101 protein-coding genes, 11 tRNA genes, 2 rRNA genes, 2 pseudogenes and 1 riboswitch (1 of these 117 running past the window's edge) are annotated in these 115343 nt (G+C 36.6%); of the genes and pseudogenes, 81 read left to right on the top strand and 35 right to left on the bottom strand.

What is annotated here, in order from left to right; genetic code table 11:
- From FXW34_RS13815 to FXW34_RS13885, 17 genes are all read left to right on the top strand, one after another.
- Window positions 1-127, top strand: a 23S ribosomal RNA gene (locus FXW34_RS13815); the annotation flags it as partial.
- Between the two features lie 29 nt (window positions 128-156).
- Window positions 157-327 (top strand): hypothetical protein, encoded by a 171-nt coding sequence (locus FXW34_RS22965; RefSeq protein WP_187118958.1) that lies wholly within the window; start codon window positions 157-159, stop codon window positions 325-327.
- A 120-nt stretch (window positions 328-447) separates the two neighbouring features.
- A 5S ribosomal RNA gene (rrf, locus tag FXW34_RS13820) occupies window positions 448-564 on the top strand.
- An 11-nt stretch (window positions 565-575) separates the two neighbouring features.
- Window positions 576-651 (top strand) — tRNA-Val (locus FXW34_RS13825).
- Window position 652: 1 nt separating this feature from the next.
- Window positions 653-728, top strand: a tRNA-Thr gene (locus FXW34_RS13830).
- A gap of 187 nt (window positions 729-915) precedes the next feature.
- Window positions 916-997: transfer RNA gene (locus tag FXW34_RS13835), tRNA-Leu, on the top strand.
- A 10-nt stretch (window positions 998-1007) separates the two neighbouring features.
- Window positions 1008-1096 (top strand) — tRNA-Leu (locus tag FXW34_RS13840).
- A gap of 12 nt (window positions 1097-1108) precedes the next feature.
- A tRNA-Arg gene (locus tag FXW34_RS13845) sits at window positions 1109-1185 on the top strand.
- Between the two features lie 103 nt (window positions 1186-1288).
- Window positions 1289-1365: transfer RNA gene (locus FXW34_RS13850), tRNA-Pro, on the top strand.
- Between the two features lie 15 nt (window positions 1366-1380).
- Window positions 1381-1456 (top strand) — tRNA-Ala (locus FXW34_RS13855).
- A gap of 22 nt (window positions 1457-1478) precedes the next feature.
- A tRNA-Met gene (locus tag FXW34_RS13860) sits at window positions 1479-1552 on the top strand.
- Window positions 1553-1615: 63 nt separating this feature from the next.
- Window positions 1616-1708: transfer RNA gene (locus FXW34_RS13865), tRNA-Ser, on the top strand.
- Window positions 1709-1718: 10 nt separating this feature from the next.
- Window positions 1719-1792, top strand: a tRNA-Gly gene (locus tag FXW34_RS13870).
- Window positions 1793-1798: 6 nt separating this feature from the next.
- A tRNA-Ile gene (locus tag FXW34_RS13875) sits at window positions 1799-1872 on the top strand.
- Window positions 1873-2137: 265 nt separating this feature from the next.
- The gene (locus FXW34_RS23165) at window positions 2138-2521 is read left to right on the top strand and encodes a DUF2238 domain-containing protein (RefSeq protein ID WP_222705330.1); all 384 of its coding nucleotides are present in this window, start codon (window positions 2138-2140) and stop codon (window positions 2519-2521) included.
- A 20-nt stretch (window positions 2522-2541) separates the two neighbouring features.
- Window positions 2542-2862 carry a DUF2238 domain-containing protein gene (locus FXW34_RS23170; RefSeq protein ID WP_222705331.1) on the top strand — a complete coding sequence of 107 codons (321 nt, stop codon included), beginning with the start codon at window positions 2542-2544 and terminating at the stop codon, window positions 2860-2862.
- A gap of 6 nt (window positions 2863-2868) precedes the next feature.
- Window positions 2869-3624: a hypothetical protein gene (locus tag FXW34_RS13885; protein ID WP_147534603.1), complete on the top strand. Its 756-nt coding sequence runs from the start codon at window positions 2869-2871 to the stop codon at window positions 3622-3624.
- A gap of 36 nt (window positions 3625-3660) precedes the next feature.
- On the opposite strand, the gene FXW34_RS13890 is transcribed toward FXW34_RS13885, so the two are convergent.
- On the bottom strand, window positions 3661-4419 hold the full coding sequence (locus FXW34_RS13890; protein ID WP_147534604.1) for a YwaF family protein: 759 nt from the start codon (window positions 4417-4419) through the stop codon (window positions 3661-3663).
- Between the two features lie 178 nt (window positions 4420-4597).
- On the opposite strand from FXW34_RS13890, the pseudogene FXW34_RS23695 reads away from it, so the two are divergent.
- The 6 genes and pseudogenes from FXW34_RS23695 to ssuD form a co-directional block, all read left to right on the top strand.
- A pseudogene (locus tag FXW34_RS23695) lies at window positions 4598-5113 on the top strand (protoglobin domain-containing protein); the annotation flags it as partial.
- A 231-nt stretch (window positions 5114-5344) separates the two neighbouring features.
- Window positions 5345-5878: pseudogene (locus FXW34_RS23700) on the top strand (methyl-accepting chemotaxis protein); the annotation flags it as partial.
- Window positions 5879-6196: 318 nt separating this feature from the next.
- Window positions 6197-7180 (top strand): sulfonate ABC transporter substrate-binding protein, encoded by a 984-nt coding sequence (locus FXW34_RS13900; RefSeq protein ID WP_147534606.1) that lies wholly within the window; start codon window positions 6197-6199, stop codon window positions 7178-7180.
- A gap of 14 nt (window positions 7181-7194) precedes the next feature.
- Window positions 7195-7953, top strand: a complete 759-nt coding sequence (ssuC, locus tag FXW34_RS13905; RefSeq protein ID WP_147534607.1) for an aliphatic sulfonate ABC transporter permease SsuC — start codon at window positions 7195-7197, stop codon at window positions 7951-7953.
- A gap of 15 nt (window positions 7954-7968) precedes the next feature.
- Window positions 7969-8733, top strand: coding sequence for an ATP-binding cassette domain-containing protein (locus FXW34_RS13910; protein WP_147534608.1), 765 nt, complete (start codon window positions 7969-7971; stop codon window positions 8731-8733).
- Window positions 8734-8802: 69 nt separating this feature from the next.
- A complete protein-coding gene (gene ssuD / locus FXW34_RS13915; protein WP_147534759.1) occupies window positions 8803-9930 on the top strand; it encodes an FMNH2-dependent alkanesulfonate monooxygenase in 1128 nt (375 codons plus the stop codon).
- Between the two features lie 66 nt (window positions 9931-9996).
- Here ssuD and FXW34_RS13920 read toward each other — a convergent pair whose 3' ends face one another.
- The 3 genes from FXW34_RS13920 to FXW34_RS13930 all read right to left on the bottom strand — a co-directional run bounded on the left by FXW34_RS13920 (window position 9997) and on the right by FXW34_RS13930 (window position 12492).
- Window positions 9997-11457, bottom strand: coding sequence for a DUF4153 domain-containing protein (locus FXW34_RS13920; protein WP_147534609.1), 1461 nt, complete (start codon window positions 11455-11457; stop codon window positions 9997-9999).
- 68 nt (window positions 11458-11525) lie between these two features.
- Window positions 11526-12164, bottom strand: a complete 639-nt coding sequence (locus FXW34_RS13925; protein ID WP_147534610.1) for an HAAS signaling domain-containing protein — start codon at window positions 12162-12164, stop codon at window positions 11526-11528.
- On the bottom strand, window positions 12145-12492 hold the full coding sequence (locus FXW34_RS13930; RefSeq protein ID WP_147534611.1) for a PadR family transcriptional regulator: 348 nt from the start codon (window positions 12490-12492) through the stop codon (window positions 12145-12147). The genes FXW34_RS13925 and FXW34_RS13930 overlap by 20 nt, the downstream gene beginning before the upstream one ends.
- A 289-nt stretch (window positions 12493-12781) precedes the next feature.
- Between FXW34_RS13930 and FXW34_RS13935 the strand changes: the two genes are divergently transcribed.
- Window positions 12782-13063 (top strand): DUF2325 domain-containing protein, encoded by a 282-nt coding sequence (locus tag FXW34_RS13935; RefSeq protein ID WP_147534612.1) that lies wholly within the window; start codon window positions 12782-12784, stop codon window positions 13061-13063.
- A 543-nt stretch (window positions 13064-13606) separates the two neighbouring features.
- On the opposite strand, the gene FXW34_RS13940 is transcribed toward FXW34_RS13935, so the two are convergent.
- Window positions 13607-16264: a putative bifunctional diguanylate cyclase/phosphodiesterase gene (locus FXW34_RS13940; protein ID WP_147534613.1), complete on the bottom strand. Its 2658-nt coding sequence runs from the start codon at window positions 16262-16264 to the stop codon at window positions 13607-13609.
- Between the two features lie 232 nt (window positions 16265-16496).
- Between FXW34_RS13940 and FXW34_RS13945 the strand changes: the two genes are divergently transcribed.
- Entirely contained in the window at window positions 16497-17303 is an 807-nt protein-coding gene (locus tag FXW34_RS13945; protein ID WP_147534614.1) for a prohibitin family protein, read from the top strand.
- 463 nt (window positions 17304-17766) lie between these two features.
- Here the strand turns inward: FXW34_RS13945 and FXW34_RS13950 are convergent, their stop codons facing one another.
- Window positions 17767-18540 carry a SagB/ThcOx family dehydrogenase gene (locus FXW34_RS13950; RefSeq protein ID WP_147534615.1) on the bottom strand — a complete coding sequence of 258 codons (774 nt, stop codon included), beginning with the start codon at window positions 18538-18540 and terminating at the stop codon, window positions 17767-17769.
- A 147-nt stretch (window positions 18541-18687) separates the two neighbouring features.
- Between FXW34_RS13950 and FXW34_RS13955 the strand changes: the two genes are divergently transcribed.
- The 10 genes from FXW34_RS13955 to FXW34_RS14000 all read left to right on the top strand — a co-directional run bounded on the left by FXW34_RS13955 (window position 18688) and on the right by FXW34_RS14000 (window position 30648).
- Window positions 18688-19797, top strand: coding sequence for an FtsZ/tubulin family protein (locus FXW34_RS13955; RefSeq protein ID WP_147534616.1), 1110 nt, complete (start codon window positions 18688-18690; stop codon window positions 19795-19797).
- A gap of 216 nt (window positions 19798-20013) precedes the next feature.
- Complete coding sequence (locus tag FXW34_RS13960; RefSeq protein ID WP_147534617.1) at window positions 20014-21993, top strand: NAD(P)/FAD-dependent oxidoreductase; 1980 nt, start codon at window positions 20014-20016, stop codon at window positions 21991-21993.
- Window positions 21994-22192: 199 nt separating this feature from the next.
- Window positions 22193-22837, top strand: coding sequence for a formate dehydrogenase subunit gamma (locus FXW34_RS13965; protein ID WP_147534618.1), 645 nt, complete (start codon window positions 22193-22195; stop codon window positions 22835-22837).
- A gap of 155 nt (window positions 22838-22992) precedes the next feature.
- On the top strand, window positions 22993-23628 hold the full coding sequence (trhA, locus tag FXW34_RS13970; RefSeq protein ID WP_147534619.1) for a PAQR family membrane homeostasis protein TrhA: 636 nt from the start codon (window positions 22993-22995) through the stop codon (window positions 23626-23628).
- Between the two features lie 233 nt (window positions 23629-23861).
- The gene (locus FXW34_RS13975; RefSeq protein ID WP_187118959.1) at window positions 23862-24002 is read left to right on the top strand and encodes a GapA-binding peptide SR1P; all 141 of its coding nucleotides are present in this window, start codon (window positions 23862-23864) and stop codon (window positions 24000-24002) included.
- Window positions 24003-24194: 192 nt separating this feature from the next.
- Entirely contained in the window at window positions 24195-25313 is a 1119-nt protein-coding gene (locus tag FXW34_RS13980; RefSeq protein WP_147534621.1) for a cysteine desulfurase family protein, read from the top strand.
- Between the two features lie 120 nt (window positions 25314-25433).
- On the top strand, window positions 25434-26714 hold the full coding sequence (locus FXW34_RS13985; protein WP_147534622.1) for an ATP-binding protein: 1281 nt from the start codon (window positions 25434-25436) through the stop codon (window positions 26712-26714).
- A 124-nt stretch (window positions 26715-26838) separates the two neighbouring features.
- Window positions 26839-28989 (top strand): sensor domain-containing protein, encoded by a 2151-nt coding sequence (locus FXW34_RS13990; protein ID WP_147534623.1) that lies wholly within the window; start codon window positions 26839-26841, stop codon window positions 28987-28989.
- Window positions 28990-29107: 118 nt separating this feature from the next.
- Window positions 29108-29317 (top strand): DUF1540 domain-containing protein, encoded by a 210-nt coding sequence (locus FXW34_RS13995; RefSeq protein ID WP_147534624.1) that lies wholly within the window; start codon window positions 29108-29110, stop codon window positions 29315-29317.
- A gap of 200 nt (window positions 29318-29517) precedes the next feature.
- A complete protein-coding gene (locus tag FXW34_RS14000; protein ID WP_147534625.1) occupies window positions 29518-30648 on the top strand; it encodes a GerMN domain-containing protein in 1131 nt (376 codons plus the stop codon).
- 73 nt (window positions 30649-30721) lie between these two features.
- Here FXW34_RS14000 and FXW34_RS14005 read toward each other — a convergent pair whose 3' ends face one another.
- Window positions 30722-30919 carry a hypothetical protein gene (locus FXW34_RS14005; protein WP_147534626.1) on the bottom strand — a complete coding sequence of 66 codons (198 nt, stop codon included), beginning with the start codon at window positions 30917-30919 and terminating at the stop codon, window positions 30722-30724.
- 171 nt (window positions 30920-31090) lie between these two features.
- Between FXW34_RS14005 and FXW34_RS14010 the strand changes: the two genes are divergently transcribed.
- A complete protein-coding gene (locus FXW34_RS14010; RefSeq protein ID WP_147534627.1) occupies window positions 31091-33196 on the top strand; it encodes an RNA degradosome polyphosphate kinase in 2106 nt (701 codons plus the stop codon).
- A 50-nt stretch (window positions 33197-33246) separates the two neighbouring features.
- On the opposite strand, the gene FXW34_RS14015 is transcribed toward FXW34_RS14010, so the two are convergent.
- A complete protein-coding gene (locus FXW34_RS14015; RefSeq protein ID WP_147534628.1) occupies window positions 33247-34170 on the bottom strand; it encodes a cation diffusion facilitator family transporter in 924 nt (307 codons plus the stop codon).
- Between the two features lie 504 nt (window positions 34171-34674).
- On the opposite strand from FXW34_RS14015, the gene FXW34_RS14020 reads away from it, so the two are divergent.
- From FXW34_RS14020 to FXW34_RS14040, 5 genes are all read left to right on the top strand, one after another.
- Complete coding sequence (locus FXW34_RS14020; RefSeq protein WP_187118960.1) at window positions 34675-36654, top strand: oxidoreductase; 1980 nt, start codon at window positions 34675-34677, stop codon at window positions 36652-36654.
- 122 nt (window positions 36655-36776) lie between these two features.
- Entirely contained in the window at window positions 36777-37670 is an 894-nt protein-coding gene (locus tag FXW34_RS14025) for a DMT family transporter (RefSeq protein ID WP_147534630.1), read from the top strand.
- A complete protein-coding gene (locus tag FXW34_RS14030; protein WP_147534631.1) occupies window positions 37660-38592 on the top strand; it encodes a D-2-hydroxyacid dehydrogenase in 933 nt (310 codons plus the stop codon). The genes FXW34_RS14025 and FXW34_RS14030 overlap by 11 nt, the downstream gene beginning before the upstream one ends.
- Window positions 38593-38670: 78 nt before the next feature.
- The gene (locus tag FXW34_RS14035) at window positions 38671-39168 is read left to right on the top strand and encodes a hypothetical protein (protein WP_147534632.1); all 498 of its coding nucleotides are present in this window, start codon (window positions 38671-38673) and stop codon (window positions 39166-39168) included.
- Between the two features lie 236 nt (window positions 39169-39404).
- Entirely contained in the window at window positions 39405-40301 is an 897-nt protein-coding gene (locus tag FXW34_RS14040; RefSeq protein ID WP_147534633.1) for an acyl-ACP desaturase, read from the top strand.
- A 49-nt stretch (window positions 40302-40350) separates the two neighbouring features.
- Here FXW34_RS14040 and FXW34_RS14045 read toward each other — a convergent pair whose 3' ends face one another.
- Window positions 40351-41385, bottom strand: a complete 1035-nt coding sequence (locus FXW34_RS14045) for a M42 family metallopeptidase (RefSeq protein WP_425457437.1) — start codon at window positions 41383-41385, stop codon at window positions 40351-40353.
- 106 nt (window positions 41386-41491) lie between these two features.
- Here FXW34_RS14045 and FXW34_RS14050 point away from each other — a divergent pair, with 106 nt between their 5' ends.
- The gene (locus tag FXW34_RS14050) at window positions 41492-42061 is read left to right on the top strand and encodes a dihydrofolate reductase family protein (RefSeq protein WP_147534635.1); all 570 of its coding nucleotides are present in this window, start codon (window positions 41492-41494) and stop codon (window positions 42059-42061) included.
- Window positions 42062-42121: 60 nt separating this feature from the next.
- On the opposite strand, the gene FXW34_RS14055 is transcribed toward FXW34_RS14050, so the two are convergent.
- Window positions 42122-43315, bottom strand: a complete 1194-nt coding sequence (locus tag FXW34_RS14055; RefSeq protein WP_147534636.1) for an MFS transporter — start codon at window positions 43313-43315, stop codon at window positions 42122-42124.
- A gap of 180 nt (window positions 43316-43495) precedes the next feature.
- Between FXW34_RS14055 and FXW34_RS14060 the strand changes: the two genes are divergently transcribed.
- Together FXW34_RS14060 and FXW34_RS14065 are read left to right on the top strand one after the other, a co-directional pair.
- Entirely contained in the window at window positions 43496-44044 is a 549-nt protein-coding gene (locus FXW34_RS14060) for a cysteine hydrolase family protein (RefSeq protein ID WP_147534637.1), read from the top strand.
- A 608-nt stretch (window positions 44045-44652) separates the two neighbouring features.
- Window positions 44653-44856 carry a hypothetical protein gene (locus FXW34_RS14065; RefSeq protein WP_147534638.1) on the top strand — a complete coding sequence of 68 codons (204 nt, stop codon included), beginning with the start codon at window positions 44653-44655 and terminating at the stop codon, window positions 44854-44856.
- 62 nt (window positions 44857-44918) lie between these two features.
- On the opposite strand, the gene pabB is transcribed toward FXW34_RS14065, so the two are convergent.
- A complete protein-coding gene (gene pabB, locus FXW34_RS14070) occupies window positions 44919-46676 on the bottom strand; it encodes an aminodeoxychorismate synthase component I (protein ID WP_147534639.1) in 1758 nt (585 codons plus the stop codon).
- A gap of 130 nt (window positions 46677-46806) precedes the next feature.
- Here pabB and FXW34_RS14075 point away from each other — a divergent pair, with 130 nt between their 5' ends.
- The 3 genes from FXW34_RS14075 (at window position 46807) to FXW34_RS14085 (ending at window position 49466) form a co-directional block, all read left to right on the top strand.
- Window positions 46807-47346: an HD domain-containing protein gene (locus FXW34_RS14075; RefSeq protein WP_147534640.1), complete on the top strand. Its 540-nt coding sequence runs from the start codon at window positions 46807-46809 to the stop codon at window positions 47344-47346.
- Window positions 47347-47563: 217 nt separating this feature from the next.
- Window positions 47564-48739, top strand: a complete 1176-nt coding sequence (locus FXW34_RS14080) for a TraB/GumN family protein (protein ID WP_147534641.1) — start codon at window positions 47564-47566, stop codon at window positions 48737-48739.
- A gap of 157 nt (window positions 48740-48896) precedes the next feature.
- Window positions 48897-49466, top strand: a complete 570-nt coding sequence (locus FXW34_RS14085; protein ID WP_246141063.1) for a hypothetical protein — start codon at window positions 48897-48899, stop codon at window positions 49464-49466.
- Window positions 49467-49515: 49 nt separating this feature from the next.
- On the opposite strand, the gene FXW34_RS14090 is transcribed toward FXW34_RS14085, so the two are convergent.
- On the bottom strand, window positions 49516-50766 hold the full coding sequence (locus FXW34_RS14090) for a DHH family phosphoesterase (RefSeq protein WP_147534643.1): 1251 nt from the start codon (window positions 50764-50766) through the stop codon (window positions 49516-49518).
- 214 nt (window positions 50767-50980) lie between these two features.
- Here FXW34_RS14090 and FXW34_RS14095 point away from each other — a divergent pair, with 214 nt between their 5' ends.
- Together FXW34_RS14095 and FXW34_RS14100 are read left to right on the top strand one after the other, a co-directional pair.
- Window positions 50981-51601, top strand: coding sequence for a zinc metallopeptidase (locus FXW34_RS14095; protein ID WP_187118961.1), 621 nt, complete (start codon window positions 50981-50983; stop codon window positions 51599-51601).
- Between the two features lie 85 nt (window positions 51602-51686).
- Complete coding sequence (locus FXW34_RS14100) at window positions 51687-52538, top strand: dimethylarginine dimethylaminohydrolase family protein (RefSeq protein WP_147534645.1); 852 nt, start codon at window positions 51687-51689, stop codon at window positions 52536-52538.
- Window positions 52539-52623: 85 nt separating this feature from the next.
- On the opposite strand, the gene FXW34_RS14105 is transcribed toward FXW34_RS14100, so the two are convergent.
- The 3 genes from FXW34_RS14105 to FXW34_RS14115 form a co-directional block, all read right to left on the bottom strand.
- Window positions 52624-53400 carry a carbon-nitrogen family hydrolase gene (locus FXW34_RS14105; protein ID WP_147534646.1) on the bottom strand — a complete coding sequence of 259 codons (777 nt, stop codon included), beginning with the start codon at window positions 53398-53400 and terminating at the stop codon, window positions 52624-52626.
- A gap of 131 nt (window positions 53401-53531) precedes the next feature.
- Window positions 53532-53831: a hypothetical protein gene (locus FXW34_RS14110; RefSeq protein ID WP_147534647.1), complete on the bottom strand. Its 300-nt coding sequence runs from the start codon at window positions 53829-53831 to the stop codon at window positions 53532-53534.
- A 266-nt stretch (window positions 53832-54097) separates the two neighbouring features.
- Entirely contained in the window at window positions 54098-55615 is a 1518-nt protein-coding gene (locus FXW34_RS14115) for a glycine betaine uptake BCCT transporter (protein WP_147534648.1), read from the bottom strand.
- 247 nt (window positions 55616-55862) lie between these two features.
- Window positions 55863-55999: riboswitch (cyclic di-AMP (ydaO/yuaA leader) on the top strand.
- A gap of 118 nt (window positions 56000-56117) precedes the next feature.
- On the opposite strand from FXW34_RS14115, the gene FXW34_RS14120 reads away from it, so the two are divergent.
- Window positions 56118-57377, top strand: a complete 1260-nt coding sequence (locus FXW34_RS14120) for a dicarboxylate/amino acid:cation symporter (RefSeq protein ID WP_147534649.1) — start codon at window positions 56118-56120, stop codon at window positions 57375-57377.
- 523 nt (window positions 57378-57900) lie between these two features.
- On the opposite strand, the gene FXW34_RS14125 is transcribed toward FXW34_RS14120, so the two are convergent.
- Complete coding sequence (locus FXW34_RS14125) at window positions 57901-58362, bottom strand: YndM family protein (protein ID WP_147534650.1); 462 nt, start codon at window positions 58360-58362, stop codon at window positions 57901-57903.
- Between the two features lie 322 nt (window positions 58363-58684).
- Between FXW34_RS14125 and FXW34_RS14130 the strand changes: the two genes are divergently transcribed.
- Complete coding sequence (locus FXW34_RS14130) at window positions 58685-59695, top strand: VanW family protein (protein ID WP_147534651.1); 1011 nt, start codon at window positions 58685-58687, stop codon at window positions 59693-59695.
- Window positions 59696-59747: 52 nt separating this feature from the next.
- Here FXW34_RS14130 and ltaS read toward each other — a convergent pair whose 3' ends face one another.
- Complete coding sequence (gene ltaS / locus FXW34_RS14135) at window positions 59748-61706, bottom strand: lipoteichoic acid synthase (RefSeq protein WP_147534652.1); 1959 nt, start codon at window positions 61704-61706, stop codon at window positions 59748-59750.
- 291 nt (window positions 61707-61997) lie between these two features.
- Between ltaS and FXW34_RS22970 the strand changes: the two genes are divergently transcribed.
- From FXW34_RS22970 to pepF, 3 genes are all read left to right on the top strand, one after another.
- The gene (locus tag FXW34_RS22970; protein WP_187118962.1) at window positions 61998-62837 is read left to right on the top strand and encodes a DMT family transporter; all 840 of its coding nucleotides are present in this window, start codon (window positions 61998-62000) and stop codon (window positions 62835-62837) included.
- Between the two features lie 268 nt (window positions 62838-63105).
- Window positions 63106-63591: a nitroreductase family protein gene (locus tag FXW34_RS14150; RefSeq protein ID WP_147534653.1), complete on the top strand. Its 486-nt coding sequence runs from the start codon at window positions 63106-63108 to the stop codon at window positions 63589-63591.
- 158 nt (window positions 63592-63749) lie between these two features.
- A complete protein-coding gene (pepF, locus tag FXW34_RS14155; protein ID WP_147534654.1) occupies window positions 63750-65537 on the top strand; it encodes an oligoendopeptidase F in 1788 nt (595 codons plus the stop codon).
- 57 nt (window positions 65538-65594) lie between these two features.
- Here the strand turns inward: pepF and FXW34_RS14160 are convergent, their stop codons facing one another.
- On the bottom strand, window positions 65595-67121 hold the full coding sequence (locus FXW34_RS14160; protein WP_147534655.1) for a peptide MFS transporter: 1527 nt from the start codon (window positions 67119-67121) through the stop codon (window positions 65595-65597).
- 316 nt (window positions 67122-67437) lie between these two features.
- Between FXW34_RS14160 and FXW34_RS14165 the strand changes: the two genes are divergently transcribed.
- The 5 genes from FXW34_RS14165 (at window position 67438) to recQ (ending at window position 73625) form a co-directional block, all read left to right on the top strand.
- On the top strand, window positions 67438-69714 hold the full coding sequence (locus FXW34_RS14165) for a helicase C-terminal domain-containing protein (protein ID WP_147534760.1): 2277 nt from the start codon (window positions 67438-67440) through the stop codon (window positions 69712-69714).
- Window positions 69715-69981: 267 nt separating this feature from the next.
- A complete protein-coding gene (locus FXW34_RS14170; RefSeq protein WP_147534656.1) occupies window positions 69982-70206 on the top strand; it encodes a hypothetical protein in 225 nt (74 codons plus the stop codon).
- A gap of 234 nt (window positions 70207-70440) precedes the next feature.
- Entirely contained in the window at window positions 70441-70935 is a 495-nt protein-coding gene (locus FXW34_RS14175; protein WP_147534657.1) for a PaaI family thioesterase, read from the top strand.
- A gap of 161 nt (window positions 70936-71096) precedes the next feature.
- The gene (locus FXW34_RS14180) at window positions 71097-71360 is read left to right on the top strand and encodes a DUF4175 domain-containing protein (RefSeq protein ID WP_147534658.1); all 264 of its coding nucleotides are present in this window, start codon (window positions 71097-71099) and stop codon (window positions 71358-71360) included.
- Window positions 71361-71486: 126 nt separating this feature from the next.
- Window positions 71487-73625: a DNA helicase RecQ gene (recQ, locus tag FXW34_RS14185; RefSeq protein WP_147534659.1), complete on the top strand. Its 2139-nt coding sequence runs from the start codon at window positions 71487-71489 to the stop codon at window positions 73623-73625.
- Window positions 73626-73685: 60 nt separating this feature from the next.
- Here recQ and FXW34_RS14190 read toward each other — a convergent pair whose 3' ends face one another.
- The gene (locus FXW34_RS14190) at window positions 73686-73952 is read right to left on the bottom strand and encodes a hypothetical protein (RefSeq protein WP_147534660.1); all 267 of its coding nucleotides are present in this window, start codon (window positions 73950-73952) and stop codon (window positions 73686-73688) included.
- A 303-nt stretch (window positions 73953-74255) separates the two neighbouring features.
- Between FXW34_RS14190 and FXW34_RS14195 the strand changes: the two genes are divergently transcribed.
- Window positions 74256-75050, top strand: coding sequence for an enoyl-CoA hydratase/isomerase family protein (locus tag FXW34_RS14195; protein WP_147534661.1), 795 nt, complete (start codon window positions 74256-74258; stop codon window positions 75048-75050).
- Window positions 75051-75085: 35 nt separating this feature from the next.
- On the opposite strand, the gene FXW34_RS14200 is transcribed toward FXW34_RS14195, so the two are convergent.
- Complete coding sequence (locus FXW34_RS14200; RefSeq protein WP_147534662.1) at window positions 75086-75910, bottom strand: hypothetical protein; 825 nt, start codon at window positions 75908-75910, stop codon at window positions 75086-75088.
- A gap of 238 nt (window positions 75911-76148) precedes the next feature.
- On the opposite strand from FXW34_RS14200, the gene FXW34_RS14205 reads away from it, so the two are divergent.
- Window positions 76149-76577, top strand: a complete 429-nt coding sequence (locus FXW34_RS14205) for a VOC family protein (RefSeq protein WP_147534663.1) — start codon at window positions 76149-76151, stop codon at window positions 76575-76577.
- Window positions 76578-76871: 294 nt separating this feature from the next.
- On the opposite strand, the gene FXW34_RS14210 is transcribed toward FXW34_RS14205, so the two are convergent.
- From FXW34_RS14210 to FXW34_RS14230, 5 genes are all read right to left on the bottom strand, one after another.
- Entirely contained in the window at window positions 76872-77219 is a 348-nt protein-coding gene (locus FXW34_RS14210; protein WP_147534664.1) for a MaoC/PaaZ C-terminal domain-containing protein, read from the bottom strand.
- Window positions 77216-77617: an FAS1-like dehydratase domain-containing protein gene (locus FXW34_RS14215; RefSeq protein ID WP_147534665.1), complete on the bottom strand. Its 402-nt coding sequence runs from the start codon at window positions 77615-77617 to the stop codon at window positions 77216-77218. The genes FXW34_RS14210 and FXW34_RS14215 overlap by 4 nt, the downstream gene beginning before the upstream one ends.
- Window positions 77604-78710: an acetyl-CoA C-acyltransferase gene (locus FXW34_RS14220; RefSeq protein WP_147534666.1), complete on the bottom strand. Its 1107-nt coding sequence runs from the start codon at window positions 78708-78710 to the stop codon at window positions 77604-77606. The genes FXW34_RS14215 and FXW34_RS14220 overlap by 14 nt, the downstream gene beginning before the upstream one ends.
- Entirely contained in the window at window positions 78688-80169 is a 1482-nt protein-coding gene (locus tag FXW34_RS14225; RefSeq protein ID WP_147534667.1) for an AMP-binding protein, read from the bottom strand. The genes FXW34_RS14220 and FXW34_RS14225 overlap by 23 nt, the downstream gene beginning before the upstream one ends.
- Before the next feature lie 64 nt (window positions 80170-80233).
- A complete protein-coding gene (locus tag FXW34_RS14230) occupies window positions 80234-80788 on the bottom strand; it encodes a biotin transporter BioY (RefSeq protein WP_147534668.1) in 555 nt (184 codons plus the stop codon).
- A gap of 193 nt (window positions 80789-80981) precedes the next feature.
- Between FXW34_RS14230 and FXW34_RS14235 the strand changes: the two genes are divergently transcribed.
- A complete protein-coding gene (locus tag FXW34_RS14235; protein WP_147534669.1) occupies window positions 80982-81596 on the top strand; it encodes a hypothetical protein in 615 nt (204 codons plus the stop codon).
- A gap of 30 nt (window positions 81597-81626) precedes the next feature.
- Here FXW34_RS14235 and FXW34_RS14240 read toward each other — a convergent pair whose 3' ends face one another.
- Complete coding sequence (locus tag FXW34_RS14240) at window positions 81627-82127, bottom strand: flavodoxin family protein (RefSeq protein WP_187118963.1); 501 nt, start codon at window positions 82125-82127, stop codon at window positions 81627-81629.
- Window positions 82128-82273: 146 nt separating this feature from the next.
- On the opposite strand from FXW34_RS14240, the gene FXW34_RS14245 reads away from it, so the two are divergent.
- On the top strand, window positions 82274-83407 hold the full coding sequence (locus FXW34_RS14245) for an amidohydrolase (protein WP_147534671.1): 1134 nt from the start codon (window positions 82274-82276) through the stop codon (window positions 83405-83407).
- 515 nt (window positions 83408-83922) lie between these two features.
- On the opposite strand, the gene FXW34_RS14250 is transcribed toward FXW34_RS14245, so the two are convergent.
- From FXW34_RS14250 to FXW34_RS14260, 3 genes are all read right to left on the bottom strand, one after another.
- Window positions 83923-84285, bottom strand: coding sequence for a GIY-YIG nuclease family protein (locus FXW34_RS14250; RefSeq protein WP_147534672.1), 363 nt, complete (start codon window positions 84283-84285; stop codon window positions 83923-83925).
- Window positions 84286-84302: 17 nt separating this feature from the next.
- Window positions 84303-85058 carry a DUF2087 domain-containing protein gene (locus FXW34_RS14255; RefSeq protein ID WP_147534673.1) on the bottom strand — a complete coding sequence of 252 codons (756 nt, stop codon included), beginning with the start codon at window positions 85056-85058 and terminating at the stop codon, window positions 84303-84305.
- A gap of 122 nt (window positions 85059-85180) precedes the next feature.
- Entirely contained in the window at window positions 85181-86416 is a 1236-nt protein-coding gene (locus FXW34_RS14260) for a helix-turn-helix domain-containing protein (protein ID WP_147534674.1), read from the bottom strand.
- 247 nt (window positions 86417-86663) lie between these two features.
- On the opposite strand from FXW34_RS14260, the gene FXW34_RS14265 reads away from it, so the two are divergent.
- From FXW34_RS14265 to fabF, 4 genes are all read left to right on the top strand, one after another.
- Window positions 86664-87035, top strand: coding sequence for a DUF485 domain-containing protein (locus tag FXW34_RS14265; RefSeq protein ID WP_147534675.1), 372 nt, complete (start codon window positions 86664-86666; stop codon window positions 87033-87035).
- Complete coding sequence (locus FXW34_RS14270) at window positions 87032-88603, top strand: sodium/solute symporter (protein ID WP_147534676.1); 1572 nt, start codon at window positions 87032-87034, stop codon at window positions 88601-88603. The genes FXW34_RS14265 and FXW34_RS14270 overlap by 4 nt, the downstream gene beginning before the upstream one ends.
- A gap of 254 nt (window positions 88604-88857) precedes the next feature.
- On the top strand, window positions 88858-89802 hold the full coding sequence (locus FXW34_RS14275; protein ID WP_147534677.1) for a beta-ketoacyl-ACP synthase III: 945 nt from the start codon (window positions 88858-88860) through the stop codon (window positions 89800-89802).
- 248 nt (window positions 89803-90050) lie between these two features.
- Complete coding sequence (gene fabF, locus FXW34_RS14280) at window positions 90051-91289, top strand: beta-ketoacyl-ACP synthase II (protein WP_147534678.1); 1239 nt, start codon at window positions 90051-90053, stop codon at window positions 91287-91289.
- Between the two features lie 240 nt (window positions 91290-91529).
- On the opposite strand, the gene FXW34_RS14285 is transcribed toward fabF, so the two are convergent.
- Window positions 91530-91781, bottom strand: a complete 252-nt coding sequence (locus FXW34_RS14285) for a hypothetical protein (protein ID WP_147534679.1) — start codon at window positions 91779-91781, stop codon at window positions 91530-91532.
- 243 nt (window positions 91782-92024) lie between these two features.
- Between FXW34_RS14285 and FXW34_RS14290 the strand changes: the two genes are divergently transcribed.
- The 11 genes from FXW34_RS14290 to FXW34_RS14340 all read left to right on the top strand — a co-directional run bounded on the left by FXW34_RS14290 (window position 92025) and on the right by FXW34_RS14340 (window position 106724).
- Window positions 92025-92216 (top strand): DUF2281 domain-containing protein, encoded by a 192-nt coding sequence (locus tag FXW34_RS14290; protein ID WP_147534680.1) that lies wholly within the window; start codon window positions 92025-92027, stop codon window positions 92214-92216.
- 172 nt (window positions 92217-92388) lie between these two features.
- A complete protein-coding gene (locus FXW34_RS14295; protein WP_187118964.1) occupies window positions 92389-96135 on the top strand; it encodes a LysM peptidoglycan-binding domain-containing protein in 3747 nt (1248 codons plus the stop codon).
- Window positions 96136-96244: 109 nt separating this feature from the next.
- On the top strand, window positions 96245-97867 hold the full coding sequence (locus FXW34_RS14300; RefSeq protein ID WP_147534682.1) for a C40 family peptidase: 1623 nt from the start codon (window positions 96245-96247) through the stop codon (window positions 97865-97867).
- Between the two features lie 379 nt (window positions 97868-98246).
- Window positions 98247-98636 (top strand): GntR family transcriptional regulator, encoded by a 390-nt coding sequence (locus FXW34_RS14305; protein ID WP_147534683.1) that lies wholly within the window; start codon window positions 98247-98249, stop codon window positions 98634-98636.
- Window positions 98629-99531, top strand: a complete 903-nt coding sequence (locus FXW34_RS14310; protein WP_147534684.1) for an ABC transporter ATP-binding protein — start codon at window positions 98629-98631, stop codon at window positions 99529-99531. The genes FXW34_RS14305 and FXW34_RS14310 overlap by 8 nt, the downstream gene beginning before the upstream one ends.
- On the top strand, window positions 99506-101461 hold the full coding sequence (locus FXW34_RS14315) for a DUF6449 domain-containing protein (protein ID WP_147534685.1): 1956 nt from the start codon (window positions 99506-99508) through the stop codon (window positions 101459-101461). The genes FXW34_RS14310 and FXW34_RS14315 overlap by 26 nt, the downstream gene beginning before the upstream one ends.
- A 14-nt stretch (window positions 101462-101475) precedes the next feature.
- A complete protein-coding gene (locus FXW34_RS14320) occupies window positions 101476-101997 on the top strand; it encodes an RNA polymerase sigma factor (protein WP_147534686.1) in 522 nt (173 codons plus the stop codon).
- 78 nt (window positions 101998-102075) lie between these two features.
- Window positions 102076-102768, top strand: coding sequence for an ABC transporter ATP-binding protein (locus tag FXW34_RS14325; protein ID WP_147534687.1), 693 nt, complete (start codon window positions 102076-102078; stop codon window positions 102766-102768).
- A complete protein-coding gene (locus FXW34_RS14330) occupies window positions 102765-104114 on the top strand; it encodes an ABC transporter permease (RefSeq protein WP_147534688.1) in 1350 nt (449 codons plus the stop codon). Before FXW34_RS14325 ends, FXW34_RS14330 begins: the two co-directional genes overlap by 4 nt.
- A gap of 79 nt (window positions 104115-104193) precedes the next feature.
- A complete protein-coding gene (locus FXW34_RS14335) occupies window positions 104194-104313 on the top strand; it encodes a DUF4023 domain-containing protein (RefSeq protein WP_147534689.1) in 120 nt (39 codons plus the stop codon).
- Between the two features lie 122 nt (window positions 104314-104435).
- On the top strand, window positions 104436-106724 hold the full coding sequence (locus tag FXW34_RS14340; RefSeq protein WP_147534690.1) for a nitric-oxide reductase large subunit: 2289 nt from the start codon (window positions 104436-104438) through the stop codon (window positions 106722-106724).
- A gap of 213 nt (window positions 106725-106937) precedes the next feature.
- Here the strand turns inward: FXW34_RS14340 and phaC are convergent, their stop codons facing one another.
- The 3 genes from phaC to FXW34_RS14355 form a co-directional block, all read right to left on the bottom strand.
- Window positions 106938-108026: a class III poly(R)-hydroxyalkanoic acid synthase subunit PhaC gene (gene phaC, locus FXW34_RS14345; protein ID WP_147534691.1), complete on the bottom strand. Its 1089-nt coding sequence runs from the start codon at window positions 108024-108026 to the stop codon at window positions 106938-106940.
- 141 nt (window positions 108027-108167) lie between these two features.
- Window positions 108168-108950, bottom strand: a complete 783-nt coding sequence (locus FXW34_RS14350) for a 3-oxoacyl-ACP reductase family protein (protein ID WP_147534692.1) — start codon at window positions 108948-108950, stop codon at window positions 108168-108170.
- 51 nt (window positions 108951-109001) lie between these two features.
- Entirely contained in the window at window positions 109002-109439 is a 438-nt protein-coding gene (locus tag FXW34_RS14355; RefSeq protein ID WP_147534693.1) for a poly(R)-hydroxyalkanoic acid synthase subunit PhaE, read from the bottom strand.
- Between the two features lie 336 nt (window positions 109440-109775).
- Here FXW34_RS14355 and FXW34_RS14360 point away from each other — a divergent pair, with 336 nt between their 5' ends.
- Entirely contained in the window at window positions 109776-110306 is a 531-nt protein-coding gene (locus FXW34_RS14360; RefSeq protein WP_147534694.1) for a hypothetical protein, read from the top strand.
- 52 nt (window positions 110307-110358) lie between these two features.
- Here FXW34_RS14360 and FXW34_RS14365 read toward each other — a convergent pair whose 3' ends face one another.
- Both FXW34_RS14365 and FXW34_RS14370 read right to left on the bottom strand, forming a co-directional pair.
- Window positions 110359-111474 (bottom strand): glycoside hydrolase family 18 protein, encoded by a 1116-nt coding sequence (locus FXW34_RS14365; protein WP_147534695.1) that lies wholly within the window; start codon window positions 111472-111474, stop codon window positions 110359-110361.
- A gap of 126 nt (window positions 111475-111600) precedes the next feature.
- Complete coding sequence (locus FXW34_RS14370; protein WP_147534696.1) at window positions 111601-112278, bottom strand: hypothetical protein; 678 nt, start codon at window positions 112276-112278, stop codon at window positions 111601-111603.
- Window positions 112279-112530: 252 nt separating this feature from the next.
- On the opposite strand from FXW34_RS14370, the gene cysK reads away from it, so the two are divergent.
- Together cysK and FXW34_RS14380 are read left to right on the top strand one after the other, a co-directional pair.
- Window positions 112531-113454, top strand: a complete 924-nt coding sequence (gene cysK, locus FXW34_RS14375) for a cysteine synthase A (protein WP_147534697.1) — start codon at window positions 112531-112533, stop codon at window positions 113452-113454.
- Window positions 113455-113573: 119 nt separating this feature from the next.
- Window positions 113574-115343, top strand: the 5' portion of a protein-coding gene (locus tag FXW34_RS14380; protein ID WP_147534698.1) for an ATP-binding protein. The gene runs 654 nt beyond the window's last position; the window shows 1770 of its 2424 coding nt (coding positions 1-1770); it begins with the start codon at window positions 113574-113576; the stop codon falls past the right edge of the window.

Raw genomic sequence — 115343 nt, forward strand, 5'->3', positions numbered from 1 at the left:
TCAAGATGAGATTTCCCATAGCGTAAGCTAGTAAGATCCCTGAAAGATGATCAGGTTGATAGGTCAGAGGTGGAAGCGTGGCGACATGTGGAGCTGACTGATACTAATCGATCGAGGACTTAACCAAAACGAAAAGCGGAAGCGTCTCGTTCAGAAATGAACGGGCTGGAGACTCCGACGAAAGAAGCGTTCTTTGCTTCTGAAGGAGGAGTTGAAGCACGCGAATTTCTAGACGCTGTAGCTGGACAAAACGAAAAGCGAAGGCGACTGTTCAGCTTTGAAGGCATTGGAGAGCCGGCACTGCAAAACCTGGTTTTGGATTTGTAGGGACGGATTGAAATGACCGAAAAGCTAGGAGCTGTAGCTGGACAAATTTAGGTGATTATCATAAATTCATTTCTTCTTCATTATCTAGTTTTGAGAGAACGAAGTTCTCTAACAAAATAGTCTGGTGGCGATAGCGAGAAGGTCACACCCGTTCCCATACCGAACACGGAAGTTAAGCTTCTCAGCGCCGATGGTAGTTGGGGGATCTCCCCCTGTGAGAGTAGGACGCTGCCGGGCTGTTACATAATGGAGGATTAGCTCAGCTGGGAGAGCATCTGCCTTACAAGCAGAGGGTCGGCGGTTCGAGCCCGTCATCCTCCACCATGCCGGTTTAGCTCAATTGGTAGAGCAACTGACTTGTAATCAGTAGGTTGGGGGTTCAAGTCCTCTAGCCGGCACCATTTTTTAAGTCAATAACTCATTTATTGTAACCTATTACTTTTAATCAGAGGCTCAAAGGTTCGAGTTATTCAAGGCTTACTATTCTAGAAGTGAGAACTCAGAAGAATGAAGTTAGAATATATGTTTTGCTTCAAAGCACAACTAAGATTCTGACATCCCACATCTGACCTCTGACATCTAACACTTGCGGGTGTGGCGGAATTGGCAGACGCACTAGACTTAGGATCTAGCGCCGCAAGGCGTGGGGGTTCGACTCCCTTCACCCGCACTATCAACTAGCCGGGGTGGCGGAACTGGCAGACGCACAGGACTTAAAATCCTGCGGTAGGTGACTACCGTACCGGTTCGATTCCGGTCCTCGGCACCATCTTTAATAAATGCGCCCGTAGCTCAATTGGATAGAGCGTCTGACTACGGATCAGAAGGTTATGGGTTCGACTCCTTTCGGGCGCGCCATTTCTATAAGTGAGAAATCAGAAGTAAGAAGTCAGATTGAAAGAAAAGCTTCGATGCAATTCTAAGATTCTGACATCTAACGCCTGACCTCTGACAACTATATCGGGAAGTAGCTCAGCTTGGTAGAGCACTTGGTTTGGGACCAAGGGGTCGCAGGTTCGAATCCTGTCTTCCCGACCATTATTACTTCATTATGGGGCCTTAGCTCAGCTGGGAGAGCGCCTGCTTTGCACGCAGGAGGTCAGCGGTTCGATCCCGCTAGGCTCCACCAATTTAAAGTTTAATATCATTATGGCGGTGTAGCTCAGCTGGCTAGAGCGTACGGTTCATACCCGTAAGGTCGGGGGTTCGATCCCCTCCGCCGCTACTAAAATAATAATAAATATTTATTGAAAAATAGTATTTATTTTTATATTAATTCATTTAATACGGAGGAATACCCAAGTCCGGCTGAAGGGATCGGTCTTGAAAACCGACAGGCGGGTTAAACCGCGCGGGGGGTCGAATCCCTCTTCCTCCGCCATTTTCCATCTGCGGGTGTAGTTTAGTGGTAAAACCACAGCCTTCCAAGCTGTTGTTGTGGGTTCGATTCCCATCACCCGCTCCATTTTATGGGCCTATAGCTCAGCTGGTTAGAGCGCACGCCTGATAAGCGTGAGGTCGATGGTTCGAGTCCATTTAGGCCCATTATTTAAAAACAGTCGTTTTGGCTGTTTTTTTTGTTATGGAAAGAAAAATAATGTTTTTAACCGGGGATCAAAGGATAATTATTAAATGTTTGGTTTTGAAAAGCTTGCTTTAATTGATTGTAAATTCAAAATTGTCATGGCAATGTCAGTCTTTCCAAAATTTTTATGCAGGAATCTTCTGCTCGATATAGAAAGAGGTTTAATAAGATTAGTATTTTAATAAAAGGTATGGTTGGTTTAGGGGTTTGAAGGGGGCTACTAAGATGGAATTAAGAAGAAGAAGGAAAATAGATTTCAAGAGGGTAATCGGGGCTTTTTTATTTATAACTTTAATTCTATCAATTATTTACATAATTTTTCGGATGAGTATGGCTCCTTCCGAAACTTCAGATCTAGTTACGACTAAGGTGAAAAGCGATTATGCGCTCATGCTATTGCAATGTGTCCTGGGAATTTTTGTGATGATGATCCCTTCAATTGTTGAAAAGAAAAAATCAATTGATATACCTGATCCTATTGAAATCATCTACTTCATATTTTTATATTGTGCAATTTATTTAGGAGAGGTTCATAATTTTTATTATTTGATACCATATTGGGATAGTATTTTACATGCGTTTAGTGGTGCGGTGCTGGGGGTTTTTTAGGGATTATTTTAGTCCGATTTTTGAATGAGGAGGAACTAGTAAGTATTCAATTAAACCCATTTTTCATTTCATTCTTTGCGTTTTGTTTCGCGGTTGCAGCGGGTACAATTTGGGAGATTTATGAATTCTTCGCAGATGGTGTATTTTCGTTAAATATGCAAAAATTTATCTTAGTGGACGGTACACAATTAATAGGTAGGGAAGCTTTATATGATACGATGATGGATCTTATTTTGGATACGGTAAGTGCATTATTTATTTCCATTATTGCTTATCCAATTCTAAAAAGACAACATGAACGTCGTAAAACAGGTGTTTCTATTCATAATCGGAGGATGTGAATTCACTTGGAAATGTATCAATCGGAAGAAAAGGTGGTCGAACTTGCACAGAACACGATAAAATCAGAAGTGTTTCGTATTGATTATCCACTTTCATCGAAACTTAAAGAGATACTAGTGGGTGATGTATTCAGTGATTTTATGAAATATGCCTATCAACGATATTATCATGAGTATCACACAATCTTGAAGGAATTCAGTGTTAGCCACGAAGTGCAAGAAGATAAACGAAAAGTTTTGGAGGAAAATGTATTTTGGTGGCGACTATTTTATGATATCAGCCTTCAGTTAGATAGAAATGTTGTAGAGGAATATATATCAGATCATTATGCAAGGCTGTCGAGAATGCCATTAGCTATCTCTTGGCTACGGGCTTGCGCAACGGTAGTACCAAAATTTTATCTTATCGGCTATATTTATGATGATAGGATAATCATTGTTACGGACATTCTCACCCTTGAAACTCAGAATGTATTCATCTATGATCCACTAGCAAGCCCTCCAAAAACAGATGAAATAGTCGCAGGTACATTATTGCCATTGGGAGGCGGGCTGTCTTTTCCGGTTATTGATTTTTATCACTTTGAAAATGATGCAAGACTAGAAATATTAAGACATATTCATTACTACCACGATATTTTTTCAGAAGGTTCCACACTGCATGAAGCATTCATCCACGTGTTCTCCTCAATGCTGCAAATTGAAAACATGATCCATCAAGATAATCTTCATAGTATCAATATACAATCTCGCATTCAATGATACTTACATAATATGGTTGATTATTTGTCTGTTTTATCAACTAAAGTCATCAAGATTGTTGTGCATGTGCTCCTGTTTTAAGAACGCAGGATTTTTATTGTTTTTTTTTCGAAAAATTAACCAAACTATCAAACTTAAACCTATGAGTAAGCCTTCAAGGGATAGAATATACCAAGGATAAGGTCCAAGTACATCCATTAAGCTTGGGCCTTTTGGCTTTTTACTAAGAAAAAGGTAGTTACCATTTACTTGTTTATTAATGATTAAAATGATTGGTAATAATACGTTTAAAAAGATAAATAGTTTTAGGACTGACCAAATTGTTGGTGAATAACCTTTTACCCAAGTAAAATAAAGTGCAACCCAAATTGTCATTAAGTGGGTATAGAAAAAGTGAAAGAAGCGAAAATGTGGGAAATCGTAATTAACGATTGGTGTGAAAATAGCTTGTGAAGCACCTAGGAGCGCTGTAAATATTAGGATTTCATATACTATTCGTTTTCCTGTCAAAAGGAGAAGGACTGTTAACATTAAGCTGATGCTACACAATTCTAAAGGAAGTGCATGGCTGATATTCCAACTTCCATTTATATACATCCAATAATGATAGATTGATTCAATTAATATTAATGAAACGGCAATGAATATTTCACCAATCCGAAACTCCTTACGAAAATTGTTCCGGAAAACATATAGCAAGAATCCACCTAGAAATAACAATGCAATAATAACGAAATGACTTATAGAAAACAATTCAAATTCAAACTCTTTAAAGCTTCTACCAAACAATTCCATTATTTACCACCCCTAATTATCATAACATTATTAATAGGCTAAACCAATCCTAGTAAACCAGCTTTTTTAATGGAAATCATAGCCAAAAAGCGCAAATTATTATTCTAATATATGTAAATACGTATATAATAGAGATTGAAATGGAATGTTTTACTATTCCAACTAAGGGGGATGTATGATGATTTATCCTGTAAAGTTAACATCTTCAAGTGCACTTACTCAGGACGGATTACCATTAATTAATCGAAATGATATTGAAAAGCAAATGAGGATGATAGAATTAACAACTGAAGATTTAAAGCTAATACATAAGCTTCAGCCCTATGTTATAGAAAAGGCTGAGAAAACTGTTGATGACTTTTATAAAAATCTTGAAGTTCAACCAAGCTTACTTGAGATTATAAACAAACATAGTAGTATTATGAGATTAAAAAAAACGTTAAAACTACATCTTATTGAGATGTTTAATGGTGAAATTGATGAAATATTCCTAGCTAAAAGAATAAAAATCGCAAAAATGCATGTGATGATTGGATTAGAAACAAAGTGGTATATTTGTTCATTTCAAAATATGTTTTCCTCTTTGCTAACCTTAATAGATCAGCATTTTCATGATAAACATGAGGCTATGTCTGTCATTAAAGCGGTCTCAAAACTTATCAATTTGGAGCAGCAATTGGTGTTGGAGGCTTATGACGCAGAAACAAATCGTATCAAAATGGAATCCGAAGAGCAAAAAAAATCGGTTCGTGATCATGTTGCGAATGCAGCACAAAATTTAGCCTCTATTTCAGAGCAAACGAATGTGAATTTCCATCAATTGATTAAGCAATCAAATGAAATGGTTGTTCTTGCCAACACAGGAACAGATTTAGCTCTTTTAGCACAGGAACGGGCTGAAAAGGGAAAGGAACAATTAAAAAATCAAACGACAAATATGACCAATATTTACCAATCTGTAGATGATATTTCACATGATGTTGGGGTACTGCTGGATATTTCTAAACAAATGGAGGAAATAGTAAGTATTGTTAAGGGGATTGCGGATCAGACAAACTTATTATCCTTAAATGCGGCAATTGAAGCAGCGAGAGCTGGGGACGCAGGACTAGGTTTTGCTGTTGTAGCAGGGGAGGTAAGAAAACTATCGGAGAAAACTAAAAACTCCGTGAAGGATGTATCAAATCTTATAAAAAACACAAATAAGCAAGTTCAGGATTTAACCAGTTCCTTAGAGCAAATTAGGCTTGAGGTTCAAAGAGGTACTGACAACATGCATGAAACTGAAAAGCATTTTGAGCAAATATTACATACGATGGGTGAAACGATGACACAACATCATAATATTAAAGATGAGCTAGAGTGTTTGGGAAATGTTGTCAACGAGATGGGTGAGGCTTTTGATCAGGTGGCAACTTCAGCAGAACAGCTTACCACAATTACTCAAGATCTTGTTTAAGGATATTTAATTTTCCTTTTAAAATAAACTGTGGGATTATATGAGTAATTAACTTTTGAAAAAGTCAAAAAAGTTATTGACACATTTATCCAACTTCATTATGATTATTAACAAGAAAATATTCTGACCGATCGGACATCCGAAGGTCCTTAACTTTACGCGTAAAGTAAAGTTAGGGACCTTTTTTATTTTCTTAATTCCTAGTTATCCAATACATTTAATTGCATTGGGTTGCGCATATGACCACCAGATGACTGGAGTTGTTGGAAGGCAAGTCACACTAATTTATTAATGTTATCGCAACAGGAGGAAAGTTTAATGGCAAGTAAAACTGCAAAACTGACTATTGTTACCATTTCGATATTATTCTTAGTTTTATTAAGTGCGTGCAGTAGTGAAAAGCAATCTACAGAAAAAACACAGACTGAAAAGGCAGCAAATACTATTCGGATTGGCTATCAAAAATTCGGCACACTTAATTTTTTAAAAGCACAAGGGACACTAGAAAAAGAATTAAAGTCATTAGGGGTTAAAGTAGAATGGACTGAGTTCCCTGGTGGCCCCCAACTCCTTGAAGCTTTAAATGTGGGCAGTCTTGATTTCGGTCATACAGGTGAAGCGCCTCCTATATTTGCACAGGCTGCAGGAGCACCTTTAGTGTACTTTGCGAACGAACCAGAAAATCCAAAGGGTGAGGCACTTGTTGTCCCCAAGGATTCACCAATTAAGAGCATAAAAGATTTAAAAGGGAAAAAAATCGCTTTAAATAAAGGTTCAAACGTTCACTACTTACTTGTAAAAGCATTAGAGAAAAATGGTTTAAAGTATGAAGATGTTGAAACAGCATTTTTACCTCCTTCAGATGCTAGAGCTGCATTTGAAAAAGGTGTTGTGGACGCTTGGGTAATCTGGGACCCTTTTTTAGCTGAGGCTGAACGGAAAATAGGTGCAAGGATCCTTTTTGACGGCACAGATCTAGTTAAGAATCGCGAGTTTTTCCTAGCAACAGTGTCTTTTGCGAATGAAAATCAAGAAGTACTTGAGGTTTTATATGAGGAAATTGCTAAAGCAGAACAATGGGTTGAAGGCAATAAAAAGGAAGCAGCAGAATTTTTAGCACCACAAATTGGGATGGAAAAAGAAACATTAGATGTTGTTCTAAGCCGGAGATCATATGGAATTCAAAACATTACCGAAAGAGAAATTTTGGACCAACAGCTAATTGCAAATAAATTTTTCGAGTTAAAGTTGATTCCTAAGAAAATAGATACCTCTGAAGCGAAAATACAATCAAAAGAATAAAGGTGGGAAGTGCGATGAAATGGAAACAGTTGCTGCCATGGATTCTCCCCGTAATGTTAATTAGTGTTTGGCAATTATGTTCATCATTAGGAGTGTTATCTGCAAGGATATTACCAAATCCAGTTGATATTGTATCTGCAGCAGTGGAGTTGACGATAAGTGGACAGTTATATACAGACGTTTGGACTAGTACGAAACGGGCCATTTTTGGATTTATCATTGGTGGGGGAATTGGCTTTATTTTAGGCTTGGTTAATGGAATTTCAAAAATCTCAGAGAGCATTCTGGACTCTTCAATTCAAATGATACGTAATATTCCGCATCTAGCCTTAATCCCGATTGTCATTCTCTGGTTCGGAATTGGTGAAGAGGCGAAGCTGTTTCTTGTCGCACTCGGGACATTCTTTCCGATTTATTTAAATACGTACCATGGAATACGGTCAATAGATCGTTCACTTATTGAAATGGCGTATATATATGATCTAAAGGGTTTTTCCTTGTTTTGGCATATTATATTTCCAGCGGCATTACCTTCAATCTTAGTAGGAGCACGTTTTGCGCTTGGAATTACATGGGTTACACTCATCGTCGCTGAAACAATTGCAGCGGATTCCGGGATAGGTTATATGGCCATGAATGCAAGGGAGTTTATGCAGCTTGATGTTGTTGTTCTAAGTATCATTTTGTATGCAGTGCTAGGTAAGCTGTCTGATGTAGCAGCAAAGATGGCTGAAAATAGATTTTTAAAATGGCATCCAAGTCATCAGAAATGATCGGAGGTTAGTAGGATGGCTAAACAAGAAACAATTCTTGAGCTTACAAACGTCGCGAAACAGTTTGATGGAAAAGAAGTATTAAAAGGAATTAATTTAAAAGTAAACCAGGGTGATTTTATTGCTATTGTAGGAAAAAGTGGTTGCGGAAAAAGCACCTTATTAAGGCTGATGGCTGGCTTAGATTTAGTCAGCTCAGGCAACTTAGTTATAAATGGGAAGGATTTGAAAGGAATAAATCCATTAGCAAAAATCATGTTCCAGGATGGACGGCTACTGCCGTGGAAAAAGGTATTTGACAATGTGGCGCTCGGATTAAAAAGTGATGAGCAGAAAGCTCTAATACCAAAATTGCTAGAACAGGTCGGGTTGTCAGATAAAACTAATGCCTGGCCAGCACAGTTGTCAGGTGGACAAAAGCAAAGAGTGGCACTGGCCAGAGCGCTAATACATCAACCGGAATTATTGCTATTAGACGAACCACTTGGGGCACTTGATGCGTTAACTAGGTTAGAAATGCATGATTTAATTGTAAACCTATGGAGAGATCAACAATTAACAGCATTATTAGTGACACATGATGTAGAGGAGGCTGTGGCGCTAGCAACTCGGGTAATTTTAATAGAAGAAGGCAAGATTGAGTTGGATTTACCAATTCGATTACCGTATCCTCGTCGTCGTGAAAACCCACAGTTCACAAAGCTAGTCAGTCAAATTTTGAATAAAATAATGGGGAAATCTTGGTCACAGGCTTATGAATTAGAAGCTAGTATTCAATAAAACAAAGTAGTTCTTTGTGTAACAATTATATGAATATGGGATAAATATAAATTGAAGGGAAAGATAGCAATGGAGATTTTTTGGTTTATTCCTACACATGGAGATGGAAGATATTTAGGAACTAGTAAGGGAGCAAGACCTGTCAATTATTCATACTGCAAACAAATCGCGCAGGCAGTCGATGAACTAGGTTATAGTGGAGTGTTAATCCCAACTGGAAAGTCGTGCGAGGATTCATGGATTGTGGCTTCTACATTATTATCAGTAACCGAAAAGCTCAAATTCCTTGTTGCAGTACGTCCAGGTTTGATGGCACCAAGCTTCGCCGCTAGAATGGCTGCAACATTAGATCGATTTTCAAATGGCAGATTGCTCATTAATGTTGTTGCTGGTGGAGATCCAGTTGAATTAGCAGGGGATGGTCAATTTCTAGATCATGATGCTCGTTATGATCAAACAGATGAATTTCTAACGATTTGGAAGCAGCTTTTTGAAGGTGGTGAGGTTGACTTTCATGGAGAGCATTTAAGTGTTGAAGGAGGTCAACTGCTATATCCGTCTGTTCAAGAGCCACATCCTCCATTATATTTTGGCGGCTCATCAAAATCAGCATTAGACGTAGTTGCCGAGCATATTGATGTGTATTTAACCTGGGGTGAACCACCTGCACAGGTTGCTGAGAAAATTAATAAAATTAAGAAGCTTGCTAAAGAGAAAGGACGGACTGTTCGGTTTGGTTTACGTGTTCATGTCATTGTTCGTGAAACTGAGGAAGAGGCTTGGCAGGCAGCAGATGAATTAATTCAATTTGTTGATGAGGAGTCTATCGAGGCTGCCCAAAAAATCTTTGCTAGGATGGATTCTGAAAGTCAAAAATTAATGACGAAACTGAACAATGGAGATCGTTCCAATCTAGAAGTAAGCCCAAATCTATGGGCTGGAGTTGGCCTAGTTCGCGGCGGAGCTGGTACTGCATTAGTGGGAAACCCAGATCAAGTGGCAGCTAGAATGAAGGAATATGCAGATATTGGAATAGAAACTTTTGTTCTATCAGGGTATCCACATTTAGAGGAAGCTTACCGAACAGCTGAATTACTATTTCCAAAACTTCCACTAAACCGTGAAACAAAGTCAACAGAACGAGCTTTTGTAAGCCCATTTGGAGAACTAATCGCAAATCAACATGCACCAAAATAAATAATTTCAAAAAGGAGGGCAATCTGAAGAGATTGTCCTCCTTTTCTTATGAACATGTATAAGTGCTTATTCCTTAATATTTATTGTCTTTAGCCTATCTAACACATACTCCCTTTTTAGGTTATAGGATTGCCAGCTAAAGTCATCATTGCTAAACTGCTCTTTTCTTTCAAGAAGTATTTGTTTTACTTCGGGGATATTACTGTTTTTCTCATGAAGCTCAATCAATCCCAATATTCCGGAATAGGATAAGCTGTTTAAGTAAATATGATCAATTTTCCCCGTTTGGTCGTAACGATTTAAGTTTTTTTCAACAACAAATTTTTCCACATCAATCAAGTTCATGCCCGTGTAATAAAGCAGAGAACTAATAAAGTAAAAGTGAAATAGAGATAGCTTTTCAATCCAGATTTTAAACAATGTATACAAATAAATTAATACTAGAAAAATCATAAACGAATGAGCTAATACTCTTATCAAAGTAAACCCATAGGCTTCCTCGTACAGATTTAGACGTATAAAAGCGGAAACAAGCATAACACCACTAGAAAGGATCAGCGTTGTTAATAAGACCTGGATGAATCTCTTAATGAATAATGAAGCTGGTTTCACGAATTGAAGGATTAACACAGTAATAGATAAATTGATTAATGTTGCAAAAAGCAGTTCGAAAAAGCCCTTTCGAGCATATTCAGCATAAGTTAAATCTCCTTGTAAGGAGCCACTGAAAAAATATTTAAATTGAACAATCGTAAACAATATATACACAATATTGATTAATATCAATACTGTGATACTAATAACTGCGTCAATGTTTAGCGTTGTTTTTTTGTCGTTGATGATAGCACTAATTTGCTTCTGGAAAATTACCTGAAGTAATCCAAAAAACACAAAAGTATAAATGAGCACAATGACAAATCTCATAAAATCTTCCATATTAATGATTTCGAACAGTTTTGGGATGTCCCCCATCATTCGTTCAAATTGTGAATCAGCGGACATGAGTAAACTGATGATGACAAATAAGACTGGCGCAGAGATAATCAAACCGATGGCGATTTTTTTCCATAAAACATATTTATCCTCGTTTACACTCTGTTTTATTATTTTCGATAAAGTCGAGGCGAATCGTAGATTATATTTTATCGATTGAACGAGTCTTGAAAAAATGTATAGGAGAAAGGTCGCCTTGTTCCATTTAATAGTTTTTTGGCTCGTCATAAGGATAAGCTGAAAAATGACCAAGGAAGGAATCACTAATACATTCAAAACATTAAAAAATTGATTATCATGAATAAAAAAACTAATGCCTAGAATCCATATGCATATCAGCAACAGGTATCCAAAGCGTTGGTGTGAAAAAGGGAATCCACGAAATCGCCAGAAGAACACTCCATAAAATACAGCCGTAAAGACAATATAGGAAATACCTACTTCACCACGAAAAAAGCTTTCCTCAGCTGTGACTCCTAGCAACAAACATAAAATAAAAAATATCCAATCAGTTTTTGTTAACTTAAGCTCCATAATTATTCACCCCATAATAGAAATTCTATGTATATAGTTACTCTAGGTATATGATTAAAAAAAGTCGCTTATACCGAAGCTTTTTTTCCCCATAGATAAGCAAACCACGTTAATGGATAAAGGATCATGGTTAAAACGATGCATAAAATAATAAAGCTTTTAGATAGTAATGGTTCAAACCAGGAATGAGGAATAATCTTCAAAAGTGTTAGGATCATGAGACAGAGATTTGGGATTAAAGCAGCAAAGAAAGTCTTGTTTAATAGTTTTCTCCCACCATGGCCAAAGCCTTTACCAATTTCATAGCCTAATAACGCCCAAAAAAACATATATACAATAGCGATAATTACAGGAACTGCCGTCAATCTGCTCCAAACAACCGAAAGCCAATTCCATTCATATAAATTATGGGCAATGGTCAATAAACTCCCCCCACCAAAGAATAAAATATTCATGGCGACAAATAACCATTTCATGCTACTTGGGGTAACTGTGAGTTCATCACGCCATGCTTTTGCAATTTCCTCAGGAGTACCGAGACGTGAGGTAATCACTTCCATTATCTCTACCTCGGTACTTTTGTTATTAGTTTCAAGAAGGATTTCGTCGATATGTGTCTCGTATTCAAGTAATATTGATTCACAATCCTGATGATTTGTTAGTTCCTTACGAAGCTTGGCTATAAATTCATTCTTTGACTGCACCATGATTCGGTCTCCCTATCACCTTGTTCATAACTTTAACAAATTCCTGCCATTCTTTGGTTTTTTCATTAAGAAGTTCTTTTCCAGCTGCAGTGATTCGATAATACTTTCGCGCGGGACCTTTTTCCTGTTCTTGCCAATAACATTCTATATATTCCTGTTTTTCAAGCTTATGAAGGGCAGGATATAATGTTCCTTCCTTGACACTTAAACCATTTTCGCTACGATGTTCTAGTTCCTTTACTAATTCATAGCCGTACATATCCCGCTCGTTTAATAATTGCAATAGGATAAGGGACGTACTTCCTTTCACTAATTCTCGATTAAACAATGATTTCACCTACCTAGAAATTTTAGGTACATAGAAATTCTACTGCTGGAAAATATGGATGTCAAGTAACTAAACGCTCAGAAGCAGTAGTTGTCTTATTGAGTTTACAATTTGTTCAAATAATTTACCAAAGAAGAATTGACATTGATAATCATTATCAATTAAAATATAAACATCAAATGAAAACGATTATCAATTGAGAAATTCATAAGTTCAAATTAACGGCTTGTTGGATGCAACTAGCTGGAGCAAACATAAATAAAACTATATATCTTGGAGGGTACTAGGAATGAGATCATTATTAATCGTAGGAGCAGATAACTTGGGTGGTATTCCAGAAAAATTAACAACGGTTGGCTTTAATGAAGTTTTACATATTGATGGAAGAAAGGTACAAATGGTTAAAAAGGAGCTTCCTGAAAAGGTTAGTTGTATTTTAGTTTTAACTGATTTCGTCAATCATAATTTAACCTCAGTAATTAAGAAACGTGCTAAAAGTCAGTCAATTCCTGTTTACTATGCAAAGCGTTCATGGTGTTCAATTTATAACGCTATTAAAGGGGTAGTGTAACGTGCTGTACCCTCTAATGATAATAATGAGGCTGGGACATAAGTATTTCAGCTAAACAAAAAACCGAACTATCATGCGAAATTCTAACTTAGAATTTCCTAATAGTTCGATTTTTTAATTCCCTTTTACTATAGAGCTACCCTGAAATAAATGTGGATTGGATCACACATTAAGTGCAGTTTTTTTGCTTGAAGGTTTCTTAACCCGAATGTTGATTTCCTTGTGTTTGAAAATAAGCGGAAGAATTACGCTTATTTTGGAAAAGACCCATATTTCCATTATAATAACGGGAGTTTTTCCAATCAGTTGATTTTGTCTTTTGGGTAGTAGTTAAGCGGAAATTCTACTCTTATTTCAGCTCATTTAGACCCACTTACATACAATAAGGGGAAATTCTACTCTTATTTAGATTCTCATACCTACATGAAAATCAACACTGAACTTTAATATATTCCTCCATAAAAATCATTCGGTTTTAATAGCGAACGATTTAGTTCTGTCCTAGGTTCCTTTTTTGTTCGAGGAATCAAGGTAATTATTTTCTTATACCGTAGCAATTACTGGCTTCCTTAATGTTTTTGTCTGTAAAAATGTCTCCATTTTACTTGTACTGAGTGGTTTGCTAAACAAGTAGCCTTGTAACTCGTCACAACCTAGAATCATTAGCATCTCACGTTCGCAGTTTGTTTCTATTCCTTCTGCAACAATATTTAACTGTAAGCCATGAGCTAACTCAATTAAAGACATGACAAGCAATTTCTTTTTTTCATCCTGGTCAATATCTTTTATGAATTGTCTGTCAATTTTAATTTCGTCTATCGGTAATTTGAGTAAATGAATAAATGCAGAATACCCTTTACCGAAATCATCAATAGAGATCATGACCCCAAGACTTTTTATTTGTCTAATGATGTTTGCAACATAATCTGTATTTTTAATAAAAACGCTCTCAGTAATTTCGAGCTTTAAATATTTTGCTTCTAGGCCTGATAAAAATAATGCTTTTTTTATGATGGTTATTAAATGATCATTTTGAAAGTTTTTGGCTGAAATATTAACTGAAACAGGAACAAAAATATGGTATTGATCCTGCCAATGTTTTATTTGCTTACAAGCTTCCAATAACGACCATTCATCAATTTTTGAGATTAGTCCAATTTCCTCGGCTAATGGTATGAATGTCGAAGGTGGAACATTACCTAAATTCGCATCCTCCCAACGCAATAATGCTTCGAGACTAGTTATCATCTTCCCTTTGAATTTCGGCTGAAAATACAATTTTAGTCCTCGTGATGCAATCACAGCTCGTAAAGAGTTTTCAAGGTATAAACGTTCATGAAACTTATCTTTCATTGATTCGTGGAAATATTGCGCACTATGACTACCGTTTTCTTTACAGACGTACATGGCAATATCAGCACATTTAACCAATGTATCCAGGTCACAACCATCTTCAGGAAATACACTTACACCGACACTAGCTGAAATATAAAGTACGTGTCCGTTAATTTGGAACGGTAAAGAAAATTCCGTTTTGATTTTCGTTAATGTTAAATCGATATCTTTTCGGTTGCAAACTTTATCTACGACAACAAATTCATCACCGCTTAGACGAAACACCATTCTGTCTTCTTCTATTAAATTACATAATCGCGCAGCTGTTAGTTGCAGCAAAGTATCGCCTGCATCATGACCTAGTGTATCATTAACCTGTTTAAACTGATTCAAATCGATAAAAATGATTGCCAGCCTTTCACAATCTTTTAACGTGCCAGAAATATGATCTTTAACATAATTCTGAAAGTGAAGTCGGTTTGGTAGGTTGGTTAATACATCATAAAAAGCTAATTGGTGTAGCTTTTGCTCCGAAGTTTTTAATTTTTTCGTTTGTATGGTCAGGATTCGATTCATTTCAATACTTTCATGAAATAGTTCATTAAGCTTTTGAGTCATTGCTTTTAGATTTGTTGTTAACAGTCGTATTTCAGAAATAATACTTTGCGGCCATTCAATTTTTTCTAATTTGAACAATTTTTTAGGCAGACCTGTTGTGACTGTTGTTAATTGTTCGATGTTTTTTAAAAATATATGACTTATCACTTGAACAAAAATAATTGTAAATAAAGAAAAAAGAATGGAAACTTTTAGATTAATTAAGAAGTCTTGAAAAATTAAATTCTGATATTGTGCTATTGGGAATTGAATATAAATGTTTAAGGGTAATGTATCATTGGAATCAATGTATACTAAATGACCACTACGCCATTTCAATAGTGGGAAATCATTATTCTGCTCCCTTGGCAGTACCTCATAAAAGGTAGGCGTGATTTTCTTTACTTCTGACATATTGTTCCAATTATAGTATTTCTCGTTATTAGGAGTCATATTGGTACTATGAGTTAGAATTTTATTATGATTATCGGTAAGAACAATAGAAAAATCATCCGATTGGTAATGTTTAATAATCTTGTTTAGCCAAGTAGTTTGGAGTTCATCAGTGATAGAGTCAGTTTTTTTCAAAAGGTATAATTCGTTTCGAATTTGAGTTGAAATGAGTTCTGCTTTTTGATTAGTAGTAATGATAATTTCCTCATGCGTTTCCCATGTCTTGAAAAATGTACTCAAGAAGAGTGGTACAAGAATAAACACGATTGACATGTGAATTAAAAACTGATGGACGGAAACGTTATTTTTATTAATTTTTTTAAATTTGATTATTTTATAAAAGGGAAAATAAGCTAACAGCATGTCAGCAATTAACACATTAAATAAACTATTAAGAATGTCCTTACACATTTGAAAATAAAGCGCATCTCCAGCAAGATAGGTTTTATTTAGCGCAAATAATGTTACTAGTCCAATCGTTAACCAAAAGAATGAATCAATAATGATCATTTTTCCTTTTTTCTTGTAATGGAAATATGCACCAACAAAGATCATTTCTCCAATTAAAATGATGTTGTAGGATATATAAATTGATTCGAGAGGGATAAATAAAAAAGTTAACATTGTCGTAAGTAATGCGGATGGTAATCCATATAGACGTAGTATTAGAAAAATAAAAATACTAGTAAAATTAAAAGATAATCCATAGACAATATTTAGATTTAAGGATGAAATCAAAAGGGTAAGTGTAACTAATATTATAAAAAGTATGATGTCTTTGTTAATAAAAGGGATGACGTTTTTCTTTAAGGACATACATATCTCCCTATCTAAATTAAGTTAAACGACTTAAAAATATATCAAAATATCATTATGTAGTTTTCTGTATGGTACTATCTTATCAAAACCGATAGAATTTGCGGAAAACGTAGATAACCTTTCACAAAGCAGACAAATATTTCTGTTAAATATTTTGTAATATTTTTAACCTAAAAATGAATTGTTTATCATAGAGTGGTATAGTAATAGATAATGAAAGGAGGAGCATATGAATAAAAAAAATCTGATTTCACTAGGCGTTGCAGGTGTAATAGTTGTCATTCTATTAGCCTTTTCTGTTACCACTGTTGAATCCGGTCATCGAGGTGTCCTCTTACAGTTAGGAGAAGTAAAGTCAAAAGTACTTGATGAAGGACTCCATTTTAAACTTCCATTTATTCAATCTGTACAAGTTATTGAGGTGCGTGTTCAAAAAGAAGAAAGTTCACAAACCGCTGCGTCAAAAGACCTCCAAACTGTAACAGCAACAGTTGCTGTTAACTATTCAGTTGATCCAAATGCTGTGAACAAACTCTATCAAGAGTTAGGGATGGATTATAAAGGAAGAATTATCGATCCCGCAATTGCAGAGGCTTTAAAAGCTGTAACCGCACAATATACTGCAGAAGAACTTATTTCCAAAAGACCGGAAGTTTCTGCAAAAGTGAAAGATATGCTAGAGGAAAAGCTAACGAAATATTTCATGAAATTAGAAGAAATAAATATTAAAGAATTCGCTTTTAGTGAGGAATTTAATAAAGCTATCGAACAAAAACAAACTGCGGAACAAAATGCACTGAAAGCATCTCGTGATTTAGAAAGAATTAAAATTGAGGCGGAGCAGCAGATTACACAAGCACAAGCCGAAGCTGAAAGTTTAAGGCTAAAGAAAGCAGAAGTAACTCCAGAACTTATTCAATTAAAACAAATTGAAGTGCAAGAAAAAGCATTACAGAAATGGGATGGAAAACTACCTAGTGTTACAGGTGGAGCTACACCATTCATTGATATCAACGGATTAACTGGAAATCAATAATAATGAACCATACAAAAATGCCAGATCAAAAGATTCTGGCATTTTTTCATATATGAATCTACTGATGAAAAAAACTGAAATAGTGAATGCTTATCATTATTCACTACTTCATCTGCATTTTTAAATAATCCTCTGATGTTTCCAAGGTCTATAATCTCGCTTGGAGTTAATCCTAATAAATGATTTGATTCGTCCATTTCATCCACCTTTCTGCAGGAATATTTTTTGCGTTAAAGGAGACTATCGAAAAAAACTACACAATCATTGTTATTCCAATGTTTAAAACGTATTAATTCATAAAATCAATCATTCTGCATTTCATTTAACGGATATTTCAATCTCATTTATTATTATTTTTAGAATAATTTCTTCGTACAAAGAATAATAGTGCCAAAAAAATTTACAAAAAAGGCGATGAAATCTTGAACGATTCCATCGCCTTAATAAATATGTTAGGAAAGGACTAAGAGGGGAATTTATTCCGTTTTTTACCAACTGCACCTAAGTAGAGAACAAACTCATCTTCACCGTCTAATTCTAGGACTTCATCAATTAATTTTTGATCATAAATCCCAATCGCACAGGCTCCAGCACCAATTGATTCACTCGTTAAATAAAGATTTTGGCATACATGGCCGACGTCTATTAAGATTTTTTTATGTGCAGTCGTATCATATTTCCATTCAGAGCGATACGGAATGGTGCTCCAGGCAAAGAGAACCGCTGCTTTCTTGGCGAAATTAGGTACAAAGGGTTGTTCTAACGTGATTGCATCAATTTTTTGTTCAATATTTTCGAGTTCATTCATAAATAGCAGCTTGTGTTCAATAGGAAGATAACGATAAATTCCTGATTGTAATCCCTCAACACGCATGATGAATAAATAGGTTTCAAATGTATGGGTAGCTCCACTGCAGGGCACTGTTCTAAGGGTAAGACCAGCTTTATTTGTTCCGGTGATTCCTTGCGTTGCCCATAGTAAATAGGATAATTCGTCTATACTTAAACATTCCTCGGAATAAAACCTTGTACTTCTTCTTTCTTCAATACAGTTGAATATATTTTCTTGCGTGATTACTTGGCTGCATGGTTTTGGTAGAGTAACAATTTTGGAATCCAAATAATATTCCTTAACAATTGGAGGTTTTAGAAGGCCAATTTGTTTGTCGGTTTTCATTTTCTTAAATTCATGAAAGTTTGATTTTAAGAAACTTCGCTGCTGTTCATATTTTTTCATCTTGCTAACACCTCGATGGTAATTGTTTTTTCTTTTTATCATATCCAATTTTAAATAAATTTCTGTGATGTAGTTGTCAGGATGTATCTTCTTTATTCTAATTTCATAAATCATGAGTAATATTTAATAAGATAAGGAGGGGATAAAATGAAGTCAATAGGAATCTTAGGCGTTGGTCAGGCAGGTGGAAATATTGCGGAAATCGCATCAGCCTTAGGTTTTCAAAGCGCCCTTATCAATACGAATAAGCGTGATGGTGCAGTCAATACAAAGGTAGATAAGAAGTTTTTTGTACCAGGTTATAATGGGGCTGGGCAGGATCGTGCTTTAGCATTAAGAGCAGTTCACGACCATCATCAGGAAATGATTGAATTTGTAAAGAGGTCATTTAAAAATATTAAGTCGTTATTCGTTGCCTTTTCTACAGATGGCGGGACCGGCTCGGGGATGAGTCCAATTTTGATTGATATACTAGCAGATCAGATCCCCGGCATAAAAATTGGTGCAATTGCGGTAATTCCAGAACGTAATGTATTAGCTGGAAACCGTATTAATACAGCAGAGTGTATTGAGGAGCTATCGAGAATAGAAAATTTAGCCTCTGTGTTTTTGGTTGACAATGATCAAGTAAGAAAAATGAACCCACAATCCAGTAAACAGGAAATTTATATGGCTGCAAATCAGCAAGTAATGGAAGCTATTAATCATATCATTAAAGTAACACAAAAAAGTTCCTATTTCGGTAACTTTGATGAAACGGATCTCTTGAATATTCTCGACACGAGAGGTGTCACGATTATTGCATCGACTCCGATTACAGGTGAGAAGACAACTGCAGAGGTTACCAATAGTGTCCAGAAATCATGGGCACATTCAATCTTTTGTCCCGTTGAAGCGATGGGAGTGATTCGTGCAGGACTGATATATGATGGACCTGAGCGCATTTCTAAGTTAATAAATGCACCGGCCATCTTTGAAAAAATCGGTGAACCCGTCCAGTTATTTGAAGGAACATATCTTTCAGATGGCGATCCAACAATCACCACAATCTTAGCAGGTTTGTCCTTCCCAACTCGTCGTCTCCTATCATTAGAAGAATCGTTAGAGAAAAATCGAGAGCGTTTACAATCATTGGTGAATAAAGAATACAGTCAGAAATATAAATCACGGGTGTCCTGGGCTTCAAACTTAAAAACAAGAAGACCTGATAAACCAGCAGGACCGCTAACTGAAAAATTATCAAAATATCAAAAATAAAAGACCGCTTTAGTATTATGTATTAATCGGCTGACTCCAATCGAGTCAGCCTTCTTTTGTGTACAAAATGGTAATAATTATATTAAAAGCAGAGCATATAGGGAATTGTCATTGTTATATCACAAAAATAAATATGGTTTAATTTATAATAGCGATTGGGGTAATTTTTTTTCGAATAGTTTGTGAAATGCCATGCAAACTTAGAGGAGGATTATAATGAACTATCGTTATTTATTTGAAAAAGGAAAAATTGGTCAAGTAACCTTAAGAAACAGACTTATTATGCCAGCAATGGGTACAGGCTTGGCGGGCCCAGATGGTGAAATGACCGATCATGTTATTGCGTATTATGAAGAAAGAGCCAAAGGCGGAACGGGGTTAATTATTACCGAGTATACTTCTGTTGATTATAAATTAGGCCGCGCAAATTTTAATCAGCTTCGTATTGATGAAGATCGTTTCTTACCTGGATTTTATCGCTTAGCGAACGCGGTTCATAAATACGGTGCTAAAATTTTTGTGCAATTACAGCATCCTGGCCGTGAAACAACTTCTTATACATTGAATGGTCAGCAAATTGTTGCTCCAAGTCCAGTTGCCTGTGCTGCAATCGGTGAGGTACCTCGTGAATTAACGACTGAAGAGGTAAAAGGAATTGTAAACCAGTTTGTGATGGGAGCGCTTCGCTGTAAAATGGCTGGCGTTGATGGAGTCGAGCTTCATGGTGCTCACGGCTATTTAATTAATCAATTTATGAGTCCTGGTACTAATCTGCGTACCGATGAGTACGGTGGCAGTTTTAAAAATAGAATGAGGTTTTCTAAGGAAATAGTCGAAGGGATTAAGGCTAAATGTGGCCAAGACTTCCCGGTTTCGATTCGAATAAGTGTAGATGAGTATGAAAAAGAAGGCGGACTTACAATCGAACTAAGTCAGAAAGTAGCCCGTTATCTAGAAGAAGTTGGTTATGATGCGATTCACGCAAGCTGTGGAAACTATAATTCTATGGATAAAATGGTAGAATCAATGATGTTTGAGCAAGGCTGGCGCGTTCCGCTTGCCGAAGCGGTAAAGCAAGTGGTAAGTATCCCAGTAGTGGCGGTAGGGACTATTCGTGAACCAGAATTTGCTGAAGGAATTTTAGCAGCAGGGAAAGCTGATTTCATTGCGATGGGCCGTGGACATATTGCTGACCCCGAATGGGCGAAGAAAGCCTTAGAGGGGCGCGAATCAGAAATTAGAAAATGTATTAACTGTCTCAACTGTACTAGAAATCCAGGTCATATTAAGTGCTCGTTAAATATTAGAGCTGGCCGAGAGTTAGAGTTTAAAGAGATTCACAAAATTGAAGAAAAACGTCATGTCGCAATTGTTGGCGGTGGACCAGGTGGAATGGAAACTGCCCGTGTTCTTCGCTTAAAAGGCTATGATGTAACAATTTTTGAAAAGGATTCAAAACTAGGCGGACAATTGAACCTCGTAAAACATCCTACAGCAAAAGAAAAAATGAATTGGATGATTGATTACCATTGTAATGAAATGAAGCGCTTGAACGTAGATGTTCGCTTTAATACTGAAGCATCTTTTGAAGCGATAAATGACCTAAAACCATATGCGGTATTTATTGCAACGGGTGCAAAGCCAATCATTCCGAACATCATCGGTCATAACCTTCCAAATGTTTGTGATTACGAAGATGTATTGTTAGAAAGAAAAGAATTTGTGAACAAAAAAATGGTTGTCATGGGTAGCGGTATGGTTTGCTACAGTATAACAGGACAGCTTGCTAAACAAGGAAACGATGTGACTTTAATTGAAGTACCTACTGAAACAGGAAGTAAGGTTACTCCACATACAAGAGCGATGCTTTTAAATCGATTGAAGAATGAAAACGTAAATATCATTGAAGGTAAAGAAGTTGTTGAGATTCATCCTCAGTCTGTCATCGTAAGTGATGAAAATGGCCAACATTCAGAAATCAATCTTGATTATTTCGTTTTTTCTATGGGAACAGAATCCTATAATCCATTAGAAGAATTATATAAACAGCATTTTGAAAATGTTTTTGTCATTGGTGATGCGATTAATCCAGGCTCCATTACAAATGCGATTAAAGACGGTTTTGAACATGCTTATGTCTTGGAATCTATTGTGACGAATAAGGTGGATAAAGAGGTTCAGAAAGTATTAGTTTAACAGTTAGATGATGAATAAAAAGTGGCATGTTTCACCTATATTTTGTAATATGATAAAAATATAGGTAAGGACATCTAAGGCTCTTTGTTGCATTCACTTGCATTCAAAGAGCCTTTTTTAGTATATCGAAAAGTGAGGAAAAATAATATTGACAACATTCTTGTGTAAGGGGGTGAAAGATATGGACAAGGATGCTTAAGTGAGCCGATTTTCGCATGGATTTGTTGCTGCACATGCCGTAAATGCCATTTCCTTTATCACCTTGTACATTACAGCATTACCAATGTATACCGAGTTTTTTGATTGGCTCTACCCTGTGTTCGGCGGTCCGGAAATAGCTCGTTTGTTGCACCGAGTGTTTGCAGTTGCTTTTATGACTCCAACTTTAATATGGTTGATTTTTGACCCTAAAGGTTTTTTTCGATGGCTTAAAGAAATGGTGACTTGGAAAAAAAGGGATTTCGAATTTTTGAAGAAGACAGGAAAAGAATTAATTGGATTGAAATACAGGCATATACCACAAACATTTTTCAATGCAGGAGAAAAAATCAATTCGATGATTCAGATTGTCTGTGCGATAATTATTATTGGTTCTGGAATCGTTATGTGGAATCCACAGAACTATCCGAAGGAAGTTGTACAATGGGGCTATTTTCTCCATAATGTTGGCTATGGTATTGCAGCAGCAATTGTTGTGGGTCATATTTATTTGGGAGTCGTGAACAAAAATATGAGACCAAGTATTACCGGAATCATAACAGGAATTGTACCAGCCTGGTGGGCGAAAAATCATCATACAGAGTGGTACAATGAGGAAGTTAAGAAAGGTAATTTTCCGGGATAACGATTTTAGGTTTTTATAGAAAAAACAAGAATGACTGTTTTTATGACAGTCATTCTTCTGTGTTACAATATAAAAGCATTGTGTATAATTAATATTATTATGATTTTAATATTTGTTACTAACGGGCGAATATTTTATTGAAAGGAAGTTACAATTTGGCCGATACTCATAGCTTTTCAAAAGCAGAAGAAATATCAAATGCAATTACTCATGGATTAGGGGCACTTTTAAGCGTGGCAGCACTTGTTATTTTAATTGTTTTTGCCTCACTTTATGGAAACGCTTGGCATGTTGTAAGTTTTACTTTGTTTGGCGTTACAATGGTCCTATTATATACCTCATCAACACTTGTTCATTCGCTTCGACCAGGCAGGGCAAAGGATTTTTTTGAAATCATGGATCATTCGGCAATTTATTTCTTCATTGCCGGAACATATACGCCGTTTATGTTTATTGCTGTAAAAGGCTGGCTCGGTTGGACTTTGTTTGGTATTGTGTGGGGGTTAGCTGTTGGTGGTACTATCTTTAAATCTTTCTTTGTTAAAAAATATTTGTTTACCTCAACAGGTCTCTACGTCCTTATGGGCTGGTTAATCGTGTTTGCCTGGAATGAATTAGTAACTAACCTTCATCCATCCGCATTTTGGTTATTGGTAAGTGGTGGATTGTGTTATACAATTGGGGCAGTTTTTTATATGTGGAAGCTTTTTACTCACCATCACGCTGTTTGGCATATATTTGTTTTAGCAGGTACAGCTTGTCACTTTTTTGCGGTATTGAATCTACTTTAATCTGTAATGTCTCTGTCATTTAAATTATGATGAACATTTTGTCAAGGACTATCAATCCTTGGCAATTTTTTTTGAAATAACAACTGGAGTTTTCGGAGCAATGTGTTATACTAAAGTAGAAATAAGACATACTTTATAAAATATTAACTCAAATGTGTTACTCTATTAAAACGAAAATAGGACGGTTTTTGTGGAATGTTGTAAAAACACTAGTTTAATAAGGAGTGAGATGGGTGAGTACTCAAACAATCGTAAAGCAAGGAACAATTATTTGCCAAGAGTGCGGTAAGGAAATTGCGGCTGTTGGAAATGTTAATGGTGTAAAAACTTGGTATGGAGTTTGTACTGATTGCAACTCAGAAAAAAAGAAGTAAGTCTAATAATAAGTTCAATTAACATGGCCCTTCATTAAGGGTCTTTTCTATTTTTATAGATAATTGAGCCTCCTATTGCTAAATAATAGCAATAGGAGGCTCTTTTTGTTTAAGTATTTTACTTGATTATGACATTAGGTTCTTTCAAAATGAATGTATTGAATATTAACTCTGCTAAAGGTGGGACGATACTTGGAAAAACATATCTATTTAGACTACAACGCTAGTACACCGATTGCTCACGAAGTGATTGATGTTATGACACCACTATTGTCAGATTATTTCGGTAACCCATCTGCAATCCATTGGGCTGGTACACCGCTAAAAAAATTGCTGAATCAAGCCAGAGAACAGGTGGCTGACTTGTTATCCTGTAACCCGCATGAAATTATTTTTACGAGCGGTGGAAGTGAGTCGAATAATTTCGCATTAAAAGGAATCTATTTTAAGCAACAAAATAAAGGAAAGCACATCATTACCTCCAAAATAGAACATCCTGCCATTCTTAATCCCTGTAAATTTCTTGAAGGTATTGGAGCTAACATAACATATGTTGATGTAGATCAATATGGGAGAGTTTCACCGGAGGAAATTGAAAAAGCCATTACAAAAGAGACCATTTTGATATCTATTATGCATTCAAATAATGAGGTCGGTACACTTCAACCAATAAAAGAGATTGGGAAAATCGCCAAGCGCTATGGTATTCCATTTCACACTGATGCTTCACAATCAGTTGGAAAGGTTCCGGTTAATGTTGAAGACCTTGGTGTCGACTTATTAACGGTTGCTGGACACAAACTCTATGCACCAAAAGGTATTGGTGCCTTATATATTCGCGATGGGCTTGAGATTGAACCGTTGATTCATGGTGCTGGACATGAATTCGCAAAAAGGGCTGGAACGGAAAGTACGATATTGGCCGTGGGTTTAGGCAAGGCGTGTGAACTAGCTCAAAGAAACCTGGCAAACAGTCAAATAAATGAATTATCGGATTATTTTTGGCTGGAATTAAAGAATATCCTAGGTGATCAAGTGGTATTAAATGGACATCCGAAATTAAAGCTGCCCAATACATTAAATGTTAGTTTTGTTCATAAATCAGGTCAAGCGATACTTGATTCCATGCCTGAAATTGCAGCATCAACTGGATCAGCCTGTCATTCAGGACATATTGATTTATCGTTAGTTTTGAAGGAAATGAAAGTGCCAGAGCATATTGGAATGGGAACCATTCGTTTTAGTCTAGGAATATATTCAACAAGAGCTGAAATTGATTATGTACTAAATAAACTCCAAGCTATACTTTGATATATTGTTAATAACAATTACCAATTATATCCTATTCCAAAAATTTCACTTTAAGTAATAGTTAAAACGAAGTATTATTAGAGAGGAAGTTTATTAGTATAAGAAGTTAGAGGTAAATATATGGTGTTACAGATTGAAAATATCTTAATACAAATGCTTGTAGTGTTATTCCCGATCATATTGTATCAAGCGTTAATTAATAATCGAAAACCTAAGAGGAAATTGAAATTTTATGGAATCACTGTTTTTTCAGCCACGATGCTGTTATGTCTTATGTTTGCGTTTGAAATCGACGATGGAATAATATTAGATTTACGGATGGTACCGTGGTTTTTAGCGTTTATTTATGGCGGGAATACGGTCGGGTTTGTTGTTACAATTTTTTATGTAATCATTCGCTTTATCGTTGGTGGACATGGCATGTATGCGGCATATATAGTGCTATTGTTAGGTACTATGCTTTTATGGAGATTCCCTCGATATTATTTTAGTTGGGACCGAAAACATAAGATAACCTTTTCTGTCTTTTTCATCAGTATATTATCGTTCCTATTGCCTATTATTGGCACTTTCCTATTTAACATGGAGATGACTAAAAGCTATTTAACAATTAATACCGGTTTTGTATTAGTTAATGCGATTACTGTATGGCTAGCCGTTCATTTAATTGAGTCATATCTTGAAAAAGAACAATTAATAAAGGAAGTTCAAAAGAATGAGAAGCTTCAAGTTGTCGGTCAGGTAGCTGCAAGTGTAGCGCATGAAATTAGAAATCCGATGACAAGTGTTCGTGGGTTTATTCAAATGCTTACTAAATCCAAAACAATTAGTCAAGAAGAGAAAGCTTTTATGCAAATATGTTTAGATGAGCTAGATCGGGCAAATGAAATTATTTCCGATTATTTAAGTCTTGGGAAAAATAACGATCTTGAACAGCCGAGACTTATAGATGTTTCACATTTAGCAACAAAGTCTGTAAATACATTAATCTCGTATGCCAACATAAATAATGTTCAAATTAACTTTCAATCAAGTCATTCTGCATTTGTAATGGGAAATCCAAGTCGACTTCAACAATTGTTAATTAATATCATTAAAAATTCAATTGAAGCGGCTCGTCCAGACGGAAAAGTCAGTATTACCGTTAAATCAAAAAATCAAGAAGTTGAAATTATCGTCATAGATGATGGTGTAGGAATGAGTGCAGCTCAGATTGAAAATATTGGACTGCCGTATTATTCGACAAAGGAAAAAGGAACAGGACTAGGCTTAATGGTTACACTTCAGATTATTAAGGAAATGAACGGGCGTTGGAATGTAAAGAGCGAGTTGAATAAAGGTACATGTTTTAAAATTAATTTACCAACAGTTTCAGTAAATGAGGATACTGATGAATGTTAACCACACTACATATTACAGTGTGGTTTTTTATATTAACATCTTCATGAAGAATTCAGATTTTGATTGGTTACATTTAACATCCTTATAATATAATTATTTAAAATAAATACTGAGGTGGATATTTGTGAACGAACAGTGGAACCAGCATAATAATGACAATATCGAGTTACTGCGCTCACAAATAGAAAGATTAAAGCAAAAAAATCTTGAATTAGAAAAGCAAATTCGCATTAAGGAATCTTTGTATCTTAGTGTATTAGATGCTTTACCTATCAATATATTTCTAGAAGACCCAGAAGGACGCACCATTTTTGCCAATCGAAATGCCTGTGAAATACATGGTTTAAAGACGGATGATTTAATTGGAAAAACAGTTTTTGATTTTTTTCCGCAGCATATAGCTGAAATCAACCGCGCTTATGATATGGAAGTTTGGAAACAAAGGAAATTAATCACTAAAGAAGTACCAGCTGGTTTTAAAGGTGAAACACACCATATGTTCACTGGTAAAACAATCCTTCACATAAATGAATCAAATCAGGACTTTTTGCTTGGATTTGGTTTAGATATTACTGATCGTGTTAGAGTTGAAGACAAATTAAAGGAAAGTGAAGAAAAATTCCGAAACGTGATTGAGCAAGCGGCTGACAGTATCTTCTTAATTGGAACGAATGGAATGCTGATTGATCTCAATCCTATTGCATGTGAGGTTCTAGGTTATTCTAAAAATGAATTGCTTCAAATGAATATTGACTCACTTTTTAAAAGCTTAGCTATGGAATTAAATAGTTTAGTATTGAATGATGAAAACCATTCAATTGCAAATTTGGAAGATTATTTGATTAGCAAAGGACAAGTATATGTCCCAGTCGATATAAACATCCGTCTTATCAAAATTGGTGATAAGAAAGTGTACGTAGCATTATGCCGGGATATTCGCGAGAAAAAGCGTGCAGAAGCGCAAATTGAGCATATGGCCTTTCACGATGCTTTAACAGATTTGCCTAATCGATGGTATATTCAATCCTATATCAATCACTATATTTCAAATCAAAATAATACTAAGGAACGTCTTGGTTTTATATTACTTGACCTTGATTATTTTAAAGTAATTAATGACAGTTTAGGTCATGACGCAGGTGACATGTTATTAATGGAAGTTGCCCACCGTCTACAAATGACGATAAATAACACGAAAAATATCCTTGCCCGCTTTGGTGGAGATGAGTTTATTATTCTTCTTCCACATATTACTAATGAACAAGAAGTACTCTCACTTAGTGATAACATAAATAGTCAGCTTTCCAAGCCATTTATCATTTTGGGAGATAAATTTAATATTTCAGCTAGTATTGGGATAAGTCTATATCCAACAGATGGTGAGGATTTAAATAGTTTAATAAAAAATGCTGATTTAGCGATGTACCATTCGAAAGAAAAAGGACGAGGCTGCTTTAGTTTGTATAATCCAATTATGAAAATGAAAGCCATTGAAAGAATGGACTTAGATATCCAACTAAGAGAGGCTTTAAAATCCACCGATTTTTTCCTGCATTATCAACCTAAACTTAACCTCAAAACAGGCCAAGTTAATGGGATGGAAGCATTGATTAGATGGAAAAACCAACATAATCGTATTCTTTATCCTGATTCATTTATCCAAATTGCAGAAGAAACCGGCTTAATTAATCAACTAGGTGAATGGGTTTTACGTGAAGCATGCTTTCAGTGTAAAGAATGGCACGATAGAGGGTACAATGATTTAACGATCAGTGTAAATATATCTCCAAAGCAGTTTCAGCAAAATAATCTAGAAGAGTTGATAATTTCAGTATTAGATGAAACAGGTTTGCCACCTTGGTCCTTAGAATTGGAATTAACCGAAGGAATAGTTATGAAGGATCCAGAAGCAGCTGTACATGTCCTAACAAAATTAAAAGACTTAGGAATTAAAATATCGATTGATGATTTTGGGACAGGCTTCTCTTCTTTGAGTTATTTAAAATTATTCCCAATCGATACACTTAAAATAGATAAGTCGTTCATAATGAATCTGGGTGAGGATATGCCGTCTTCCAAGATTGTTTTGGCCATTATTTCATTAGCACATAGTTTGAATTTAGATGTGGTAGCAGAGGGAGTTGAAAATCTTGAGCAATTCGACTTTCTGATGGAAAGTGACTGTGATGTTGCCCAAGGCTATTTTATTAGTAAACCTCAACTACCAGAGGACATCATTAACAATATGGATGATTTTCAATTAATAAAAAAATAATTCGATTTGCCTATTTGTCATTATTTTTGGCAAATAGGTTTTTTTTTATTATTTTAGGACAAAATAACCACTATGGCAAAATATGCTAATGAGTTTATGTATGAGGAGGTAATGAAGGATGCCAAATGTTGAAGTATCCTGTGCCATTTCAAACTGTACATTTTATGGTAAAGGAAATGTTTGCACAGCAGATAAGATCATGGTTGAATTAGATCAGCATGCTAACTATGACACAGAGTTTTCTTCTGAATTGGGAGAAAAGAACCATATTGATAAAGCTAATTCATCTACACAGACCTGTTGTAAAACTTTTAAGCCGAAAAAATAAAAATGAATTTATGAAGAAGCATTGATGAGCAAGAAGATTTATTCATCAATGCTTTTTCTTTGTTAATTTTCTGACAATGAGACGCTATTATCACTAGATTTCGAGATATACTAAAACCAACAACATATATTATGACAAAGGGCTTGTACTGAGATATCGTTTTTTATACACTCACAAAATTAATAAAGGGGGTATGGACTGTGAAAAAGTCAATAGTTGTATTCTTGGTCATTCTTCTTACAGGAATGCTAGTTGGATGTAATCTTGGTCAAGATAAGGAGCAATCAAAAGATGGGGAGAATAACCAAAGTTCAACCAATACAAGCAACAATAAACCAAAAACAAATAGCAGCGAACAAAATCACGATAAGGATGAAACAAAAAACAGTTTGCCAAAAATTGAAGACTACTATCCATTGAAAAAAAATACAAGCTATATTTATGAAGGGATAGGTAACGAATTTGCTTCCTATCAAACATATAACGATTATGTAGAAGGAAAAAAACTTCAACAACGAGTTAATAATGGTGGGACAGAGTTGGCTAATGTCATTGAGATAAGGAACGGTCAGGTAGTAAAGCTTTATTCTAGAGGAGAAGCTTATTATCGAGAAAATCTGTTAAAAGAAAATGGTAATGGTAGTCCTGAAATTCTCTTGAAAGAGCCTTTAAGAAAAGGTACCCAATGGATATTAGCCGATTCAAGAGTCCGGACTATCACCGAATTAGAAGCGTCTATCACCACCCCAACTGGAACCTATAAGGCTATCGAGGTTACAACGGAAGGTGACCACGGAAAAACACTGGATTACTATGCAAAAAATGTTGGATTAGTAAAATCAATATTTACTAGTGACGGAGCGGAGATTATATCATCTTTGGCAAAAATTGAAGAAAATGTCCCGCACGTTCAAGAAATCCAGTTTTATTATCCAAATATAGATGACAGTAAGCTTTATTATAAAAATAGAGAGGTTCATTTTTATACAAACGATATTACACGCAAGGTTCTTGCAGAGGAATACAAAAAATTGGAAAATGACAAAGTTGGAATTGTTTTTTCAAAAAATACAGCCATTAATAGCTTGTATTTAAATAAAGATTCACACGTGTATATTGATTTAAATAAAGAATTCATTAATGAAATGAGTGCAGGTGCAGCCTTTGAGACAATGATTTTACAATCAATAGTCAATACGTTTGGGGTTTATTATCAAAGTGATAGAGTATACCTAACAATAAATAATGCTCCATATGAATCAGGTCACATTACGAAACAAAAGGGAGAATACTTCTTAGTCGATGTAGAGGGAGCTGTGAAATTACGATAATATTTTATAGTATTAACAATAAAAACGAGTCATCCAAGTCTAAGTTGGATGACTCGTTTTTGTTAATCTTTACTTAGAACCATAAACCACGGTTATTATCTCGTCTATCGCGACGGTCACGATCTCTATCTCGATCGCGATCTCTGTCTCGATCTCTATTATCCTCTTCAAGTTCAATGTTTTCGGCGTTGATAATTACGTTTTCGGCGTTGATAATTACTTCATCGACATCAAATTCAATTCTTGATCTGTTTCTGTTGTTTCTTGACATAATTCATCCCCCCTTTCAATTGTTTACTTCAGCATATGCTTGTCTCAAACGGATGTTTGGGCAATGGGGTAATTAACAATAAAAAGGCTACAACCAAACGAGATAAACAATAATAATAAATAAATGATATAATTATTCTAGAACAAGATTGGGATAAAAGAGGGGAAAATGATGCTAACGGTCAATAAAAAAAGTGATGAACTAAATCGATCAAAATATTATATTAACCGAGAACTAAGCTGGCTTTCATTTAACAAACGTGTATTAGAAGAAGCAATTGATACACGCAATCCCTTATTAGAAAGATGTAAGTTCATTGCGGTGTTCAGTTCAAATCTTGATGAGTTTTTTATGGTCCGAGTCGCAGGTCTAAAAGACCAAGTGAAGGCAGGATATAATAAACCTGAAAAGAAAGCGGGTTTGACACCTAAACAACAATTAGAAAAAATTTCGATTAAAACTCATAATCTTGTCATTAAGCAATATGAAACACTTAATCAAGTATTAGTTCCAATGCTTAAAGAACAAGAAATATCTCTTCTTCAAATAAATCAATTAACTGACTCTCAATTAATCGAAATCGAGGACTACTTTGATAAACAAATTTTCCCTGTGTTAACACCTATGGCAATTGATGCTTATCATCCATTCCCGATTGTTTTAAATAACAGCTTAAATATAGCGGTTGTTATTGAAGACGATAATAATGAGGGAAAACAACCGTTGAAAATCGCAATCGTTCAGGTCCCAAAGGTATTAAATCGCTTTGTGCAGCTACATTCTGCCGATAATGAGCAGCTAATACTATTAGAAGACATCATATGTCATTTTATTGATAAATTATTCGTTGGATATCAGGTACATTCCTTGACGGTATTTCGTATTACACGTAATGCTGATTTAACTATCCAAGAGGAAGGTGCAAGCGATCTTCTGAAAGAGATTGAAAAGGAACTTAAAAAACGCAAATGGGGTGCAGCAGTCAGATTAGAAATCCAAAAGCAAAGATTTGATCGTAAGGTTCTTAAATATCTTTCTGAAGAATTAGAGCTCAAGGAACAGGATGTTTATGAAATAGATGGTCCACTTGATTTAACGATGTTTTTTCAACTATATAAAAAGCTGGAATTCTCACATTCTCAGTTGATGTTTAACCGGCTTATCCCGCAGTCACCACAGAGTTTACTTGACCAGCTCTTTGAAGCAATTTCGACTCGGGATATATTATTACATCATCCCTACGAATCTTTTGAGCCTGTTGTCGAGTTTGTCTCAAAGGCAGCCACTGACCCCAACGTATTGGCAATCAAACAAACACTTTACCGAGTTAGTGGGGATTCGCCCATTATTCATGCATTAAAGCGAGCTGCTGAGAATGGGAAACAAGTAACCGTGTTGGTAGAGCTACGCGCCCGTTTTGATGAGAAAAATAATGTCCATTGGGCAAAGGAGCTTGAGAAGGCTGGCTGTCACGTAATCTATGGAAAGCACTATTTAAAAACGCATAGTAAAATTACGCTTGTGGTTAGGAGAAAGTCTGGACAAATTGAGCGGCTTGTACACTTGGGAACCGGTAACTATAATGATCAAACAGCAAAACTATATACTGATTTCGGCCTGTTCACAGCAAACCCGAAAATTGGTGTTGATGCAACCAATTTTTTTAATTATTTAAGTGGATATTCCGAAAAACCAGCATTTCATTATTTGTCCATATCACCCACCGATATTCGGAAGGAGCTTAATTCGTTAATCGAAAAAGAAATTGAATTTCATCGCAAATATTCCAACGGAAGAATTATTGCAAAAATGAATTCTTTAACAGATAAAGATATCATAATGAAGTTGTATGAGGCCTCAATTGCTGGAGTTCAAATAGATTTGATTGTTAGAGGTGTTTGTTGCTTGCGTCCAGGTATTACTGGGATAAGTGACAATATTAGGGTACGAAGCATCGTCGGCAGATTTTTAGAACACAGTCGCATATATTATTTTCACCATAATGGGGATGAAAAAACGTATTTATCATCCGCAGATTTAATGAAAAGGAATTTAGACAAGCGGGTAGAAATAATGTTCCCGATTTTGGTAACAGATTTAAAAGAAAGGGTCAACCAAGTCTTATCCTTGGCCCTAGTAGACAATGTCAAAGCTCGCGAAATGGATTGCGACGGCCTTTATGATTACGTTTCAAAGCGGGAATGGGAGACCGAGGTTGAAAGTCAATTAGAATTGTTTCATATGGCTAATCCGGATATAGAAATGGTGGAAGCATAAGAAAAAAGCAGATCTCTGATGATGTGAAGGAGTTCTGCTTTTTCCCTATATTACATAAATTTGTTTCCATAGGAACCATGGTCATTAATCGTAGGATGTTCAATTTGAATCGTTGAATGTGTAAGCCCATGTTTTTCTTTTAATAGTTTACTAATCACTGAAACAGCCTTTAATGGTTCACTATTTACATTCAAGAAAACATGTGCTGTGAATGAATAATGATTTGTCGTGACGGTCCATAAATGCATTTCATGCACATCCTCAACGCCTTCGACTGCTGTAATATCTTTACGAATAGCTTCCAAATCGTATTGTTGAGGCACTGTTTCCATTAATATATAATAGCTTTCGCGAATGATTCTAAACCCGCCAACGAGAATGACGATTCCAATAACCATACTTACGATTGGATCAAGGATATGAAGTCCAGTAAAATGGATGATGAGTGCGGAAACGATAACGCCAACTGAGTTAAGTAAGTCCCCGATAAAATGCCAAAGGGCACTTTTTATGTTTAGATTTTCTTCTTGTTTAGTGCTTCTAGTTAGGACAATGGTTAAAACGATATTAACAATCAAACCTATTATCGCAACAATAAGCATGAGGCCGAGTTCAATTTCCCTCGGTGTGATAAGTCGTTGAATTCCTTCTATAAAAATTCCAATCGCAATAATCATTAAGGCTAGTCCATTGATAAATGACGCAATGATTTCAAAACGTAAATAGCCAAAGGTGTAACGTTGATTGGGTTTTTTCGTAGCCAAATAGATTGCTGTCATACTAAAGCCTAGGGCGATTACATCGGAGGCCATGTGGGCAGAATCTGATAATAAGGCGAGGGAATCGGATAATATGCCTCCAATCACTTCAACAATCATAAAAAATAATGTCAGAATTAATGTAATCCATAATGTATTTTTCGATCTTTGTTGGTTTTTAACATGATTTAAATGATGAAAATCAAAATCTCTCATAATATTATCCCTCATTTTATTATTAAACTATTTCTACTCGATTATAAGCCATAATAGGGAAATGTCAATTTAATTGAGAATAAATAATTATAATTGAGAATGTGTGTCAAAATCAATCTATAATAATAGTAATGATTATAATTAAATCTTTATTAATTATTAATAATGATTATTATTAAAAATAATTTAGAGGGAAATTCCATTGACTCTGATTGGAGAATATTGATTAATTGTTTTAAAATGATATTGACAACTTCAGATTCTCTTTTTTTTTGTAGACTGTGTTAAAGCTCAATGTTGATTATTAACACTTGTTGATTGGAGCGTAAGGCACGAAGACTCCTACGGGATACGCGAGACAGGTGAGACTACAGGCTCAGCGCACGCCCCGTGGAAAGCGAAGTGCCTGGAGCGGAAATCAACAATCACGTTTAACAGGGCCTTTTTAAAAAAAGGGGTAAGCTCGTAGATTCCTATAATTTCATAAAATAGGAGGATGTTGTGATGAGCAAGTGGAAGTTCGAAAAGATTCTGGAGCCAATGAAGATTGGAACGATGGAAGTTAGGAACAGATTTGTCATGCCTCCAATGGTGACGAATTATGCAGCTGAGGATGGTTCAGTGACAGATAGAATCATTGATTATCATGTTGCAAGGGCAAAGGGCGGAGTAGGTTTAATCATTGTTGAAGCGATTTATGTTCACCAAACAGGCAAGGGTTTCTCAAATGAATTGGGAATCAATCGTGACGAACTTGTCCCAGGTTTACGAAAGCTAGTGGAAGCGGTTCACCACCATGGAGCAAAGATAGCTTGTCAGCTATATCATGCAGGCCGACAAACATCTTCAGATGTAACTGGTGCGAGACTTGTCGCTCCATCACCGATTCCTTGTCCTGTAAAGCAAGAGGTGCCTAAACAATTAACGACTCTGGAAATTAGAGGGTTGGTTGAGGAATTTCGGCAAGCTGCACGGCGGGCCAAACAAGCAGGATTTGATGCTGTTGAAATACATGGTGCTCATGGCTATTTATTAAATCAATTTCTCTCACCATACAGTAATAAGCGGGAAGATGAATACGGAGGCTCATTTGAAAATCGAATGAGATTTCCTTTAGAAGTGGTAAACAGTGTTAGGGAAGAAGTCGGAATTGATTTTCCTATTATTTACCGTTTAAGTGCGGAAGAATATGTTGATGGCGGGCTTACAATTGATGATACTAGTTGGTTTGCGGTGAAGCTAGTTGAAGCAGGGGTAAACGCTGTTCATGTATCCGGTGGTGTGTATGCATCCGCTGCTATGATTATTCAGCCATCTGCCATTCCTCAAGGTTTGTACATAGAGAATGCAACAGCCATCAAAAGAGCCATTGAGGATGCCGTTCCTGTGATTGTTGTTGGAAGAATCAAAAATCCAGAGATGGCAGAAGCAATTATTCGCGGTGGAAATGCTGATTTTGTAGCTATGGGCAGAGCGTTATTGAGTGATCCAGACCTGCCAAATAAGGTGAGAAATGGACAATCTGCCAATATTAGGAATTGTCTGGGCTGTAATCAAGGTTGCATTGATCGTTTGTTTGAAGATATTGACATCGCGTGTATGATCAATCCTTTAACAGGCCACGAAGGTGAATTCGACTTGACTGCACCTGTTGAAAAGAAGAAGGTATTAATTATCGGTGGGGGTCCTGCTGGTCTTGAGGCAACACGAGTCGCTGCGTTACGTGGTCACGAAACGATTTTGTTTGAAAAAGAAGATGAATTAGGTGGGCAATTGAGACTTGCAGCTAAGCCTCCATTTAAATCTGAGCTTTATGATTTGCTTCACTATCAAATTAAACAGGTTGAAAACTCTAACGCAGAAGTTGTAAAGGGCTGGAAAGCAGATATTAGTGCCATTAAAGAATTAAACCCTGATGTAGTCATTTTAGCAACCGGATCAGAACCTGTGATTCCAAATTTACCAGGTATTTTTCAAAGCAATGTCGTAACTGGACATGATGTTTTAAAGGATAGCGTTCCGGTAGGCAATAATGTCGTGGTTTTAGGTGGCGGGATGGTGGGCTGTGAAACAGCCGAGTATCTTGCGGAACAAGGAAAACAGGTGACATTAGTTGAAGTTATGGCTGATATTGCTGTCGATGTTGGCATGTTAAACCGTTCACTTATGTTTAAACGGATGGCAGAAAAGAATATCACCGTGTTATCTGACTGTCAGGTTCATGAAATTGACGGAAATACTGTTAAAGTTACTAATAAAGATGGACATGGCTTTATGACAGGAATTGATACTGTTGTAATCGCAGTTGGCTCAAGATCATTGAATGAAATGGCCGAATTAATTAAGCGAGAAGGTTTTCCTGTTTATACAATTGGAGATGCGAAGAAGCCTCGGAAAATCCTTGAAGCAGTTCATGAAGGATTTAGAGTTGCCTACAATATTGATAACATTGCATCTTCAAATCGGAATTTTGTAATCTCCTAGGGATTTCCTATGGAATTTAGGTAAGGAAGGCTTATGCGCCTTCCTTTTTTCTATTCAATCTTTGATGGTGAAGTTATAATAAAATAATTATGAAGTTTATTAATAGTTTAGGGAGGTTAACAGTGAAAGGTCAAACAAAACTAATCTTCGCGATGCTTATTTTTGGCAGCATTGGCTTGTTTGTAAAAAATATCGAGCTCGCTTCAAGTGAAATTGCATTATTGAGAGGAATTATTGGTTGTATCTTTTTATTAGTTGCTAGTTTTGTTGTAAAGCAAACAATTTCATTATCCACAATCAAACGAAATATTCTTTTACTCAGCTTATCAGGTGGTGCTATTGGCTTTAATTGGATATTTTTATTTGAGGCATATCGTTATACGACAATAGCTAATGCAACAATTAGCTATTATTTTGCCCCCATTTTTGTGATGATTCTCGCACCGATTGTGCTAAAGGAAAAGTTAACATTAGTCAAAATAAGCAGTATTCTTACTGCAATGTTTGGCTTACTTTTAATTGTCCAAAATGGTGGAACCACAGTAAGTTCTTTTAACCATCCTGTTGGTATTTTTTATGGACTTGTGGCAGCGGTATTGTATGCAAGTGTTATATTAATGAATAAATTCATTAAAGGTCTATCCGGATTTGAGACAACATTGATTCAATTAGGTGCTGCTTCTGTGGTGTTACTTCCATATGTTTACATAAAAGAAGAAATAAATTTTGCTGTTTTAGATGGACAATCTTTTATATTCGTTACAATATTAGGAATCGTTCATACTGGTTTTGCTTACTATCTATATTTTAGTGCCATAAAAGCATTAAAGGGTCAAACCATTGCAGTATTAAGTTATATTGATCTTATATTTGCGATGGTGATTTCTGGAGTATTTTTACAAGAAAACATCAGCATGATACAAATTCTGGGTGGCATCCTGGTATTAGGAGCAACCTTTATGAGTGAAAAAATAGGGAAGAATAAAACAGTGGAGGGAAATACAATTGGAAATTAATAATATTTTAGTGGTTAGCCCAATGTTTAAACAACTTCAGCAATTAATTGAAGCAGAGAAGCTTCAAAAGCAATTCCGTTATTCATCTGAACAGGATTTTAATAAGGAGGCATTAGCCTGGGCAGATGCATTGGTAGCATTTAATCTTAAAGATAATTTTGATTACTCACACGTGAAATGGGTGCACTCACTTGGGGCTGGTGTAGATCGCTTTCTTTATCAAAAAAAATGGGATGAAAATGTCCTCTTAACTAGAACCATTTGTTCATTTGGACAGCGAATTGCTCAATATTGCTTAAGTTATATATTGAAGGATATACAACTCCATGATACGTTCCATAAAAATCAACTACAAAAAAGGTGGGAACCAAAAACACCTAAGCTATTACAGGAACATAAGGTGATGATCTTTGGCACTGGAGAGATAGGTCAAACTGTGGCAAAAATATTTTCAGAGTTAGGTATGACTGTGTATGGCGTATCATTGAGTGGGGCTCAAAAAGTATCCTTTCATGAAGTCTTGACGATGGAGAATTTTCATTCTCACCTAAGTGATGTCAACTATATTATCAACACCATGCCTTTAACTGAAAAAACAAGCGGCTTTTTCAATGAGGACTTCTTTAAATGTGTTCATGAGGCAGGCTTCATTAATGTTGGAAGAGGTGCATCTGTAAATGAGCGAGCTTTGCTTGAGGCCATCGGACAGAAAAGAATTAAATTTGCTGTTCTTGATGTTTTTTCTGTGGAGCCTTTATCTATCGAAAGCTTGCTTTGGGAGCAAGATAATGTTTATATCACGCCACATATTTCTGCTGTGACCACTCCAGAGGAAGGTTTTGCTTGTTTTATCCAGACGTTAAATAATATTGAAAACAACCTGCCATTAAACAATCAAGTCGATGTAAAAAAAGGATACTAATTAAGAAGAAAATTAACATGATCATTAACACAAGCATAAATAATTCGTGTATATTGTACCTGTGGAAGGAGTTTAATTATGGTACAAATAAAAGAAATCAAAATAGATGGGGAACCAATTCATTTTTTTAATAGCGCAATCTATATTTTTGAATCTAGTGCAGGTTCCTCACTCGAATTAACGATGGTTGTGAGTGAAATTGTAGAGGCAAAATACAAAGAGATAGAAAATCTTTTCCTCGAAATAGAATTAATTGATAAGAGGGTTTTTAGTTTTATAATGCATCCGCAAAGAGTAACTGGAGGATTACCGAAATTAAATTTCTTTTGTGATATTGATAGTATTGAAGATTATCAAGGTTTTCCGATTGTTCAAGAAAGCAATCCTATTTTTCCAGATATTGAAGCAGGTATTACATTAGAGGAAATTAGAAAACATGAAATGCCTTTCGTAAAAGTAAACTTAAAATTAACATTACCTATTGATCAAACCGAATGGTTGGCTAAGCAAAAGAAAAAGAATTTGGAGCAATTCATCCAAGAGGCGATTTATGATAATTGGAAAAAACAAAAATAAATCATTATCTTTACAAACAGAGTATATCTTATAAAAAGATACTCTTTTTTTTATTTTTCGGATTAAAAATAGTGAATGTTTGCAAGAATGATGATAAGAAAAATAGGAGTCAATATTTATTTGAAATAATTGAACTAAAAAATGAGACATTTCTAGTTATTTGAAGTAAAATGGAGAAAGAATTATCTAACTAACGTTAAAACAATGAATATAGTGATAAATTCAGGAGGTAAGCATTGTTAACCAATCATTTAGATTTTAGATTAGAACCTAAATTAAGAGAACTGTATGAAGAACATAAGAAAAGGTCAGAAAAAATTGACTGGGGCTATCATGAATTTCTGCCATGGGATAAAGCTCAAGATTTTAGAAGGGTTCCTTGGGATCCAAGTCAGGTAACACTTCCACCAGCAGTGGTTACAGCAGTAGAAACCGCATTATTAACAGAAGTAAATTTACCTTGGTTCACCTCTCATCTGGATCAAACCTTCAAAGGATCACTTTCAGTTATTAAGGATTTTGTTCATACATGGACGGCTGAGGAAGATCAGCATTCAAGTTTACTTGAAACCTACCTGCTCATTACCAGAAACGCTGATCCTAAACGGATTCACCAATTGCAAAAGCAAACGATAGAAGGCGGATGGTCGCCAAATTTTCATACTCCATTTGAAACAATGGTCTATACGTCACTTCAAGAATTAGCAACAATGGTATTCTATAATAATGTAGCAAAGGTTGCTGGAAAACATGATCCAGAATTGGAAACATTATTACGGAGATTGGCCAAGGACGAGATATTGCATTACGCCTTTTATCGTGATGTGATTAAATATCACCTGCAGCTTGAACCGAATTACTGTTACTATTTAGGATACGTCATTCAAAACTTCCAAATGCCAGGCACCGTTATGCCAGATTTCGAAGATCGCATGTCGATTATTGCTAAAGAAGCGAACTATGGTCCGTTAGAATATTTTGATCAGGTCTTAGATGTCATCGTGGATTACTGGGAAATAGAAAAGCTTCGACCGATTGCGCCTGAAGCAGAAAAAGCGCGTTTAGATATTCTAAAGTACCATGCAAGATTAAAACGAGTTAGAGATCGTTTTTACGGAACTAAGCGTTCATAAAAGGTAAGTATAAAAAATGGCTTGGTTCTCGGAACCAAGCCATTTAATATTAGCGTATCATTTTCGACTGAACATAGTGGTATAGAAGCTTTGCGGTATTCTCAATGGAATCACGATGTGTCCTTTCAAAGGCATGCGAAGCATCAATCCCAGGACCGATGAGTCCATGAATAATATCATGTCCTGAACGAATCGCTGCTGATGCATCTGAACCGTAATATGGATATATATCGAGTTTGAAGGATATGTTGTTTGCACTTGCTAACTCAACGAGTCGTTTTCTTAGTTCATAATGATAAGGTCCACTAGCATCTTTTGCGCAAATTGAAACTGTATATTCATCTGTGGCTTGTCCATCTCCAATAGCTCCCATATCAACAGCTAAATATTCAACCGTTTCTGGTGGAATATTAGAATTCCCACCGTAACCGATTTCTTCATTATTTGAAATAAGAAAATGTGTCGTATAGGGTAGCTGTATCCTTTCTGTTGTAATTTGTTTGATTAATTCTAGCAGAATGGCAACACTTGCTTTATCATCAAGATGGCGCGATTTGATATAGCCAGAAGGTGTTATTTCTACCCTAGGGTTGAAGGAAACAAAATCTCCCACCTCAATTCCCAATGCCCTAACATCCTGGGGGTTATGTACCTTTTCATCCAGTCGTACTTCCATGTTTTCCTGATTCCGTTCTTTTTTACCGGCATCTTTATATACATGAACAGAGGTTTGGTGCATCAGAATGGTTCCGGAATAAATTTTTCCTGTGGAGGTTTCAACTTGGCAATATTCGCCTTCGATGGAATTATATTTAAACCCGCCGATTAAATCTAACTTAAGACGGCCGCTCGATTTAATTTCTTTAACAATCGCACCAAGTGTATCAACGTGAGCTGTAAGCATGCGATGATTTTGTTGATCAGTTCCTGGTATAGTTGCAATAAGTCCACCTTTACGATTTCTTCTTGTTTCCACATTCAGGTCGTTAAGATAGGCTTCAACGAAGGTAATGACTTCACTCGTGTTACCTGAAGGACTTGGGATTTCTACTAATTGCTTGATTAATTTTATCGTATGATCAATGTTTTGATATGCCAAAATACTGCTCCTCTCTCGCGAAAAACGATTATTATTACTATTATAATGCTTTCTTTTGTAGATAAACATAAATATATTTGGAGGTAGATGTATGTCCATAAAGGAAAATCAAAGGAAAATCATATTAGATTTGGCTGTAACATTAGACGGTTTTATCGAAGGGAAAAACGGTGAAGTTGATTGGTGCATAATGGATTCAGAGATGGGATTTATTCATTTTTTAAATGAAATCGATACCATTTTATATGGGAGAAAGAGTTATGATTTGTGGGGGCAATATTCTCCGACAATTGATGTTAGTGATACGGAAAAACAGCTTTGGGAAGCTGTCCATAGTAAACAAAAATATGTATTTTCTAAAACGCAAACAGGGACAGGCAAACAAGCGATATTTATACGTGATCATATTTATGAGGAAGTCATGAAACTAAAGAATAAACCAGGGAAAGACATATGGTTATACGGTGGTGCGAGTCTAATAACAAGTTTCATTAACATGGGGCTCGTTGATGAATTTAGACTATCTATACATCCTGTTATTTTGGGACAAGGTAAACCGTTGTTTGCCGACCTACAAGATAGAACCAACTTGAATTTGGTTCATACAAAATCATATTCCTCGGGTGTTGTTCAATTGATCTATCAACTGAGGCAGGATTGATAGAAATGGTAGCATAGAAAAATTTGAATGCACAGTCAAAGAGCACTGCTTTTGCAGTGCTTATGAATTGTTTAGTTGTTTTATTTTTGTGGATGTAATATAGAACAACAGTGTTGTTGTAATGGCAAGCATACCAAATAATACGCACATTTGCTGTAAGCCCATAATGTCCAAAAGTAAACCGGTTAATAACAACACTATCTGAAAGGTTACACGGTCCAACATATTTCTGAACGAGAAAAATCGACCATGGTAATCCTTTGGTATTTTTGTTTGGAAAATCGTAGCAACTGTTGGGAAGAAACAGCCAACAGAAAAACCAAATATTAAAAATGTAAGAATAGTAATCGCTGGGCTATTCGCAAAATAAAGCATAACCTGAGAAAATCCAATAAAAAAGGAGGTTACAAAAAGTATTGTAAATGCTGACATTTTCTCAGTTAACCGATTTATTAAAAACGCACCAAGCATAAAGGAAACACCTTCAGTAGTATAAATCAAACCTTTTATCATGGAACTCTCTTGTAATTCACTAATATTAATGACAATTAAATTAAAGCCACCTAAAAAGAGCGTTGGAATCAGTGTCATGAGCAGCGTCATATATACAATCGGGAGCTTTTTAATAACCGGAAATACATCTTTAAAGCTAGTGCTAGAATCAGATTTTTCCATCACTGGTCTGATGTGATGATCTTCATTGATATTTATAAACATCGTTAAAATAAAGAGAATTATATAGCCCACAAAAGAAGCAGCGTAGACAATATATAAAGGAACTAATACGAGTAATAGACCAGCCAGTGCGGTTCCCGCAATTCTTGAAAGGGTGGAAACATTCATATGAATCCCATTCAATTTTAGTAAATCCTTTTCAGCGACTATAAGAGGGATAGCTGCTTGCAACGCTGGAAAATAGAATGCTGCTGATATTTGGATTAAGATAAGGAATCCTATCATCCACCAAATCGACCCAGTTGATAAGGCAATGAACATAAAGAGAACACTGACCACACGGATAAATCCTGCAATGAGCATTATTTTTTTCTTGCTATAGCGATCGGTTAGCTTTCCTGCCAGTGGTCCAACGGCAATACCTGCTAGCAAACCTGTTGCTAATAGGAGAGATTTAAGGAAATCTGAAGGAATCTTCTCCTGTAAAAACTCCAAGTTACCAATGATACCAAGCCATAATCCAATACCCGCAATAAATTCACCCGATAAAATAATCCAAACATTTTTGTCTTTTAACATGATGTTGCCTCGCATTCCTTAAATCTAACACTTAATAATAATACTATATTGTAAAAATGTTTGTTATATATTTGTTTGCATTCTGATATTTTTGTTAAATTGCTTGAAGTTTCACTTTATAATGAGATATAAGAAATGGATTAAATGAAAGAATAAACGTTTAGATTGGGAGGGAATAAGATGAAGAGGGCATTAATAAATATTGATTATACTGTTGATTTTGTTGGGGATCATGGTGCATTAACCTGCGGAAAACCTGGTCAGCACATTCAATCAGAAATTGTGAAAATTACCTCGGATTTTATCCAAAATAACGATTTTGTAGTATTTGCTATTGATGCACATGAAGAAAATGATTCTTTTCATCCAGAAGTAAAATTGTTTCCACCTCACAACATTATCGGCTCAGAAGGGCGATTATTATACGGTGGATTACATACGCTGTACTTAGACTATCAGGGCAGGGAAAATGTTTTCTGGATAGACAAAACAAGATATTCTGCTTTTGCAGGAACTGACTTGGAACTAAAGCTGCGTGAGCGGGGGATATCTGAAATCCATTTAGTAGGAGTTTGCACAGATATATGCATCCTTCATACTGCGGTGGATGCCTATAACAAAGGTTTTAAAATCGTTGTACACAAGCGTGCAGTGGCAAGCTTCAATCAATTAGGTCATGAGTGGGCGTTGCAACATTTCGCCCAAACACTAGGGGCAGAAGTTATATAGTCATTCTTTTGTCAAAACAAATAAAGGGCACCTTCTATATTCAGAAGGTGCCATCAGATAGAGGATTAGGTATATACCCAAAACCTAATAGAAAAAGTAAATGAAACAATTAGATTGTAACTAGTCTTTTTCTTTAGCATCAGCCCCACCTACGCTGAATACCATGATGACCACGTATGTCATCCCACCCAATATCATTATAATTGAAAACGCTTTCAAAATTCAACGTTTTTTCAGAAAATTTAATAAAAAGCTTCAAAAGTCCTAGAATATTGATTTTGGGTTCACTTACATATATTACTGTGCTAAAGTTTTTATTAATTTTAAAATATTTTTACTTTCGACAAATTATTATGTTGATATAAAATAATCAAGGAATGAATAACTTAAAAAACCTTTAGTTAACAATATTTGTGTTTTATAAAGATATTTTAAAATTATTTGTTAATTATCATAATATTTCTAATTTTTCCGGACTCATTCACACGGAATAATGTCTATGCTAATATGAGACTATCTTGGGGACAGGTAAGATGGGAGTTTAACCATTGGGGGTTAAGTTTAAGTGATCACGCACTGAAAATTAACATAAAAAAGGTGGTCATTCTATGCATTGTATGAATTTGGAAAAAGAACCGCTGTTAAATGAGAACATTGGCCTATTGTTGGAAATCCCGGAGTTGAAAAGGCAATTACGTGAATTATACCGTCAAAGCGGCCCGGGAAGTTCAGATTATATTTCGATTTCTATAAAACTCGATTTATTAATTCAAGAGTATTTTGAAGAAAAGGCGCGGGTCCTACAGTATTAGGAACGTGATATAGCACTCTACCTAAATCGGTAAGAGTGCTTTTATTTCTCTCTACATTTGAATTATTGTACAACCTCAACTTCTAGCCATTTACGGACACTGTTGATAAACCAAACTTTTTGGCAGTTTTGTAAATCTTCAAGGGTAAGGACTTTCTCGTAAACTTGTCCAGATTGGATCAGGGATTGTCGATATGTTCCATTCAGTAGTCCACATTCAACCGGAGGAGTCCAAAGCTTACCATCTTGCTCAACCACGATATTTCCATTTGTATACTCCGTTAATTCTTCCGATTCATTCCATAATAATACATCAAAAATGTATGGTGGTTTAGCTAACTGAAATGGTGTGTAAGCATCTCGATTAGTTGTTTTATGGTAAAGAAATCGATTGTTTCGACTAGTTGGCTTATCAGCAAGCATAATCTTAATTGGTGAAGTAATGGATTCGATTGTTTGCGCTTCCACGGTGATGACACCACTCTTTTCTAAAATCATGCGCACCTTAAAGCGACCATGTTGATTTTGCTTGGCTAAGGAAAGGAGGGCATTTTGTAATTCTTCTTTATGGTATGGAAAATTAAAATAGTGCGCTGAGCTTTTAAGCCGTTTCAGATGTTCATTTAATAAAAAATAACTGCCATCCTCTAATAGAAGGCTTTCAAGCAGTTGAAATTCAGGTGGATGTTCCTCTAACAAACGCGCTTTCGTGAGAATTTCATCATATTCATCTTCAACTGTTGAATCCCAAGTAATTCCACCACCCACTCCATAAGTGGCCTTACCCATTTTTTTATCGATTAACACAGTTCTGATTGGAACATTAAAAATCGCTTCCTGTTTTGGTGTGATATAACCGATAGCTCCGCAATATACTTCGCGCGGTAAGTCCTCCAGTTTGGAGATCATTTCCATTGTAGTAAGCTTTGGTGCTCCTGTAATTGATCCACAAGGAAAAATCGCCTTGAAAATATCTAAGAGAGTACGATTTTTAGCAACAGTTGCAGTAACCGTCGATGTCATTTGGTGGAGAGTAGGAAAAGTTTCAATACTAAATAGCTTGTCGACTTTCACAGTTCCCGTCTCAGCAACCATTCCTAGGTCATTTCGCAGTAAATCAACAATCATAACATTTTCAGCTCGATTTTTTTCAGAATGGTACAAATGGTTTATATATTGTAAATCCTCCTCTAAAGTATTACCTCGCTTAATCGTTCCTTTCATTGGTCTAGTGGTGAGAGTGTTACCTTTTAGATGGAAAAATAATTCCGGTGATGCTGATAGAATTCGATAGTTGTCGATGTTCAGATAAGCACAATAGCTTGACGATTGCCCGTTTTTTATTTTTTGAAAAAACGAGAGCTCATCACCTTTAAAATCGGCCTCAAGACGAATTGTATAGTTCGTTTGGTAAGTTAGTCCTTGCTCAATCGCATTTTTAATTGATTTTATGGAAGAACGATATTGCATCTTATTGACTGTAGGCTTCCAATCAGAAATTGCATATGGACCGTCACTGTGGACTGTGTCTTGTACTGGTTCCAAAAAAATCCCAAACCAAAGGAGTGGGATTGTATGACCTTCTTTGACTGTCATCTCAGGTTGAAAGGCTGGAGCAGATTCATAGGATAAATAACCGGCAGCATAATAGCCCTTTTCAATTTCAGCTTGAACTTCTGTTAGACAGGGGAGTACCTTCTCAACTGTTTCAGCCTTAATTATTTTTATTGGATTGATAAAAGTAAGTGGTTGAATCTGTCCGGATGATGAAGCAAATTCAAACGATAATAAAGGAGGCTGATCTGTAATTGTTTTTTGCATAGTTCATTTCCTTTTCTTTTCTAATAAAATTTTCATTTCTCTTGATTTAACCAAATTTTTTGTCGGAGTTCAATTGCGGGGTTTGTTTTTGATAAAATTTAGATAAAAACAATTAAAGGGGTGTAAAGCTTTGAATGTAATTAATAGAGCACTTGAGGTGGCAAGTATCGCACACGAACATCAGTATCGAAAAGGGACAACTATTCCATATATTACACATCCTGTTGCTGTAGGGATGCTGTTATTAAAAGCAGGATATGGTGATGAAATTGTTGCAGCAGGAATACTTCACGATACACTCGAGGATACCGACATTACCCTTGCAAAATTAGAAAGTCAATTCGGGAAAGAGATAGCAAATATCGTGATAGGTTGTTCTGAACCCAATAAATCGCTTCCGTGGAAGGAAAGGAAGGAGCACACCATTTATTTTCTAAAAACAGCTCCAATGGAGGTACGTGCAGTTGCTTGTGCGGACAAACTGCACAATGTTCGTTCGATAATCAACGACTTAGAGCTTGAAGGAGAAACAGTGTGGAAGCGATTTAATGCCAATAAAGAAAACCAAGCATGGTATTATCATAACCTGCTTGAAAGTATTGGTTATAGGACAACCATTCCGTTATTGAATGATTTGCAAGAAGCCGTTTATCAGCTTTTTCCGAGGTAAGGAATTGATTTTGCAAGCTAATGATAACTATAATTATATTATGTAAATATCAGGCTTTCAAAACCGATATTGTATATAAACACAGATACTAAAATTAAAAACAATTTAAGAACACAGACATCGATTTGGATATTTCGACACTAATTTAATGTATAATAGTAGAAATAAACAACCAAATAATGTGCTATGGAAATAGAGCTATAAAGGAAGGTAACGAATGTCTGTAGAAAACGAAAACATAACAAGAATCCACCTGGATGGCAAGGAATTAATATTAATCGGGACTGCCCATGTATCAAAAAATAGTGCTGATCTCGTGAAAGAAGTGATTGAAGCAGAACAACCTGACTCTGTTTGCGTGGAATTGGATGAACAGCGTTATCAGTCGATTGTAGACGGAAACAAATGGAAGGAAACCGATATATTTAAAGTCATCAAGGAAAAGAAAGCTCCATTACTATTAATGAATCTTGCATTATCTTCCTTTCAAAAACGGATTGCAAATCAGTTCGGGATTAACGCTGGTCAAGAAATGATTCAAGGAATTCAATCAGCAAAAGATACTGGCGCAGAGCTAGTATTAGCTGATAGAAATATTCAAACAACCTTTTCAAGGATTTGGAGAAATGTCGGCTTTAGAGGAAAGATGTTGCTCTTAGCTCAGGTGATAGCCAGTGTTTTCACTAATGAGGAGATAACAGAAGAAGAACTAGAAAAGATGAAAAACCAAGATACAATAAATGCAGTATTAAATGATTTTACCGAAGCATTTCCAAAATTAAAGAAACCACTAATTGACGAACGGGATCAATACTTATCTCAAAAAATTAAAGAGGCGAAGGGTCCAAAGGTCGTAGCAGTCCTTGGAGCAGCTCACGTGCCAGGTATTAAAGAGGAGATTAAACGCGATCATGATTTAAATCGCCTGAATGAGCTACCACCGAAATCAAATGCACCAAAAATAATTGGATGGATCATTCCGATACTTATCATTTCGATGATTGCATACACCTTTTACAATAATCCCGAAGTAGGGGTTCAGCAAACAATGAGCTGGGTGCTTTTCCATGGTACGTTTTCCGCGTTAGGAACAGCGCTGGCTTTCGGACATCCTTTGGCGATATTAACCGCTTTTGTAGCTGCGCCTATCACTGCGCTCGACCCGATTACAGCGGCAGGATGGTTTGCTGGATTTGTTCAAGCCTACTTTAGTCGCCCTAGTGTTCGAGATTTTGAAAATTTAGCAGAGGATGTCTTTAGTTTCAAAGGATTTTGGCATAATAAGGTAACTCGGGTTTTATTAGTTGTCGTATTTGCAAATTTAGGGAGTTCATTAGGAACCTTTATTGGTGCAGCAGATGTAGTAAGGTTATTTTTGAAAAATTTTATGTGATAATATCGATGGAAAAGGAGTGGTTTTACCGCTCCTTTTTTCTTATAATGGAAATATATAGAAATTTTATAAGACCAATCATAACCATACGAAAGGAGAATGAACAATTTTTTTAAATGCATCCTTTATTATATTATTTATTCTAGGAATTTATTATTTGATTTGGTATCGATACAATCTTAAAAAAGCAGTAGAGCTTTCGAAAGATGCGATTTTTCCTCAAGAAAAAGAAGACTTTACGAAATTACTAATACCAGCTGAATGGAAGGAAATGCAGCCACTTACAACGAACTCTAAGCCATATCAATCAGTTAAATGGGGTACGGTTGCCGTTATCATATTATCAGCTATTTTACTCTGGTATGTGTTGACAACAAATTGGTTGGAAACAGCCTTTTTAAATATCATTTACCTATTTAGCATTGGAATTCGGTTTATTCATCATCCTGGCAATTTTTATATATTACAAAATGGTATTGTTTTAAATGGAAGATATTACTCTTTTAATCAAGTGAAAAATTATCAAGTCGAAAAAATTATTCGCTGGCATGAGTTGTACGGATTAAGTTCACGTGTTGATAATGCCTATAAATTGACTCTTGGTGTTCAAACTTTTACTAGGCAACCCCATTACATTGTTGTTGAAAATGAAGAAATGTTGAAACGAATCACTTCACTATTACAACATAAAAACGTTCCTTCTAAAGAGCCAATTCAAAACAAATAAGAGGGTGAGGAAATGATGTTAATCATCTCCTCACCCTCTGTTATTTAATTTAATTCTGGTATTTCTTATTTGAAATGGCAGTTTTAATCAATTCTTTGTATTTTTTCTTAACCTTGTCAATTGGCAATGATAGTTGTTTTGAAAGATCAAAAAGGTTGTCATTATCATACCGAAGCCATGAAGCATAATTCCGTTTAATAAAATGTTCTCCATTTTCAAATGAGGTAAAGTTTTCATCAACCTTTTTACCGTTATGGATGACCTCGAATTCGCGTGGACCAGTAGGGCGAAGATAGGAAATATCTCCACGTCGATTCTCATAAACAGTACCGTAAGCGGCTTCCTTGACGTTAAGTTCGTTTCGATCTGCATCAATTTTGGCAGGAACAACACCAAACACATTTACGACAAATTTCTCCAGCATTTCACGGCTTAGATCACAACCTGATGCTTTGGGATGCCCACCACCACCATACTTGCTTGCGAATTCAGCTACATTTACATGGTCATGGATTGTCCGAAATCCCGCCTTTTTTGTACCAACATTAAGAAGCACAATCATATCTAGATGAGGATTGAGCTTGTTTAATGCATTGCCGAGTTCAGATAAATATTGCTCCGCATGGACTATTCCAACGCAATAATCATCTATAGTAGCCTGAACCATTTGTCTATTTTTTGAATTGATATAACGATCAATCTTTTTCTCTTCTATGTCGAGAAGCAAGTTTTCTGTTTCCGTTAAAGAAAAAGATTCAGGTTGTTCGATAATTCGCTTCAGGAGACTTTCCTCGAACTTATCCCGATCGAGAATATAAAATAAGTCGTTAAGCCGTTTAGCTGCTACATTATTATTAATATCCCATTCCCATGTATCATATTGACGGACTAGCTCGATAAATTCCTCAAGACTTTTTAATCTGCTCATCTTATTGTTTTTTATGAGGTGATCATAAAATAAGGATGTTGCGCACGTTTTTTTTCCTGATTCATATTCAGGTTGAACTTTCCCCCATGAATATTGATTAAAGTGCATTGCCGTAACGTGATGATCAATCATTTGGATATGGTGACCTTCTTTATGACGTTGCTCGAGTTTTTTTTCAACTGCTTCGTTCACAGCAAGATCGGTTATATAAGTTTCTGTATTGTAAAAATCAGAGTTATCGATAAAATTTTCGACACGCTGATTCAGGACTCGATAAGTACAATATGATACGTGTGCATCATCGCCAAAAGCAAGCTTGGCAATAATACCGCAACCAAGACCATCCAAGTCAATATCTGTAAATAGTTTCATTTGTTACGTCTCCATCCTGTAAAATTTTCCATAGACTCTATTTTAAACTAGGTGGTCAATCTTATACAGTCATTATTAGAAAAATATAAATAAAAAATGGACAAATCTGTTGTTTTAGAAATATACTTCAATTGGAACCATTATATGTTCAGTATATATTCAGCTTGGTGATCGCTCACAACCCATTAATACCATGATAATAGGGGGGAGTAGGATGACACCATATGCGATATTGCTTATTACAATCGTATCATTTCTGTTGAATTTACATGCATCTGATAGGCTAACAAGAATAGCAACAAAATCTTTTGCAGCGAATTTTTCAGGTGATGAAATCGCGGAGAAAATATTAAAGGCACAAAAGCATCCTCATATAAAAATTCGCCAAACAGATACAATTGGTGATCATTTGTATGATCCGCTTATTAAGGTAATCCAGCTAGGACCTGATGTGTTTGGCTGTAAAACGATTTATTCGGTAGCTGTTGGAAGTCATGAAGCGTGTCATGCTGTAAAATTTCAGTATTTTCGATTTTTTTCCGTTCCTGTAGCCTTCATCGTGAAATTTGTATTTATCCCATTATTTATACTATCCTTCTTTATTAAAGCACCTTTTCTACATGGAATGGTGTTATTTCTGTATGCAAGCTTGTTTTTAATGAAATTATTAATTGAAGTATTAGACGAAGTTCGTATTAATCGACTTTCGATTAAAATTCTCAATCAAAATCATTTTATTTCGCTGACTGAGCTTTGTGAAACGAAAAAAATTTACAGGTTTTTTAATTATACTTATTTTGCCAGTTTACCATTAAAAATTGTCCTTAATCGTTAAGCTTGCAGATGTATTCTCCATTCATGATTAACGAACCCCTGTTCAGGAAAATCTAATCTTACATAGAAAATAGAGGGGGATTATGATGACTGCCATTCCTGAATCTAATCACCATGCCCATTGTGCAAATGAATATGATCCTTTAAAACGTGTCATCCTGTGTCAGCCTAATTATATGTCAATTCGTGAAATGGGCAATAAGCCAGTATCGAAAACCACCAAAAAAGGTATAGATTTAGAAAAGGCGATACAACAACATGAACAATTTGTTAAAACTCTTAAAGATAATGGGGTAGAGGTCAATCTACTTCCGCATCATAAAAAGTATCCAGAGCAAGTTTATACTCGTGACATCGGTTTTACGCTTGGCCAAACGATTTTTGTGGCAAAAATAGCGAGTCCAAAACGGCGTGGTGAGGAAAATATTCTTAAGCAATGGCTTGATGATGAAGAAATTTCGTATTATGTACTCGCTAAGGACCACATCGAGGGCGGTGATGTGCTTATTGATAGGGAAAATATCTTTGTTGGTCTTAGCGGTCGAACTCACCAACAAGCAATCAACCACTTACAAAGCTTGCTTACTCAGTATAAGATTAAATCAATTCCGTTTCATGAAAGATTTCTACACTTAGATTGCGTTTTAAATATCATTGCAAGGGATGTTGCAATCCTTTATCCTCCAGCACTCACTAAGGAGGATATCACTTTTCTGTCCACGATGTATAGGTTAATTGAAGTAACTGATGAAGAACAAAGGATGTTGGGAACAAATGTTTTAAACATCGGAAATAACAAAATCATTAGTCTACCAGAGAATGAGAATGTTAATAATCTACTTCAGCGGTTTGGATATCAGGTAATAGAAGTGGAGTTTTCAGAGATTGTAAAAGCTGGAGGATCGTTTAGGTGTTGCACACTGCCGATATTGAGATGATTACTCGATACGAAATAGGCAAGATAAGAACGATTTCTACAATTTGCCTACTTCGCTATTTTTCATGTGTGCTTTTATCCTTGGATTAATATAAATCTGTACGTCGGTCAGTGAAAATAGGGATTGTTTGCCGTACTTTATTAACATCATTCAAGTCAATTTCTACACAATACAACCCCTCTAAAGTTTGCTTATCCAGCAATATGTCCCCCCATGGACCAATAACCATAGAGTGACCGTTAAATTCATTACTCGGATCACTACCGACACGATTCACAGCCACAATATAGCACTGATTTTCAATAGCTCGCGCTTGAAGGAGAACGCGCCAGTGATCAATACGTGACTTTGGCCATTGTGCGGGGATAAAAACGATTTTAGCACCATCCAGGGTATGTGCCCGTATCCATTCAGGGAACCGCAAGTCATAGCAAATAACCCCAGCGCAAGGAATATTGTCCAAATCGAAAAGATTTTTTTGATTACCTGGTTTCAGAACAAGATGCTCCTCCATTAGCCTAAATAAATGGACCTTATCATACTCTGAAACAATGGCGCCAGTTTTATTAGCTACAAACATCGTATTATAGAAGCCGTCAGCTTTTTTTGTAGAAACCGAACCACCAACGATATGTATTTGATAACGATTACTTAGTTTTGATAAAAGCAGTTTTGTTTTCTCTCCATTGCGGTCTGCATGAATATCTAACTGACCTAAGGCATATCCGGTGTTCCACATTTCCGGAAAAACGATAATTTCGCATCCAGCTTTTGCAGCTTCTGAAACAAAATACTCGATCGTTAGAAAATTCTTTTCGGGTTCTGCAAAGGCAATATTCATTTGTGCACAAGCAACTTTCAAAACATTCACCTCAACATTTTTATCTTAATGTTATGAGAATTAATCGGATTCTGCAATAAGAATTCCAATAAAGGTTCTCAGTAATCGTAACAAAATAGGACACCATTTGATGGTGTCCATAATTCTTTGGTTTAGATAAACATTGTGCCTGAAACAATGAAGCTAAATAAAGTCCCGATAACTGTACTGGCTGCGGCTAGTACCATTAGTACAATACCTTGTAATTCACTTCTTTCGTGGTAAATCATAAAGCCCATCGCCAAAGCTGCTACACCGAATAGAATTGGCATAAAAATTAATGAAATCGCAAGGAATAACCATCCAAATACAACAAATGCAAGCCCGCTTTTTTTCTTTGCAACAACTCCGTCATGCGCTAAAGTAATGTTTCCGCAGTTTTGACAGTAAGACCCATTTTGAGAATTGTACATTTAATCCACTCCATTTATAAATTTTTTTCATTTATATAGAAAAAACTGGATGTCCATAGATTGAAAGTTTGTTCACAAATTAGACAAATTTTATTAATTTATTCATAGAATAACATAATATTTTGAAAAATCAAGAAAAAAGTTTAATGAAATAATATTGTAATAAAATGTAAGCAACGTAATGATGTGGATAATGGAATAATGGTGGTATTTAAAGGGGAGAGGATGGAGCGAACTCCTTCCTCATTATGTAGGTATTTATAGCGCTAATCTTGTTTGAATTTCGGTTTTGGTTTGTGATATAAACCGAGTTCTTTTTTCTCCAGTGCCAGTGAGCGATATAGGGACAATAGCATAAGTAGCATAATAAATGAAAATGGAAAGGCTGCAGCGATTAAAGCATTTTGCAATGCTTGTAACCCTCCGCTATAGAGCAAGATTAGAGCAACCGTTGATTGGGCAATTCCCCAAGTAAGTTTGACTCGATTTGGTGGGGTTAATGAACCATAGGTGGTTTGCATACCTAATACAAAAGTTGCGGAATCTGCTGATGTAATAAAAAAAGTACTTACCAGGATAACTGCTACTATAGATAGCATAGTTGACCAAGGATATTGATTAAAAATGGCAAATAGCACTTCCTCAGTCGAAAATTGAGTCAAATCCACTCCAACAGACTTTTGAACTTCGATTGCAGAAGTTCCAAATACAGTGAACCAAAAAAAGCTAACGAGTGCTGGTAATAATAAAACACCTATAATGAATTCTCGAATCGTTCTACCTTTTGAAACGCGAGCGATAAAAATTCCAACGAAAGGTGACCAAGAAATCCACCAAGCCCAATAAAAAATCGTCCAATTATTAATCCAGTCGCGATGATTCGCGTTAAGGGGTGCTATTCGAAAACTCATTTGAATAATATTTTGTACGTATCCTCCAATTGTATCTGTAAACATATTTAAGATATGGATTGTTGGTCCCACAAAGAACATTAAAAGAAGGAGAGCGATAGCTAAAAACATATTCGCATTACTTAAATATTTAATACCTTTACCTAGACCAGACCATGCGGAGATCATAAATAAAATAGTTACAATAAAAATAATGATAAATTGCACCTTGAAATTGTTCGGAACCCCTAAGAGAAAGGACAAACCGCCATTAATTTGTGCAGCTCCAAAACCTAATGTTGTTGCTACACCTATGACTGTGGCAAAAACAGCCAATACATCTACTAAAGTACCTAGTGGTCCATCCATGCTTTTACCAAGGATTGGTTTTAAAGTAGCCGAGATTAATCCAGGCTCTCCTTTGCGAAATTGAAAATATGCTAAAGCCAAAGCAACGATTGCATATATTCCCCAAGCGTGAATTCCCCAATGAAAAAATGTATATCTCATCGCTTCTTTATTCGCTTCATTTGTAGCACCTTCAGCTAAGGGGGGATTAATGTAGTGTGAAAGTGGTTCTGCTGCACCCCAAAATACTAGTCCAATCCCCATCCCAGCGCTGAAAAGCATGGCAAACCAGGATGCTCTTGAAAACTCAGGCTTCTCATCTTGCTTTCCAAGTTTAATCAAACCAACAGGACTGAAAATAAGAAAAAGACAAAATAACACGATAATAGATACCAATATTAGATAATACCAACCAAAGGCTGTCGTAAGAAAGGATTGTAGTCGATTTGTACCTTCTTCAAATATATTCGGAGCTGTTACACCGAAAATAACAGCAGCCAAAACAATGACAACCGAAATGTAAAAAACATTTGAAATTCTTTTCATTGATAAATTCCTTTCTTTTTAAAACTACCTAGAACGTAGTTTGGATAAAAACCTAAAAATTATCCTTTTTGTAAACGTTCTTATAAATAATTAAAAACTAGTATTTCCTATTTACACTTTTATGAAAATTTTAAACAAAAAAATGTCCGTAATAGGAAAATAAATATCAATTGACAAACGTTATGATTTTTGATGTAATTATATTAGAATAGTTTACTGGTATTAATAGCAAACTTATATGAATTGAATAAAACATACGCTTAATCTAGAACAGAGCGGGGGAACCATTCGTACATTTTGTACATGGGGTGAATCCTTTTAAAGGTAGGGTACTCTCAAACCCGAACCCGGCAGCTAACCTCGTAAGCGATTGAGGGGAAGTACTGTAGTAAAACACAGAGCTACCTCTGTGTTTTTTTGTTGCCTAAATTTATTGAATGCTCAATGTATTTACAATTTTAGACAACGATAAACTATTTTAATAAAATAAGGAGGAAGGTTATTGAAACTATCAACGAAAATTATTATTGCTCTCATCGCTGGGGCTGTCACGGGACTTGTAATGAATCTTTATGGTAGCTCATTATTTCCGTTACTCGATTCATTTCTGTTTACACCATTAGGGAAGTTGTTTTTGAACCTTATTAATATGCTTGTTGTCCCGATTGTGTTTTTCTCTATTACATTGGGCGCAGCAGGATTAGGAGACCCGAAAAAGCTGGGAAGAATAGGTTTAAAAACAATCAGTTACTTTTTGATTACTACTGCCATCGCGATAACGATTGGTATTAGCTTATCTTATTTTCTCCAACCTGGAACAATTGGCCAATTTGACTTATCCACGGCACAGTACGAAGCGAAGGAAGCTCCTCCGATCGCAGATACACTTCTAAATATAATACCAACAAACCCTGTCAGAGCTTTTACTGAAGGAAATATGTTACAAATTATCGCATTTTCAATCTGTATTGGTTTTGCATTATCGGCTCTTGGAAATAAAGTTAAAGGTGTTTATCGAATTATCGAGCAAGGGAACGATTTAATGATGTTCCTCGTGAATACCGTGATGAAATTAGCACCTCTTGGTACCTTCGGCTTAATTGCATCAGCAGTTGGCAAACAGGGTTTTGATGCTATGAAAGCAATGGGTCTTTATATGACCGTCGTACTTTTAGCTTTATTATTACATTCGATTTTCACTTATGGTGGCTCAGTTGCTTTATTTGCTAGGAAAAATCCAATTGAGTTTTTTAAAGGGTTCGCCCCGGCAATGGGGGTTGCCTTTAGTACATCTAGTAGTAACGCGACCTTACCCGTATCAATGAATGTTGCCCAGAAAAACTTAAAAGTACCTGAATCTATAAGTAGTTTTGTCCAACCGCTTGGAGCAACTATTAATATGGATGGAACAGCAATCATGCAAGGGGTTGCAACGATTTTTATTGCTCAAGTAGTAGGAGCCGATCTTACTTTAACCCAATTAATTACTGTTGTATTAACGGCAGTTTTAGCAAGTATTGGTACAGCTGGCGTACCAGGAGTTGGACTGGTTATGCTAGCCATGGTGTTACAGACAGTTAACCTACCTGTTGAAGGAATTGCCTTAATCATAGGAGTTGACCGTCTTCTGGATATGACGAGAACAGCAGTCAACATAACAGGAGATGCAGCATGTGCTGTAATCGTCGCAGAATCTGAGAGGAAACTTGAAGAAAATCAGATTGTCCAACCTAATTTATATGAAGAGGAAACAGCTGTTTAGCGCTTTTTCAAAATTAATAATATATAAGAGGCTGGGACATAGGTATTTCAGCTAAAAAAAATCGAACTATGATGCGAAATTCTAACTCTGAATTTCGCAATAGGTCGATTTTTTTATTTTTTTTACAAAAAACACTACCTTAAATATCTGTCCATTACATTGATGTGCAAAATTTTGGCATGTGTGGGTCCGTAAACCCGAATGTTGATTTCCTTGTGATTGAAAATAAGCGGAAGAATTCCGCTTATTTTGGGAAAAGCCCATATTTCCGTAAGAATAACGGGAGTTTTTCCGCTTATTTCGTAAAAATCACTGGATTTTGTCTTTTTGGGAGTAGTTAAGCGGAAATTTTACTCTTATTTCAGCTCAATTAGCCCCCCTTACATACAATAACGGGAAATTCTCCGCTTATTTAATCTCATACCAATATAAATATCATTTGGTATTAATATCGGGCGGACAATTTAGTTCTATCCCAGCTTCTTATCATATTTCAATGGTCTTAGTTGAATTACCAATTGTTTTACTGATTACCTTTGTTGTCATTTGTGTTTCTTACATCAGAATGGTTCGGAGCCAATTCCTCTGAAGCTTCGGTTTGATACTGTAAATTTCCAATCCGTCTGCCAGACTCGTTTTTTGATTCCAAAATATTATTTGCCATGTATCGATGGAATAGTAATTCAAAAAGGGCAACGCTGATTGCAGCAATGAAAGAAGGATAGACTGAGTTCTCTCCAGTCGTGACGGATTCAATCAAAGCCCAAATAATGAAAAATGCCAACCCAAAATCTGCAATTGTGGCAATTAAATTATTTGTTCTAGGTAAAATCAATAAATCACCAATTACATATGCAGCAATCCCCAATATTAACGAAATTAAAAACACGTTTCCAAATGACATATCAAAAATTAAACCAAGTATAACGTATAAGACAGCAAGGGTGGAAATGAACTTTATGATCATTGCTTTAACATGTTTCATTGTTAACACCTCCTTTTTTCTATTTTTGTTCAAATAGACAATCCTTATGTATTTTTTTATCTGATTCGCCATGAATTATCGTTATTTTCATGACAAGGCACAAGAATAGGACAAAACCATACAAAATCACAAATGATTCTCCATCCAACATACGGTTTTTGACTAAAAGTATCTCAGTATATGTTGGAGGAATTAACAAATTCTGGTGGAATACCTAAGTTAGATGTTGAGTAAACTGAAAAGTGGGAATATTCACATCGTTTGAAGTGCTTACATAATCGAAGTATAGAAAAATATTTGTCAAAGGTCAGGTAGGGGAGACATGTTAAAACAAAAATGGATAATTGCTATAATTTTGGCTGGAAGTTTAATTGGGGTAGCAGGGTGTGCTGAAAATTCAACGAAAGAAGTTGAAGCATACAATCGAACAGAAAAAGGGAAAAATGAGCAAGTTCAAAGTAAAGAAGAAACAAAGGGGGAGAATAAAAAGGAAGAACCAGAGGAAATCCTCGTTAAGGTGATGGATCCTACTACTAAGGCAGTGATTAGAACGATCAATCCACAGGAAATGGGATATGGTTTAGACAATCAACTATATCAGGCTGAACTTGAAAAATGGGCGAGAGAGCTTGCTGTCGGTAATGATACAACACCAGGTTATGACAAAAGAAATACACCTGATCGAATCGGATCGGAGGGCCAAATCATAAAAGGTACTCCCAGGGTTGAGCTTGAAGAAGCAGAATTAGTAACTCGTATCCTTGAGGCATCTGAAAAAGGAGGAAATGTCGATCTACCGTTAACGATTCAAGAAAGTCAATATCGTCCAGAAGACGTTCCATTTTTAGGAGAAGTTGTCGTTGCTACTTATACTACAAATTTTAACCCAAGTGTTGTCGGAAGAAATAAAAATATTGAGCTTTCTGCTGCAGCAATCCACAATGTAATTGTTGGTGTAAACGATTATTTTTCTTTTAATACGACTGTAGGTCCAAGTGATGAAGCGCATGGGTACCAACCAGCTCAAGAGGCTGTAAACGGACAATTAGTAATGGGAATAGGCGGAGGAATTTGCCAAACTTCCTCCACACTTTACAATGCAGTTGATCAAATTGGAGTTGCTTATGTTGAACTTCACCACCACTCTGTGACGGTTGGATATGTACCAACTGGGCGTGATGCTACTGTGTCCTATGGCGGAGTCGATTTTCGGTTTCAGAACACAACAGGGGCTCCATTTCTAATATCCACCATCTATAATCCTAATGGAACTTTAACAGTGGAAATAAAAACTTCAGCACAGTATGCAGGTGTAGTAAAGCGTGCGGTATAATAATATGAATGATAAAGCAGCTCTGGACTTATTCCAGAGCTGCTTTTGTTTGTTATTCTTCTTCAGATGTTTCGACGTTTGGATTATTGTAATTGTACTGAGTGCGGTCTACTGGGTTAAAATTCTCCGGTTTGTAAAATCTTAATAAGTCTCCGTTTACTACCCGGTCTGATAACTCTAACTTTTGCTCGACACTATCTGAATATTTTTTTGCAATCTCAAGCTGTTCCTCATCTTCTATCTGTAGACCAGTTGTTGAATCATAGTATTTTCCATCTATTGAGGTAATCGCGGAACTTACAAAATCACCGTTTCTAAATGGAACAATATCATCGTGTTGGTCCGATAATAAATCAGTACCAAATTGAACATATTGTTTAGAATCAATTCCAAGTAAATGAAGTAGGGTAGGCAGAAGATCAATTTGTCCACCGTACTCATGATTTACTCCGCCATCAATTCCAGGGACGCGAATGAACAATGGCACACGCTGAAGTCCAGTATTTTCAAAAGTGTTAATTTCTTTACCTAAAATTTGTTCCATTGCTTTATTATGATTTTGCGAAATACCGTAGTGGTCTCCGTACATAATGATAATAGAATTATCATATAAACCAGATTCTTTTAAGTAGTTAAAGAATTGCTCTAAAGCCTCATCCGCATATCGAGCTGTTTGGAAGTAATTATCGACTGATTTATCACCAGTTGTTGCTGGAGCGATGGTCGTTTCTTCCTGTGGCATGTTATACGGATAATGATTTGAAACAGTAATAAATTTTGTATAGAATGGCTGCGGTAATGTATCTAATAGTGCAGTTGTTTGCTCATAAAAAGGTTTATCCATTAAACCATAGTCAGCCAGGTTTTCAGGTGTCATTTCATAATAATTTTCATCAAAGAAATTTTGATAGCCAAAAGATTTATAAATTTCATTTCGATTCCAGAAGCTTCCTGAATTCCCGTGGAATACCGCTGATGTATAGCCTTGTTGACCTAGAATTGCTGGCGCTGCCTGATAAGTATTCAAGCCTTTAGTTGTAAAGGCGGACCCTTGTGGCAAGCCATATAACGAGTTCTCAAGAATAAACTCAGCATCAGCTGTTTTTCCTTGAGCTGTTTGATGGAAGAAGTTATCAAAATAAAGCGTATTTTGATCTTTAATCATGGAGTTTAAGAATGGTGTAACTTCTTCTCCATGAAGCTTATAATCAATGACAAATTCTTGAATAGATTCAAGATGTATATAAATGACATTCATGCCTTTACCTTTACCAAAATATATTGGGTTTGGTTCAGCATTGTTAGATTTCGTAAAGTTGATTACTTCAGTAATATCATTACTATCAGCTAAAACTCGCTGCGCGGAGGCTTTCGTACTTTGAACTGCATCATAAATGGTGTAATTGTACATTCCTAAATACTTAACGATATAATTACGGTCGAAGCCACGTGTTAATAACTGTGGACGATCTGCCTCAGCAAGTCCAAGATTTGCACAAGTAATTCCAAGCGCTAAAGTGAATAACGCAACGGCTTTGCGTCGAGTTAAATCTTTTGTTTCTACCTTGATAAAACGGAATGATAGCAATACCAAAAGAAATAAAAAATCTATGAAGAATAAAACATCATATGGCTTTAATAATGAAGTAACACTCGTACTAACATCACCAAAATTTTGCGTTTGGGTCAAAGTAGGCAAGGTAATAAAATCATTAAAAAACCGATAATATAGGACATTAGCATATAAAAGAAAACTCATAAGGAAATAATTGATGATTAGGAAGGTGTTTTTCTTCCTTCCTTTAAATAGTAAAGCCATTCCTAAAAACAATATCGATGATCCTAAAGGATTTATGAACAATAAAAGTTTTTGTATTGTGTTTTCAATACCTAAATCAAACTGTGTAAGCTGAATTAAATATGTTTTGATCCATAACAGGATTACCGCCATAAAGAAAAAGCCAAAATATTTGTTTAGAATAACTTGACCTTTTTGAACGACGTTATTCATGTAAGCACCTACCTTCTAGCAACTAATTATTGCATATTTTTCGCCTTTTTTAAATACGTTATTTGAACTAAATGATGAAGAAAATGGTGATTTTGGAGTATATTGTGCACATCTTAATTTCGAAAAATAGTACTGGTGCACAAGAGACTATCATACTACTTTTTTATAAAAAGTCAAGGTTTTACCGAAAATGCTCTAAGTCGAACCATCGCATTTTTTAAGCGAATTGATTATACTAAAATAGTGTTTGGTATAATGCTTATTTCTATTCAATTTGAAAGGAAATCGAAAATGTGGTTTTTTGGAGCAATATTAACGACGATTTGTTTTGGTGTCAATAATGCAATTTTTAAATGGAGTACTCAAAAAGGTATTTCTAAAATACATGTGCAATTTTTCTTTTATATTACCGCTTTTGTGTTAACAATTATATATGCCTTAGGCTCAGGCACATTAAAATTAAATATAACCACAGTATTGCTTGGAGCATCGATTGGAATATTAAATGCAAATGGGAATATTCAAATGTCAAAAGCTTATGAAAATGGTCCAGCAAGCATTACTGCCCCTATCATATCTGCAAATGCAATATTCCCTGTATTAAGTGCAGGGTTAATTTTTCATGAGCAGATTTCAATGGTTCAATGGCTAGGGATTCTTTTAATTTTATCCTCTGTAATCGCAATTCAATATACACCAAAACAATTAAAAATAGGTACTAATTATTCAGCTTGGATTTTTAGAATGATTTTAGCATTTTTATCATTTGGTATTTTAGGTGTTTTAATGAAACTTTCATCCTTCCTTCAGATTAGTTCGCTAAATATACTAATCTCATTATATGGGGGAGGCTCTGCCTATTTGTTAATATTGATGCAAACGAAACGCGAGAAGATTCTTTTACCTTCCATTAAAATTGGTAGTTTAGTAGGAATCCTTAGTATCGTAGGTTACAGTAGCTATTTTTTTGCCTTAAAAACCGGCTTGGCAAGCATTGTATTTCCACTTGTTAGTTTAAATTGTTTAATCGTTGTAATGGCTGGCTGTTTTATCTATAAAGAAACATTAAAATCCTATCAGGTTGTAGGAATTTTTTCAGCGGTGCTAGGTATCGTCCTTACAAAATTATAGTTTATCGCGCCTTAACGGGCAGTAATACCCCCACCTCAAGCTTTTGAGTTTACAAGGAAGATAGGTGGGGGATCAACTGCCCGTAAAGGTCCGATTGGTTCAACTAACCATCAGTGGGGGATGAAGAAAACCCCCACTGATGGAAGGTTCACTTAATGTCAACAAAGAGCGGTTCCAGCTAAGAACCGTCTTTTTTTATTGTCGATTCTATTTGGTCAAACACCCATTTAGGTAAGTGGCATAAGCTATAGAACAGGAGGGATGGTTAGTGGAGATTATTGATATCATTAACACCCGGCGTATCATAAAAAAGTTCAAATCAGACCCAATAAGTCGTGAAAATATTGTTACCTGGTTATCAGTAGCATCAATGGCACCCAATCATCGAATGACTGAGCCGTGGGAAATTGTTTTTCTTGGTCCGGAAACGCGTTCGAGGATAAATCACAAGACCAATTTTGGAGGGGCGCCCATCGTCTTTGCCGTTTTGTCAAAGCATGGCAAAAATGAAGTGGAGCGTGAGGAGAACCGTTCTGCAACCTCATGTTTTATGCAAAACTTTATGCTGATAGCGTGGTCGGTAGGCGTGGGAACATTCTGGTCATCCGTGGGTATCACCCAAAAAAATCGTACTGTTTTAAGTGTGAAGGATGATTATGATGTGATAGGTGTGTTTGGAGTAGGTTATCCAGAGGAAATACCACAAGCAAAAACGAGGACACCTATAATTGAAAAAATCAGAGAGCTTTCTTAATGGTTTTAATTTGAGTAATGATGAGGTAAAAACTCGCACAAAGTAGTACTGTGCGAGTTTTTTGTTGGGTTATGAATCCGCAATAACAAGCATATTGATAGATGATTACAGACAAAAAGGTTAAAATTTAATCAAAAATATGCTTGATGGAGGCGCTTATGAAAACTTACAGTTCAAGAGCAGAGGTCCCAATCGAGGAAACATGGAACTTAGCCGATTTATACTCAGATTTAGAAAGTTGGGAAAAAGATTTTTCAAAAATCGAAAGCATGATACCTAAGTTGAAAGAGTTTGACGGTTGTATCCATAATGGAATTAGTCTTTATCAATATTTGAAGTTATCTGAGCAATTATCATATACGTTCAATCATTTATACGCTTATAGCATGTTAAAGGTGGATGAGGATACAAGAAATACGGTCTCACAAAGCTTGATGGACAGAATGAAGGGCTTAAGCGTTAAGGTGAGCGGAGCAACCTCATTTTTCATGCCGTTTTTACTTAGTCTTGAGGAGTCAACCCTAAAAGCCTTTATTTCAGAGGAGAAGGGATTAGATTATTTTGCAGAGGATTTATTTGATTCGTTCCGATACAAGCCACACGTTTTAACGAAGGACCAAGAAGCGGTTCTTTCGCAGCTTGGTGAGGCACTTTCGGCTCCTTCGACAACGTTTGGAATGCTTAATAATGCAGATATTAAGTTCGGGGAAGTAACAGGGGAAAACGGTGAGAAAATTGAACTAACTCGCGGCATGTACTCAAAATTAATCGAGGATGAGGATCGCAAAAAGCGGATGGAAGCGTATAAAGCCTATTACAAGCCATATGTCTCTGCCAAAAACACAATCTCCTCCACTCTTTCAGGGGCAATCAAAAATAATGTGACACTAGCTCGAATTAGAAACTACCCTTCAGCGTTGGAAAAAGCCTTATTTGGAGATATGATACCAAAGGAAGTATATGAAAATCTCATTACTGCCACCAAGGAAAATATTGCACCGCTTCATCAGTACACGAAAATTCGCAAGGAAAAGCTCCAACTTGATGAGCTACGTCAATATGACCTAAGCGTTCCATTAGTCAAGGGAGTTAAAAAAGAGATTCCGTACGAAGAGGCATTTGAGTTAATGCTTAAGGGCTTGGCGCCACTCGGTGAAGATTACGTTGAAACTTTAAAAGAATTTAAAAAGTCCCGTTTTATCGATGTTAGAGAAACACCTGGTAAACGTTCTGGTGCCTATAATCTAGGTGTATATGGTGTTCATCCATTCATCCTTTTGAACCACCAGGATGATTTAGACAGCCTTTTTACGCTAGTGCATGAGTGCGGCCATGGTGTACATAGCAAGCTGAGTTCGCAATATCAACCGCAAATTACTGCAAGATACAGCATTTTTGTTGCTGAAGTAGCCTCAACCGTAAATGAAGTATTAATGATGAATTATTTAATCGATCATGAACATGATCCAGAACTAAAGAAATATTTACTTAACCATTTTATTGATAAGTTTAAGGGGACATTTTTCACACAGGTTATGTTTGGTGAATTTGAGAAAAGAACTCATGAATTAGCAGAGCAAGGAAAACCACTAAATGTGGAAGTGTTCAACAGTATCTATGAATCATTATTTAGAGAATACAATGGGCCAGATGTGGTATTTGATGATGAAGTGAAATATGGTTGGTCGAGAATTCCGCACTTTTATCGTCCATTTTACGTTTACAAATATGCAACTGGCTTTGCTTCGGCTATTCATTTAGCGACAAAAATTCTCGATGGCGACAAAGAAACCCTAAGTGCATATTTAGAATTTTTAAAGAGCGGAAGTAGCGACTATCCACTTGAATTATTGAAAAAGACAGGAGTAGACTTAACAACTCCAACACCGATTCAAAATACATTAAAACGATTTAAAGAGCTTGTTGCCGAATTTTCAGAGCTCTAAAAAATTACTTGTGTATAAAAAGAGTGCTTCCACATAGGGAAGCACTCTTTTACTTTATTATTTTACACCTTTCATGAAGTCCTGAATTTTCGGAGCAAGAATGAAGAGGATAATTCCTAATACAATTGAAGCGCCACCGATAGTCCCGAAATATGCAGTTTCTGTTTCAGGAGAGTAGAACTTAACTAATTGCGCATTAATTGCCTGTGCGGCTGCACTTGCTAAGAACCAGACACTCATAATCTGTGCAGAGAAAGCTGCTGGAGCCAATTTAGTAGTTGCGGATAAGCCAACAGGTGATAATAGCAATTCACCAAATACACAGACTAAATAACTTAACACGAGCCACAATGGGTTTACTAATGAATCAGTTCCACTAAGATAGCCTGGTAATAGAATAATCAGGAACGATAAACCAGCAAATAATAGTGACAAAGCAAATTTTTGTGGGACAGAAGGTTGGCGTTTGCCTAGTTTTACCCACATCCATGCAAATAATGGAGCAAAGGTAATAATAAATAATGGGTTTAATGATTGGAACCACGCAGGAGAAATTTCAATACCTGCAAAATGTAAATCGGTGCGTTTGTCTGCATAGTTTGCCAGGATTGTCGAGCCTTGTTCTTGGATAGCCCAGAACATTACGGCAGCTATAAATAATGGAATATATGCAAGCAAACGTGAACGCTCAACAGCAGTTGTTTTAGGACTGCGATACATCACGATGAAATAAATCGTTGGAATAACGACACCAAGAATCGTTACGAGATTGATGAATGTTTCAAATGTTAAAACACCCATTGGAATCAACACTGCAAATAAAATGGCAATTACAGCAACACCAAGTCCAATCGTCGTGAATACTTTCTTCTTTTCATCAGCAGAAAGTGGATTGGGCACAGAAGTCCCAGCTAACCCTAAGTTTTTTTTCTTCGTTAAGGCAAACATAACTAATCCTAAAAACATACCAACTGCTGCAACTCCAAAGCCTAAGTGGAAGCTTTGTTTCATTACAGATCCAACGATTAGAGGAGATAAGAAAGCTCCCATATTGATACCCATATAGAAGATGGTGAAACCAGCATCACGACGTTCATCTGATTCACTATACATTTCACCAACAATCGTGGAAACATTGGGCTTTAATAGACCAGTTCCTAGTACAATTAAAACCATAGAAATAATGAACATAGTAAAGCTTCCAGGAATAGCTAGAGCAATATGACCTAGCATAATTAAGATACCACCGTAAAAAACTGCTTGAGATGGTCCAAATATACGGTCAGCGAACCAGCCGCCAATAATGCCACTCATATATACTAGTGAACCATAAATTGATGTGATAGAAAGTGCGAGCGATTGACTGACACCCAATCCGCCTTTTGAAACTTCGTAATACAAATAAAAAACGAGGATTGCCTTCATTCCATAATAGGAGAAACGCTCCCAAAATTCCGTAAAGAAAAGCGTAAATAGACCTTTAGGATGGCCGAAAAATCCTCTTTGCGGAACGCTGTCCACGATTCGCTGGCGCTCGCTAATCGGTGCACTATCCGCAATTTTCTGTCTTTTTGCAACTGACATGTTACTACCTCCTTGTTATTTTAATATAATACTTTTAATAGTTTGTTATTGTCAAAATAAAAATATTTGCTCACGTTTTAACCTTGATAAGAAAGGTTATGATATCAAGGCGTAAAGCTTTTTTTGCATAAAAAGAAAGTTATTTATGAATTTTATTATTTTTTTGATATAACAAAAACTTTTGAATCTAGGAAATGTTTACTTGATATTTTTAGACAAAAATAAAATTATCATCAAAGCAACTATCAATATTAGGGGATGTTTTGTTACACTAAAAGGAACGTACATTCTATTGTTGAAGAAAGTTGGTGTTCTTATGTCCTATGAGGTATCTTTATCCGTTAGAGCATTGGTAGAGTATGTTTATAGCAGTGGTAGTATAGATGTACGATTTCGCTCGCAAAGCGCCATGATAGATGGAACAAGAATACACCAGAAAATTCAAAAGACGTATAAAGAAGGAGATCAGAAGGAGGTTTACTTACGAACGGAACTTCCATTTGAAGATCTCCTGTTTGTAATAGATGGAAGATGTGACGGTTTGTTAGCAGAGGACGGTGGGCTTTGTATTGATGAAATAAAATCATTTTCACTGTCCCTTGATGAGGTTGATCCTGATGGATATCCAGTTCATTGGGCACAGGCCAAATTGTATGCTTATATGATTGCAACTCAACAAAATATTTCGGAAATTCATGTTCAATTAACCTATGCACACGTGAAAACAGATGATAAACGGGTCATGAGAAAGCAATGTTCATTCTTAGAGCTGGAACAATTTGTATTTGAATTATTAAAGGCTTATGCACCATATGCCAAATTGCAGAAGCAGCATTTGCTTAATCGGAAAAAAAGTATTAAACAATTAGATTTTCCGTTTAAAACGTATCGCAAAGGTCAACGCCATTTAGCAGGAGCAGTATATAAGTCAATTTTAGACGAGAAAAATTTATTTGCTAAAGCCCCAACTGGAATTGGCAAAACGATGTCGACGTTATATCCAGCCGTCAAAGCTATTGGAGAAGATTTATGTCAACGGATTTTTTATTTGACCGCAAAAACGATTACGAGAACGACCGCAGAGGAAGCATTACTTAAAATGCGACAGAATGGATTGTGCTTGAAAAGTGTTACGATTACAGCCAAGGATAAGGTTTGTTTTAAGGAAGAAACAAAATGTCAAGCAGATTTTTGTGAATATGCTAATGGTTATTATGATCGAGTTAATGGGGCAGTTCTCGATATACTTTCAAACGAAGCGAGCATGACCAGAGATGTCATTGAAATTTTTGCTCGCAAGCATTCTGTTTGCCCATTCGAATTTTCGCTCGATTTGGCCTATGCTGTCGATGTCGTTGTTTGTGATTATAATTATATCTTCGACCCACGAGTGTCACTGAAACGTCTTTTTGAAGAGGAAAAGAAGTCGTCGGTTTTGCTTGTGGATGAGGCACATAACCTTGTTGACCGCGGGAGGGAAATGTTCTCAGCATCAATTCAAAAAGCATCTTTCCTAGAGCTTAAAAAACAGTTTAAGAACTATGAAAATGAGATAAGTAAGGTTGCTTCGTGTATAAATGCCTGGTTTATTGCACTAAAAAAAGATATTTCTGCTGAATTTGTATTGCCTCAATTACCAGGAGATCTAGTGGAGTTACTGGAACAATTTCTGGCTGTAGCTGAACCTATTCTGATAAAAGCTAGCAATATTAATACCTGTCTTATCGACGCTTATTATGAGGTACAACGATTTCTAAAAATAGTAGAATTTCTTGACGATCAGTATGTTATTTACGGAGAAATGATCAGAAATAATATAACACTCAAACTATTTTGCATTGACCCGTCAAAGTTGCTACAAAAACAAGGGAAAGGATATCGTTCCAAAATTTTCTTTTCAGCAACGCTAACACCGATGCCGTATTTCCAGGATATTTTAGGTGGGTTAACCGAGGATTATCAAATAACAATACCAACGCCGTTTAGACAAGAACAATTTGATGTATTTATTAGTCCTTTGTCAACGCGGTTTAAGGATCGGGAGCGGACTAAAGATAAAATTGTCAGCATAATGAAATCGTTACTCTCGAGCCGTCCTGGAAATTATTTAATTTTCTTCCCATCATATCAGTATTTACTAACAGTTTTAGAGTCGTTCAAACAAATTGATTCATTAACGAATATCATTGTTCAGGAACAAAGCATGTCAGAATCTGAGCGTGAGGATTTTTTAAAGTTATTTATATCGGATAGAAAAGAAAGTTTACTAGGCTTTGCTGTTCTTGGTGGGATATTTTCAGAAGGTGTGGATTTGGTGGGTGACCGTTTAAATGGAGTTATTGTTATTGGTGTGGGTCTGCCGCAACTGTGCTTTGAGCGAAACCTTGTTAAAGACCATTTTTCAGCCAAAAATAAAAATGGGTATGATTACGCTTATGTGTATCCTGGAATGAATAAAGTTTTACAGGCTGGTGGTAGGTTGATTCGTACTGAAGAAGATAAGGGAACCATCGTCCTTGTTGATGATCGCTTTTTACAAAATCCATATCACTCTCTTCTGCCGATGGAGTGGAATAGCTATACTGTAATTTAATATGATTGATATGCAGGTGAAATATTCTATTTACAGGAATGTTTTACCTGTTTTTTGTTTATAATTGAAATATTGTGAAAATAATTGAATAAGATGTAATGTGAACCATTTTACGTAAACTGCTGCCAATAGAATGTCAGCATTTGTGATATTAATCGTTGTTTCGTTGATAGATATTGGTTTATCATATATTTTAAAAAGATTGAAAATTTTGTAATATAGTGTTATTTTGTAATTGTTATTTGAAAACAGGGAATGAGGGATAGTATGATTCGTATGGCCATAGCAGCAGTCGTCGGTTTCATCTTGATTTTTATTGAATCGATGATTGTCATGGAACTAAAAGGCTACCAAACCATCGAATTTGGAGGGATTGCCCCTTTTATTAACGTATGGGCAATGAATTTCTTTTTAGTATTTGCGATTGTCACTCAAATTACAAACTGGTATGAACAGAGAGAAGACGCTAAAGGTGAACAGGAACACTTGTAAAGTAAACACTACATAGGTGTAAATTAACTATAATGATTATGAAAAAAATAATAGACGTCTCATTCTTTATTTCAATAAAGGATGGGGCGTTTTTCTTTTGAAAACTACTTCTAAAAAATAACAACAAATCCAACAAAAATGGATGATTTTTACAAATTTTTGTTGGATTTTACAAAATTTTCTGTCATTTATTAAAGAGTGTGTTATAATATTCTGAAAAAGGAGGGGTTTTTAATGGCAGAAACAGTAGAAAAAGTAGTAAATGCAATTCAAGATGAGTATCCAGATGATTTCGCGTGGTGTTATGGGTGTGGACGTTTAAACGAACACGGGCACCAATTACGTACAGGTTGGCAAGGTGAACAAACTGTTACGATCTATGAACCGAAACCAGAACATACAGCACTACCTGGGTTCGTCTATGGCGGTGTAGTGGCATCATTAATTGATTGCCATGGGACAGGCTCAGCAGCATTGACATTACATAGAAAGAATGGTCATGAAGTTGGCGATGGGGCTGAACCGCCTAGATTTGTAACCGCTTCCTTGAAGGTTGATTTTCTTCAACCAACTCCACAAAACGTACCATTGAAAGCAATTGGTACTGTGCATGAAATTCATCCGAAGAAATTCAGAGTTGAAGCAGAGGTTTATGCAAATGATGCTCTTTGTGCACGTGGAGAGGTTATCGCGGTGGTAATGCCTAGTACATTCCTTAAAAAGGCTTAATTAACGGATAAAAGCGGGGGATTTCTCCCGTTTTTTTTGTTGAAATCAACTAATTAACGATAATAGGAGTATACTTAAATTGAGGGAAGCACTGAGCTATTAGTATTTGTAAATCTTCCCTTGGAATGACTCTATAGTCGACATCTCTAGGGGGGAGTCAAATGGAATTCTTCATGTTAGGCTTAAACTGGGGGGATTGGGGTCTCTTATTTGTTGGTGTGGTTGTTTGGGGATTGATTATTGCTGCAGCACTGTTGTTTCTTTGGGGAATATGGAAGAAAGCTTGGAGAGCATTGTTGATTAGTGGGATAGCGTTTTTAGTTCCGGCAATTATGTTATTTACACAACCAGGTTATACTAGATTGTTTATTCTTTTACCAATTCTTGCATTTATACTTGCTTATTTTATGAAAAAGAATCATTGATTTATGTATGAACAGGGGATGACTTATCATTGGATTAACCAATATTCGTCATCCTTGTGTTTGTTTTCAAAGGAAAAATCCATGTATAATAGAATGTAAACATTAGTAAAGGAAGGGGGAAATCGTTTGCTTCAAGCTGCTCAGAAAATCTTAAAATCACATTTTGGTTATGATGAATTTCGCCAAGGTCAGAACGCTACTTTACAACATGTTTTCAGTGGCGAAAACACATTGTGCGTGATGCCAACAGGAGGAGGAAAATCACTCTGTTATCAAATCCCCGCACTCGTATTGCCTGGTACCACCATCGTTATTTCTCCACTCATCTCCCTTATGAAGGATCAAGTCGATTCCTTACAACAACTAGGTATTGCAGCTACCTACATCAATAGTAGTTTAACTACAGCTGAAATCAATGAGAGAATGTTTCTTGCACAACAAGGTACATACAAGCTACTCTACATTTCTCCAGAGCGTCTTGAATCCGGACTTTTTTTGGAAGAACTCAAGAGTTTAGAAATCCCATTGATTGCAGTTGATGAAGCACACTGTATTTCACAATGGGGACATGATTTCAGGCCGAGTTATCGATATATATCTAGTATTCTTCAACACATACATAGTAAGCCGATTATTTTGGCATTGACAGCAACAGCAACTGCACAGGTTCGCTCAGATATATGTCAATCGTTGCAATTAGAAAACGAGGTTGTGACTAGCTTTGAACGGAATAATCTGTCGTTTTCCGTTGTGAAAGGACAGGATCGAGATCAATTCTTACTAGATTATTTGAAAAAAAATGAAAAGGAATCCGGAATTATTTATGCCGCTACACGCAAAACGGTCGATCAGCTTTATCAGCAGCTAAATGCAGCGAACATTAACGTCGCCCGTTATCATGCTGGCTTGAGCGACCAAGAAAGACAAGATCAGCAAAACGCATTTTTACAGGATGAAAAAACGATAATGGTTGCAACATCAGCATTTGGAATGGGGATTGATAAATCGAATGTACGATTTGTTATCCATTATCAAATGCCGCGAAATATGGAAAGCTATTATCAAGAAGCCGGCAGAGCAGGTCGGGATGGCTTAGATAGTAACTGTATATTATTATATGGACCTCAAGATACCCAAATTCACCGCTTTTTAATCGACCAGACATTAGAACGAGAACGAATTGGACATGAGCTTGAAAAATTAAACCAAATGGTCGGTTATTGTCATACTGAAAACTGTCTGCAAGAATGGATTGTCGAGTATTTCAACGAGGAATCAGCTGGACCATGTGGTCGCTGCAGCAATTGTACCGATACGAGACAAAGTGTTGATGTTACAAAAGAAGCTCAAATTGTACTATCATGTATTGTACGAATGGGTCAGCGCTTTGGGAAAGCTGCGGTAGCCAAAGTGCTGACTGGATCGAAAAGTAAATCAGTGACCCAGTTTCAATTTGACAAATTAAGCACGTATGGAATGCTCAAGACTTTTAGTGCGAAGGACGTAACCGAGTTTATCGACTATTTAATTACTGAAGGTTTGATTGGGGTTGAAAATGGGCAATATCCAATTATTTATGTTACCCAACAAGGGAAAGAAGTCCTAACTGGGAAACTAACCGTTAGTCGCAAGGAAGCGATACAGGCAAAAACGATATCAAAGGCTGATCCGTTATTTGAAGAGCTCAGAGCACTTAGGAAAACGATTGCAGAACAGGAAAAGGTCCCACCTTTTGTTGTTTTCTCCGATACCAGCTTACAGGATATGTGTCTAAAGCTCCCGAAAACAAATAGTGAGTTCACGAATGTAAAGGGAGTCGGTGTCCATAAATTAGAGAAATACGGGCTGGAGTTTATTCAATTGATACGCAGTTTTTGTGATCAGCATCCAGAACGGAAAGCAATCAAACACGAGCAAGAGAGTAATCCTATATCCCCGTCTAAATCAAAACAACAGAAACGAAATACAGAAGGCGTTCCATCACATCTAGAAACCTATGAAAAATATAAATCTGGAATGACTTTTGCAGAAATATCGAAGGAGCGGGATTTATCCCTTATTACAGTTCAATCACACATCATTCGTTGTGCAGAAGAGGGATTGGAAATTGATTGGGAAAAGGAGCTTCCACTTCAGTATCGACCATTAATTGAAGAAGCTGTTCAAAGCGCTGCTACAGACAAGTTAAAGCCTATCAAGGAATTATTGCCTGACGAGATTAGTTATTTTATGATTCGTGCGTACTTCTTCTTAATAAATCACTAAAAAACCACTGTGAAAAGGGGTGTGGAACCTTTTTACAGTGGTTTTACATATGATAAGGAATCATAATATCCCATCCAGTAATTGTCGGAAATAAAATGCGCCTAATGATGTGACACTAATAATCAAAACAGCTAACGATAATAAATGGGGGGAAACAGACTGTTTAACATATTGATAAAGAAAATAGGATGATAGAATAATACCTAAAAAGAAAGCAACAGTCCAAAACCAGTTAATAAGTGCTGCACTGCCAAAATTAAAAATATAAAAAACATAATAAAAGCTGTTAACGGCTAACAATGTCATTAAAATAATTTTCCTCAGCATATACCTTCATCTCCTTCTGTCCGTATCCATATTTTAACATAATTTGCCCACTAATTAAAATATTCTGACTTCTTTTTGTGTATTAACTTTTATTAAGTGTTAAAAAATAATTATGCAAATGGAAATTTTTTTGAAAAAGTTTGAATTATTTATCATTTTATGACTTTGTGTTATAGTACAGTATGCTATAATAACGATAGACGGAAAATTCTATCTATTTTTGTCGACTAGCGACAAACATTGATAAAGATTAATTGAAAAGATAAATATTTTTCCATGATATCGTAAAGGGAGAGTGTATTTATGCGTGTTGGAATTAAAAGAATGACAGATGAACAAGCAAAAATTACCTTGCAGGAAACGGCAGGGCTGGCGATTATCACTATTCATCGGCCTCAGAAACGAAATGCGTTAACAGCAAATATGTGGAATCAATTAGCGGATATTAGCCAAAAAGTTTTAGAAAACCCAAAAAACAGAGTTTTATTATTAAGAGGTGCAGGTGAACAATTTACAGCAGGGTCTGACTTAGGTGAATTTCATGAAATGACACATGAAGAGGCAGAGCATGCGTTTGTATTAATGGAAAAAGCAATCTCGACCATTGAAGGATTACCGCTGCCAACAATCGGGGTCATAAACGGTCCGGCAATGGGAGCAGGGCTTGAGCTAGCACTAGCATGTGACATTCGCGTTGGCTCCGAAAAGGCAGCATTGGGAATTCCGGTAGGGAAGCTAGGAATCACTTTAAATAATAAATTCGCAAAGCGTATTGTCGATTTAGTCGGGCCAAGCGTGACGAAGGAATTGGTTTATTTAGGAAGAATTTTGAAGGCGGATGAAGCTTATTCATTGGGGATGCTTAACTATTTAGTAGAAGAAGCGGAATTAGATCGCTATGCATTTAAAATGGGTAAATTAGTGGCTTCCATGTCGCCAGCCTCCTTATTAGCGGTGAAAAAATCAGTGAATGAATGCATCAACAGTGCTCCGGTGCTCTGGAACGGGTCAACACCGTTTGTAGATGCTCAGGACTTCCCAGAAGGGGTTGCAGCATTTGTTGAAAAAAGGCCACCAGTATTTAAACGTCGATCATAAATGTTCCCTATGTGAACATAAAAAACCAGAAGACTCTAGTTAATAGCAGAGACCTCTGGTTTTTTTGCTAATTGGAGAGTTAAATTCACCGCATATAGCTCGATATTTAACTGCTCAAGAAAATGAAGTCGAATATCTTGTTGAAGATTTTCAGTCACATCAATTAGATTACCGTGAATGGGATATTTAATTGATGCACTCACGTTTAAAGTAGGCAATTTGTCGATATTGAATTCAACATGTTTACATTCGCCAATCTGGGGATATTGACTGCAAATAATCTCTACGATATTTTTGAATACCTTATGGTGGATGTTAATAGCGCCACGGTGGAAGTCAGGATGGACAATTGTATTTTCGCCAATCCGTTCCTTCTTAGATGAAAAGATTTCGACGCCTTTGTGAATAAGCTTCTTAAAAAAGTTCTGGTCCACCTGTTTATAGGGAATTGGGATAATGTGCTTTCCTTCAGTTCTTCGAATAAATTGGGCCAATTTAATTTCGCTTGAGGAACGGATATCCTCAACATAGAAGTAATGGTTAATGTTTCCCAAATTTAACCTACTTGCAATGAGACGTGTCATCTTATCCGATGTCCCGATGATTAAGATTCTATCAATGTAATAGTTGTTAATGGCCATCTGCACTTCTTTTAAATGACCTTCATCGAAGAAGGTTGCCCGTTTAACCGCTTTTAGCGCATTTTTTTCAAATTTTGCTGAGTATCCGGCAATCTTTTCCCCGTAAAAAATCAGCAAACCGTCGTCGATAATCGCAGGGATTTTGTGTTTATCGGCAAATGCCAATGCACTTGTACTCTTGCCTGTTCCGCTTGGACCGCTTAAAGAAAATACTTCCATTTCATATACTCCTAAATAGAAAGACTTTTTTCTATTTTATTTCATTTTACAATGTCTGTCATCACAAGGGTTTTGACATTTTACTCTATCATTCCTTTGTTTTGTTGAAAGTTGACGAGTATTGCAGAGAAATTTGTGGTGAAGTTTTCTGGTAGTTTTGATATAAACCGGCAGGATTTGGGAATGCTTTAATAGTAAATTATTTATATGAAATATACCTAATCTGGAGGGAATCATTATGCCGATTGAAGCATATTTAAATTTTGCCGGAAATTGCCGTGAAGCAGTGGAATTCTATGCGGATGTGTTTGGGACAGAACCACCACAAATTATGACGTTTGAAGAAGCACCGCAGGACCCGAATTATCCTCTTCCAGAAGAAGCGAAGAATTTGGTGATGCATGCAAATATTATCGTTAGCGGGAGCAAATTAATGTTTTCTGATATATTTCCAGGGATGCCGTTTCAAATGGGGAACAATATTAGTTTAGCTGTATTAAGTAAAGATGAAAATGAACTGAAAAGCTGGTTTAACAAATTGAAGGATGATGGAAAAGTAAATATGGAGCTCCAAGAAACTTTTTGGAGTAAATGCTATGGTAGTTTAACAGATAAATTTGGAGTTGAGTGGCAACTCAGCCATGAAAACGGTGAAAGTCCAAGGTAGTCATTTCTATGAAAATAAGAAGGGGAATAGCCCTTCTTATTTTTTTTGCTGTGTTAATGCACAATGTTGTTTTTTGCCAGGTTGATCTTCGCTGCAGACACGGAACGAAAAGCGGAAGTGGCTTGCCCAGGGGCGACAGGCACAAGGCGAGCCGACTAGAAGGTTGTCCTTTAACCTTCTGGGCGGATTGACTTGTGACCCCGAGCCCCTAGCCACTGCAGCTAGACAGGCTCCCAGTTAGCCCCATGAACCGCACGTGTCTGCAGAGGAAATCAAAACTGAAATATAACACAGCTATTTTTTTAAGATGATATTAGCTTTAATTACCGGCCTATCACCACAAAAACCATTGATAGTCCAAATGTGATTGTCGCATTTAACGAATAATTTTACACTTTCTCCGACGTATACAGGAAATGAAAACTTCATTTCATAGGAATGCGGTAAATCAGTTGGATTGAGAAAATGAAAAGATATTACACTCCAAACCTTCCCCATAGTTAACAAACCATGGGAAATCTTATCAGAAAAACCATGGTTTAGGGCATATTCTTGATTTAAATGAACTGGATTATGATCACCCGAAATATGTGCATATTGTTTTATATCCATATCTGTGATGAGAAATTCGACCGTTTTCATATGACGACACCACCACAAACAATTTGATAAATTCCTTCGAAGCAAAGATTTTGTTGGTCATCAAACAATAATAGGGAATGCTTGATGATACAATAGCTTTTCCGATCAATTTGTTCGTCTAGACGAATACTCGCAGTATAGGTTTGGTTAATATACATCTGGTGATGATATTTACATTCTTGATTTCGATGGATGACAGGTTCCGTTAATGTCCATGGGATATCAAGTTGCTTATATACGATTAGCGGCATGGTTGGTGGAAGAGGGATCGATGTAAAGCCATAACTTTGAGCCTTTTCTACGCTTTCATAGATAGGATTTCTTTCATCCATGACCTTGATAAATTCGGAGACATCGCTCGTTTTAAAGGTAACTCTGACTTCTTCAGTCCTCATCATGCTTAACCACCTCAAAAAGCAGTGCTACACCAATGCCACCACCACTGCCAACAGCTGCAATGCAATATTTTGGATTATCCATTCTCTGAACCTCGTAAAACAACCGCGTTACGAGAATGGCTCCTGATGCACCATACGGATGACCTAGCGTGAGTGCCCCACCTCGAACGTTTAATTTGTCACTTGGAATGTCCAACGCTTCAGAACAGGCAACGATTTTTGAAGCAAACGCCTCGTTTATTTCGATGAGGTCGATATCTTGGATTGTTAGTTGGTTTCGCTCTAACAGTTGTGTGATTGTAGGTACAGGTGAAATGCCCGGATAATTAGGATGGACCCCTGCAACAGCACTGTCGACAAAACGGAGCACTGGTCGATATCCATTTGCGATAGCAAACGATTCCTCCATTAATAAAACTGAACTCGCCCCGTCATTAATGGCGCAGCTGTTTGCAGCCGTTACGGTACCGTTATTATCACTAAAGAGAGGCAGTGAACGCTTTAGTAGTGCTTCCATTTTGCGAGGTTTGAAGAATACTTCATCATCACTTTTTCCCTTAATAGGAACAATCTCATTCATATATATTCCTTGTTGAAAAGCGTTCCAGCTTTTTTCGTAGCTTTGTAGAGTATAATCATCCTGCTTTTTTCGACTTATGTCATATTTTTGCGCTACATGCTCTGCTGCGACCCCCATATCGGGATCACCAATTTCTTCAGGTGCAAAGCGTGCTCTGTTTGGGAATAGTGAAGTTGAAGTGCTTTCAACACCACCAGCTATGTAACAAGTTCCTGCTCCAGCTTGAATGAAACAGGATGCTACTCGGATTGCCTCTAAACCTGCGCTACATTGACGGTCAATTGTTAACCCGGTAATCGAAAGAGGTAGTCCAGCTTTGAGGGCCGCGACTCGCGCAACATTCCCACCAGGACCGACAATATTTCCGAGAATAATTTCATTTACGTGAGGCACACCTAAAGCTAGCTCCCTTATTATTGGTGCTGCAAGTTCGTCTGCAGTGAGGTTTTTAAACATACCATTTATTTTCCCAATTGGTGTTCGTTTGGCATTAACGATGACAGCTGATGGCATTTGTCTTCATCTCGCTTTCGATTAATTGCTTCAATTGTGCACGTGCGATTTTTCCACTAATTGTATAGGGCATCTCTTCTACAAAAATCCATTTTCGAGGAATTTTAAAGGAGGCAAGCTCAGCTTTGCAGTGACGGACTAATTCCTTTTTAGGAGCATCGCCGACAATAATTGCTGTAACGATTTGACCCCAACGTTCATCGGCCAAGCCAATTACAGCTACCTCATCCACACTTGAATGGGCAGAGAGCACCTTTTCAATTTCTTCAGGGAAAATATTTATTCCGCCATAAAGGATCATATTTTTTTCGCGTCCCACTAAATAAAGGTAGCCATCTTCATCAAAATACCCCATATCATTAACAGTCACCCAACCATTATCATCTGTAATGGTTTTAATTGGTTCATTTGGTGAATTGAGATATCCGATAAATACTAAATTGCTTCGCACATAAATTTTTCCGATTTCATTGATTTTTGCTCGATCGTCATTGGGATTTCGGATTTGTATTTCAACGTTGAAACAGGGCTTCCCGACGGAACCTGGTTTTGACAATTGTTCCTTGTTATTTAATACTGTTACAAAACTAAGCTCGCTTGCCCCATAATACTCGTACATCGTTAATTGAGGAAACCAGCTACGTATACTTCGTTTTGAAGCTTCCTCCCATTTTGCGCCGGATGAAATCATCGTAATCGATTTTGTGATGATTTTGCCGAGCTTTAAGAAAGCATGAACCATCGTCGGAACAACATAAACAATCGAGATTGGGCATTGTTCTATCACTTTGTGTGCATGTGCTGGTAGGAATTTATCGAGTAAATAAACTGTTCCTCCTAAATAAAGGGTACTAATTGCGCCGTACAAAAAATGAGAATGGATTAATGCTCCTGGGATTAACACATCCTCAGTACCGTTCATCCCGAAATCGTGGATATTGCAATCAAAACTTGAAACCCATGAATGGTGGGAGCGAACAAAAGCCTTCGGGTCACCCGTTGTCCCTGATGTGAAACCCATATAAAAAGGAAGATCTGCTTGCTGGTCTTGATGGATTGGCTGGGTATTCATGATTGAACTCAAGCAATCCTCCAAATTGTATATTTTTGTAGAGAGTGAAGGCAGTTTTGATGCCATTTTTCTTGTTGTTATGAATATGGAGGGAAGAGAGAGTGACAAACGTTTTGTTATTTCATTCATTTTCCACTTAGGATCAAACAGGACAGAAGTCCAGCCAGCTGCTGCAGCACCAGCAAACATTTGTAAAAACGGAATTCCATTCGGCAAATAGATTCCTAATATTTGATTGGTTGATCGAAGACTAGTAAGCCAATTTGCTGTTTTCTCAACCAAATTATTCCATTCTTTATATGTGATAGAATTTTGCACTGTTTTTATCGCAATTTTTTCCGGAGAATGAAAAGCATGGTTTGCATATGTAGCGGTAATAGAAGTCATATTTATCCCCTTTCCGAATGATTCTCTCATTGATGAAAAACAGGAGACACAAAAGTGCGTCTCCTTAGGAAGCTTTAGCAATATTTTTTTGTAGAGCAGGGTGTTTTCTTAAACGATAAACAATATACGCAGCAAGTGTTGCCTTGATTGCATCACCAGGAAGATAAACAAGTGATAACGTAATGGCTTCTAACACTGGAATATCCATCACAAATGCTTGTACAGGTATTCCGATTAAATAAATCATGAAAATACCAACCGTTAAATTTGTTAATAGAATTTTTCCAAGGTTAATAGTGCGTAATCGGGAAACAAGGTATCCAATTATAAAAGCTGTGATTGGATATGCGAATAAATATCCTGCGCTTGGTCCTACGAACACACCAATTCCACCACGTCCACCGGAAAGTAGTGGTAAACCAGCTGCGACAAGCAGTAAGAATACTGTCACACTTAAACCACCTAATCTAGCACCTAAAATTCCACCGGCAAGGAGAACACCGAGAGTTTGCAATGTAATTGGAACCGGGGTAAACGATAACATAATAGGAGGAACAAAACCTAGAGCTCCCATTATTGCGGCAAATAAAGCCACATAAGTCATTTCTTTAATTTTCATCATCCATCACCAATTTTCGTTAAAATATTTCGACTATTTTGTTCTTTTCACTCATTTTATTAGGTGAACAAGATAATGTCAACTTAATTTTTGTTTAGTTAACACAAAATCTTTAGGACATGTTAGGGGAATAACCGTTTCACATTGTTTGAATAAGAATAGGATAACTATATATTGAAAGGAGCGTTGATAAGTGGAAGATGATATGAAGTCTTCAAACCATGAAAGTATACATTCGGGCAAAGGAAAATCAAAAGTGGTAGTTAGTTCTGGAGCGATTGAAGCTACTCCGAGTACACAAATCATATCAGTCAATATGATTAATATAGATCCAGATCAACCAAGGGACGTGATTGTCGAAATGAAGAATTGGACAACTTGTCCTCCAACTGAATTAGGGAAACTAATTTTGCTATGCGGTGAACAGATTGATCCGGTGGATATCGGATATGAGGAGGAAGGAAGTATGGAGGAGTTTGATCCCACCGTTCATCCATTTGAAATGGAGGACTTCATCCCTGCGATTACAAAGCCATTATTTTTTCGAATTCCACCACAAATGCAGCTTACTGTTTTGGCAGATTTCCCTCAGCCGCAATTATTGCCATCCAATCCTTGTTATGAGATACGCGTTTATCTCACCGACCCCACTAATTTGCTGATTAGCAGCTATGGTTTAAATGATGAATTTGACCCTCAAGAAGGAAACACCGTCTTACATCATCATTTTTTCGCAACAAAGCTGTTAAACCTTCCGTTTCCAGAAAATCCAATTCGTAAAGACAAAGATGATGAACAGCATAACTGAAAATAAAAAACTGAGTGAGGTTACTCTCACTCAGTGTAAATTATGGTGGGTAACACCATGAAAATTTTCTAATAAATGTAAAATATCACGAGCCCATTGTTCTGCATGTAGAATTTCATTTGCTTTTAGTGGACCTTCCCATTTAGTTACAAGAAAGCTTTCAGGATTACATAATGTTTCAATTCCTATTTGCTGCAGCTTTTTTGTCATTTTTTTAGCAGCTGAACCAGATAGCCAAATGTGCATATTATATCTTGTGTCGAAAACAGCTGCATGTTTAATGTGGGTTGTTTTTGCTGCAAGTCGGTCTAAAAATTCCGACATTTCATGTGTTGGTTTATGGCTATGTGTTGGACTTCCGATGATTAAAAGGTCAATTTCAGGTATGTCGTCCGGTTCAATCTCATGATGGATGGATCCAGCGATGATGCGACAATCATTGCAAAGCTCCAAACCAATGCGATCAGCGATTCGTTTTGTATTACCAAAAATAGAATCATAGACAATTACCACCAAAAATTCCTTTTTCATCCATGCCCTCTCCATTCAATACCTATATACAATATCTATTAACTATAATTTATCATATATTTTAAAAGAAACTACAAAATTGGTCTTTTCACTTTTTGTATAAACTGTAAAATTAATGTAATGTATCATTGAAAGAGGGGAACAACTTGAATCCTAACTTATTGATTGATCAACATAAAGAATCGATTTTTAGTACATATAAAGACTTGCACGATTTAGCCGAGCCTAGCTGGAAGGAAAAAATGACATCTGCCTATATTGCCAAGCGTTTAGGTAATGCTGGCTTTGTTGTACAAACTTTTCCTCATCATTACGGGCTGATTGCTGAAATACCTGGTAGTAGTAAGGAAGTTGTTGCCATTCGGGCCGATCTTGATGCCTTAGTTCAAGAAGTAGACGGAGAATTAAAGGCTCACCACTCTTGTGGACATGATGCTCATTGCACCATGGTTTTACACGCAGCCCTAGCAATTGCTTCCTCTGGAATAAAGCCTAACAGGACTATACGGTTTATTTTTCAACCTGCTGAGGAAACGGGGAAGGGCGCTTTACAAATGATAGAGGACGGAGCATTAGAGGGAGTCCGTTATTTATTTGGAATACATGTGCGCCCGGATTTTGAAGTGCCCTATCAAAAAGCTGCACCGGTTATTATGCATGGTTCCGCTGCAACTATTAAAGGTACAATAAAAGGTCAACAGGCGCATGCAGCTAGACCACAGGATGGTATAAATGCTATTGAAGTAGCAGCTTTACTAATTACAAAAATGAAGCGAATTGAACTTAATACAGAAGTATCGCATTCTATTAAAATGACGCAATTAAGAGTAGAGAACGAAGCTTCCAATGTCATCCCAGAGACTGCAGATTTTACGATTGATTTAAGATCACAAACTGACGAGGTGATGGCTGAACTCGAGGAGCAGTTTAATAATATAGCCCATGCTGTTATGGTTGAGAGCGGAGCGGAAATTAATTATCAGATTGATTTCTTCGTACCTGCAGCAACTAAAGATCAAGAAGCGATTAATATTGTTAAACAGGCAATTGTAAATACGTTAAGTGAAAACAATCTCATTTCTGAGTGTATATCACATGGAGGTGAGGATTTTCATTTTTATGCGAAGCAAGCACCTGGCATTACGGCAACAATGGTCGGACTTGGCTGTGGGATGAAATATGGATTACATCACCCAAAAATGACTTTTCAAAATGACGCATTAATATATGGAACAAAAATATTAATTCATGCTATTCTCATCTCAATGAACGAAAATTAATAATAGAAAAAGAGGCTGGGACATAAGTATTTCAACTAAACAAAAAAAACGAACTATCGTGAAAAATTCAAACTTAGAATTTTTCACGATAGTTCGTTTTTTATTCCTTTTTACAATCGGCATTACCCTGAAATTACTGTTGATAACATTTATATTGATGTGTGTTATCCCGAATGTGTTTTCCCTGTGTTTGAAAATAAGAGGAAGAATTCCGCTTATTTTGGGAAATATGGGTTTTTTGCTAAGAATAAAAGGAGTTTTTCCGCTTATTTCATAAAAATCACTGGATTTTGTCTTTTTGGAAGCAGTTAAGCGGAATTTCTCCTCTTATTTCAGCTCAATTAGCCCCCCTGACATACAATAACGGGAAATTCTCCTCTTATTTATTCTCATACCTACATAGTAAACAACATTGAACTTTAATATATTCTTCAATAAAAATCATTCAGTTTTAATAGCGGAGATTTAGTTCTGTCCCAGCTTCTTTTTTTGAAAGGTTGAATGACTTGTCCTTTTTAAATTTTATTTTTTTCTCGATTATAGCCGCGTTCGCCGTATGGTTTTAATTCGTTTAACCATTTCTCCTCGAGCTTTTTCAGTTCCCGTTTTTCATCAAAGTAGGCTGATTCTTTTGGCTTTAGTACTTCTAATATTTCAAAGACAAAGGCATCCTTTCCATATTTATTCCATTCTTGCTGTAGTAATGGATGAGTATTATCAGTGCCAGATTCTAACATGAATTTTTTTCCGTTTAATGTTTTGAAGTTTCTAGTGCTATCTACATATATCTTGCCGTTTTTGATATTTTTGATTTGATAAATTCCACCTTCTATTTTTGTTTCTTTATATTGTTGTTTTAAAGCTTTTTTACGATCCATCCTGTAAGTCTCCTTATTTAATGTTTTATCCAATATTGACTGCCGTCAAGTTTACGGTCGATGAAACCGTATTCTATTAAGTAGCGTCTGATTGTTACGAAGTCTTCAAAAATAGGTTTTATGATTTCATTTAATTGTTTTTCTGAATAAAGGTAATCTCGCTTCAATCTTTTGGTGATTTCTTGAAGAATGACAAGCTTATGTTTTTCTTTTTTGGGGAAGGTCTTTAGACTTCCATCTGTCCCTTCGGGGAAAAATTTAGCTAATATTTCTTCCTTTTCTTGACTCGTTACGTTATATCGCTCATCGATCATTGTTGCCGTTTTATGTGGTGCAAGGAGGGTGGGGGCATGTTCGTCTTTTTCCTTTAACAGCTCCATCATGGTTAAAAACATTTTAGCTTGACGTTCCTTTTCTTTAAGGACAAAGCGATGATTGCGAATGGTTGAAGCGCTGCCAATTCCCATTTCCTTTTGTATTTCTGCATCATTTTTACCTTGATAAAAAAGATGTAACAGCCGATTTTGATGGTCAGTGAGTCCTGTTAGTTTTTTATTTAAACTAATTAAATAATCAAACACGGATCCGTGAACATTATATATGTGAAGCTTCATATATTTTTCAGCTTCGTATAACACGTTATCGCTCGGGTAAATGACACCTTTTTCAATTCTTTCACCGCATAACAAGCAAACATAGTATTCCTTTTCTTCATAATAGCCACGCTTTAATTCTGAAATATCAGCATTCCAAAAGATTTCAGGTTGTTCCACGAAACAAACACATCCTTAATTTGTTTATCTTATTATAAACATATTACACTAATGTTTGTTTTTTCTCAATAAAAAACCAAATAAAAAACGCACAACAAGCGTTGTGCGCTAGTCCTAGACTATTAATAAAATAATATCTCCTTTGTTGCTCTATACTCACTTGGGGTGAGTCCAACGTATTTTTTAAATGTATTGCTAAAATAATTTGGCGTATTAAAGCCTAATTCTTCGGCTATTTGCTCAAGCGTGCTATCAGAATGGCGAATTAAAGCAATCGCTCTCTGCAGTCGAACAAAGCTCACGTATTCCACATAACTTCGTCCGGTTTCTTTTTTAAACAGGCGACTAAAATATGTTGGACTAAAATTGATATGTGCAGCAACCTTTGTGCAGGTTATTTCGTCTGCGAAATGGTTTGAAATGTAATCAATGCTTTTTAATATTTGTGGTTCCTTTGCGGTTTCGTCAAAATAGCGAAGCTCTAAACGTTCATAAGGAGGGGTGCGTCTGGCCGTCTTGGCCTCAATATACGAATTGTGCAAATACTGTGGTTCATTATAAATACAACCGACACCAATAAAAAGATAAATACCATATTCTTTTTGTAATTCTTCTATTACATGTAAAACAATCTCTTCACCTTGTTTCCATAAGCGAGGTGAAGCGTATCCAGAAGGGACCCGTAGTAGCATGAGCAAATGCTTCCGATAAGGGACAAAGAAAATTTTACCTTCTAATTTTGCAAAGTGCTTTTCAAAACATTGTTGAATGACTTGTGGTGCCTGCCAGCCTCCGAGTTCTTCACGATTAGATTCCTTTACAAAGCCTTGAATAAAGCAAACTGTGTTTGGAATCATTTTTGAACTATTAAATAATCCGGAATCGATGATTTCATGTTCAGATTTTACATCACCGCGAAGAAGGCGCCGTAAAAATAATTCCTGTAAGGCTTCATGATCCTCATATTCATGATGTGGAATAACGGAATCCTGAATTTGAGTATTATTTAATAAAGATGTTTGTGTGACGATTGCCTGATTTATTTTTCGAATAAATATATTTTTTTTGATTGGCTTTGTAAAAAAATAGGGTAATTCTAGTTCCAATGTTAATGGAGCTGTATGTAACAATTGTTCATTTACAATCGGAAAAATGATAAAATTTGGATTATGTTTTATTAATCTTTTAATAAACACCCAATCCAATAGTTTACTAATTTCGACTACTAAAATTTGAAAATCTTGCAAGGGAATAGAGTTTGAAATAAGTTGTGTATTATTCTGAAATTCCTCTTTTAGCCACTTTGTTAGTTTGTCTTTTTCGTTCATATCATTGATGATTAGCTGAATGCTATCCATGTGTTTCCTCCTCCATTCAACACACAGCGATTAGATTATCCTTTATCATCATAACAAAAATATTTTAAAAATAGCAAATATTTATAATTTTATGACAATTATCTGCAAGGTATTGTCTGACAATTTACGTTAAAATCAAGACAAGCATCAGATAAGATTTGTTGCAAATTGAAGAAAAGGGGGATAGTACGGTAGGGGAAACAAACTCTTATGATGCATTTAAGTAAAAAGAGGAGGAGATGAACCAATGGCAGGAGAGTATACTGAATACGATTACGTAGAAGCAGGCAAGATTGACGTAAAAGATTTACCACCTTTAGATTCTGAGACAAATAGTATTATGAAGCAAGAGTTTAGCACTGGAATAAAACTCTCAATATTCTACTATCTATTTGTTTTCACGATTCCAGTATTGAACTGGTTCGCTCCAGATTTTATGTTTTCCCGCATGTGGGGAGGAATGAGTGTAGCTTGGTTTTTCACAGGAATTGTCGCAATGGGAATGGCATTTGTCATCGCATATGTACATACATCATTGTATGAAAAACGCTTAAAAGCAAATCAAAGCCCTCTCAACAAAGACGTTAACAAATCTAATGATGGGAGGAGCATTGTATGATCCAAACGTTACTTGAACCAAAAATGCTCATGACGATCATCCTCATGGGAACCATCGTCTTCATCACGTATTTAACTAAGCGAAATGCTAACGCATCTGATTTCTTCGTAGGTGGACGAAGCTTTGGCTGGTTTACAAACGGGTCGGCAATCGGCGGTGACTACCTAAGTGCTGCGACATTCCTAGGGATTGCAGGACTTACCTTCCAATTAGGCTATGATGGTGCTTATTACGCATTCTGTTTCTCAATTGGTTTAACACTACTAGCAATATTCGTTGCAGGACCACTTCGTCGTTTTGGTGCATACACAGTTCCGGATTTCCTTGCGTATCGTTTCCATAGTAAACGTGCAAGACTAGCAGCAGTTGTAGTAGTATTAGCTATCTCCGGTTTCTACGCAGCTCCACAATTATTAGGTGCAGCACAAATTTTAACGATGTTTTTTGGTACATCCTATGAATTTGGAATCATTTTTACTTGCGCAGTAATGATTTTTTATGTAGGTGTAGGGGGCATGAAGGGTACTACACTTAACCAAGCATTAGAATTATGGATTCGCCTTGGATGCTTTATCCTTATGGTTGCTGCTGCAATCTATGGCGGTTTACATTATCCAAAAATCCTTGCAGGTATTACCGAATTCACTGGATCAATCAAAGAAACAGCTCAATTTGCTTTAGATGGTAAAGATGTCGTACATGATGGGAATTCTTGGTCAGGCACAGGAAACTATTTCCCTAGCTTCTGGCAAACTATTTCTATGACAATTGCATTATCTTTAGGAACAATGGGCTTACCTCATATTCTATTACGTTTCTATACTAATCCAAGTGCGAAAGCAGCACGTAAATCAGCATTAATGGCTATCGGTATTGCATCTGTATTCTTCTTCTTTGCTGTATATTTAGGTGCAGTTGGTCGTTCAATTTACTTAGCAGGTACTGCAGATCCACAAGTTATTAAAGATTTAGTTCTTGGTGGAAACAACATGGTTATCCCATCTACAGCACAAGCTCTTGGTGGCGAATGGCTTCTAGGTCTTGTAATTGCTGGTGCGTTTGCCGCTATTTTCTCTAACCTTTCAGGTTTATTTATCGCAAGTTCTGGAGCATTAGCACATGACTTATATGCTAACTTCTTCCGTAAAAATCTTAGTGAAAAAGAACGTGTTGTTGCAGGTAAAGTATCAATTGTTATCCTAGGTATACTATACGGTGCATTAGGGTTAATGGTTAAAGAAGCATCGATTGGTCACTTAGTTGCACTTGCATTTACAGTTGCTGCAAGTACATTTACACCAATCTTCATTCTAGGAATTTGGTGGAGAGGCATGACTGAAAAAGGCGCGATTGCCGGTCTTATCATTGGATTAGCTGTATCAATGTATATGATCTTCCTACCTACTACATTACCTGAGTTCTTACAATTCAAGATTCCTGGTATCATTACAGTACCTGTTGGTTTCTTATCAGTTTACATCGTGTCTAAGCTTGATCGCAAAGTACCAGCAGATGTTAATAGCTTCATGAAAAAGGTTCATTCTAAAGAAGAATCTGAAGTTGCATAAAAATTTTACCCAAGTTAATTGACTAGCAAAATTTAATTTTCACGCATTTTTTGACAACGCTTACATTGTTCGACAAACGTTTTTCAATTAATACTTCCTTCTATATTTTATAGGCTGCTATTAAGTTAGCAGCCTCTTTTTATGTTCAAAACGATGGTTTTCTGTTTCTTCCTTCACATTTTTGTGCATAGCGTTTATAATGTTATATGAGATATTATGACCTAGTCTTAAAAAAGAAAAGTTAGGGTGATGTAATGAAACGAGTAGGGATTATTGGAATTGGTACATACGTTCCAGATACTATTGTTACAAATATTGATTTAGAAAGTAAAATAGATACAAATGATGAATGGATTCGTTCGAGAACTGGAATTGAAGAACGCCGGATCGCCGGTGATGATATTGATACATCTCATATGGCTATTCAAGCAGCTAAGCGAGCTCTGGAGAATTCAGGATTAGCGGCATCGGCAATCGATATGATTTTGGTTGCGACCGCGACAGCTGATCGGCCTTTTCCATCAGTAGCCTGTATGGTCCAAGAGGCAATTGGTGCAAACAATATTCCAGCTATGGATGTTAGTGCAGCATGTTCTGGATTTATATATGCAATGGCGACTGCAAAACCCTTTATTGAAACAGGAACCTATCAGAACATTTTGGTGATTGGTAGTGAAAAATTCACCAAAACCCTTGATTGGGAAGACCGGACAACGTGTGTTTTATTTGGAGATGGTGCGGGTGCAGTTATTTTAAGTGAAGTTTCCGCAGACAAAGGGATTCTTTCGGTTGATTTAGGCTCCGATGGAAGTGGTGGAGATCATTTATACATTGATGGAGAAACTGGTAAAATAAAGATGAACGGTCGTGAGGTTTATAAATTTGCCGTTCGTCAAATGCCAGAGTCAAGTTTACATGCAGTTGATAAAGCAGGGTTGAAGAAAGAGGATGTTGATTTCTTAATCCCGCATCAGGCAAATGTTCGGATTATTGATGCAGCTCGGGAACGTTTTGGTCTATCAAAAGACAAAGTGTCAACAGCAGTTATTAAACACGGTAATACCTCTGCAGCTTCTATTCCTTTAGCATTATTCGAGGAACTAGAAAAAGGCTTAATTCAGGATGGAGACGTCATCGTCCTAGTAGGGTTTGGAGGCGGCCTAACCTGGGGCTCAGTATGTATGAAATGGGGTAAATAGAAAAGCGGAAGGCGCCCGATTATCGGCGACAAGCACAAGGCGAGCCGGCCGGAAGGTTGCAGTTTACCTTTTGGACGGATTGACTTGTGACCTCGAGCCGATGGCGCCTGCAGCTAGACAAGAAAAGCGGAAGCGGCTTGTTCAGCCCCGACAAGCTTAAGACGTGGCCGATAGGTTGTAGTTTACCTTTTGGACAGTAAAACATAAGCGTAATTCTAATAAATAAAAAGATTTGGGGAGAAAAGCTAATGAAAAAAAGAGTAGTAGTCACAGGGATTGGAGCCATTACTCCACTTGGAAATGATGCTTTGACAACTTGGGAAAACATTAAAAATGGCGTTTCCGGTATTGCTCCAATCACTAAATTTAACACAGACAAATTTAATGTAAAAGTTGATGGCGAAGTTAAAAACTTTCAACCAGAGGAATTTATGGATGGCAAGGAAGCCAAAAGAATGGGACGTTATACCCAACTAGCTGTTGCTGCTAGTAAAATGGCAATTCTTGATGCTGGTGTACATATCGGTGAAAATGTTGATCCAGAGCGAGTTGGTGTTTGGATTGGTTCCGGTATTGGCGGACTTGACGAATTCGAAGTACAGCACAAGCGTTTTCTTGATAAAGGTCCTCGACGCGTTAACCCATTTATCATTCCGATGCTCATTCCGGACATGGCAGCTGGTAGGGTTTCGATTGAATTAGGTGCAAAAGCGATTAACAACTGCTCAGTTACAGCGTGTGCATCTGGAGCAAACTCGATTGGAGATGCCTTCCGAGTAATTCAAAATGGAGAAGTTGACATGATGGTTGCAGGAGGAACTGAAGCAGCTATTACTGAAATGACTTTATCTGGATTTTCAAATATGACAGCATTATCCACAAATCCAGACCCACAAACCGCGAGCAGACCATTTGATAAAAATCGTGATGGGTTTGTTATTGCTGAAGGATCAGGAATTATTATCCTAGAGGAACTAGAACACGCTCGAGCACGTGGTGCTAAAATATATGGTGAAATTGTAGGATATGGAGCGACTGGGGACGCTCACCACATTACCACTCCAGCACCTAATGGAGAAGGCGGTCAACGAGCAATGAAACTCGCTTTACAGGATGCGGGAATAACTCCAGACCGTGTGGATTATATTAATGCACATGGAACAAGTACCTACTATAACGATCTTTACGAAACAATGGCGATCAAAGAGGTTTTTGGAGAACATGCTTATAAACTATCTGTCAGCTCTACTAAATCGATGACAGGGCATCTGTTAGGTGCTGCTGGAGCAATAGAGGCAGTATTTTCATTGTTGGCAATCAAGGATAGTGTCATTCCTCCAACGATAAATTTAGAAACACCGGATGAAGAACTAGATTTAGATTATGTTCCAAATGTGGCTAAACAGCAAGAAGTTAGCATAGTATTATCTAATTCTTTAGGATTCGGTGGGCATAACGCAACATTAATCTTTAAAAAGTATGAATAAAATCAAAAAAACCCCTTCATTCAGACGGAATTCCCTCGAATGAAGGGGTTTTTTTAAATAGGCTGTATTAATGTACAATGTTGATTTTTGTCAGGTTGATTGGAACGGAAGGCACGAAGACTACTATGGGAGTATCTGGTATGGGTGACCCTACAGGCTCCCAGTTAGCCACATGAACCGCACGTGCCTGGAGCGGAAATCAACATCTTGATTTAACACAGCCTAAAATAAAAAAGCCTCTCATTGAGGCTTTGACATTGGCATTCTTTCAGTTTCTGGTAAGTAACTTTTTTTACTAAATACAAGGGGGAGTAGGATTGCTAATGCTGTAAAAATCATTGCAGCTTTAAAGGAAACGATAGACCATGTCGTAATAGCAATTGTACAAATTACAATCGCAGTGAGGAGAAGTTTGTATTTATTCAAAAATCCAGTAAATTTTTCCTGTCTTTTTCTCTTCTTAAACTCGACAAAATCAATAACATTTTTCATTTTTATCCCCTCAACAATTTAAAATATTTAGATATTTTCAACTATTATACTTTTACCAATTTTTGCGGGATTTGTCAATGGAGACTTTTTACAATATTGTGAATTGTTCTTTTGCATATTATTTACATTATTAATTAAATGTAAATATTTTCAATAATATTTGAAGGTTTTGTTAACTTTGTCATATTGGAAAATAAACGTGATATAATGTAATAAAGTCAAATAAACACAGGAGTGATTGCCATGAATGAGGCAAAAGAAAAATTATTAAAACTTATCAATGAAATTCCAGAAAGTGAAGCAGCTGATGTTTTAGACTTTGCAGAGCATTTACCAGAAATAAATTTATATAAGGAACTAACTAGCGAAGATAAAGAAATCGCCATCGAGTATTGGGACAGCGATATTTATGATGAAGTATGGAAGGATTTGTAACACTGTCCTATCAACTTAAATAATTAAACAGGACGCACAGCATTTCATGATGCTGTGCGTTTTTTATTGGATGTTAAAAATCAGTTTTTTGACTCTATATAACTGATATTTTTCATGCATGATAATCCTCGCCAAATCGAAAGATATTATTATTGAACAGCGAGGTGAGCTAATGGAAATTAGAAAATTGAAATTAATCCCTGAAGCTAATGGATATTCATTACTTGTATACATCGAACAACCTAATGCAGAATTTTCAAAGGAATTTGGCTATGATGAGCCACAATTAAAACCATCATTTCGACAAGAAATAAATCTGATGGTGCAAAATAAGTTTCCGAACGTGAAAGTTAACACCGTCAAAATCATTATGGGAACGTTATTAGTTGCTTCTATCCCTTTCGGAAATATGGATGCAAAAGCAGCCGAAACGACTCAGCAACCAAGTTCTCAAACCACAGCATCCACTATTCCTTATCTTACATATATCGTAAAAAGCGGGGATAGTTTATCCAAAATCGCTGCAGAATTTGGCATTAAAATTGACCAAATAACCCAAATAAATCAAATAAAAGGGACTACAATTTATATTGGTCAAACTTTAAAATTACCTTTTGTTTCTCATAACGTGGTAACAGGAGACACATTGTCGCAAATTGCCAAGAAATATAATTCTACTGTTGAAAGCATTAAAGTGAAAAATAAGTTAACTAGTGATGTTATTTTGATTGGTCAGCGTCTATTGGTTCCTGTACTAAATGTAACTGGAGACACTGGAACTGGCACAAATCCGTTGCCAGTACCAACACCTACACCTAGTCCACCAACTCCAGGGCAAGTAACTGAACCTGAACCAACCGTAACACCACAGCCTACAATCAAACTGACAGAATATCGAGTTGTTTCAGGTGATACGCTATCCATTATCGCTAAACGTTTCAATACAACTGTAGCCGCTATTAAGACAGAAAACCAATTGACATCAGATTTAATCCGAATTGGTCAATTACTAAAAATTCCTGGGTCTACAACAACACAAGCGCCAATTGTGGAACAAAACACACCAAGCACACCTGTTATAAGTCCAGAACCTACGCCGGTACCAATAAACGAAATTACCGAAGAAACGACGTCCTACCAGGTGGTTTCAGGAGACACATTAAGCATTATCGCAAGAAAGTTTAATACTTCATCAAAAGAGATCATGACTATCAATAACCTGAGTAGTGATCGGATATATGTTGGTCAAAAGCTTATCATTCCATTAAAAAAAGATCAGGTAGTTGAAAAAGATATTACAGCTCCTTCGGTCCCTCATGTGTATACAGAATCGATTGCTAAGGCTGATAATGCAAATTCTTTCTATGTTTCTGGGAAGACAGAGGCAAATGCAAAAGTTTATTTAACTTTTACAGATGAGGTCCAAGGTACATTTACGAAGCAAATTAAAGCAAACGAAAATGGTGAGTACAATACATCAGTTGATTTAACCTCATTACAGGATGGAAAGATTACCGTATCCACATTAGCTGAGGATGATTCTGGAAATAAGAGCGATGTAAACACAGTAAACATCAATAAGGACACGATGGCACCTACACTACCGAATATTCAAATTAACACAATTCTTAATGATGATAACGCTAATTCATTTCTTGTATCAGGTAAAACAGAAGCTAAATCAAAAGTGAATCTTACCTTTACCGATGAGGCAAATGGTACTTTAACTAAGCAAATAGTAGCCGATGAAGCAGGGAATTATAGCCTCTCATTAGATTTAACATCACTTCAAGATGGTAATATTACTATTTCTGCCCAAGCAGAGGATGCAGTTGGAAACAAAAGTAATACAAACACTTTTACTGTCAATAAGGATACAATTGCACCGGGAGGATTAGATTTTGACTTGCTCCCAACAATCACCAAAAAAACTATTGAAAATTATCTCATATCAGGAAAAAGCGAACCAAATAGTACAATTGATATTACCGTGACTAATCAGAATCAATCAACGACAGAAACAGTTACAGCAGATAGCAATGGTAATTTTGCTTATAATCCAAATGTAAGCTCCTTTAGTGATGGGGAAATCATCATCACTGCGATACCTCGTGATCAAAATGGCAATATTGGTGATCGTTATGAGGTGAAAGTAAGTAAGGATACCACTGTTCATCCTGTTACTGCAGTTGAAATAGAAAATAATGGTAAACTCAATAAGGAGAATGTGAAGACATTTGCACTCCGAGGATTAAGTGATGAGGAAGGTAGCGTTGTGACCATTACGATCACAGACGGGGAGAAAACTATCGTTGAGGAAGCACTTGTTTTTAATAACCGATTTGATAAGCCTTTAAATCTCTCGAGTTTAAAGGATGGTACATTACGTGTTACAATCACTCAAACAGATTCAGTAGGAAACGTTAGTGACAAAGTAGAGACTACAATTGAAAAGGATACATCCATCGTTGATCCTGTTATTTTTACTAGTAAAGTTGAAAAGAAAGGTACAGGCCTATTTTATCGCATAGCTGGAAAAGGCGAACCTGGATCAACCATTGAATTGATGGTATTGGGGCAAACAGGTACTCAGGAAATCAGGCAAACCATTCAAACTAAATCTGACGGAACCTTCGAATATGATCTGAATATTTCGGCTATCACTAAGCCGTTTGTGATGATTAACCAGGTAGATTCATTTGGAAATAAAACAACGAATTCAATTTTAGGTATTACAAGCTATGTAGTAGGAAGTGGAGATACATTATGGGGAATCTCAACCCGCTTCAATGTCAGTATTGATAGTATTAAGACGTTGAATAATCTGAAAACTGATATATTGAGCATTGGTCAGGAATTAAAATTACCTGCGGTTGCTGGTGTGCAATCCCCAACAATTAGTGAACAGGAATTTTTTAATATGGGCTATTTGTACTTTGGTAATTCCCAAACTTATATTGAAGGGATTAACCAGACGGCTAATACAATTAATGTTGTTTCACCTAGCTATTTTGACTTAAATACTGATGGAACCTTAAAGCTTACAGGAAATTTTGACCGTCAATTTATTGTATCATCTCAAAGTGCTGGCGTTAGAGTTGTTCCGTTTTTGAGTAATCACTGGGATCGAGCAACAGGTGAAAAAGCTTTGCAAAACCGAGAGCAGCTCTCGACACAAATAGCTGAAGCTGTTCGCATTTATAATTTAGATGGAGTTAATGTCGATATTGAGAATGTAACAGATGAATACCGAGACGAATATACAGATTTTGTTCGATTGCTCAGAGAAAAAATACCACAGCATAAAGAGGTATCAGTGGCTGTGGCAGCTAATCCAAACGGTTATGATAATGGTTGGCACGGTTCTTATGATTATGCTGGCTTAGCGAAATACTCAGATTACCTGATGATTATGGCATACGATGAAAGCTATCCAGGTAGTACGGCCGGACCAATTGCTAGCATTGGTTTTGTTGATCAATCAATTCAATATGCATTAAATAACGGGGTTGCTAAAGAACAAATCGTTGTCGGAGTAGGGCATTATGGACGTTATTGGAAGGATGGAGCGAGTTACGGTGGGGATGGTATGTCAAACAACCAAATCCAAAAAGCATTGGAATTATATAATGGCACCGTAACCTTTGATGATGCAACGAAATCTGCAAAGGCGGTTTTTACTATTAAGGTCGGAGATCCAGTATTAACCGTTAGCGGAAAGCCATTAACAGCGGGTACCTATACTGTTTGGTTTGAAAATTCGGAAGCCATTAAAGCGAAAATAGATTTAATTCATCAATATGATGTTAAAGGTCTCGGGAACTGGAGTATTGGTCAAGATAATCCACTTATTTGGAAGGATATCTCGGCATGGCTTCAATCAGATTCTACGAGAGTCTCTAATACACCAACTCCATAAAATAGAACGAACTTCGCTGTGTTGCGAGGTTCGTTTTTTTTGTTTTGTTTTTGCGGATTAATAAATATTATTTTTCAAGTTGCAAATGTTAAAACTGAGGTGATATTATATGGATTTATTTTCGAGTTATCGATTAGTTAGGGAAGAAGATGGATATACGGTAATCTTATTTTTAAATAAAAATGCTGCAGAGTTTAGTACAGAACTTCATTCTAGACAAAGCAATGACCCGGAAACACTTGAAAATTCAGTTCAGCGTTATATAAAAGAAAGATTTCCGAAAAAAATGGTGATAAAAACCGTTCAAGTAATGATTGGAACGCTATTAATTTCGACTGTAAGTATATTAGGCAATGGTCAAAATCAGACGAAAGCAGCAAGTTCCCAACAGATTTCTAACAATGCTACATACACCGTAAAAGCAGGAGATAGCCTATGGGGGATTGCTACTAAATACGGAATTACTGTCGATCATCTAAAAAGTACTAATAATTTAAATACTAATATTATTCATGTAGGGCAAATTTTAACCATCCCTGTAGTAAATTCAACACAAGAAGTACCTAGTACAGCACCGTCGGATCCTGCTCCACAGCCAACTACAACTTCCTATTCTGTTGTATCTGGAGATAGTCTTTGGGCAATTTCAAAAAAATATGGAACAACGGTTGATGCTATTCGAAGCGCCAATAATTTGACGACTGATAGATTGTTTATTGGGCAAACATTAATGATCCCGGTCGGGAATACGGCTCCCGATTCTGCGCCAACACCCGCTCCCAATCCTGCTCCTGCGCCAGTTGAGACGATTTCGTATACAGTCAAAGCGGGTGATACGCTTTCGGCCATTGCCAAGCTCCACAATACGACAGTTACGGCAATAAAGAGCAGTAACGGCCTAACAACGGATATTATTCGAGTCGGACAAGTGTTAAGTATTCCAACGGGTTCCACTGCACCTGCGCCAGCGCCGTCCCCTGTCCCAGGGCCAGCACCGGTTGTTCAAACGATTTCCTATACTGTTAAAGCTGGAGATACACTCTCAGCCATTGCCAAGCTTCACAATACGACAGTTAAGGCAATAAAGAGCAGTAACGGCTTAACCTCTGATATTATTCGAGTTGGACAAGTGTTAAGTATTCCATCAAATTCGACACCTACGCCAACACCAACGTCGGAGACGGGGACGGCTACGGTCATCCAAAAACAGTTACAGTCATTAGGTTATTATGCGGTCCCTACCATGACAGGTAATTATGATAGTTCAACGATTCAAGCGATAAAAACTTTTCAAAGTGATTATGGCTTACCTTTAACAGGGACTGGAGATTCGGCAACGGTTACAGCGCTTGAGCATGCAGTTGTGAAAAAAGGTTTAATACAAGATTCCCAAAATTTTGTCGGTGTTCCATATCTTTGGGGTGGTACAACGCCAAGTGGATTTGATTGCTCAGGATTTGTTTATTACATGTTTAATAAGCATGGAGTCCAAATGACTCGGTCAACGTCAAGTAATCTTTATAACCAAGGTACAGCGATAACAAAAAGTAAGCTTCAACCTGGTGATTTAGTCTTTTACGCAGTTAACTCACCGGGAGTCATATCCCATGTAGGCTTTTATGTTGGTGATAATAAATTTATATCGGCTACAAGTTCAAAAGGAATTCAAGTTGTATCGCTTGATAATTCATATTGGTCACAATACTATGTAGGCGCCAAGCGGGTATACTAGTTGCGAGATTTAGAATGGTTTATTTTCGACAAATTAAACAATAGTAAATTGAAACGGTCATTTAAGGTAAGTACAAATGACCGTTTTTTAAATATACCAAAAAACGGTTATATAAATCCCCGCATGTCCTTTGTTAAATTGTATCCCCTCAAACTTTCACCAAAACGGCCTCAGCACAATCATTTCAGCAAAACACCAATACATCTTAATAAAATCTTAAGAATTATAGGTCTATCTTTTCGAATAATGATAGCTTATAATCAACTGTATTAAGTAGTGTAGTACAGTTAGTACACGCAGTACAATCATACATACTGTGAAACATACATCTGAAATCAAAATTCGTATGATGCTAGAAGCATCAGGATTGGGGGGTTTTATGTTTGAGCTCGATTTGAGAAGCCGGAAACCCATTTATGAACAGCTAGTTGATAAATTAAAAGAACTGATTATGAATGAAGTCCTAAAACCAGATGAGCAGCTACCATCTGTACGGACATTGGCAACACAACTGACAATAAATCCAAATACAATTCAAAAGGCGTATCGAGAACTGGAGATTCAGGGGTTTATCTATTCGGTTAAAGGAAAGGGAAGCTTTGTGAATCCAAGCAGTAAAACGAAAAACCAAGTAAAAATCGCAGAGGTGAAAAAAGAATTGGAAAAGCTGATTTTAGAAGCTCTCTATCTCGGTGTCACGAGCGAAGAATTGGTGGAATTAATATTAAAACTCGACGCTACTAAGAAGGGGGGCGACCTAAATGATTGAATTGAACCATGTATGTAAATCATTTGATCGATACCTAGCTGTTGAACATGTGAGCTTATCGATTGCGAAAGGATCAATTTTCGGACTAATTGGCTCCAACGGTGCAGGTAAAACAACCTTAATTAAGCTGATTGCGGGAATATATAAACAAGAACAGGGCGATGTAAATATTAATGGTAAACCAGTGCTGGAAAATATTGAGTTAAAACAGAAACTAGTATACATTCCTGATCAACCTTACTTCTTGTCGCAATATAATACAAAGCAAATGGCGAGATTTTATAAAAGTATTTATCCCTCTTGGTGTGAAGAACGTTTTCAGAAATTGTCTAAATCATTTGAACTGAATATTAATAAAAAAATCCACACTTTTTCTAAAGGGTGGCAAAGGCAAATTGCATTTATTTTAGCATTGTCGATAAAACCTGACCTTATGATACTTGATGAACCTATGGATGGCCTCGATCCGATTGTGAGGAAGAAAATCAAAAATATATTAATTCAGGATGTTGCGGAACGTGAGATGACAATCGTCATTTCTTCTCACAATCTCCGAGAAATTGAAGATATTTGTGATCATATTGGGATTATTCATAAAGGGAAACTTCTTCTTAATAAGGAACTAGATGAATTAAAATCAGATGTTCATAAAGTTCAAGTAGCTTTTAAAGAAGGACATGCACCAGAGCAGCTAATCAAGGAGCTCGAGGTCGTCCACTCAGAAGCAAGGGGTAGTGTTTTACTTTATATCGTAAGAGGTAACGCAGAATGGATTGAACAACAGTTTGAAAAGACAAATCCAATCATTTTTGACATATTACCGCTTACGCTAGAAGAAATCTTTATATATGAAATGGGGGATATCGGCTATGCAATCAAAAACGTCTTGGTTTAACAAAGAACTTTTCTTGCATATATTGCGCAATGTCGGCTGGGTCTCCATCGTTTATTTTCTAGGTCTGTTAATCTCATTACCAATACGAATAATGATGACATATTCCGAGGAGAAAATAGGTCCTTTCGTTGACAATCTTTTTCAATATGATTTTCAAATCCAAGCGACGTTGTTAATTGCCACTCCAGTATTAATGGCAGTGTTCTTATTTAGGTTTTTACATGTGAAACAAGCTGCAGACTTAATACACAGTTTGCCTATGAGACGGGAAAAAATCTTTCATCATTACTGCCTTTCAGGTGCGGTTTTGCTTATCATCCCCGTTGTATTAATAGCCATTATCTTATATATCACACATGCGGTAATGGACCTTGGTTTGTATTTTAACAGTAATGATATTCTCTATTGGGCAGGGGTTACGATTTTATTCAATTTGGTTTTGATGATGTCCAGTGTGTTTGTGGCGATAATGACAGGAATTTCGGCAGTATCTGCTGTTTTATCCTATATTTTTATGGTTTTTCCAGTCGGAATGACATTGCTGATTTTTTATAACTTAAGGATGGCTTTGTACGGTTTTCCAGGGGATTATTTATTAAATAATGACCTACAAAAGTACTCACCACTTACCTTCGCTATAACGCTTGAAACGAGACCAATAAAATGGGAATATGCATTACTATTTGGTGTATTAACAATCGTTTTATATGGTTTATCCTTGGTTTTTTACAAAATAAGGAAAGTGGAAGCAGCCCAAGAAGCGATTGCATTTGCAAACTTACGTGCCATTTTTAAATACGGTGTTACCTTTTGTATGATGCTTTTCGGCGGAGTTTATTTTAGCGAAGTGCAAAATACTGGATTCGGGTGGGTTGTGTTTGGATATTCCCTTGGTGCTTTCGTTGGTTATTTTGTAGCAGAAATGGTGCTACAAAAAACTTGGCGTGTACTAGGAGGAGTAAAGGGATTTGCAATTTATGGGATGGTTATTGTTGCTGTATTCACTACCGTAAATTCACTCGGTTTTTATGAGAAAAAGCAACCTACCTTTAATGAAATAGAAAATGTATATATGAGTGGAGATCCATTTATTTTATCGGATACCACTGATGTGTATGAACATATGTTTGTTCCAGAGGCGATGAAAAGCGAGATAAACAAAAAAGAAGTTTTAAAACTGCACAAACAAATCATTGCGGACAAAGAAATTAATCAAAAACTCGAAGAAGGTCAATATGAAACAGCATTTTTCAAGTATACACTAACTGACGGTAGTACAATCGTAAGGCAGTATCGTGTAAATAGAGAATTGTATAAAGATTCTTACCGTAAAATCTATGAATCGGAAGAGTATAAACGAGCAACAAATGAAATTTTTCATATCGACATCAAAAAGATAAAAAGCATGTCGATTACGTCACCTTTCGGGAATAAGCAAAACCTCATCATTTCGGATCCTGTAGATATTCGCACAGCCATCGACGCATTAAAGGAGGACATCCTTTTAGAATCATATGATGACCAGCAATATTTTGGAGGGTATGGTTCTGGGATTGAATTGTTTATAGGGAAAGACCGATCAAGCTATTTAATGTTCAAACCAAATTATCATCAATTCTCGAATTGGCTGAAGGAAAGAGGATTACTTGAAAAGGCAACTGTTAATTCCCAGGATATTGATAAAATTGTTATGGCAAATATCAATACTGGAGATTTTATAGATGTTAATGAGGTTGCTAAATATGTAGAATCAAGCACAAAAACGATGACGATTACGAAAAAGGATCAAATTGACCTGTGCTTAAATCAAGCTGGAACAATGTCAAAACACGAATATGCAGCAATCACCTATTTCAAAAACGGTTCAACAGATATTTTATTTTTTGATAAAGCACATGTTCCAGATTTTGTGAAAGAACATTTTAATTAAGGGAGAGCACCAACGTGGAGAAACTTGATTTTAATCAACTCTATTCCATGTACTCTAAACGTTTATATTACACGGCATTATCGATTATTCGTGATCCATTTCTTGCAGAGGATATCGTACAGGAAACCTTTTTGAAAGCTTTCAAAAAAACGGATACGATTGATGATAATTCAAAAATTGCTGCCTGGCTGAATTCAATTGCAGCCAGGACAGCGATAGATATCCTTCGTAGTGAAAAAAGGAATAACTGGATGCCGTCTGACCATAGCTTGATTGAGTCTGTCCTCTATAGTTCAAATAGTCAGGATATGACCGAAATCGAAGTGGAAAATCGGTTGTTTAAACAGGAACTACATGCTTCTATGGGAGATTTATCAAAAGAGTACAAGGAAGTTTTAATTTTAAGAATCGATCACGGCTTAAAAGAAAAAGAAATCGCTCATTTTTTACAATTAAAAGCGACAACCGTTAAAAATCGATTATATAGAGCTAGAAAACAATTAATCCAGCGATTATCAGAAAAGTATCCAGCTTAACTGAGTAGATTATAGGAAAATCTTTATTTACTGATGTAAAAAATGACATAATAGTTATATTTTGGAGGTAGAGCATTGGTGATTACTGTGAAAAATCTTTACCATGAATTTGAAATAGGAAAAAAAGGGGACAAGAATATTATCCCCGTTTTAAAAGATATATCACTTACCGTTAATAAAGGTGAAATCGTTACAATAATTGGCAGAAGCGGCTCTGGTAAGTCGACTCTATTAAACTTAATTTCAGGATTCATTCGCCCAAAACAAGGTGAAATCATCATCAATGGGGTGAACGTTTCTGATCTAAACGAGGCTAAATTTGCTGATTTTCGTATCCAAAATCTTGGTTTCATCTTTCAAAACTTTCAATTGATTCCTAGTATGACTGCTTTCCAAAACATCGAGCTACCTTTGATCTTGAAGGGTGTAAGTGAATCGGCACGTGGACAACTCACAGAAGAAATGCTGAAAAAAGTCGGTCTAATAGATTATCAGCATCACTACCCTGGGGAACTTTCTGGTGGTCAGCAGCAACGGGTCAGCATTGCCAGAGCTCTGATTGTCAATCCTCCGATTATCCTAGCTGATGAACCAACTGGAAGTCTTGACAGTGAAACAGAAGCGGATTTATTGCATTTTATTAAAGAACTAAATCGCAAACTCGGCATTACGTTTCTAATCATTACACATGACGATAAGGTTGCTGAAATTGGCGACCGGACGATTGAACTGAAGGATGGACAAATCGTGGAGGGAGCTTACACATCATGAAAATAACCGATCAGTTCCGGTTTGTCCGGCAAAATATGAAAAAAAATAAAACCCGTGTGTTCATGACCATATTAGCAACTGCAATGGGCTGCGCCTTTTTAATCGTATTAGCATCGGTGGGTTTTGGCTTACAAAAATCACTTGTCAAAGATCTAATGGAACAAAGAATTGTCACGTCCATCGATGTATTTGGAAAGGAAATAGATAAAGGTGAATTTCAGCAACTGACCGACAAGGATGTAAAAGCTTTTGAAAAAATTGAAAATGTTAAAGCAGTAACGAGAAGAAAACAGCTTATGCAGCAAGCAAATTACCAAATCGGTGACTACCAAACCCATGCCGAGACCATCGTTACACACATCCCTTCTGAGGTGAAATCTGGATTCGAGCTTTCTAAGGGCAGTTTACCCAGTAACAAGGATGAAGTCGTAGTGGGCTATGATTTTGTAAAGGAACTTGCGTTGAAAAGTGCAGATGCAAAGGACCTTTACAATGAAAAAGGACAAATTAGGGAAAAATATAAATATAATGAGGATTTAATTGGAAAAAAAGTAGACTTGGTAATATCTAATTTTGAAAATAATCAAGAAGTGACAAAAACTTTTCAGGTTACTGTTGTTGGTGTAGCCAAGAAACCGACGAAAAAATGGGTATATGATAAAAATGTGTTTATTTCAGATGAGATACTGAGGGAAATTGAAGCGTTTACCGGAACCCCTCGTGGAATGATTAAAGATTCATATTATGAGGAAACACAGAAATCAGCATCCACTGGCAATGAATATGATCAAGTGAAAATTTATGCTAAAAATATGGAAGCGGTAAAAGGGATTACCGAAAAGCTTGAGGCAGAGAAATTTGCAACATATTCGGTCATGAATGAATTAAACCAAATTAATCTTGTGTTCAATATCATTAAAGCGGGACTAATTTTCATCGGAACGATTGCGATTTTAATTGCTTCAATTGGAATTTACAATACGATGACAATGGCAGTTACAGAACGTGCACCTGATATCGGGATAATGAAGGCGATTGGTGCTAATCCAAAAACAATTAAAAATATTTTCCTATTAGAAAGTAGTTACATTGGCTTAATTGGTGCACTAATCGGGACCATTGTATCTTATGGAATTAGCATAGGAGTCAACTATGCCTTACCACTTGTACTTGAGCGATTTTTCGAGGAATCCATTCCTAATGGGTTTTTGTTTAGTTATATTCCTTGGTCATTACCGGTTATTTGCTTTGTTATATGTTATTTGGTGACTATACTTTCAGGTATAAGACCTGCTAAACGTGCTACTCAAGTAGATGTGTTAAGAGCGATGCGACGTGAGGTTTAATTAACAAGGCAAACATGCGCATGTTTTTCCTTTTAGCTGGTAACAGTAACAATAGACCAAAATACGAAGGAGGGAAAACATGGAAGATACAAACCAATTTGTTAAAAAGCTTGCTGATAATCAAGCGAAACAGGAAAAAAATAAACGAACACAGGGTAAAGGTCATCCAGAAAGACAATTGCCTAATAAACAGCATTAAGACACTTGTTTTAGAAGCTTCGGAATCATTCCGAGGCTTCTTTTTCTATATGTACATATTATTTCCATATTAGGAAAGGGTAAGAGAAGAATCATTATGATTAAATAAATTGGAGGTAAAACATGGGAAACTATAGAAGGCTTTGGATTAGTTTAATTCTGGTGGTCGTTATCTCTTTTGCTGTTCTAGGTTATTTTGGTGGCCGGATATATCAAACTATGCCCCCGATACCGGATAAGGTAGTCTCGGAGAATGGTGACGTGCTCTTTACAGGTGAGGATATTAAAAACGGCCAAAATGTTTGGCAATCGATGGGAGGACAGGAACTGGGGAGTATCTGGGGACATGGAGCCTACCTTGCACCTGACTGGAACGCTGATTGGCTTCATCGTGAGTTGACCTATATATTAGATGACTGGTCTCATTTAGAGTTTAGTACTGATTACGACAAATTAGATAATGAACAAAAAGCGATGCTAAAAGCAAGATTAAAAGACGAAATTCGAACGAATAATTATAATCCAGAGACAAAGGAATTGGTCCTTTCCAATGACCGGGTTGCTGCTTTTAACTATTTAAGTGATTATTATCGTGGACTCTTTATGAATGACCCTGAGTTTAAAGAGTTACGGGCCGATTATGCTATTCCTGAAAATACAATAAAAACTGAAGAACGTATGGCGAACTTGAATGCATTCTTTTTTTGGAGTACGTGGGCAACAGCAACTAATCGGCCAAATGATGATGTTACTTACACAAATAACTGGCCGAACGAAGCGTTAATCGATAATCATCCAACTGGCGAAATGGTCGTATGGTCAGTCGTTAGCTTTGTGTTATTGTTGGCAGGAGTTGGTGCACTCGCCTGGTATTTTGCTGCTCAGCGGCATAAGGAGTCCCATATGGATGAGGTGTTCCCGGAAAAGGATCCATTGCTGGCACTAAATCCAACTCCTTCAATGAAAGCCACGCTTAAATATTTTTGGGTGGTAGCCGCGTTAATTGTTTTCCAAGTCGCGCTTGGTGCGATTGATGCCCATTATGCCGTAGAAGGTTCAGGGTTCTTTGGCATTCCGTTACAAGAATGGCTTCCTTATTCCGTAGCAAGAACTTGGCATACACAGCTTGGTATTCTATGGATAGCAACTGCTTGGTTAGCCACAGGTTTGTTCATGGCTCCAGCCGTATCAGGCTATGAGCCGAAATTTCAACGGGCTTTAGTCAATTTCTTATTTGTTTGTTTATTAATTATTGTAGTAGGTTCAATGGCTGGTCAATGGCTGGCTGTGGATCAGCGGTTCTCAAATGTACAAAACTTCTGGTTTGGGCATCAGGGCTATGAATACGTAGATTTGGGACGATTCTGGCAGCTATTCTTAACAGTTGGCTTATTCTTATGGTTATTCTTGATGGGAAGAGCACTGCTTCCGGCATTGAAGAAAAACAAAGAAGACCGCCATCTATTGACCATGTTCTTACTAGCCGCGACTGCCATTCCGTTATTTTATATTCCAGGGCTATTGTGGGGGCAGCATACTCACATTGCGATTGCTGAATACTGGCGCTGGTGGGTCGTTCATCTATGGGTTGAAGGTTTTTTCGAGGTGTTCGCGACGGTTATCATTGCCTTCTTGTTTACACGTATGGGCTTATTAAGAACCTCAACTGCGACAGCGACCGTGCTCTTTTCCACGACCATCTTTTTGTTCGGTGGTATTATTGGAACGTTCCATCATCTGTATTTTAGTGGAACGCCAATTGGTGTATTAGCCTTTGGTGCAGTTTTCAGTGGACTAGAGGTGGTGCCGCTTGTCTTAATTGGATTTGAAGCCTATGAAAACTTAACCTTAAGCCGCGCAAAAGAATGGACGAAAGCCTATAAATGGCCGATTTACTGCTTTGTTGCGGTGGCTTTCTGGAACTTAGTTGGAGCAGGAATCTTTGGTTTCCTCATTAATCCACCGATTTCACTATATTATATGCAAGGATTAAATACGACGCCTGTTCATGGTCATACAGCCCTTTTCGGGGTTTATGGAGTACTTGGTATCGGCCTGATGCTGTTTTGTCTAAAAGGTTTGACTGGAATGCGGAAGTGGAAAACAAAAGTTTTGGCTTTTGCCTTCTGGAGTATTAATATCGGACTAGCCTTGATGGTTCTGATCAGCTTATTACCAATTGGTCTTATGCAAACGTGGGCAAGCGTCGAACATGGAATGTGGTATGCAAGATCTGCAGATTTCCTCCAACAGGATATCATTTTGAACTTAACATGGCTTCGCATGATTGGTGACATTATCTTTGCTTCAGGTATTTTAGCACTTGGTTGGTTTATTCTAGGATTAAAAATGGGCTGGTCCTTAGAGGATGAAACACACAATTTTGTTGAAAAAAATAGTGTAAAAAAATAAGACCTGTAGCTTGTAACTAAATCTATACTTGCAAAAAACCCCTTCACAAAAGAAGGGGTTTTTTGCGGACTAACAAGCCGCTTCCGCTTTTCATGTCTAGCTGCAGGCGCCATCGGCTCGAGGTCACAAGTCAATCCGTCCAAAAGGTAAAGAACAACCTTTCGGCCGGCTCGCCTTGTGCTTGTCGCCGATAATCGGGCGCCTTCCGCTTTTCTAGTTTGAGCGCTCGCTCAACCATTGGTCAATCAAAGGATAAGTTTTTCTAACTGCAGTTCCACCAACAACAACAGATACATGTCCAGTTGGCATTACTTCAAATGTTTTATCCTTACTAGAGATTTTCTCAATTAATGGTTCAACTTGGTTTGGAGCAGCGATATGATCACGCTGTGCAGCGATATTTAATACATTAGCTTTAATATCGCTTAGCTTAACTTGACGTCCGCGAATGTATAATTCGTCTTTAATCAGTTTATTGTTTTGATAGAATTCGCCAATCCATTGTCTGAATGCTTCGCCAGGGAATGGTACGCCATCAGCAACCCATTTTTGCATTAAGCTCCAGCTTTTAATGAATTCTTCGTTTTCATAGCGTTCTGCTAAGCTAACATATGGACCAACGTAGTTTACTAAAGGCTTTAATAGCTTATTACCAAGGTCAATCATTTCACCAGGAATAATTCCGAAAGTATCAACGACTTTATCAAGATTAAAATAGCGCTCGTCTAACCAATTGCTAAATAAACCAGTATCTTCAAAATCAAACGGACTTGTTAAGAAGATTAAGTTTTTAATTGGCCAATCGTTATGAAGTGCAGCAAAAATAGATGTTAAAGTACCACCCATACAATAGCCAAGGATGCTGATTTCTTCAGCTCCAGATTTGCGAAGTACTTTTTGTACCGCGCGAGGGATGTAATCTAGTACATAATCATCAAATTTTAAATTGCGATCTTCATAGCCTGGAGTTCCCCAATCTAATAGGTAAACATCATGACCTTGATTTGTTAAATACTCAATTAAGCTGCTACCAGGTGTTAAATCAACAATATAAGGTTTATTGATTAAAGCATAAATAATCAATAGAGGAACCTTTTTTGTTTTAGTTAAAGTAGGTTGGTAACGATATAATTTTGCTTTGTTTTTAGTCCAAATAACTTCCTTTGGAGTTTGACCAACTTGTGGTTCTGGCTCTCTTGTTAATACTTCAGAAACACGTTTAAAGCGGCGGTAGCTTTTTTGCATATCTTCAGGCATCATGTTAATCCATGATTCCGTTTCTTTGGTTGTTGAAAAAACCATGATTCTCCTCCTCATAACCATTCGTTTTCTGATTTTTATTTTTCATAAAGGAAAAGGGAGAATACTTATCAGTTTACTAAACATTAACTTCGTAAATAAAGCTTGATTCTAATAAGTATTCTTTCCTAAGCTGTGGTGAAATTACATGTAAGCTCCACCATTAACGTTGATGCATTGACCAGTAATATATTCACTGTTTGCTAGGAAGATACAAGCTTCAGCGATTTCAGTAGTTGTACCTAAACGTCTCATCGGAATACGACTAACGATTGATTCCATAACATTTTCTGGGATTTCTGCAGTCATTTCAGTTAAAATGTAGCCTGGGCAAATCGCATTTACAGTGATACCATTTTTAGCTGTTTCTAAAGCAAGTGATTTTGTGAAACCAATCATACCAGCTTTTGCTGCTGAGTAGTTAGTTTGACCAAATGCACCAGCTTGACCAACGATAGAGCTAATGTTGATAATACGGCCAAATTTTTGTTCTAGCATTGTGTTGATTGCTGCAGAAGTTGTGTGGTAAACGCTGTTAAGGTTTACGTTGATAACTTCATTCCATTCTGCTTCAGATAGCTTGCGGAAAGTACGGTCACGAGTAATACCAGCATTATTGATAAGGATATCAATGCGGCCAAATTCGTTTACAGTTTGTTCAATTAAAGACTTTGCTTCTTCAATATTAGAAACGTTTGCTTTACAAGCAATTGCAGTTCCACCAAGTTGAGTAATCTCGTCAACAACGTTTTCTGCAGCAGATGAACTTGCGTTGTAGTTAACAACTACCTTTGCACCTTTTTTCGCGAATTCTTTCGCAATTGTTGCACCAATACCTTTAGAGCTACCTGTTACAACAACAACTTTATCCTTTAGCCCGTATGTATCTTCTAATAATTGAACTTGTTCTTTATTGATAGTAGTCATGAAAATCTCTCCCTATTAATTTACTTTAAAATTTGTTACTAGAAAAAAATATTACTTATTTTCCACAGGAGTGGATGTGCGAGTTGGCTCTTCTGTTACTTGGATTGCTTTTAACAATGTGTCAATTTTCTTATCTAGCTTAGCGATGCTTGTTTTAATCTTATTAATTTCTGAAGCAGAACTATTTGTTAATAATTCCTCTTCAATTTTTTGATCAAGGTCTTCAACCTTTGCTTCTAAGTTAATAATAAGAGAGGCAATGCTTGAAATTTCATCTCGAGTTGGCACATTCACTTGCTTTAAATAGCCTTCAGTTGTGTTTTGAACCACCTGTTGATATTGTAAATATCCATTTTGTACTTGACCCATCCATTCAGAGAAAGCTTCCTTTTGCATTGTTTCATGAAGGACTTCATTTACTTTGGATTCTGTTTGTTCATACAAACTTTTCCAAACGGCAAATGGATCCAAAAACTTATTTTGTGTCACCTATTTCAACCCCTTCTAATTTTTCAAGCTTTTTGGAAAATTTAAAAAACTATATCTATTACAATAAACTATTTTGTTAATATATGGTCTGAATAAAAACCGTTAAATTACGCTGAAAATCTCCACAATACGACAAAATCTGGTAATTGCGGCCTAAATAAAGTGATTATTTGTCTTTTTATGAAAGAAAAGTAAACGTTGACAGTAAAAACAAATAGGTGTAAATTACATATAAGGGTAACAACAAAACTTGTACTTATTTTTCCTGAGTTAGAATATGATGGGGAATGAGGTCAAGTTTACTTAATCAGTTAACGAAAATGGGGAGGTTTTACAATGGCAGCAAAAAAAGAAGAAAATAAGTTAATTAACGTAATGGATGTATTTTGGGATGGCTGGTTTAACAGCTACCGTACCTTCCATACAATTCAAAATGAAGTAGAAGAAAAATCACTTCAAGCTTTCGAAAATCAAAAAGAATGGATTCGCTCTACTGGAGATCAGTTAACGAAAATGGAAGAGGATTCAAAACGTCTTACATCAGAATGGATTTCTAATCTTCAAGATGTTCTTAGTAAAGCACAGCTTGACATTGGCTTCCAAGGTACAGTTGATTGGACTGACCGTATTGAGGAACTAGGCCATAAAGCGCAAACTTTAGCCTTTACACCTGGAAAAAATTCACTAGAAGTAGCTGAAAAAACTCTTTCACAATTAGAAACTACTTTTAAAAACGTGATTGATCAACAACAAAAAAATCGCGAGGAAGTTTTAAAAGCGGTTGAAGGATTTTTAGATCAATTAAAGCAATCACAAGCTACTGCAACAAAATCTTTAGAACTTTACAACCCATTAGTAGCAAAATAAGCTAACATATAGAAGAAAATGGCATACAAGCTAAAGCTTGTATGCCATTTTCTTATATATTGCCAAGTATTTCAAAGAGAACGCTTGTTAAGCTGCTCGAACCTGTTGCATCAAGCCCGACTTCCCAAAGCATCATCCCTCCGAAGCCATGTTGTAGTGCCAAGTTCGTTTTTCTTTGGATGGTCTCATCCCCATTGTAATAATACGTTGTTCCATTAACGGTGGTGGAATCACGATTTGCATTAGTAGGATCATGTTCTAAAATAGATTGATAAGATAATTGTTTTACAGCAGGATCCTCAGGCTGAGCATAGGATGGAACACCTAAAACTAGTTTTTCTCGGGAAAGCTCAAGCGACTGAAAAAGCGCGGACCAATAGTTTACAATTTTTTCGGTAAAAGGGTAAGGCGATAAGTTTGCGGCATTATAGCCGCCATCCCATTGACCGTCGTACGCCATGATGTTGACATAGTCTACATATTGAAACATGGCTGGATCATATTGAATAAAATGTGCTTCAGTAAGCGCCCCGGCATGAATTTTTGCATGTACTGCAATGGTTAATTGCTTGTCCTCCGAGTGCAGCTTATCACTTAGTTGCTTAATGAATTTTGAAAGATTTTCGCTATCTTTTGCTGAACGAGGATGCTCAAAATCAACATCTACACCATCAAGTCGTTCGCGTTTCACTATATTGCTTAGCTCATCGACTAGTTTTGCCCTAGCAACATCATCATTTATTGCACTTTGAAAGAAGGGATAAGATTCCCCACCTTGAATATGGAACCAGCCTCCGATTGCAAGCAACACTTTCGTATCGGTTTTTTTAGCGTTTGTTACCATTGTTCGTAAGTTTTTTAACGCCTGATCGCCATTTAGCACGAGACTGCCATCCTTATTTGGGTGTGCAAACGAAAAGATAAGATGAGTAAAGGAACGATAGTCAATATTTGCAGGATTACGAAAATCCTGAACATATCCAATCAAAACCTTTTCTTTATTTTCTTTCCAGTTTGGTGCTTGCTTATGCTTAAGCATTTTTTGCGAAGGCTCTGAGGTCGTGATTTTAAATTCAAGAGGCTTAGTCTGTTTTTCTTTCACTAGTCCTCCAACAAAAAATCCACCAATAAACGTGAAAAGAACTATTAATAAAATTCGTAATTTCATAGAAATTGTCCTCCTTTGTGGCAGACATCAAAAAAAGTGTAACAGAAAAAGGAGGGAGAAAGGGTTGGTAATATTAACAAGTAGGATTCAGTATTGAGGAATATCAAAAGGTTGCCTATAAATCAACTAATAAAACAATTTACTATTTAACGCTTTATATAATTGCTCTGAAGTGATGAAGGGCATGTTTGGGGGCTTTGGCCAATACATTCCGGTTGGATACATTAAATTGGTTGGTTCTACATTATGTGCTGGATCACCCCTAATTGGTTGTGGGTCATTTGTATCTCCAAAACGATTTGTATTAAATAAGAAATGACCGATTTCATGAGCTAAGATGAAATCACTTTTTTGTGCACCATTTGACATAATGATGATTGGATAGTCGATATAAGTTATGGCGAGCACCCTTGCACCGTCTTCTTGTGTCGCGCCAATTTGTTCACCATCCATATAATAAACATACAAATCAGCTTCAGGACCATATTTTTCCGCTAATCCCAATAAAAGTTTCGCATTTTTCATCAGCTTTTTGGCATTCATACTGATATTTTCTGCATTCACCTCTAAACCCTTGAGTGTTTGCGGAAAAATGATCGTTTTTATTAATTTAAAACGTATCGCATTTTTTGTTACATTACCCGATACTCTTTTCCAAATCGAATTGGCACAGGCAATTTCTCGCTTTATACGTACAGGAGCAGAGTGCTTGGAAGCAGAAAATGTTCCAGTTTCAGCTCCAGGAAACACAAATGCACAAACCGTAATAGTTCCAGTAGACACAGTGTCTTTCCGCTTTTTCATGTTTAACCACTCTTTCATCCGTTTCTATTTTTATATGAAAAATAAATAGAATGGCTTGGACAAACATACTGACCTTGGCATTAAATTTTGAAAAATACGAAAAAGTCCATTCAGTGTCGCGTTTTATGCTATTTCGTTATTCTTGTGATACACTTATTTGGGTAAAATAAAACCATTACAACATTGATAGAGCTTTATTAGGACTGTTGATGAAGATTTTAGAACAAATATGTATGAAAGGTTGAATGATTAATGCGACTATATGATTCAATATTGGAACTGATCGGTAATACACCCATCGTAAAAATGAATAAACTCGCTGATTCAAATGGCGCTCAAGTATATATTAAATTAGAATCCTTTAACCCAGGGGGTAGTGTTAAGGATCGCGCGTCAATCAATATGATTCAACAGGCAGAAAAGGAAGGAAAACTGATTCCAGGAAAAAGTACGATTATTGAACCGACATCTGGGAACACAGGTATTGGCATTGCTATGGTAAGTGCAGTAAAAGGCTACCCTTGTATTATCACAATGCCTGATAATGCTACGGAAGAACGCGTTAAGATTTTAAAAGCATATGGTGCAAAGGTTTATTTAACACCAGCGAGCGAGCGGATGCAGGGTGCAATTAATGAAGCAAATCGGTTAGCTGAAGGGATTCCAGATAGCTTTATTCCGATGCAGTTCGAGAACCCAGCTAATTCTGATGCCCATAGAAGTACGACTGCTGTTGAAATTATAAACGCTTTTGAAGGTAAGCTCGATGCCCTTGTGCTTACTGCTGGTACAGGCGGTACTGTTACAGGTGTAGGAGAAGAATTAAAGCAGGTAATGCCAAATCTTAAAATATATGTTGTCGAACCATTTGGGTCTCCAGTACTATCTGGCGGACAGCCTGGCCCGCATAAAATCCCTGGAACTGGACCTGGCTTTATCCCATCCATACTAAACCAATCCGTGTATGACGAAATTCTCCATATTAAGGATGAAGACGCACAAACGATGGCACGGAAATTAGCATCAGTAGAAGGGATTTTTGTAGGGGCATCCGGTGCATCAAGTGCACATTTTGCTCTTGAAGTAGCAAAATCACTTCCGCCTACAGCCCGAGTGCTATGTCTTGCTCCGGATACAGGGGAACGTTATCTTTCATCTGATTTGTTTCCTAGCTGATATAGTAGTGGTTCAGAACGAAGAATATTGTAAAAAACAGCCCTCAACAGTTGTTGTGGGCTGTTTTTTATGGAACAATTAAGAATATATAGAGAATAATCCGAATCGAGGGATTTCCAATGAAAATAGAAGATTATAAAAATACCTTATCCATCCATCGTGTCCCTATCGCATCCTTGCGTTCAGAGTTTGATTCTAGCCATTTTCCGTTTGAAACAACCGCTGATCTAGAAAAGCTTGCCAATGAAATGATTGGTCAACGGCGTGCAGAACGCGCAATGGAGTTTGGTTTGTCTGTTGAGCAGGATGACTACAATCTTTTTGTCGTCGGTCCAAGTGGTACAGGGAGAAAAACATATACTTTGGATAGTGTAAAAAAAATAGCTAAAAAAAGGGAAGTTCCTAATGATTGGTGCTATGTTTTTAATTTTGACAATCCAGACCGTCCCTTTGTCCTAACTTTACCAGCAGGAAGCGGCCAACAATTTCAAAGAAAAATAGAAACTCTGTTAATTGATATAGAACGGGAATTCCGCTCAACTTTTTCAAGCGAGGAATACGAAAAAAGAAAGCAGGGTATTATCGATGAATTTCGCGACCAAACAGAGGATTTGTGGGAAGCAGCTGAAGATTTTGCTAATGAGCACAGTTTTAATCTTGAGCGGACACCTACAGGACTTAATTCTTACCCGTTGTATAATGGCAAACCATTAGAGCGGAAAAAGTTTGAACAACTATCTGATGAAGTGAAGGAACGAATTGCGGCTAGCGAAAAGCTGGTAGACGGTAAAATCCGAGAAACACTTCACCAAATTCGAAAACTTGAGGAGCAATTAGAAAAAAACCTCGAGCAATTTATGAGGGAGTCAGCAGCGACTTCCATAGAATCGTTATTTCAACCGCTACGTGAAGCATATAAGGATTATCCGAAAATACTTGATTACCTAGAAGCTTATTTCCATGATGTTGTCGTTCATTTTTCTCTATTTTTAGCTAGCGAGGAGGATGATCAAAATAATATTATGAGCGCCCTTATCGGCTCGAAGGAACAACATTTTCATCGTTATACAGTTAATCTTCTCGTCAATCACAAATCACAAAAAGGGGCGCCGGTAATTTATGAAACAAACCCGACCTACAATAATTTATTTGGAAAAATTGAGTATCGAGGCTCCTTAGGAAGCTGGGTAACGGATTTTTCTTATATTAAACCAGGAGCGTTGCAATTGGCGAATGGAGGCTATCTAATCCTTCAGGCGACGGAATTATTGGAACAGCCATACGTTTGGAGTTTGTTGAAACGCGCGTTACAGACAGGTACTGCGCAAATTGAAAATTTATTTGAAGACAGGGGAATGGTGCCAACAAGCGGGATTAAACCAGAGCCGATTCCATTAAACATAAAGATTATTATTATAGGATCCTATTATTTATATGATCTATTATCAGCCGTTGATGATGATTTTCATAAACTATTTAAGGTAAAGGTTGAGTTCGATACGGTCATGGACCGAAACCAGGAAAATTGCTACAAAATGGCAATGTTTGTGAAAAATTATGCGGAGCAAGAAGGTCTGCTTCCATTTCATCGTAGTGCAGTTGCTAAAATCGTTGATTACAGTTCCCGGCTAGTCGAAGAGCAATCTAAGCTTTCAACCCGTTTTCACGAAATTACAAAATTATTGGTAGAATCGAGTTATTGGGCGAAAAAAGAAGAGGCTGCAGTTGTAGATAGCAGCCATATTGAGCAGGCTATTTCTGAACAAATTAATCGCACCAATCATGCATCAGAGCAAATTCGGGAAATGATTCAAAAAGGTTCCATAATGGTTGATACTGAAGGTTTTCGAGTGGGACAAATAAATGGCTTGGCCGTATTAGGGACAAGG

The sequence above is a fragment of the Bacillus marasmi genome (genome assembly GCF_902168435.1).
GTDB classification, from domain to species: Bacteria; Bacillota; Bacilli; order Bacillales; family Cytobacillaceae; genus Bacillus_BU; species Bacillus_BU marasmi.

Excerpts from the sequence above, each read along its gene's own strand:
- pabB (WP_147534639.1), bottom strand. The coding sequence starts at position 46,676 with ATGCAAAAAACAATTACAGATCAGCCTCCTTTATTATCGTTTGAATTT.
- FXW34_RS14170 (WP_147534656.1), top strand. The coding sequence starts at position 69,982 with ATGATTCGTATGGCCATAGCAGCAGTCGTCGGTTTCATCTTGATTTTT.
- FXW34_RS14180 (WP_147534658.1), top strand. The coding sequence starts at position 71,097 with ATGGAATTCTTCATGTTAGGCTTAAACTGGGGGGATTGGGGTCTCTTA.
- FXW34_RS14285 (WP_147534679.1), bottom strand. The coding sequence starts at position 91,781 with ATGAAAAATGTTATTGATTTTGTCGAGTTTAAGAAGAGAAAAAGACAG.
- FXW34_RS14160 (WP_147534655.1), bottom strand. The coding sequence starts at position 67,121 with ATGTCAGTTGCAAAAAGACAGAAAATTGCGGATAGTGCACCGATTAGC.
- FXW34_RS14005 (WP_147534626.1), bottom strand. The coding sequence starts at position 30,919 with ATGTCAAGAAACAACAGAAACAGATCAAGAATTGAATTTGATGTCGAT.
- FXW34_RS14310 (WP_147534684.1), top strand. The coding sequence starts at position 98,629 with ATGATTGAATTGAACCATGTATGTAAATCATTTGATCGATACCTAGCT.
- FXW34_RS14230 (WP_147534668.1), bottom strand. The coding sequence starts at position 80,788 with ATGAAAATTAAAGAAATGACTTATGTGGCTTTATTTGCCGCAATAATG.
- FXW34_RS14205 (WP_147534663.1), top strand. The coding sequence starts at position 76,149 with ATGCCGATTGAAGCATATTTAAATTTTGCCGGAAATTGCCGTGAAGCA.
- FXW34_RS14315 (WP_147534685.1), top strand. The coding sequence starts at position 99,506 with ATGCAATCAAAAACGTCTTGGTTTAACAAAGAACTTTTCTTGCATATA.
- FXW34_RS13900 (WP_147534606.1), top strand. The coding sequence starts at position 6,197 with ATGGCAAGTAAAACTGCAAAACTGACTATTGTTACCATTTCGATATTA.
- FXW34_RS14220 (WP_147534666.1), bottom strand. The coding sequence starts at position 78,710 with ATGCCATCAGCTGTCATCGTTAATGCCAAACGAACACCAATTGGGAAA.
- FXW34_RS14265 (WP_147534675.1), top strand. The coding sequence starts at position 86,664 with ATGGCAGGAGAGTATACTGAATACGATTACGTAGAAGCAGGCAAGATT.
- FXW34_RS14055 (WP_147534636.1), bottom strand. The coding sequence starts at position 43,315 with ATGTTAAAAGACAAAAATGTTTGGATTATTTTATCGGGTGAATTTATT.
- FXW34_RS14095 (WP_187118961.1), top strand. The coding sequence starts at position 50,981 with ATGACACCATATGCGATATTGCTTATTACAATCGTATCATTTCTGTTG.
- FXW34_RS14195 (WP_147534661.1), top strand. The coding sequence starts at position 74,256 with ATGCGTGTTGGAATTAAAAGAATGACAGATGAACAAGCAAAAATTACC.
- FXW34_RS14240 (WP_187118963.1), bottom strand. The coding sequence starts at position 82,127 with ATGAAAAAGGAATTTTTGGTGGTAATTGTCTATGATTCTATTTTTGGT.
- FXW34_RS14300 (WP_147534682.1), top strand. The coding sequence starts at position 96,245 with ATGGATTTATTTTCGAGTTATCGATTAGTTAGGGAAGAAGATGGATAT.
- FXW34_RS14190 (WP_147534660.1), bottom strand. The coding sequence starts at position 73,952 with ATGCTGAGGAAAATTATTTTAATGACATTGTTAGCCGTTAACAGCTTT.
- FXW34_RS13950 (WP_147534615.1), bottom strand. The coding sequence starts at position 18,540 with ATGAAAAAATATGAACAGCAGCGAAGTTTCTTAAAATCAAACTTTCAT.
- FXW34_RS14050 (WP_147534635.1), top strand. The coding sequence starts at position 41,492 with ATGTCCATAAAGGAAAATCAAAGGAAAATCATATTAGATTTGGCTGTA.
- FXW34_RS14365 (WP_147534695.1), bottom strand. The coding sequence starts at position 111,474 with ATGAAATTACGAATTTTATTAATAGTTCTTTTCACGTTTATTGGTGGA.
- FXW34_RS13960 (WP_147534617.1), top strand. The coding sequence starts at position 20,014 with ATGAACTATCGTTATTTATTTGAAAAAGGAAAAATTGGTCAAGTAACC.
- FXW34_RS14125 (WP_147534650.1), bottom strand. The coding sequence starts at position 58,362 with ATGAAACATGTTAAAGCAATGATCATAAAGTTCATTTCCACCCTTGCT.
- FXW34_RS14360 (WP_147534694.1), top strand. The coding sequence starts at position 109,776 with ATGGCAGCAAAAAAAGAAGAAAATAAGTTAATTAACGTAATGGATGTA.
- FXW34_RS14250 (WP_147534672.1), bottom strand. The coding sequence starts at position 84,285 with ATGGATCGTAAAAAAGCTTTAAAACAACAATATAAAGAAACAAAAATA.
- FXW34_RS14225 (WP_147534667.1), bottom strand. The coding sequence starts at position 80,169 with ATGACTTCTATTACCGCTACATATGCAAACCATGCTTTTCATTCTCCG.
- cysK (WP_147534697.1), top strand. The coding sequence starts at position 112,531 with ATGCGACTATATGATTCAATATTGGAACTGATCGGTAATACACCCATC.
- FXW34_RS14260 (WP_147534674.1), bottom strand. The coding sequence starts at position 86,416 with ATGGATAGCATTCAGCTAATCATCAATGATATGAACGAAAAAGACAAA.
- FXW34_RS13890 (WP_147534604.1), bottom strand. The coding sequence starts at position 4,419 with ATGGAATTGTTTGGTAGAAGCTTTAAAGAGTTTGAATTTGAATTGTTT.
- FXW34_RS13995 (WP_147534624.1), top strand. The coding sequence starts at position 29,108 with ATGCCAAATGTTGAAGTATCCTGTGCCATTTCAAACTGTACATTTTAT.
- FXW34_RS22965 (WP_187118958.1), top strand. The coding sequence starts at position 157 with ATGAACGGGCTGGAGACTCCGACGAAAGAAGCGTTCTTTGCTTCTGAA.
- ssuD (WP_147534759.1), top strand. The coding sequence starts at position 8,803 with ATGGAGATTTTTTGGTTTATTCCTACACATGGAGATGGAAGATATTTA.
- FXW34_RS13925 (WP_147534610.1), bottom strand. The coding sequence starts at position 12,164 with ATGGTGCAGTCAAAGAATGAATTTATAGCCAAGCTTCGTAAGGAACTA.
- pepF (WP_147534654.1), top strand. The coding sequence starts at position 63,750 with ATGAAAACTTACAGTTCAAGAGCAGAGGTCCCAATCGAGGAAACATGG.
- FXW34_RS14370 (WP_147534696.1), bottom strand. The coding sequence starts at position 112,278 with ATGAAAAAGCGGAAAGACACTGTGTCTACTGGAACTATTACGGTTTGT.
- FXW34_RS14060 (WP_147534637.1), top strand. The coding sequence starts at position 43,496 with ATGAAGAGGGCATTAATAAATATTGATTATACTGTTGATTTTGTTGGG.
- FXW34_RS13955 (WP_147534616.1), top strand. The coding sequence starts at position 18,688 with ATGAAGTCAATAGGAATCTTAGGCGTTGGTCAGGCAGGTGGAAATATT.
- FXW34_RS14210 (WP_147534664.1), bottom strand. The coding sequence starts at position 77,219 with ATGAAAACGGTCGAATTTCTCATCACAGATATGGATATAAAACAATAT.
- FXW34_RS14010 (WP_147534627.1), top strand. The coding sequence starts at position 31,091 with ATGCTAACGGTCAATAAAAAAAGTGATGAACTAAATCGATCAAAATAT.
- FXW34_RS14115 (WP_147534648.1), bottom strand. The coding sequence starts at position 55,615 with ATGAAAAGAATTTCAAATGTTTTTTACATTTCGGTTGTCATTGTTTTG.
- FXW34_RS14110 (WP_147534647.1), bottom strand. The coding sequence starts at position 53,831 with ATGTACAATTCTCAAAATGGGTCTTACTGTCAAAACTGCGGAAACATT.
- FXW34_RS13940 (WP_147534613.1), bottom strand. The coding sequence starts at position 16,264 with ATGTCCTTAAAGAAAAACGTCATCCCTTTTATTAACAAAGACATCATA.
- FXW34_RS22970 (WP_187118962.1), top strand. The coding sequence starts at position 61,998 with ATGTGGTTTTTTGGAGCAATATTAACGACGATTTGTTTTGGTGTCAAT.
- FXW34_RS14130 (WP_147534651.1), top strand. The coding sequence starts at position 58,685 with ATGTTAAAACAAAAATGGATAATTGCTATAATTTTGGCTGGAAGTTTA.
- FXW34_RS14175 (WP_147534657.1), top strand. The coding sequence starts at position 70,441 with ATGGCAGAAACAGTAGAAAAAGTAGTAAATGCAATTCAAGATGAGTAT.
- FXW34_RS13920 (WP_147534609.1), bottom strand. The coding sequence starts at position 11,457 with ATGGAGCTTAAGTTAACAAAAACTGATTGGATATTTTTTATTTTATGT.
- FXW34_RS14305 (WP_147534683.1), top strand. The coding sequence starts at position 98,247 with ATGTTTGAGCTCGATTTGAGAAGCCGGAAACCCATTTATGAACAGCTA.
- FXW34_RS14290 (WP_147534680.1), top strand. The coding sequence starts at position 92,025 with ATGAATGAGGCAAAAGAAAAATTATTAAAACTTATCAATGAAATTCCA.
- FXW34_RS14020 (WP_187118960.1), top strand. The coding sequence starts at position 34,675 with ATGAGCAAGTGGAAGTTCGAAAAGATTCTGGAGCCAATGAAGATTGGA.
- FXW34_RS14330 (WP_147534688.1), top strand. The coding sequence starts at position 102,765 with ATGAAAATAACCGATCAGTTCCGGTTTGTCCGGCAAAATATGAAAAAA.
- phaC (WP_147534691.1), bottom strand. The coding sequence starts at position 108,026 with ATGGTTTTTTCAACAACCAAAGAAACGGAATCATGGATTAACATGATG.
- FXW34_RS14275 (WP_147534677.1), top strand. The coding sequence starts at position 88,858 with ATGAAACGAGTAGGGATTATTGGAATTGGTACATACGTTCCAGATACT.
- ltaS (WP_147534652.1), bottom strand. The coding sequence starts at position 61,706 with ATGAATAACGTCGTTCAAAAAGGTCAAGTTATTCTAAACAAATATTTT.
- FXW34_RS23165 (WP_222705330.1), top strand. The coding sequence starts at position 2,138 with ATGGAATTAAGAAGAAGAAGGAAAATAGATTTCAAGAGGGTAATCGGG.
- FXW34_RS14350 (WP_147534692.1), bottom strand. The coding sequence starts at position 108,950 with ATGACTACTATCAATAAAGAACAAGTTCAATTATTAGAAGATACATAC.
- FXW34_RS13910 (WP_147534608.1), top strand. The coding sequence starts at position 7,969 with ATGGCTAAACAAGAAACAATTCTTGAGCTTACAAACGTCGCGAAACAG.
- FXW34_RS13935 (WP_147534612.1), top strand. The coding sequence starts at position 12,782 with ATGAGATCATTATTAATCGTAGGAGCAGATAACTTGGGTGGTATTCCA.
- FXW34_RS14340 (WP_147534690.1), top strand. The coding sequence starts at position 104,436 with ATGGGAAACTATAGAAGGCTTTGGATTAGTTTAATTCTGGTGGTCGTT.
- FXW34_RS13985 (WP_147534622.1), top strand. The coding sequence starts at position 25,434 with ATGGTGTTACAGATTGAAAATATCTTAATACAAATGCTTGTAGTGTTA.
- ssuC (WP_147534607.1), top strand. The coding sequence starts at position 7,195 with ATGAAATGGAAACAGTTGCTGCCATGGATTCTCCCCGTAATGTTAATT.
- FXW34_RS14015 (WP_147534628.1), bottom strand. The coding sequence starts at position 34,170 with ATGAGAGATTTTGATTTTCATCATTTAAATCATGTTAAAAACCAACAA.
- FXW34_RS13945 (WP_147534614.1), top strand. The coding sequence starts at position 16,497 with ATGAATAAAAAAAATCTGATTTCACTAGGCGTTGCAGGTGTAATAGTT.
- FXW34_RS14335 (WP_147534689.1), top strand. The coding sequence starts at position 104,194 with ATGGAAGATACAAACCAATTTGTTAAAAAGCTTGCTGATAATCAAGCG.
- FXW34_RS14065 (WP_147534638.1), top strand. The coding sequence starts at position 44,653 with ATGCATTGTATGAATTTGGAAAAAGAACCGCTGTTAAATGAGAACATT.
- FXW34_RS14295 (WP_187118964.1), top strand. The coding sequence starts at position 92,389 with ATGGAAATTAGAAAATTGAAATTAATCCCTGAAGCTAATGGATATTCA.
- FXW34_RS14080 (WP_147534641.1), top strand. The coding sequence starts at position 47,564 with ATGTCTGTAGAAAACGAAAACATAACAAGAATCCACCTGGATGGCAAG.
- FXW34_RS14165 (WP_147534760.1), top strand. The coding sequence starts at position 67,438 with ATGTCCTATGAGGTATCTTTATCCGTTAGAGCATTGGTAGAGTATGTT.
- FXW34_RS14035 (WP_147534632.1), top strand. The coding sequence starts at position 38,671 with ATGGTACAAATAAAAGAAATCAAAATAGATGGGGAACCAATTCATTTT.
- FXW34_RS14090 (WP_147534643.1), bottom strand. The coding sequence starts at position 50,766 with ATGAAACTATTTACAGATATTGACTTGGATGGTCTTGGTTGCGGTATT.
- FXW34_RS14215 (WP_147534665.1), bottom strand. The coding sequence starts at position 77,617 with ATGATGAGGACTGAAGAAGTCAGAGTTACCTTTAAAACGAGCGATGTC.
- FXW34_RS14200 (WP_147534662.1), bottom strand. The coding sequence starts at position 75,910 with ATGGAAGTATTTTCTTTAAGCGGTCCAAGCGGAACAGGCAAGAGTACA.
- FXW34_RS14270 (WP_147534676.1), top strand. The coding sequence starts at position 87,032 with ATGATCCAAACGTTACTTGAACCAAAAATGCTCATGACGATCATCCTC.
- FXW34_RS14100 (WP_147534645.1), top strand. The coding sequence starts at position 51,687 with ATGACTGCCATTCCTGAATCTAATCACCATGCCCATTGTGCAAATGAA.
- fabF (WP_147534678.1), top strand. The coding sequence starts at position 90,051 with ATGAAAAAAAGAGTAGTAGTCACAGGGATTGGAGCCATTACTCCACTT.